This window comes from Holophagales bacterium, assembly GCA_016699405.1.
GTDB lineage: Bacteria > Acidobacteriota > Thermoanaerobaculia > Multivoradales > JAGPDF01 > JAAYLR01.
The window spans coordinates 4043054-4158396 of the sequence record CP064972.1 but is presented as its reverse complement, the minus strand read 5'-3'; the positions used below and the strand labels follow the sequence as shown (position 1 = coordinate 4158396).

Below are 115343 nucleotides of genomic sequence, written 5' to 3'. Positions count from 1 at the left end.
CAGCGGGAGCGTCAGGCGACGCGAGGTCGAGGACATCGGGGCTCCTTCAGCCGGGCCACTCGCCCGGGGTCATGTCCGGATCGCGACGGCCGCATCGAGGCGCCGGCGTCCGGGGTCGTGCGCGACCCGGATTCGCCGCTCCTCCCGCTCGGTGAGCGGGAGGAGCGGCGGACGGGCCTGGGAGGCGCGCGGTGCGGTCTCCTCCTACTCCTTCGCCCACACCGGAAGACGGCCCGGCGTGTAGGGCGCTCCGTAGGACTCCATCCGCGCCTCGAGCTTGCCGAGGTCGACGCCGACGAGCTGCCGGAGCTCGCTCAACTGACGGGCGAACGCCGCTGCGGCGATCTCGTAGGCATCGAGCTGCGTACGGGTCGGCGCCGAGCTCGACGTCCAGTGACCGAACACGACGTTCTGCACCCGCTCGACGATCGACGGCGCATCGTTCTCGTTGCGCCGACGCGCTTCGCGGTCGCCGTGCATCGCCGTGTCGATCGCCTGCAGCCGGAGGGCAAGCGCCCGCGCTTCGTCACGCAGCTCGGCCGGGGCTCGGGGGGTGTCCTCGAGCGCCCGCTTGATCAGGCCGAGCCGGTCCTTGGTCTCGCGCACCATCTGTGATGCGCCGAGCACGGCGCGCTGCAGGCGTGCGGTTTTCTGCTGGAACGCCAGGAGCGCGGCCTGGTCGGGAGCCGGCAGGCTGGCGAGCGCCAGCGGGGCGACGTCGAACTTCTCCGGCCCGACGAGCGCCGTTTCGTGCCCGTCGACGCGACGGCTCAGCTCGACGGTGTAGGTGCCGGGCAGCGCCGCCGGCGCCAGGTTGGTGAAGAAGCTCGGGAAGTCCGGATCGACCTCGCGCTCGGTCGCGGCCGGATCGAGCGCGGCGTAGCGCAGGTCCCAGGCGACGCGGTGGATTCCCGCTCCGGTGGGCCCGGTGAGCCGGCGCACCACCTCGCCTCGCGCGTCGCGGACGGTCAGCAGGATCGCCGGCTCCTCCTCGAGTGCTTCGGCCCGCAGCTCGTCGAGCGTCGGGTAGGGTGGCGTCTTGCCCGCCTTCTCGGCAGCGCTCTCTTCTTCGGTGCGACGCGCCTTGCGCGTCTTTAGCTCGTCCTTGAGGTAGTAGGTGAAGACGGCGCCGAACGGCGGGTCCGGTGCGAGCCAGTAGGACTCGCCGAGGAACCCCTTGCCGGTGCCGCCGATGCGCGAGCCCGGCACGTACATCGCGGCCCGCTTGACCGGGAAGATCGCCGCCTCCTTGGCGAGCGCCTCGGGTGCGGCGTGGCGCAGCGGCGTGTAGTCGTCGAGGATGTAGAAGCCGCGGCCGAAGGTGGCGAGCACGAGGTCGTTCTCGCGCTTCTGGATGGCGATGTCCTTCACGGCGATGGTCGGCATGCCGCCCTTGAGCTGCAGCCAGTGCTTGCCGCCGTCGCGCGTGAAGTAGACGCCGAACTCCGTGCCGGCGAAGAGCAGGTCGGCGCTGACGTGGTCTTCGGCCAGCGCGTAGACCGAGCCCCGCGCCGGCAGGTCGCCGGCGATCGACACCCAGGTCTTTCCGCGATCGGACGAGCGCAGGGCGTACGGCTTGAAGTCGCCCATCTTGTGGTTGTCGAAGGCCGCGTAGACCGTGCCGGCGTCGTGCTGCGAGGCGACGAGCGCGGAGACGTAGGTCGACTCCGGCACCCCGGCGAAGCGCTCGATGCGCGTCCAGGCGCCGCCGCCGTCGCCACTCACCTGGATCAGGCCGTCGTCGGTGCCGACATAGAGAAGCCCTTCGACCTTCGGTGATTCGGCGAGAGCCACGATGTTGCCGTAGAGCGAGGTCGAGGCGTTCTTCGCCACGGCGTCGGCGCGCTGCACCTTGCCCATCACCTGGAGCTGGTTGCGCTCGACGTGGCGCGTCAGGTCGCCGGAGACGGCGCGCCAGCTGTCGCCGCGATCGTCGGAGCGGAAGAGCTTGTTGGCGGCGAAGTAGAGCCGGGTCGGCGAGTGCGGCGAGATGAGCAGCGGCGAGTCCCAGTTCCAGCGCAATCCGGGCTCGCCGGCGCCGGGCTGCGGCTGGATGTCGATGTTCTCGCCGCTCTTGCGGTCGAAGCGGGTCAGCGCACCATGCTGCGCCTGGGCGTAGACGATGTCGGGATTGCCCGGCTCGATCTGGGTCTCGAAGCCGTCGCCCCCCTGGGTGACGAACCAGTCGGAGCTCGGCACGCCGTTCTGGGTCAGCGAACGCGACGGTCCCCCGAGGCTGAAGTTGTCCTGCGTTCCGCCGTAGACGTTGTAGACCGGCGCGGCGTCGTCGACCGAGACGCGATAGAACTGGGTCACCGGCAGGTTGGGCTTGTGCTGCCAGTTGGCGCCGCGGTCCCAGCTCTCGTAGATCCCGCCGTCGCAGCCCACGAGATAGTGCTCGGCGTCGCGCGGGTCGATCCACATCGCGTGGTTGTCGACGTGCTTGGACTTTTCGCCGAGCCGGCGCCAGCTCTTGCCGCCGTCATCGGAAACCTGGAGGATGGTGTCCATCGAGTACAGTCGGTCGACGTCGAACGGATCCGCGACGAGCTCGTTGTAGTACTGCGGCGACTGGGAGACGTACTTGCCGCGCTTCTCCCAGCTCGCGCCGCGATCGCGCGAGCGGAAGACGCCACCTTCGTCGCGCGTTGCCTCGACGATGGCGTAGATCACGTCCGGGTCGACCGGCGAGATCGCCAGGCCGATCCGGCCCTTGTCCCCCTTGGGCAGCCCAGACTCCGCCTTGGTCCAGGTCGCGCCGGCGTCGGTCGAACGGTAGATGGTCGACTCCGGGCCGCCGTCGATGAGCGTCCAGACGTGGCGGCGCCGCTGATAAGCCGACGCGTAGAGGACGTCGGGGTTGCGCGGGTCGACGACGAGGTCGGAGACGCCGGTGTTCTCGCTCACCGCGAGGACCTGCTTCCAGGTCTTGCCGGCGTCGACGCTCTTGTAGAGGCCGCGGTCGCCTCCCGGGTTCCACAGCGGTCCCTGGGCGGCGACGTAGACGACGCGCGAATCGCGCGGGTCGACGACGATCTTGCCGATGTGCTCGGACTTGTCGAGACCCATCTTCGTCCAGCTCTTGCCGCCGTCCTCGGAACGGTAGACGCCGTCGCCGTAGGCCACCGAGCGCTGCGAGTTGTTCTCGCCGGTGCCGACCCAGACGACGTTCGGGTTGTGCGGGTCGAGCGCCACCGCGCCGATGGAGAAGGAGCCCTGAGCGTCGAAGATCGGGCTGTAGGTCGTGCCGGCGTTGACCGTCTTCCACACGCCGCCCGAGGCCACGCCGACGTAGTAGGTCGCCGGGTCGGTCGGGTCGACGGCGAGGTCGATCACGCGCCCCGAGGTCAGCGCCGGTCCGATGCCGCGCAACTCGAGGCCGGCGAAGGTGTCGGCGTTGAAGGGGTCCTTCGGGGGCTCAGGCTTGGCGACTGGCGCGGCTGCAACCCCGAGAGCCGGGAGAGCGGCGGCCAAGGTGAGGACGACAAAGGCGGCGAAGGGGGCTCGGGATCGCACGTGCTCCTCCAGGTTGGGACCGGCGAAGGTGGGCCGTTGGGCCGGCCCGGTCTCGAATGGTAGCAGGGCGCCCGTGCGGCGACGCGACCTCGCGAGAGGTCGAGGCGGGCGCTGCGCGCGAACGGCTCCTGAGCGACTCCGGGTTCCGGTGGCTCGAGAGCGCTGAAGTAACATGCGACGCGATTCGCGCCGTGCCAGGAGGCCCGCTGCAATGATCCCGACTCGTCCATTCCTGCTTTCGCTCGCTCTGGGTCTGCTGCTCGACGGGGTCGGAGCGCGCGCAGAGATCAAGGCCCCTCCTTCGTTCCCTGGCGAGGGGCGCCTCGCTGATCTGCGCCAGCTCACCTTCGGTGGCGAGAACGCCGAGGCCTACTGGGCTCCCGACGGCCGCGAGCTGCTCCTGCAGTCGGCTCATCCGCCGTTTGCCTGCGACCAGATCTTCCGGCTGCCGATCGACCGGCCGGGGGAAATGACGCTGGTGTCGACGGGCAAGGGGCGGACCACCTGCTCCTACTTCTCCTTCCCGGCAGGGGACCGCATCCTGTATGCCTCGACCCATGCGGCCAGCGAGGCGTGCCCGGCGGTCCCCTCGCAGGCCGAAGGCTACGTCTGGCCGATCTACCCGGAGTACGAGATCTACTCGGCCAAGCCCGATGGCAGCGACTTGCGCCGGATGACCGACAACTCGGCCTACGACGCCGAGGCGACGGTCTGCCGTCGCGACGGCTCGATCGTCTTCACCTCGACGCGCGACGGCGACCTCGAGCTCTACCGGATGGACAAGGACGGCGGCAACGTCGTTCGCCTGACGCACGAGCCGGGCTACGACGGCGGAGCGTTCTTCTCGGAAGACTGCACCAAGCTCGTCTGGCGCGCGAGCCGCCCGCGCGGGGCGGCGCTCGAGGAGTACCAGCGTCTGCTGGCACGCCATCTCGTGCGGCCGAGCCGCATGGAGCTCTGGGTCGCCAATGCGGACGGCACCGAGGCGCGGCAAGTGACCTACCTCGGGGCGGCGTCGTTCGCTCCCTACTTTTCGCCGGACGGCCGGCGGATCCTCTTCTCGTCGAACGTCGGCGAAGGGCGGGGGCGGGAGTTCGACATCTGGTCGATCGGCATCGACGGCTCCGGGCTCGAGCGCATCACCTCCGCGCCGGGCTTCGACGGCTTCCCGATCTTCTCGCCCGACGGCACGCTGCTCGCCTTCAGCTCGAATCGAGTGCAGACGGCTCCGGGGGAGACCAACGTCTACGTGGCGCGCTGGGTCGAGTCTCCGGCCGAGCCGTTCCGCGGGGAGGAATCGGCGGCCGATCGCATCGCCCGCGACGTGGCCTGGCTCGCCGATCCGGCTCGCGAAGGGCGGGGCGTCGGCTCGGCCGGGATCGCGCAGGCCGCGTCGTTTCTCGAAGGGAGATTCCGTGAGCTCGGCCTCACCCCGGCAGGCGATGCGGGCGGGTATCGCCAGACCTTCGAGGCGCCAGTCGAGATCACTGCGGGCGAGCAGACGCATCTGAGCCTGAGCGGGGAACGGATCTCGGCGTCGCCGGCGAGCCTCGTCCCTCTCGGTTTTTCCCCCGTGCAGGCGAAGGTGGCGGGCGAGGTGGTCCTCGCCGGCTACGGCATCACCTCGACCGATCCGCCGCGCGACGACTACCGGGACCTCGACGTCCGGGGGCGCATCGTCCTGGTGCGACGCTTCGTTCCGGCCGGGGGCGGGTTCGATGGCGAGGAGGCCGAGCGGCGCTACGGCGATCTGCGCTCCAAGGCCCGGACCGCGCGCGAGCACGGCGCCGCCGCGCTCCTGGTGGTCGACCTCCCGGAGACCGCGCCGGCCGACGCCGGAAAGCTGCCCGACGAGGCGCCGCTGCCGAAGCTGACGATCGACGATCTGGGGGATGCGGGGATTCCGGTGCTCGCCGTGTCGCGGGACGTCGCGGCCCGTCTCCTGGCCGCTCCCGCCGTCCAGGTCGAGGTCGAGGTCGCCCTCGAGGTCCGGAAGGCGGCGACGGACAACGTCGTCGCTCGCCTCGCCGCCGGAGCGGCGGTCAAGCGACCGGGGACGGTCGTGATCGGCGCTCACTACGACCATCTCGGTTTCGGCGGCTCGCGCTCGCAGCTTCCCGCGGAACGGGCGCTCCATCCGGGCGCAGACGACAACGGCTCGGGCACCGCCGTGCTGCTCGAGGCCGCTCGCGATCTCGTCGCCCGCCAGCGCGAGGTCGAGCGCGATGTCGTCTTCGTCGGCTTCTCCGGTGAGGAGCTCGGCGCCCTCGGCTCGGCGGCCTTCACCCGGCGTCCGCCCACGTCACTGGCGGTCGGCGATTTCGTGGCGATGCTCAACCTGGACATGGTCGGGCGCCTGCGCGGCAACCGCCTGGCGCTGCTCGGCGGCGAGTCGTCGCCGCAGTGGAAGGCGACGGTCGAGCCGCTCTGCAGCGAGCTCGAGCTCACCTGCATCCTGTCCGGCGACGGCTACGGCCCTTCCGACCAGGCGCCGTTCTATGCCGCGGGCGTCCCCGTCCTCCATTTCTTCACCGGGGCGCACGACGACTACCACCGTCCGTCGGACACCGCGGCGACGATCAACGCCGCTGGCGGCGCGCGCGTGGCCCGCCTGGTCGCCGACGCGACCCTGGCCGTCGCCAGGCGAACCGAGCGACTGGAGGTCCGCGCCGCTCCGGCTCCAGCAGCGAAGGGCGACGTCCGCGCCACGGGCGCCTCACTGGGTACGGTCCCCGACTTCGCCGGCGACGGCGGAACGCCTCGCCCCGGCGTCCTGCTCGCCGCGGTGAGGGCCGGCGGTCCGGCAGAGAAGGCGGGGATCCGCCGCGGCGATCGCCTCGTGCGGCTCGCCGGTCGAGAGATCCGCGACCTCAACGACTTCACCTTCGTGCTCCGCCAGGCACGGCCTGGCGATCCGGCGGTGGCGGTGGTGGAACGAGAGGGGCGCCGGCTGGAGCTCGCGGTGATCTTCGGCGAGGCGCGCGGCCGCACACGCTAGCCGCGACGCGGCGACTCGACGGTGCGGCTCCGGAGTAGACTGCTGCCGGTCGCCTTGCATGATCGTTGCGCTCCGTCGCTTCGCGTCCCGTTGGCCGGGGCCCTTTGCCGGGTCCCTCGTGGTGACGGTCTGTCTGCTGGCGGGCTGTGACGGAGCGGCGCCGCCGAGGCCGGAGGCGGACGAACGGCCGCTGCGAGTCGCTCTGCACGCCGAGCCGACGAGCCTCGATCCTCATCTCCAATCCGAGTCGGTCGCCAACTCGCTGTTGTCGAATCTCTACGAGGGGCTGACCAGCTTCGACGGCGAGATGGGGCTGCGCCCGGCCCTCGCCGAGCGCTGGGAGAGCCCGGACGACCTGACCTGGATCTTGCGGATCCGCCGCGGCGCGACCTTCCACGACGGCCGGCCGGTCACCGCCGCCGACGTGGTCGCCAGCCTCGAGCGGGCCCGCGATCACCCCGCCAGCCGGGTCAGCGCCTTTCTCGTCGCCGTCGACTCCTGGCGAGCGGTCGATCGCTCGACCGTCGAGTTGCGGACGCTGCGGCCGTACCCGATCCTGCTCAACAAGCTCGCGCTGATCCTCATCGTGCCGGCGGGATCGCCCAACCCCATCGTCGATCCGGTGGGTACCGGTCCATACCGGTTGGCGACCCGAGGGGCCGGCAGGCTCGAGCTCGAGCCGTACGCCCGGCACTGGGCTGGACCGCCGCCGCACGTCCGCGTCGATTTCACCTTCGAGCCCGACAGCGCCCGCCGGGCTGCCGGACTCCTCGGAGGCGACTTCGACCTCGTCACCGAGGTCGGTCCGGAGGAGCGGGCGCGGGTCGCCGCCTCCGAGGTGGCCGAGTTGCGCGAGCGCGACACCCTGACGGTCAACTACCTTCAACTTCCGGGCGACGTGCCGCCGTTCTCCGACCCGCGGGTCCGCGAGGCGCTCGACCTGGCGATCGATCGGCGGCAACTGGTCGCGCAGATGGTCGGCGGGGTCGGCTCGCCAGCGGGCCAGATGGTCGGCCCGAACGTGTTCGGCTATGTCCCGGGGCTCGTCGCGACCGAGCGCGATCTGCCGCGGGCGCGGCAGCTGCTGGCCGAGGCGGGCTATCCGAACGGCGTCGACCTCGACCTCGATCTGCGAGCGGGACGCAGTCTCGAACCGCTGGTGCGGCAGCTCGCCGAGGCCGGCTTCCGCGTTCACCTGCAGATCCGACGCTGGAGCGAGCTCTATCCGCTGCTGCAATCCGGCGCCCCACTGTTCTATTTCGGCGGCTGGTCCTGCACCTCGGGGGACGCGAGCGATCTGTTCGACGGCAAGGTGCATACCCGCAGTCCGCGCAGCGGTTACGGGAGTCAGCAGGGAAGGGTCCTGTCGACGCCGCTGCTCGACCGCCTCATCGAGATCGCCGGCAGCGCCTCCGACATGGGCGAGCGGCGCCGCCTGCTCGAGCAGGCGGCGCGCGAGCTCGCCGCGCGGCGCCTGTTGCTGCCGCTCTTCGTCGCCCGCACCGAATACGGTGTGCGGCGCAGCCTGCGCTTCGAGCCCCGCCTCGACGGTCACGTCCGAGCGGCCGAGATCCGATGGCGGACCCCCTGAGCGCCGGTGCCGGGTCCCCCGGGGCCGAGCCACCCGAGCCGCGCCGCCTCGGTCTGCGCTCGCGCTTCGTCATCGCCATCGCCGGTCTGATCGCCTTGGTGCTGGCGGGCAACACCTACCTCCTGGTGATCGACGCCCGGCAGGAGCGGCGTCGGCTGGTCGAGCAACGCACCCTGTCGTTCGCCAAGCTCGCCGTCGGACCGCTCTGCACCGCCTACGAGGTCTATTTCTCCAGCGGCCAATCGAAGTTCCGCGAGATCGTCCACGGGCTCGAGACGCTCAATCCGGAGATCGACCGGCTGGCGCTCTACGACGTCACCGGCCGGCTGCTCTTCGACAGCCGCACGCACGATCGAACGGGCGGCGACGCGGGGAGCGAAGCGGCCGACGGCGAGTTGCTCGAGGCGATCCGACTTCTCGACGGGAGTGAGCGGGTCGTTCGGGGACGCGACGGGCGGGAGGTCTATCGAGTCGTCGTGCCGCACGTCGAGGAGTGGGGGAGGCATCGTTTCACCCTGGTCGCCGAGACCTCGTTCGCCGGGCTGCGGGGTGCCATCCGCTCCGCCGCGGCGCGCATCGGCTTCTGGGCGGCCCTGGTGTTCTCCCTCGGCATCGCGTTGGCGGTGGCTCTCGCCCGGCTCAGCCTGCGACCGCTCGAGTTGCTGCGGCGCGGGGCGCTCGACCTCGCCGAGGGGCGGCTCGACCGGCGCATCGGCCTCGTCAGCGGGGACGAGTTCGAATCGCTCGCCCAGGCGTTCGACACGATGGCAGAGCGGCTGCAGCGCTCGATCGCCGACCTCGAGGCGAGCAACGCCGCACTCTCCGCCGCCAACCAGGAGCTCACCGAGCTCGACCGGCTGAAGAGCGATCTGCTGGCCAACGTCAGCCACGAGCTGCGCACGCCGCTCACGGCGGTGCAGGGCTACAGCGAGGCACTCTCCGCCGGGCTGCTGGGGCCGGTGTCGAACGAGCAGAAGTCGGCCCTGGAGGTCGTGCAGCGAAACCTGCGACGGTTGCTCGCGATGATCGAGGAGCTCCTCGCCTCGGCGCGCCTGCATCAGGGGACCCTGACCGTCCTGCCCGCCCCGTTCGACCTCGCCGCTCTGGTCGCCGAAGAGGTCGCGTCGCTGGCAGCGGCCGGGCACGCGGCGAGCCCGGTGCAGATCGACGCCGAGCCGGAGCTGCCGCTGGTCTACGCCGACCGGGATCGCATCGCGCAGGTGCTGGTGAACTTGATCGACAACGCCCTGAAGTTCACGCCGCCCGACGGCGAAGTTCGCGTCGCCCTGCGACGTCGCGGCGCCGAGGTGGTCGTCGAGGTCGCCGACACCGGGATCGGGATGCCGCCCGAGCTCGTCGGCCGGGTCTTCGATCGCTTCTACCAGGTCGATCCGTCGACCAAACGACGCTACGGCGGTCTCGGCCTCGGGTTGGCGATCGTGCGCGACATTCTCGCCGCTCATGCGGTGGCGATCGAGGTCGAGAGCGAGGTCGGGCGCGGCTCGACCTTCCGCTTCGCCCTGCCGCTGGCGAACGACGCGGCCTCCGACCGGCGCCCGCGGGTGCTGGTCGTCGACGCATCGCCGCGCTTCCTGGCGGCGGCGGTGACCGCGCTGCGCGAAGCCGGCGTGGCGCCGGAGGCGGTGCAGACGGTGGCGGCGGCGCGCGAGAGGCTGCGGGGAGGGCCGGCGGTGGTCGTCCTCTCGCGCCTGCTCGGCGACGGCGACGCCTTCGAGTTGTTGCGCGACCCGTCGGCGCTCGGACCGGCCCGCGTCGTCCTGCGGGCGCGCACGCGCGAGTTGCGCCTGGCCGGGAGCCTGGGAGCGGCAGCGGTGATCGCCGACGACGCCCCGCTCTCGGAGCTGGTTCGCGCCACGCTTCGCCTGGCCGGCGGGAGCGCCGTAGAATCCGGATGATCCGGACGCCCGGAGTGCGAAAGGAGAGCATCCCGATGAGCCAGAAGCGCCGCATCCTGGTGGTCGACGACGAGGTCGACGTGCGCTCGATGCTCGAGATGCTCCTCGTCCGTCACGGTTACGAGGTGGAGGTGGCGAGCAACGGGATGGACGCGATGGTGGCGGTGCAGGCGCAGCGCCCCGACCTCATCCTGCTCGACGTGATGATGCGCGACATGGACGGCTGGGAGGTGCTCAAGCTCCTGCAGCTCGAGGAGGGGACGCGCGAGATCCCGGTGGTGATCATCTCGGCCCGTGCCGAGACGCGCGACAAGATCCGCGGCTTGCAGGAAGGGGCCGTCGACTACCTCACCAAGCCGTTCAAGATCGGCGACGTGCTCGAGCGCGTGGCGATCCTGCTCGGCGCGCCCCCGGTGGAGCCCGCCTCCCGGTGAGCGAGAGCGACGATCCGCGCCTGCTCGCCTTGCGGGCCGAGCTGCTCAAGCAGCGGGCCTGCCTGGTCGATCCGACCACCGGACTGCCGGCGTTGCCGGCGGTCATCGAGGCCGTGCGGCGGCGGATCGAGGCCGGGCACAACCTCGGCCTGATCTACTTCGACCTCCACAGCGAGGAGAAGATCGAGGAGATCTTCGGCTGGGAGACCTACGACGGGCTGTTGCGCCAGATGGCCGAGGCGCTGGCGGCGCTCGCGCCGCAGTTGCTCAAGCCCGACGACATCTTGGCGATCTCGGCCGTGCGCAGCGACGAGTTCCTCGTCTTCGTCGGCTCGAAGGTCGCCGACGGCCAGCTGCGGCACCGCCTCGAAGGGATCCGCGACCGGATGATGGAGGAGCTCTCGGAGCGGCTGCGGGTGCAGTTCGACACCGAGCGTCCGCGCAGCCTGGGTATCCACACCGCGGCGCTGCCGGTGCGCTGCGAGCCGACGGTGCGCGTCGAGCGGACGATCTACAAGGTGCTCGACGAGGTGCGGGCGCTCTGTCGGCGCGAACGCGAGAAGAAGCACACGCTCCGTCTCAACGAGCTGCGCCGCATCCTCGCCGTCGAAGGGATCCTCGTGCGTTACCAGCCGATCGTCAGCCTCACCGACGGCACCGTGCACGGCTTCGAGGCGCTCTCCTCCGGCCCCCCGGGGGACATCTTCGAGAGCCCGGAGATGCTCTTCGCTTTCGCCGAGGAGACCGACCAGATCGTCGAGCTCGAGCGCCTCTGCCGCGCCACGGCGATCCGCGGTGCGGCGGAGCTCGGTCGCGGGCGCAAGCTCTTCCTGAACACCTCGGCACGTGGGCTCTGCGACCCGCAGATGCTCTCGCCCGAGTTGCTCGACCTGATGGACGGGATCGGCCTGCCGACCAGCAGCTTGGTGGTCGAGCTGACCGAACGCGTCGCGATCACCGGCAACAAGGAGCTGCAACGAGCTCTCGAGCGTCTGCGCCAGCGCAAGGTGCAGTTCGCCATCGACGACGTCGGCGCCGGCTACTCGTCGCTCCAGGCGGTCGCCGAGATCGAGCCGCAGTACCTCAAGTTCGACCTCTCGCTGGTGCGCGACATCCACCAGAGCCGGATCAAGCAGTCGCTGCTCGAGAGCATCTCGACCCTCGCCGGCAAGATCGACGCCAAAGTCATCGCCGAAGGGGTCGAGAGCGTCGAGGAGTTCCGCACCCTGCGCACCCTCGGTGTCCCCTACGGACAGGGCTACCTGTTCGGCGTCCCGACTCCGCTGCCGTCCGGCGAGGGCCGGTTGCCGGGCTGAGCGCTCTGCGACGACGACCGCCGCTGCTCGCCGCCCTGGATGGGCATTTCTGGACGCTCGGCGGGCGCCTCGCCGGTGCGCTCAAGCCGCCGCGGGTGCCGCCCTCGGTGCCGTGGAAGACCACGCTCGACGATCCGGCGATCGGCCCGCTCACGATCACCGGGGCGCTCGCCGTGCAGCCGGGGGCGCGCGCCTTGGCGCTGCTCGTCCACGGCCTCGGTGGCTCGATCGCGAGCTCGTACCTGCTCTCGGCGGCCGCTGCGGCGGCCGACGCCGGGCTCTCCTCGCTGCGCCTCAATCTCCGTGGCTCGGATCGCCGCGGCGGCGACTACTACCACGCCGGGCTGACCGACGACCTGCGCGTGGCGCTGGCCAGCCCGGAGGTCGCCGCGGCGTCCCAGGTGGTGCTGCTCGGCTACTCGCTCGGCGGACACGTCGTCCTGCGCTACCTGACGGAGGACGGGGTCGACTCACGGGTCGCGGCGGCGGCGGCGGTCTGCGCGCCGCTCGATCTCGACGCCGGAGCCCGGGCGATCGACGCTCCCGGTCGCTGGCTCTACCGGCGCTACCTGCTCAACCACCTCGGCGAGATCTACCGCGAGGTGGCGCGCACGCGTCCGGTGCCCATCCCGCCGTCGCGCCTGCGCGACGTGCGGACGCTGCGCGAGTTCGACCGGCTGGTGATCGCGCCGCGTTTCGGCTTTCGCGACGCCGAGGACTACTACGCCCGGGCGAGCGTCGGGCCGCGACTCGCGCTCCTGGCACGGCCGGCGCTCCTCGTGGCATCCCGACACGACCCGATGGTGCCCGCCGCGACGCTCGTCACCTCGCTCGCCGCCGCTCCGCCTCAGCTCTCCGTCCGTTGGGCCGACCGCGGCGGCCACGTCGGGCTGCCGCCCGACCTCGATCTCGAGCTCGACCTCGAGCCCGGTGCGCCGCGTGGGGTTGCTGCGCAGGCCCTGGCGTGGCTCCGGCGGGAGGCGGATCGAGCCTCGTCGTCCCCGGTCGAGCCGAACGAGGGGAAACGACCCGGGCCGGCGCAGTAGGATCGGCGTCCTGTCGATCGGAGGAGCTTCGGATGGCGAAAGCTGGAGTGAGGAGTGGCGGAGGCAAGGGCCAGGGGACCGACCTCGGTCTGCTGCTCGCCCGACTCGGGCCGGCGTTGGCGGCGATGGTCGCCGGCTACCCGGTGCTTTTCGGCGGCCCGCGGGGGTGGGCGGCGGCGGGTCCCGCTGCCGCGGCACTCGCCGGGGTCGGAGAGCCTCGGCTGTGGGGGTTTCTCGGCGGCGCGATCGGCTTCGCCGGGGGCCTGCTGCTCGCCATCGGCCTGCTGGCTCGTCCGGTCGCCGTGGCGCTCGCCGTCACCGCTCTCGGCATCGGCTGGATCGCCTTTCAGGGCGCCGGCCTCCTCGCGGCGGCGACCCCGATGGCCGCCGCCCTGGTGTGCGCAGCCCTGGCGTTGCTCGGCCCGGGCCGCTACGCGCTCGACGCGCGCTGACCCGGTCGCGCGAGTCGAGCGCCGGGGGATGCCGCCGGGTGGTGACCCGGCGGCACGAGCCCGGAAGCGCGACGGCTCAGCGGGCGGCAGCCCGCACCGTCACGTCGCCGCTGCCGGTGTCGATCCGAGCGAGACCGCTCTCGCCGTTGCCGACGCGACCGGCGAGCTCGCCGTGACCGTTCCGCTCCACCGTCAGGCCCGGCAGCTTGACGTCGACGCCGCCCGAGGAGGTCGAGACCTCGAGGCGCAACGGCGGGAAGTCGCCGGTCGGTTCGATCACCACGTCGCCGCTCCCGGTGTCGGCCACCAGCTTGCGGACCCGGGAGAAATCGCCGGCCAGCCGCACGTCGCCTGAACCGGTATTGGCGTTCACCTCCGACCCGGCGGCGATCTGCGTCGCGACGACGCTCCCCGATCCCGTGTCGAGAGCGAGCGAGCCGGTCACCTCCTCGAGGCGCACGTCGCCCGAACCCGTGTCGAAGCTCGCCCGTTCACCGCGCAGGCCGTGTCCGTCGATCGACCCGGAGCCGGTGTCCACCGTCACGTCGCCCTGGACCGTGGCAAGGCGCACGTCGCCCGATCCGGTGTCGACGGCGAGCTTGCCCTGATGGGTGTCGACCGAGACATTGCCGGAGCCGGTGTCGATGCCGAGGGCTCCCACCGTCGAGCGGGCGGTCACGTCCCCGCCTCCGGTGTCGAGGGAGAGGTCTCCGTGGACGCGTTCGGCGTCGATCGTGCCGGCGAGCGTGCGGAGCTTGGCGCCGTGGCCGGCCGGGATCTTGATCGCCAGGTCGCAGTAGAGCAGCACCGCGCCGCCGCGGGAGCCGGAGTAGACCGTCACGTCCCGGCCCTGGAACTTGCCGTTGCTCTGCGACAGCCCGCCCAGGATGCCGCCGCCGTCCTTGCCGGGATAGATGTACTTGCGGTGCTCGTCGAGTGGATAGGTGAGCTTGGCGACGATCCGGTCACCCGCCGGAGCGAGCTCCAGCCGCAGCGTGTCGGCGAGCGCTGCGGACTCGGCATGCACCGTGCCCTCGATGACCAGCTCGGTGCCGGTCGACGGTTCGATCCGGAGCTTGCCGGCGATGTTTTCGAGATCGAGCGTGGCGCCGGCGGCCGGAGTCAGCGCCGAGCGCAGGGGACGAGTCACCTCCCCGGCGGCCGCGGCCGGGAGAGTGAGTCCGGCGGCGGTCAGCAGGGCGAGGGCGGCGAGCGAGATGCGGACGCGGCGTCCGCGACCAGCGAGTGGATTCGGCATGGCGGATCTCCTTCGGCGGGGGAGAGTCCCCGTGAGCCGAACTACGCGTCCGCTGCCGCCAGGTTTCGACCCCCCGTCCGGTTGGGTTATCCTCAGCCCCTCGTGCCGAACCGCGGTCGCTCCCCTCGCTACCTGGTTCCCAACCTGGTCACCGGCCTGAACATCGTTCTCGGCTTCGGCTCGATGATTGCCGCGGCCGACGGCCAGCCGCGGCTGGCCGTCAACCTCCTGGTGGCGGCGGTCTTCTGCGACCTCTTCGACGGGCAGCTCGCCCGTCTGCTCAAGGCGACCAGCAAGTTCGGACAGCAGATGGACAGCCTGTCGGACGCGATCTCTTTCGGCGCCGCCCCGGCGTTCCTGGTTTATCGGGCATCGCTGCACGAGCTCGGTGCCGCCGGGTTGGCTTGCTCGGTGCTCTATCTCCTGGCCGGGGTGCTGCGCCTGGCACGCTTCAACCTGACGAGCAACGAGCACGTCAAGGAGCGACGGACGCTCGGCGTGCCGATCCCCGTCGGAGCCGGCTACCTGATGGCCGCGACGCTGGTGCGCGACCTGCTGACTCCGACCGCCGTGGCGACGGTCGCCGTCGTGATGGCCCTGCTCATGGTGTCGACGGTCCGGTTGCCGCAGATGAAGGGCAACAACCTCGTCTCGTGGATGCTGCTCGTTGGGATCGCCAACTATCTGGCGGTGGTCGTCCGCCCGGGGTGGCCGACGGTGCTCTGGTGGAACGCGTGGAACGCGCTCATCCTGCTCGCCGCCTGGCAGGGGGAGCGTCGTCGCGACCGCCAACAGATCGGCTTGGCCTGAGCCATCGGTTCAGTCGCCGTCTTCCCAGCCCACGACATCGCCGACGGCGATCTCCCCGCCCTCGACGATCTCCGCCCAGGCTCCGGCTCGCCAGTCGGGCTCGAGGGCGCGCTGCAAGCCGGGGTAGGCCTCGTCCATGCGGTAGCACGGGCGTGTCTCGCCCTGGATCAGCAGCAGGCAGCGGCCGAGGCGCAAGCGGCGTCCCCGCGTCCCTTTGAAGTCGAGCTGCTCGACGAGCACGTTGGCGCGCCGTGCCGACGGAGCGACCTGGGCACCGAGCTCGCTTTCGGCTTCGGTCCAGCGCTCGGCCGAGACCAGGGTGACCTGGCGGCGACCTCCGAAGTCGGCGTTGCCGGCGATCCCCTGGCCGGCGACGAGCGTCGCCCGCGTCGCCGGATCCATCGGCCCGCGATGAGCGCGCTTGATCCAGAGGTTGACGATCTTCGCCATGCGCCGGAGCTTATCGAATCGGCGGTTCCGTCCGTTCCGCGAGGCGGCGCGAAGAGGAGACGACGGCGAGCGGATCGCCCCGCGCCGGTTCGAGTGAGAAGATCCGAGCATGACGACTCCGACCGGCCGGACGAACCGGCTCGCGCGGGAGAGCAGCCCCTACCTGCAACTCCACGCCCACAACCCTGTCGACTGGTACCCCTGGGGCGAAGAGGCCCTCGCCCGCGCCCGCTCCGAGGACAAGCCGATCTTCCTCTCGGTGGGCTACTCGACCTGCTATTGGTGCCACGTGATGGAGCGCGAGTCGTTCTCCGACCCGGCGATCGCCGAGCGGATGAACCGGGACTTCGTCTGCATCAAGGTCGATCGCGAAGAGCGGCCGGACCTCGACGACATCTACATGGCCGCGACGCAGGTGCTCGCCGAGCAGGGCGGCTGGCCCAACTCGGTCTTTCTCACCCCTGGCCTCGAGCCGTTCTTCGCCGGGACCTACTTCCCTCCGGCCGACGCGCACGGCCGGCCAGGGTTCCCGACCGTCCTGCACTCGCTCGCCCACGCCTGGCGTGAGCGGCGCCGCGAGGTCGAGGAGCAGGCGGGCGAGGTGATGCGTGCCATCCGCTCCTACCTCGAAGGGGTCGCGTCGCGCGGCGGCGAGCTCGCCGCGGACGATCCCGCGCTCTCGGCGCTCGCCGGCCTGCGCCGCCGCTTCGACGCCACCTGGGGCGGGTTCGGCGGCGCGCCGAAGTTCCCCACGCCGGCCAACCTCCTGCTGCTCCTCGAGCTCGCGCCGGAGCGTCCCGAGGCCGACCTGATGCTCGGCGCGACGCTCGACGCGATGGGCCGCGGCGGCATCTGCGACCAGCTCGGCGGAGGGTTTCACCGCTACTCCGTCGACCGCGAGTGGCGCGTCCCGCACTTCGAGAAGATGCTCTACGACAACGCGCTGCTGCTCGAGATCTATGCGCGCGACTTCCGGCGCACCGGACTCGCCGAAAGAGCGCGGGTGGCACGCGAGTGCGCGGGCTTCCTGCTGCGCGAGCTGGCGGCGCCGGAGGGCGGATTCTGGAGCGCTCTCGACGCCGAGACGGACGGCCGGGAGGGGGCCTTCTACGCCTGGCGGCGGGCCGATCTCGAGGCGGCGCTCGGTCTGGAGGACGCCACGTTCGCCGCGCCGTTGCTCGGGTTCGAAGGTGAGCCGTTCTTCGAGCACGACGCCTACGTGCTGCATCTTCCCAAGCCGGTCGACGTGCTGGCGCGCGAACGCCGGATGGAGTCGCGGGAGTTGCTCGCCGAGCTCGCCGGGCCGCGGGCCCGTCTGCTCGCCGCCCGCGCGGCGCGGCCGCGTCCGGCGACCGACGACAAGGTGCTCACCGATTGGAACGGATTGACGATCGCCGGTCTCGCCGTGGCGGGGCGGGTGCTCGACGAGCCGGCGTGGATCGACCGGGCGGCGCACGCCGCCGAATTCATCCTCGCCGCGATGCGTCCGGCGGGCGGACCGCTGCTGCACGTCTGGCGAGCGGGCGAGGCGCGCCTTCCTGCCTACCTCGGTGACTACGCAGGGATGCTGCGTGGCCTGCTCGCGCTTGCCGAGGTGACGGGCGCTCCGCAGTGGAGCCGCGCGGCACGCGACCTGGCCGGGGAGATGGTCGCGAGGCTGCGGGCCCCCGACGGCGGGTTCTTCAACGCCGCGGCCGGCGACGACCTGCTGGTGCGTCCCCGTGACGTCTTCGACGGGGCGATCCCGGCGGCCAATGCCCTCGCCGCGCTCGCCCTCCTCGAGCTCGCGGAGCGCACCGGCGAGGAGCGTTGGCGAGTCGAAGCGGAGAGCACGGTCCGGGCGTTCGGCGCGCTCCTCGAGCGGCAGGCCGAGTCGGTGCGGACCCTGGCGCTGGCGGCGCATCGACTGGCAGCCAGAGGTCGCGGCCGGGATGCGCTGGCCGCGCTCCTCGCCGAAGCGCGACGGGCGGCGACCCCGCACCTGGAGCTCGCGCCCGCGGGAGCGGACGGCTACCGTTCGTTTCGCCTGACGATCGCACTCGGCGCGGGCTGGCACCTGGCGGTGCCGGGAGAAGCGGGACCGGAGGCGGCGACGGCCGGGCTCGGGCCCCGCCTCGACGCGTCGCAGGCCGAACTGCGGCAGGTGCGCTGGCCGGCGGCGGCCGAGGTCGGCGGTCCGGAGCCGCCGGCACCAGACCCCGCGCTCCCCGGGACGGTCGAGATCGCCGGCGAGGTCCGTCCGCAGTCGGCTGAGGCGCGGCTCGTGCTGCGTCTCCAACTGTGCGACGACCATCGCTGCCTTCCGCCGGTCGACTTCGACCTGCCGTTGGGCTGAGCGACCGGCGGGGCCTGTCACGCTCCTGTTGCCCCTCCGTTGCGCGGTCGGCTGGGGCCGGGCGGAGGGGTCGCTTATGATCTCTCCGAGCGATCGGACAGGGGACGGACAGCACCCCGATCGCCGAAGGAGGGATCCATGGCGGAGCCGACGGTCGAGAGCCTCTCCATCGCCACCTATCCCGGCAGTCGCACCGCGCTGCCCGACGGCAGCTTCAGCGAAGGCAGCTACCGAGTTCGCTATGCCCGCAATGCCGCCGAGCTCGACGAGCTGCTGCAGCTGCGCTTCGCAGTCTTCAACGTCGAGATGGGCGAGGGGCTGCAGGAGTCGTGGGAGAGCGGGAGAGACGAGGACGAGTTCGATCCGCAGTGCCACCACCTGATCGTCGAGCACCTGCCGAGCGGGCGGATCATCGGCACCTACCGGATCCAGACGGCGCAGATGGCGGCGGCGGCGCGAGGTTTCTACACCGGCACCGAGTTCGATCTCTCGGCGCTCCCGCCGGAGGTGTTGCGGCACTCGGTCGAAGCGGGCCGGGCCTGCATTCTCCGCGAGCATCGTCTGAAGCCCGTCCTCTACCTGCTGTGGAAGGGCCTGGCCCTGTACATGACGCACAACGATCGACGCTTCCTTTTCGGTCCCTGCTCGCTGACCAGCCAGGACCCGTGGGACGGCAAGCGCGCCTTCGACCGCTTCGTGCGCGACGGGCTGATCCATCCCTCGGTCCGTCTCGAGGCGATGCCCGGGTATGCCTGCGAATGGCCCGGCGAGGACCCGGAGCCGGCGAAGGCCGAGGCGCTCCGCATCCCGCCGCTCTTCGACATGTACCTGCGCTATGCTGGCCGGGTTTGCGGCCCGCCGGTGATCGACCGACGCTTCAAGACGATCGACTTCTTCGTGCTGTTCGACGTCCAGGCGCTCACCCCTCGAGCGCACCGGATGTTCTTCGGCTGAAGGTCGGTCTGCGGCGCTCGCTGCGCGTGCGCTGGCGGATCGTCGCCTGCGCTTTCTGGTCGGCGGTCGGCTACTCGCTCGCCATGCTGGCCAATCTTCTCTTCGCGAAGGCGCCGGAGCGGCGGGCCCACTGGCGCGGCGTGGCCTTCCAGCTCTGGTCGCGGCGGTTGCTGGCGGTCTTCGGCGTGCGACTGCGCGTGGCGGGGAGCGCCCCGTCCCCGCCCTTCGTCCTCGTCTCGAACCACCTCACCTATCTCGACATCTGCACCCTGGGCGCCTGCCTGCCCTGCGTCTTCGTCGCCAAGGGAGAGATCGACGGCTGGCCGATCTTCGGCTCGCTCTGTCGCTCGGTGGGCACCGTCTTCGTCGACCGGACCGTCAAACGCGACATCCCGCGCGCCCTCGGCGAGCTCGAACAGGCGGTGGCGGAGCGACGCGGCATCGTGATCTTCGCCGAAGGGACGACCGGCTCGGGCGCGAGCATCCTGCCGTTCCGCTCGTCGTTTCTCGACCTGCCGGCGAAGCGCGAGCTGCCGGTGCACTGGGCGGCGATCTCCTACGCCACGCCGGGGGACGATCCGCCCGCCGCGCTCTCGGTCTGCTGGTGGGGTGACATGCCCTTCGGCGCGCACGTGCGCGAGCTGCTCAAGCTCGACGGCATCGAGGCGACCGTGACCTTCGGCCGCGAGCCGATGGTCGATCGCGATCGCAAGGCGCTCACCGCCCGATTGCATGCGGAGATCGCTGCGGCGTTCACGCCGATCCCGCAGCCCTCCGGCGAGGGATGAAGGCGATGGCGGCGAGCCCGATCGCGTCGCCCGCCTCCGGTCCGTCGACCGCCTTCCGGCTCGGGCACGGCGGCCGGCTCGTCGTCTCCCTCCTGCTCGCCGCGGCGGTCGCCGTGCTCTTCGCCCCGGCGGGTGGCTACGGCTTCGTCGACTGGGACGACCCGGTCTACGTCAGCGCCAATCCGCACGTGCTCGGCGGATTGAGCCGCGAGAGCGTCGTCTGGGCCTGGACGACTCGACATGCCGCGAACTGGCATCCGCTGACCTGGATGTCGCACATGCTCGACGTCGACCTCTTCGGCCCCGGGCCGAGCGCCCCGCATCGCGTCAACGTGGCCCTGCACGTGCTCAACACGTTGCTGGTGCTCGCCCTCTTCTGGCGCCTGTCGCCGCATCGTCCGCTCGCCGGGCTGACCGCGGCGACGCTCTTCGGGCTCCATCCGCTGCGCGTCGAGTCGGTCGCCTGGGTGGCCGAGCGCAAGGACGTGCTGTGTGGCCTCTTTGCCCTGCTGGCGCTGCTCGCCTACCTGGGGTGGCGGCGCCGCGGGGGTCGCTGGCGCCATCTCGCGGTGACCCTGGCCGTGGCGGCGGCGCTCGCCGCCAAGCCGATGGCTGTCACCTTGCCGCTGATCTTCCTCCTGCTCGATCTCTGGCCGCTGCGTGAAGAGGGGACCGCCTTCGATTGGCGGCGACGCCTTCTCGAGAAGCTTCCGTGGGCGGTGCTCGCCGCTGGCGCCGCGTTGGCGACGATCGCCGCGCAGCACGGCGGCGGAGCGGTGGCGGGGCGTAGCGAGCTCGCGCTCGGCGCACGGCTCGCCAACGCGGCGCTCGCCATTCCGCGCTACGTTGCCCTGACCCTGCGACCCCACGGCCTCGCCGCGCTCTATCCGCACCCTTGGCTGCCGGGCGGCGAGCCGCCGTCGTCCGACGCGATCGCGATTCGTGCGCTGGCGGTGATCGCAGTCAGCGGCCTTGCCTGGAGGATGCTCACGGTGCGTCGCGCGCGCGCCTTCGACGACGCGGCCCGCCCGGTGGCCTTCGGCTGGCTGCTCTTCGTCGTCGCGCTGCTGCCGACGCTCGGGCTCGTGCAGGTCGGCGAGCAGGCGCTTGCCGACCGCTACACCTACCTGCCTCACGTCGGGCTTCTCTGGGCGCTCGTCTCGCTCGTCGCGGCGCTGCTCGATCGCCTGCGCGTGGCGTCCCCGGCGCTGGCGCGCGGTGCGGGGTCGCTGCTCGCGCTCGCCTCGATCGCCCTGGCGGCGGGACGAACGCACGCCCAGCTTCCCGCCTGGAGCTCGACTGAGACGCTCTTTCGCCGCTCCCTTGCGGCCGAGCCGCGCAATCCCGTGTTGCAATACCACCTCGGTCGCCAGCGGATGATCGCCGGCGACCTCGACGAGGCCGAGTCGCTGTTGCACGCCGCGCTGGCTTCACGGCCGCGCTTCGCCGAGCCGCACCGTCTTCTCGGCCTGATCGAGGAGGGGCGGGGTCGCCGTGTCGAGGCGGCGCGCGAGCTCGACCTTGCTGTCGGCATGGTGCCGGACTATCTCGCGGCGCGCCTCGATCTCGTTCGTGTGCTCATCGATCTGGAAGCCTGGTCGCGCGCCGAAGACGAGCTGCGGCGGGCCCTGGATGCCGCGCCCGATTCACCGCTGGCGCGATTCGAGCTCGGCCGATTGCGGGAGCGTCAGGGACGGTTCGCCGAGGCTGAAGCCGCCTGGCGCGAGGCGGCGAAGCTGGCGCCCGACTGGGACGAGCCGCGGCGGGCGCTCGCCGCGCTCCCGGCAGCGTCGAGCGTGCCGTGACCGCGAAACGAGACACGCAAGAACGAGAAAAGAGGAGGCTCCTTGCGGAAGCCTCCTCTTTCGTTGCGCCGAGGTTGCGTGCCGTTCTCGGCCGTTCGGGCCGAATCGCTGTCGGGGTGTCGATGAACCCGCGATCAGCTGGGAAGACTCAGCTCGCGTCTCGGCTGGTGCGCCCTCGGAGTCGCCGTCCTGAGAGGCCCGACTCCGAGGGCCCCGTCTTGCCCGGTGGAGTCATCTCAACCTCCTTGCTCGAGATTCAAGGTACGCCTGCCGCACCGAGGTTGTCAAGGGTTTCGCGCGGCAAAATCAAGCCGATTCACGCCGTCGGTTGATCTCGCGTCGAGGGCTCAACGACGGCTGAATTTCCGCGCGAGATCGGCGACGGTCGGCTGCGGTCGCGCTGTCGTCGGGGCGGGTTTGGGCGTCGCGCTGCGACGCTCGCCCTCGCGCGACTCACCGCGTGTCGCTGGCGCGGCGAGCGCCTTGATCGAGAGCTGCACGCGCCCGCGCTCGCGATCGACCTCCTTGACCATCACCTTGACGACTTCACCGACGCGTACCGCCTCGCGCGGGTCGGCGATCCAGCGCGTCGAGAGCTCCGAGAGGTGCACCAGTCCGTCGCGCTTCACGCCGATGTCGACGAAGGCGCCGAAGTTCGTGACGTTCGAGACGCGCCCTTCGAGCACCATGCCGACGACGAGGTCGTCGAGCGTCGCCACGTCGTCGCGCCAGGCCGGGGCGACGAAGTCGGGTCGCGGGTCGCGGCCCGGGCGCTCGAGCTCGGCGCGGATGTCGGCGAGGGTGAAGCGCCCCATGCCGGAGCGCTCGTCGAGCAACGAGTCGATCGGCAGGGCGGCCACCCGTGCCGGGTTGCCGACCAGCTCGACGAGATCGAGCCCGGCCGAGCGCGCGAGCTGTTCGATCGCCGAGTAGCGCTCCGGATGGACCGCCGTGCGGTCGAGCGGATGGCTGCCGTCGCGCAGGCGGAGGAATCCGGCCGCCTGCTCGAAGGTCTTCGGGCCGAGGCCGGGGACCTCGAGCAGCTCACGCCGGGAGCGGAAGGGGCCGTGGGCGTCGCGGCGCGCGACGATCGCGGCGGCGAGCCGGCTGGAGAGACCGGAGACGCGTCCGAGCAGCGCCGGCGAGGCGCTGTTGAGCTCGACGCCGACGCGATTGACCACGCCCTCCACCGCGAGGTCGAGCTCGCGGGCGAGGGCGCGCGGCTCGAGGTCGTGCTGATACTGGCCGACTCCGAGCGAGCGCGGCTCGATCTTGACCAGCTCGGCGAGCGGGTCCTGCAATCGGCGGGCGATCGACGCCGCGCCGCGCAGCGACACGTCGAGGTCGGGAAGCTCCTGGCGCGCGACTTCGGAGGCGGAGTAGACCGAGGCTCCGGTCTCGGGGACGATCGCCACGATCACCTCGGCGAGCCCGGCCGCGGAGAGCGCGGCGCGCGCGGCCCGTTCGGTCTCGCGCCCGGCGGTGCCGTTGCCGACGGCGACGGCCCGCACCGCGTGCGCGCGAGCGAGGTCGACGAGCCGTCGCGCCGCGGCGGCGATCGCTTCCGGCCGCTCGTCGACGAGGCGCAGCACGTCGGTGGCGACGACGCGGCCGGTCGGGTCGACGACGGCGAGCTTGCATCCGGTGCGCAAGCCCGGGTCGAGACCGACGACCGCGTACTGGCCGAACGGCGACTGCAGCAGCAGCGACTCGAGGTTGGCGCGGAAGACGCCGATCGCTTCGGCCTCGGCGCGCTCGCGCAGCTCCGAGCGGACCTCGTGCGTCACCGACGGGCGGAGCAGCCGCTGGTAGGAATCGGCGGTCGCCGCGGCGACTTCGCGGCCGCAGGGCGTGCCGAGGTCCACCTTCCACGTCGTGCCGAGCCAAGCCACGAACGGCTCGTCGGCGATCGCCAGGTCGGTGAAGAGGATCCCTTCGCGCTCGCCGCGGTCGATCGCCAGCAGGCGGTGCGAAGCGATGGTGCGCGCCGCTTCGGCGTGCGCGAAGTAGTCGCGGTAGGTCCGCCCCTCCTCCTCCTTGCCGGAGAGCACGCGCGCCGAGAGCATCCCGGCGGTGCGGAGCGAATCGCGCAGGCGGGCCCGGACTTCGGCGTTCTCGGCCAGTCGCTCGGCGAGGATGTCGCGCGCACCGGCGACCGCGCTCTCCGCGTCGGCGACGCCACGCTCGTCCGCGACGAACGCCGCGCCGAGCGCCGCGGGGTCCTGCGCTCCGGCCGCACCGGCCAGCAGGAGGTCGGCGAGCGGCTCGAGACCGCGTTCCCGCGCGATCTGCGCGCGGGTGCGCCGCTTCGGCTTGTACGGCAGGTAGAGGTCCTCGAGCTCCTGCTTGGTGACGGCGGCGCGCAGCGCGGCCTCGAGCTCGGCGGTGAGCTTGCCCTGGTCGCCGACCGAGGCGAGGATCGCGTCGCGTCGCTCGGCGAGCTCGAGGAAGTAGTCGCGTCGCTTGGCGATCGTCTCGACCGCGGCGTCGTCGAGGCCGCCGGTGGCCTCCTTGCGGTAGCGGGCAACGAACGGCACGGTCGCGCCGTCGGCGAAGAGCGCGTCGGCGGCGGCGACCTGGCGGGGAGTGCATCCGACTTCGCGCGCCACGGCTCCGGCGAAGCGCGGCTCGAGCGCTTGCGACTTCTGCATCGTCAGCTCCTTCGTACGGGTCCGCGGCGGCGACGCCGGTGGCGGGGGGCCGCGCGCGGGGAGGGGATCTTGCCAGATCGGCCGCGACGAACGGAAGAGTCGTCGCGCGGCTCAGCCCGGGCCGCGCAGGTGGCGGGCGACGAGCGAAAGCAGCTCGCCTGCCGGCGTCGGGCGCGCGCCTCGCCGGACGTTGGCTGCGGCGATCGAGAAGGCCAGCCGCCACTGCGCGGCGAGAGCTCGCCAGGCGGTCCAGAGGCTGGTCCCCGGCTCGTAGATGTGCGCCATCTCCGAGGTCACGCCGTTGAGCTCGAGCACCTGGATCCCCTCGCCGGCGGCAAGCGCGGCGAACGACGGGGCGCGCAGGTCGTAGCGGCCGAAGTGGAAGCCGTCGTAGCCGCGCGAGAGCTCGTCGATCGCTTCGGCGAGCGGCGCGGTGGCGAGCGCGCGGCCGTCACGGAAGACCGTGCCGCGGCAGTGGTTGCCGATCTCGACCAGCGGCACGACCGTGTCGCGCGGCGGGATCTCGTCGAGGCGCTCGGCGAAGCGCGCCAGGAAGGTCGGTGCCATGCACACCGCCCGGTCGTCGGCGAGGATGAGCTCCTCGAGGGTGCGCTCGCCATCGCCGGCGACGGCCGGGAACTCCTTGGTGGTGATCGACAGGATGCGTCCGTGCGCCTCCTCGGGATGGCGCGCGTAGAAGACGCCGGCCTCGACGCCCGGGACGTACTCCTGGGCGATCAGGTCGACCGTCGACTCGTCGAGCCGGGCGATCGCCGCCGCTTCGTCGCGGACGATCGACACGCCGCTGCCGCGTTCGCCGACGTCGGGCTTGAGGACCACCGGATAGTCGAGGCGATGGGCGACGAGGAAGGCGCGCAGGCTGGCGAGTCGCTCGCTCGCCGGTGCGGTGCACGGCAGGGCGACGAACCGGGCCACCCGGCCGTGCCGGTCGCCGGCAGCGAGCGCGCCGAGGATCGCCGCCTTCGACTCCCGCACGAAGCCGCCGGCGGGCATCGCCGGGTTGACTGCGGTGAAGAGCGTCATCCGGCGATGGCGCAGGCCGAGCGCGAGGATGTAGAGGACGATCGGCGGGTAGACCTTCCACGACGGCCAGAACTCCCAGCGCGTCGCCCGACGGAACCTGCCGAGAAGCAGGCGCCGGCCGCGCCAGGAGGCGAGCGAGCTCGCCAGCTCGACGAGCAGCCAGAGGAGCAGCGGCACGGCGAGCAGCACGCCGAGGCTCGGTCGTTCGACGCGGGCGAGGGCGGAGAGCAGCCCCTTGCCGCCGAGCGCGGCGGCGCCGACCAGCAGCGGCGTCCAGAGCGCCGCGGCCAGCAGGAACCAGCCGGTGAAGCGCAGCCAGGGGGTGCGCAGCACGCCGGCAGCGACGTAGGTGGGCAGGCGCGTCCCGGGCAGGAAGCGCGAGGCGACGATGACCTGCGGCCCCTTGCGCTGGAACCAGCCCGAAGCGCGTTCCACCGCGGCTTCCGAGACCAGCCAGGACATCGGCGGATGACGTAGTGCCGAGCGGCCGAGCAGGCGACCGGCGGCGAAGAGCAGCAGGTCGCCGACGAAGATGCCGACGAGCGCGGCGAGCGTCGCGACCGGGAAGGAGAGCGTGCCGCGTGCCACCAGCAACCCGGCGCCGACGCAGGCGAGGTCTTCGCTGCCGAACGTCGCCACGGCGAGCAGGAAAGCGAGGAAGAAGGCCGTCGCCCCGTGGGCGCGTGGCGGTGGCAGCCGGCCCGCGTCGACCTCGGCGAGCTCGACCCGCGCCGGGTCGGCGTGCGCTCGGTCGACCGCGGTTCCGTGGTCGACCTCCACGAGGAATCGGCCGATCGCTGCGGCGACCTCGGCCGGTCGGGTGAAGAAGAGGAAGTGGTCGCCGGTGAGGGTCGCGAGCTCGCTCTGCGGCACGATGCGGTGGTGCTCCTCGGCGGCGGCGAACGGCACCAGCGAGTCGTCGCGACCGTGGACGATCAGCGTCGGCCCGTTCCACCGCTCGAGCAGACCGCGCAGCGGTCGCTGGTCGCTGTCGCTGAAGTTGCGCGCGAAGCCGACGTCGAGCGGCGAGCGGTCGATCGCCCCGAAGTGGGGGACGAGGTTCTGCAGTCCCCAGACGAGCCCCTGTTGCACGCGGTGCAGGGCGTGGTTGAGCGAGTAGTCGCCGAGCAGCTCGAGCTCCTGCACGCCGATCGCGGAGAGCAGCGTGAGCGAGCGGACGCGCTCGGGTGCGAGGCCGGTGAGGTGGATTGCCACGCCGCCGCCCTGGCTGATCGCCACGACATCGACGCGGGAGATTCCCAGTCGATCGAGCCAGGCGAGGAGGGTGCGGGCGTGGGTCAGGATCGAGTGGTCGGGAAGGCGTCGCGACGAGGCGCCGAAGCCGGGCAGGTCGGGGATCAGCAGGCGCCGGTCGCCCGGCAGCTCGGCGGCGAGCGCTCGCAGGTCCCCACTGCTTCCGGGACTGCCGTGCAAGAGGAGCAGCGGTGTCTTCGTCGAGGCGGCGTCGCCGAGCTCGCGCCAGGCGAGGCGCAGCGGTGGGGTCGAGACGGTCGTTCCGTCGTGCGCCAGCGCCGGGAGCTCGATCGCCTCCACCCCCGGCGGCAGCTCCGGCGCCGGGCGAAGCAGGCGCACGGCCGTCGAGGCGACGAGCAGGGCGAGATAGAGCGACAGCCAGGGATGGCGCCGCACGAATCGACGGTCGGCGTCGCTCATCCGGGCCTGGACGTCGCGGCCCGCGCCCGCGTCTGCAGCCGGGCGTCGGGTCGTGGGGTCATCGGAATCGAGAGGGGTGGGAGGAGGAAACGGCGCGCCGGGGTGGCGCGCCGAGTCTCTCCTCTGCCTGGCGAGGGGTCAAGCGCGCCGTCCACGGAAGGTCGCGGCGGCGCACGAGGCCGGCTTCAGTGGGCCGGTGGCCGCACGAACCCCTCGTGCAGCGGCTCGATGAGCTTGGCGAAGGCCAGGAGGCGCCTCTCCGAGCTCATCGGCCCGACGACCTGGACGGCGATCGGCAGGCCCTCCGGGCTCAGGCCGAGAGGAATCGTGAGCGCCGGATGTCCGGTGGCGTTCCAGGGCATCGGGAAGTGGAAGTAGTCCCAGTAGTCGATCGTCGTTCCGTCGAGCACGATCGGCTCGTGCCGCTCGTTGTGCCGGATCGCCGGTCCCGCAGCGACCGGCATCAACAGCAGGTCGACCTTGTCGAAGAACGACTCCATCTTCGCCGTCATGGCGGCGCGCCGCCGCAAGAGCCTGTCGTACTTCTCGTCGCTCGGGCTCGACATCTGCTCGTACGCCTCGCGGTAGTCGAGACGATGGTTGTCCTTGGCTTTGAAGTCCCGCAGGATCAACTGCCGGATGATCCACGGCATCTTCTCGAACATCATGTAGACCGAGAGCATGGAGTGCATCACCTTCATCTCGGCGAAGTTCGTCGGCTGGTCCTCGGTCACCGTCACGCCCTTCGAGCGCAGCGCGTCGACGAGCTGCTTCAGTCGCGTCTTGACGTCGTTGCCGACGAAGAGCTTGTCGTTGCCGAATTTCCATTCGTCGAAGTAGGCGACCCGGTACTGATCGAGCGCCCTCTCCGGCTCGCTGCGCAGCGACTTGCTGTCGGGCCAGTGCTTCATCAGGGCGTTCCAGCCGAGCTCGACGTCGTCGACCGTGCGGGCGAGCGGCCCGGCGACCGCCAGTCGGTGGTACTTCGGATTGCCCGGCTCGCCGGGGAAGGAGCCGGGGTTCCGGCCCATGCTGTCCTCGGTCGTCTTGAGCCCGTACAGGCCGCAGAACGCCGCCGGCACGCGGATGCTGCCGCCCATGTCGCCGCCGAGCGCGAGCGGCACCAAACCCGCCGCCACCGAGGCCGCGCCGCCGCCGGTGCTGCCGCCGGGGGTGCGGCTCGCGTCGTACGGGTTGTTGCCGGTCGGGTAGATCTCGCCGGCGGTCTGCATGTCGAAGAGCAGGTTCGGCACGTTCGTCGTGCCGAGAACGATGGCGCCCTGTTCGAGCCAGGCGTCGACCACCGCGGCGTTGCGTGGGGCGACGAAGCCGCGGAACATCTCGGCGTTGACGGTGTTCGGCTTCCCCTTCACCCAGAACTCTTCCTTGATGCTCACCGGCACGCCGTGGAGCAGGCCGAGCGGCTCGCCGCGAGCGACCTTCTCGTCGGCCAGCCGGGCGGCCTCCAACGCCTCGCGCTCGAACAGCCAGACGAAGGCGTTCGTCTTGTAGTTGGTGTTCTTGATGTGGTTGATGTGCTCCTGGACGATCTCGGTCGAGGTCGCCTGCTTCTCGCGGATCATCGCCGCGAGCTCGGTGGCCGATTTGTAGATGAACCGCCCGGCCATCGGCAGCTCCTGCGCCGGCTTCGCGAAGAGCTCCGACTGCAGGACGGGCCGCTCGCCGATCGGCTTCGGCATCTGCCGGTAGATGTAGATGCCGAGCGCGACGACCACCGCCACGACGACGCCGAGAACGATGCCGACCCACTTGAGGACCTTCTTGATCGCTGAGGACATGGAACCCCCCTGCCAGAAGAGAGAAGCTCATGGAAGACGACCCACGCGGCCGCCCGGCACCGACGAATGTGCGAGTTGGCGGCCACTTGGGCTCTGCGACGAATTTCGGGGGACTCTAGCACTCGCCTCGCGGAGACGACACGACGGCACGGTGCATGCTGGTTTCAGATCCGCCAGGGAAGCCGCATCCGCTGTCCTCGGACCGGGGCCTGCGGCCACCGCGACGAGGGCCAGCGATCTCCATACAGCGAGGGGGCTGGCGCCGGACGCCTGACCTGAACGATCGCTGGGTTGGGTCGTCCGGCCTCCAGCCGACCGGCAGCGGGTCGCCCTCGGAGAGCGCCGCCGAGCTGGGGAAATCGGGTGGCACCCTGCCGGGGAGCTCTGCCCGGTCTGTGCCCGCGGTCACCTCTTCCTTCAAGCGGCCTGCCACCGGCCACTTGATCTCGCTTCGACACCCGGCGCAGATCTCGGTCGTCCACCGCCATGACGTCGTTTGCTTCCCGTTGCCAGCCTCTTCTACCCCCGGGACGTGCCCGCTCCACACGGGCCCAGAAGAGGTATATCGTCCGTACACATGAGCTCGCTCAACGAGGCTCCGAGCATCCGTCGCCATCGTCTCCCAGGCCCGTGTCGGCGGCTCTGTGCTGGCCTTGTCCCATCGGTTGCCGGCGGCTCCGGCGCCGCCGCACTCTTTCCACGACCCGGCAAGGCCCTCGCAGCGATTGAATCTCCAAGTCCCGCTCCGGCCCCACTCGTTGCCCGGATCGAGTTCAACCGAAGATTGAACCGCGGCTTCGCGCGGTTCGAGTCTCTTGTTCGTTAGCCGGCCCGAGGAAGCGTCATGCCTTATCAGACACAAGAAAACACATTGCACTTGTTCTGTGAGGAGTGTGGTGTTCAAGCAGAAACGAGGGTGCTCACCGAACACCTTCTCATGGACCCCGGTCAGGTTCTGTCAGCCGAGGGGCTAGATCCAGTCCACCACACGCAGTACGCCTTCTCAATCTGCAAGAAGTGTGGATCGCCGTTCCTTACGAAGCAGGCCCTTCTGGAGGTACCTGAAGCCGACGTCACAGCTCCGCAGGAAGATCCTGTCGTCCTCTATCCCGGGGCACGAGGAATTCCCGAAGAGGCCGTGCCCTCCAAGGTTGCCAAGGCATACCGCGACGCGGCGGTCGCATTCCGCGCCGGGCTGCCAGTCCCGTGCGCGATCATGTGCCGAAAGGCAGTCGAAGCCCTGTGCCATGAACTGGGGGCGACTGGTGGGACTCTCTTCGATCGCCTCGCGGACCTGAAGGAGAGAAGCGTTATCGACTCAAAACTACTCGACTGGGCCGACGGTCTTCGGCTGGTCGGGAACGACGCGGCGCACGACCTCGACGTCACGGTCTCCCAGCAGGACGCGTCGGATGCGCTCGAGTTCACCCAAGCGCTCTGCGTCTACGTATTCTCTCTTGCGCGTCGTTTCGAGGAATTCCGCAAGCGACGGTCACCGAAAGCACGGTAGAAGAGGGTGTCTGCGGTGGGCCGGCTAACCCCTCGTTGAAGCGGACCACAGGGCTGGCCTTCGGCCATCCCTGTGGCCGCTGAACTCGAACGTTAGCCGGCCTCGGACCATCATTCGCTGTTTCGTGGGTACAATTGACCGAGTATCAACCCCGCGGCGAGGTGCGAGATGCCGGATCTGACTTGGAAAGAGGCGATCCTTCAAGTGCTTCGCGATCAAACCGAGGCGATGCACTACACAGAGATCGCGGAAGCCATCGCTGAACGCGGGCTCCGCTCGGAGCTCGGGGCCACCCCTGCAAGCTCTGTTGCCGCCACGCTCGCGACCTCACTCCAATCGGAGGTCGTGCGTGTCGCGCGCGGATACTACGCTTTGCAGAAGGGGCCAGAGCAGCCGTCGCTACAGCCCGTACCCGTCTCCATCGAAGAGGCCGACGATACCGGCCTCATCAACGCCTTCGGCATGTATTGGTCTCGGGAGTTTGTGCTCTGGGGCAGCGCACCTCGAGTACTCGGTCAGCAGCAGGGCGGCACGCCGGTCGATTTTTCGGGCGAACGCGGCGTGTACCTCCTCCATGATGGCCGCGCCGTGGTCTACGTGGGCCGGACCACTGACCAAACGCTCGGCGTTCGTCTCAAGCAGCACACGGCTGATCGCCTCAACGGTCGGTGGGACCGATTCTCTTGGTTTGGTGTCTATCCGGTGAGTGAATCCGGCCAACTAGACAACTCCGCCGTCGGAACATATGACCTCGACATGCTCATCGTGACGATGGAAGCCTTGCTCATCGAAGGCCTCGAACCGCCACAGAATCGCAAGCGAGGCGACGACTTCAAGGCGGTCGAGTTCTTACAGGTCCAAGATCCAGAGCTTCACAAGACGCAGATTATTCAGCTCATCGACGATCTCAAGAAGAGGCTCTGACTGAGCGTCGCGGAGCGTTCCTGGGCGAGCCGGCTAACACGTTGTTCGAGCGGGCGTGAGGGCCTGCCTTCGGCCATCTCTGTTGCCCCTAAATCCCATAGCCAATGGCCAACAGAGGGTCCTGCGTGACGACACATCCTCGCATCAAAGAGCAGTCGACCTCGCCCCCGGGTGCACGAGGGCGACCTGCCTCGCAACGCTTCACCTCCACAGCGACGCGAGCTTGCACAGGTAAGCGCTGGTGGGCAGACTCTTGCCCCTGGCCCCAGATGACGTTCTTGAAGACACGGAGATCGCCCATGGCTTTCTTGAGGGTTGAGGGTTCCAACATTCTCGACACCAGCTACAACACACTTGGTCGCGTCCAGGGCAGTGACATCCTTGATGCCAACTACAATGTCATCGCGCGAGTCAGCGGGGAAACAGTAGTCGACTCGTCGTACAACGTGATCCTGCGCGTTGAGGGCGACCGGGTTCTTGACGCTAGTTACAACAACGTGGCTCTCATCCCAGAGCTGCGACAGCTGCTCGGCGACCAGTTCGACGACTTGATGCTCGCCGGACTTTGGCACTGCTTCGTGCGCTAGACACTGCGAGAAGGAGTGCGGCCGCTATCTCGGGCGTGAGCGCGGGCCGGCTAACAGCTATCAGGCCCCCGCGTGTCAAGGGGCAGCCGTCTTCCGTGGCGAGCGTGCCGCTCGTCGCGTGTGTTGAGGATTCTCTTCCCTACCTGATTGTCACTGTCTTCGCTCCAAGGTCTGGCGCGGCGCGCACGGCGCTGCACCCAACGTCGTTTCGGCCCACGTCAGGGCTGCGCTTCGCGCGTCCCTGACGCCGCTGAGCTCCATGGCCGCTAGGCGACAGTGAACCATCGCGAGTAAGCTTACGGCGGAGGAAGGCCATGCGGATTCAGTTCACAGCCGTCTTTCGCGAGGTGCCCGAAGGCTACGTGGCGTTCGTCGAAGAACTGCCCGGCGCGAACACGCAAGGCACAACGCTCGACGAGGCCCGCGCAAACCTCGTAGAAGCCGTCCAGCTTGTCCTCGAGGCAAACCGCGAGCTTGCTGAAGCCGAGCTCGAAGGGGCGGCCGTGATCCGTGAACCGCTTCGCCTTTCGGCGTGAAACGCCTCGATCTCATCCGGCATCTTGAAGCGCATGGCTGCGAGCTCTTCCGCGAGGGCGCCAATCACACGGTCTACGTGAATCGCGCCGCGCGGAAGTCATCCTCGATGCCGCGGCATCGCGAGCTGAACGAATTTCTCGCGCGCAAGATCTGCCGCGACTTGCAGGTTCCGGATCCTGTCGGCTAACCGCTATCAGGCCCCCCCGTGTCAAGGGGTAGCCGTCTTCCGTGGCGAGCGTGGCGCTCGTCGCGTGGGTTGAGGCTTCTCTTCCCTACCTGATCGTCGCTGTCTTCGCTTCAAGCTCTGGCGCGGTTCGCACGACGCTGCACCCAACAGCCATCGAGGCTCTGTCGCGCGGGAGGTTGCCGCGCGGTCGCGAGCGAGTCTCGCGACGTCCCCCAAGCTCCTTCGTGCCCTCGTGCCGTCCTCGCCAAATCGTGGACCTTGACGGATCCGCTGGCTGTGCCCCCAGTTTTCGCCGGGGTCGAAGGGGACTGTCCAGTCGGGCCTTCTCGGCCTGATGTTGGTCTGTTCGCGAGCGGCTCCATCCGATCAAGCCGATGTCGATGAGGTGCGGCTGGTGGTTTCGAACCTGAATAGGAAGAAAGAGCGGCTGCTGTAGGGGTAGCTTCGTCGCTCGCGGTGGCGGAGGTCTTCGAGCGCGACGACGGCGGCTCGGCGAGCCGGCGCGGCGGGGTGGCTGCTATACTCGAAACCTGCAAGGAAATGCCACCATGACAAGCACTTGTGCCGCTTCCCGGCGCTCCGGTCGGACCCTTCTCGGAGCTCTGTTCCTGGGGCTCGCGGGCCTGCTTCCGGTGGTGGCCGGAGAGACCCCGAGCTCGGCCGCCACTCCCGCGGCGACGTCTGCCGCCACTTCCGCCGCCACGCCCGTTCCTCCGGTCGGTCCCGAGATCGTTCGCGCCCGCCTCGACTCGATCATCCATCCGGTCGCCGAGCAGTTCGTCGTCGAGGCGATCGCGGAGGCGGAGGCTTCCGGGGCTGTCGCCTTCGTCCTCGAGCTGAACACGCCGGGTGGGGCGCTCGATTCGACGCGGCGGATCTTCACCGCGATGCTCGGCACGCCGATCCCGGTCGTCGTCTGGGTGGCGCCGAGCGGCTCGCAGGCGGCCTCGGCGGGGTTCTTCCTGTTGATGGCCGGCGACATCGCGGTGATGGCACCGGGCACCAACACCGGCGCGGCGCACCCGGTGGGCGGCCAGGGCGAGACGATCGAAGGGGTGATGGGCAAGAAAGTGGAGCAGGACGCCGCGGCGACGATCCGTTCGCTCGCCGGGCGACGCGGGCGCGACCAGGCGCTGGCGGAGAAGGCGGTCGTCGAGAGCCGTTCGTTCTCCGCCGCCGAAGCCCTCGCTGCCGGGCTCGTCGACTTCTCGGCGGCGAGCTGGCCCGAGCTGCTCGCCGGGCTCGAGGGTCGCGAGGTCGTGAAAGGGGCGCAGGGCAAGCGGGTGCTCCACCTCGCCGGGGCGAGCGTGCGCCGCGTCGAGATGAACGCGCAGCAGCGCCTGCTCTCGACCCTCGCGCACCCGAATCTCGCCTACATCCTGCTCAGCCTCGGGTTCCTCGGCCTCTATTTCGAGCTCGCTCACCCCGGAGCCGTGCTGCCCGGGGTGGTGGGCGGCATCTCGCTGATTCTGGCGTTCTTCGGGCTCTCGGTGCTGCCGGTCAACTACGCCGGGGTGGCGCTCATCCTGCTCGGCCTGGTGCTGTTCGTCGCCGAGATCAAGGTGACGAGCTACGGTCTCCTCACGGTCGGCGGTATCATCTCCCTCGTCTTGGGCTCGCTCCTCCTCTTCCGCAGCGCCGAGCCCGCGCTGCGCGTCAGTCTCGGCCTCATCGCGGCCATCACGCTCTTCGCCCTCGGCGTCGTCAGCTTCCTGGCCTGGGTGGCGTTGCGGGCGGCGCGACGGCCGGTGCGCAGCGGTCCGGAAGGGATGGTCGGGACGCGCGTCACGGTCACGTCAGCGCTCGCGCCGCGCGGCAAGGTGAAGCTCGACGGCGACTACTGGAACGCCGAGCTCGAAGGGTCGATCGCGGAACCGGTAGCCGCCGGCTCCGAGGTCGAGGTGGTCTCCGTGGATGGCCTGACTCTGCGGGTTCGGCCGGCAACGCCGGCCAGGAGGTGAGCGATGCCCGTTTCGCCCGAATTCCCGATGCTGTTCGTCGTGCTCGTCTTTCTCGTCGTCGGCTTGATCTTCAAGTGGATCAACGTGCTGCCCGAGTACGAGCGGGCGGTGATCTTCCGGCTCGGACGACTGATCGAGACCGCCAAGGGACCGGGTCTGATCTTCGTCCTCTGGCCGATCGACCGGATGATCCGCATCTCGCTGCGCACCGTGGTGCTCGACGTGCCGCCGCAGGACGTCATCACGCGCGACAACGTCTCGGTCAAGGTCAACGCGGTGATCTACTTCCGGGTCGTCGACCCGGCGCGCGCCGTGGTCTCGGTGGAGAACTACCTCTACGCCACCAGTCAGATCTCGCAGACGACGCTGCGCTCGGTGCTCGGCCAGGCCGACCTCGACTCGCTGCTCTCCGAACGGGAGAGCCTCAACGAGCGGCTGCAGGAGATCATCGACACCCACACCGACCCGTGGGGGATCAAGGTCTCGATGGTCGAGGTCAAGCACGTCGACCTGCCGACCGAGATGCAGCGCGCCATGGCCAAGCAGGCCGAGGCGGAGCGCGAGAAGCGCGCCAAGATCATCCACGCCGACGGTGAGCTGCAGGCCTCGAAGTCGCTCGCCGCGGCGGCCGAGATGATGTCGCCGAACCCCGTCACGTTGCAGTTGCGCTACCTGCAGACACTGACCGAGATCGCCACCGAGAAGAACTCGACGATCATCTTCCCGGTGCCGGTCGACCTCATCAAGTCCTTCCTCGAAAACCGGAAGGGCTGATCTCCAAGGAGTTGCGAGTGGACGCGCCCGAGCCGAACGAGCCGAGCTACTACGAGATCGCCTTGACCAGCCGCCAGGTGCTGGTGGCGTTCGTGCTGCTGTTGACCTGCATGCTGGTGGCCTTCTTCTCCGGTGTGTGGATCGGCCGCGGCGGCTCCGAAGGGCGTCCTCCCGTCCAGGCCGCGGTGGCGCAGGCCGGCGGCGAGCCGCCGATCGCCGAGTTCAAGTTCTTCTCGGAAGATCGGCGAGCTGGGGCGCCGCCGGCGACTCCGGTCGCGCCGCCCGCCGCCGCGACGCTCGAGCCGCACCCCGGCCGCACGCTGGCCGAGGATGTCGGCGCGACGGCGGTGGCGCCGCTGCCGACGCTGGTCCCGGAGCCGACCGCGGCGCCCGTCGCCACCGCCGCGGCCCCGGTCGCACGGCCGACGGTCGAGCCGGCACGGCCGACCCCCCCGCCGACCGCCGAGGCAGCGCCGGCGACGGCGTCCACCGGCTTCTTCGTCCAGGTGATCTCCAGTCGTGAAGAGGGCAAGGCGAAGCGCTACCAGCAGGATCTCATCCGGCGCGGTTTCAAGGCCTTCATCTCGCCCGTGCTGCGCGACGGACAGAAGTTCTACCGCGTCCGCATCGGCCCCTATCCGCGCCGCGAGCAGGCCCAGTCGGTGGTGGAGAAGGTCCGCCGCACCGTCTCGCGCGAAGCGATCGTGACCGACAAGCCGTAGCCCGGCGGAACGATCCCCGTGTCGAGCCTTTCCCCCTCGACCGGCGCCCCCGCGCCGGAGCCGGCCGTGCGCCGGCGCGCCGCCGCTCTGGCCGCACCGGCGCTGGCGATCGCCGGCGGCGTGCTCTGGGGGCTGACGTTCGCGCGTTACGCCACCGCCTGGCTGCCGCCCGTCGCCCTGATTCCGCTCGTCCTCCTGCTCGACCGCCGTCGCGCCGGCTGGCTCGGCTGGCTGCACGGCATCGCCGGCTGGGCGACGGCGATGTCCTGGATCGTCCACACCTTGACGGTCTACGGCATGCTCCCCGGCTGGCTCGCGGGCCTCTCGCTGCTGCTCCTCGCCGCCTACCTCGGCCTCTACCACGCGGCGTTCGCCGCCCTCGGCGCACGGCTCTGGCGTTCACCGGTGCGCGGGGCGTGGCTCGCCCTGCCGGCGCTCTGGGTGGCGCTCGAGTGGCTGCGCGGCGTGGCGCTTTCGGGGTTCCCCTGGAACCTCGCCGCCACCTCGTGGACGACGATGCCGGGCGCCTTGCCGCTCGCCGCGTGGATCGGCGCCTTCGGTGTCTCGTGGCTGCTCGTGGCGATCAATGTCGCGCTCGCCCAGGCCTGGAGGCGGCGCAGCCTCGATCTCGCGGCGCTCGCCCTGCTCCTGCCGGCGGTCCTCCTGCCGGTGGCCGGACGCTGGGCGGTCGGCGAGGGCGAGATCGGCCCGGCGATGTGGATCAAGGCGATCCAGCCGAACACGCCGAATCTCGTCGCCTGGGACGCCGCGGCGGTGGCGCGACAGACCGAGCGGCTCTTCGCCATGTCGCGCCAGGCGTGTGACCGACCGGCGCTACTCGTCTGGCCGGAGAGCGCCGCCTGGCCGTACGAGTACCCGCGCGATCCGGCGTTGGTCGCGGCGCTCGCCGAGCTCAACGCCATGGGATGCCCGGTGCTGCTCAACACTCCGGCGGAGGAAGACGGCGCGACGTTCAACGCCGCGGTGATGGTCGGCGAGTCGGGAGTCCTCGGTCGCTACGCCAAGCGTCATCTCGTCCCGTTCGGCGAGTACGTGCCGTTGCGTCGCGTGCTGCCGTTCCTCGGCAAGATCGCCCGCGGCGCCGGCGACCTCAGCCCGGCGCGCTCGCTGTCGCTCTTGCCGCTCGGCGCCGAGCGGCTCGGCGTGGCGATCTGCTTCGAGGTGATCTTTCCGGGAGAAGTCGCCGAGCTGACGCGGGCCGGCGCGACGATCCTCGCGACGATGACCAACGACGCCTGGTACGGCGACACCGCGGCCCCCTGGCAGCATCTGCGGGCCGCGCAGTTCCGGGCCGCCGAGAACCGCCGGCCGCTGGTGCGGGCGGCGATCACCGGCGTCTCGGCGATCGTCGCCCCGGACGGCCGCCTGCTGGCGTCGCTCGACGTCGGTGCCCAAGGGGTCCTCGCCGCGCCGCTCGCCGGCCGCAGCGACCTGTCGCCGTTCGCGCGCGCGCCGTGGCTCGTCCCGGCGCTGGCTTTCCTCGTCGCGGGGGGATGCCTCGCGCTCGTCCGCCGTGCCCGGAGTGGCCAAGTGAAAGAAGCCGCCGTGGTATCCTCCCGGCCCGCCTGAAGGGGAGTCGACGACACCATGCTCGCCATCGACCTGCAGAACCAGCTCCAAGATCTCGGCGAGAAGCTCGCCGTGATCCGGGGGTATCTTTGAGGACGTCGGACTCGAAGAGAACCTCCGCGACATCGACCGCCAGATCGAACAGCCCGGCTTCTGGGATCGTCCCGCCGACAGCGCCCAGGTGCTGCAGAAGCGGCGGGCGATCGAGCGCCGCCTCGAGACGCTGAAGAAGCTGCGCGACGACGCTTCGGAGCTCGCCACCTGGCTCGAGCTGCTCGCCGAGCCCGGCGCCGAGGTCGACCCGGACGCCGTGGCCTTCGCCGAGCGGCTCACTCCCCAGTTGGCCAAGCTCGACCTCGACATCAAGCTCTCCGGCCCGGACGACGAGAAGCCCGCACTGGTGGCGATCAACTCCGGCGCCGGCGGCACCGAGTCGCAGGACTGGGCCGAGATGCTGCTGCGCCTCTACGTCCGCTGGGCCGAGCGCAAGGGCTACGAGCTCGAGCTGCTCGACCGCCAGGACGGCGAGGAGGCGGGGATCAAGAACGCCACGATCGCCGTGCGCGGCGAGCACGCCTTCGGCTTCCTCAAGGGCGAGAACGGCGTGCACCGGCTGGTGCGCATCAGCCCGTTCGACTCGGCGGCGCGGCGCCACACCTCGTTCGCCTCGGTCTACGTCTACCCCGAGGTCGACGACACGATCGAGATCGAGATCCTCGACAAGGACCTGAAGATCGACGTCTACCGGGCCTCCGGCGCCGGTGGCCAGCACGTCAACCGGACCGAGTCGGCGGTGCGCATGACCCACCTGCCGACCGGCATCGTGGTGACCTGCCAGAACGAGCGCTCCCAGATCAAGAACCGCGCCTCGGCGATGAAGGTGATGCGTGCCCGCCTGTACGACCTCGAGATGAAGAAGCGCAAGGAGGAGTCGGACAAGCGCGAGGGCGAGAAGATGGACATCGCCTGGGGCTCGCAGATCCGCAGCTACGTGCTGCAGCCGTACCGCATGGTCAAGGACCACCGCACCGGCCTGTCGATCGGCGACACCGACGCCGTCCTCGACGGGGCCATCGACCCGTTCATCGAAGCGTTCCTCAAGGGCCAGATCGCCACCCCCGGCGACGGCGACGACGTTCCGGTCTGATCGTGAAGCGCTACGACCGCGCCTACTTCGACCGCTGGTACCGCGATCCGCGCCGGCGGATCGAGACGCCGGGCGAGCTCGCGCGGCGAGTCGCGGCGGTGGTGGCGCTCGCCGAATACGTGCTCGAGCGGCCGCTGCGCACGGTGCTCGACGTCGGCTGCGGCGAGGGGCGTTGGCTCGCCCCGCTGCGCCGGCTGCGGCCGCGGGTGCGCTACCTCGGGCTCGACTCCTCGGTCGATGCGGTCACGCGATTCGGAGCGCGGCGCAACCTCCGTCTCGTCTCCTTCGCCGACCTGCCCGACCTCGACCTCCCGTCGCGTGACCGCGGGCCGTTCGATCTCGTGGTCTGCAGCGACGTCCTGCACTACCTCGAGGAGGACGAGATCCACGCCGGGCTGCCGGCGCTCTCGCGACTCACCGGCGGGGTGGCGCATCTCGCGGCGCTCTGCGCCGAAGACGAGGTCGAAGGCGACCTGCAGGGCTTCCACCGCCGGAGCGACGCCTGGTACCGCGAGCGTTTCGCGCGCCTCGGACTGGTCTCGTGCGGGCTGCAGTGCTATCTCCCGGCCGAGCGGGCCGACGAGCTCGCGGCGCTCGAGCGCGGCCCGCTGCCGACCCTCTGCTAGGCTGACCGGCCGATGGGCCGGATCGCGCTCGACTACGTCTCGCCGTTGCCGCCGGTGCGGTCGGGGATCTCCGACTACAGCCGCGACCTGCTGCCGCACCTCGCGGCGGTGGCCGACCTGCGCGTCCTCCGCCTGCCGGGGCAGGAGGTCTCGGCGGAGATGGAGGAGCGGTGGCGACCCGCCGAGCTCGCCCGCTGCGGCGAAGGCGGGCGTCTGCCGCTCTACCAGATGGGGAACAACCGCTACCACGCCACGGTGCTCGAGACGGCGTGGCGCCTGCCGGGGGTGCTCACCCTGCACGACCTCGTGCTGCACCACTTCCTGCTCGACCGCACGGCGGGACAGGGCGACTGGGAGGGTTACGCCGCCGAGCTGGCGCGCGACCACGGGTGGGTGGGCGAGGTGGTGGCGCGCCCGGTGCGCTTCGGCGGCTTCGGCGAGGCGGCACAGTTCGCGCTGCTGGCCAATCGTGCGCTGGCGCGCCGGCAGCGCGGCGTCCTGGTGCACAGCGCGTGGGCGGCGGCGCTGCTGCGCGAGGAGGACGCCGAGCTCGCGGTACGCGCGGTGCCGATGGGCATCCCGCTGCCTCCCGCGGCCGACGACAGCGCGGGACGGCGGCTGCGCGCTCGGCTCGGCATCCCGCTCGAGGCGCCGCTCGTCGGCTCGTTCGGTTTCCAGACGCCGATCAAGCGGACCGACGTGGTGATCCGCGCGTTGGCGGCGCCGGGGCTCGAGCGCGTCCACCTGCTCGTCGCCGGCGAGCTCTCGCCTTACGTCTTCTACGACCGCGAAGCGCGCGAGGCCGGCGTGGCCGAGCGCGTGCACGTCACCGGGTTCCTCTCCTACGAAGAGCTCGAGGCCGGCATCGCTGCCTGCGACCTGGCGCTCAACCTGCGCTACCCGACGGCAGGGGAGACCTCGGCGTCGCTCCTGCGGGTGCTGGCGCTCGGGCGGCCGGTGATCGTCTCGGATTACGCACAGTTCGCCGAGCTTCCGGCGGAGATCGCCGTGCGCCTCGCCCCAGGAGAGGGAGAAAGTGATCGACTCGCCGCGGCGCTGCGTGAGCTGCTCGGTGCGCCGGGAGCGCTCGCGGCGATGCGGGAGGCGGCACGCCGCTACGTGGCCAGCGAGCACGATCCGGCGCGCGCGGCGCGCGCCATCGCCGCGGCGTGCGAAGAGCTCGCGGCGGCCGAGCCGCCGGGCGATTCCGCCGTGGTCGTGCCGCCGCCGTCGACGCTCACCTGGGGGGAGCTGCCGGGCGATCTCGAGTTGCTCGGGGCGGAGGCGCCGTGGCCCGGCGGCGAGCGACGCACGCTGCGACTGCGACTGAGGAACCGCTCGCGAGCGACCTGGATGGCCGGCGAGAGCGGCGCTGGCGGGGTGGCGATCGAGGTTCGCCTCGACACGCCGCGCGGGGATCGACTCGCCGGTCGGCCCTGGCTCGCGCTGCCGCGCGATCTCGCGCCCGGCGAGACGCTCGAGGTGACGTTCGAGTTGCGTCGCCCGCTCGGTCCGGCTCGACTCCACGTCGAGCCGCACGTGCTCGGCGCGGCGTCGTTCTCCCGCCTCGGCGGGCCGGTCTGGGAGGCCGAGCTGTGACATCGGAGCGCCTTGCGTGGGGATCGCTCGCGCTCCTGCTGCTGGCGCTGGTCGGCGGAGCGGCGCTCTACGCCGGCCCGGCCACCGGCCCGGCGCTCGGCCCCGAGACGACCTTTGCGCTCGCGGTCGAAAGCCTGGCGCGCGACGGCGACCTGCGGCTGGAGGCGTCGGATCGCGAGCGCTTCCGTTCGACCTGGGGCTTTCCGGCCGAGTCGCCCGAGGTGCTCGAGGGGGGCGACCGGCTCGCCGTTCCCGCGGTCTCCGCCGCGGCGCTTTCGCCGTTCGTCCGTCTGGCGGGGCGGCGCGGGATCTTCCTCGGCAGCGCGCTGGCCTTGGCGCTTGCCGCCTGCTCGGCCGCCTGGGCGAATCGACGAGTCGGCCCCTCGGCGCCGCTGCTCGTTGCCCTGGCCCTCGCCGGATCGGTCGCCTTCCACGCGCCGTTCCGCTTCGGGCCGTGGAGTGTCCTCTCCCTGCTCGTGGCCGGAGGGCTAGCGCTCGCCCGCGGCGGTGCGACCTGGCCTGGAACGCTCGACACCGTCTACGGCGGCGCGGGCGGCGGAACGTCGGCGAAGGCGCTCCTCCGGTCCGCTCTCGGCGGTGCTCTGGTCGGCCTGGCCGTTGCCGACGACGCGACGCTCCTGCCGCTCCTCTGGCCGGCGCTGGCGTTCGCCGCCGCGGCGGGCGAGCCCGCGGCGCGCGGTCGACGGATCGGCGCCACGCTCGCCGGGGCCGTCGTCGCGGTCGCCGGCGCGCTGGCGGTCGCCGGGCCGCAGTGGACGGCGCCGCATCCGTCGTTCGATCGTGCGCTCCTCGGATGGAACCTCGTCGCGCTCGCGGCGGGACGCCACGTGGGGCTGCTGCCCTGGTACCTGCCGGTCGTCGCGCTCGCCGCCGCGGCCACGCGGAGCAATGCGCGGTCGACGCTGCCGATGGCCGTCGCGCTCTCCTTCGCGATGCGGCTCCTGCTCGATCCCTACGATTGGGCGGGCAGCGAAGTCGGTCCGGCGAGCTTGGCGCTCCTGCCGGCGGTCGCGGCGCTCTGGCTCTGGCCCGGTCGCCCGGTGGCGCGCGCCGTCTGGCTCGGCGTCGCGGTCGTTGCCGGGGCGCTGCTCTGGCCCCTCTGGCTCGCCCCGCGTGCCGGAGCTCCCGGCCTCGCCGTCGGTCGTGGACCGGCACGTGAGCTGCTGTCGCGCCTGCCGCTGGAGAGCACGCTGCAGCGTCTGCCCGAAACCGCGGAGGTGCTGCAGGCGGGGGTGCGCCTGCGCGCCGCCGGCCCGGCGGTCTGGGAGGGCGCTCGCGGGCTCGAGATGATGGGCGACGCGCACGCCGAGCTGATGGTGCTGAGTCCGCGTCGGCTCACCCTGCTGCGCCTCGAGTTCGGCGGCCAGGCGCCGACGGAGCTCGTCGTCGACGGGGCACGTGCCGGCAACACCACCTTCCGCCCCGGTGGCGCGGTGGCCTTCGATCTCCAGCTCGACCGCCCGGTGCGTCGTCACCCCACGGCGTGGAGCGACGAGCCGGTGCTCGTCTATCCCGTCCGCATCCACCTGCCCGCCGGCAAGCCGGCGCCCCTGCCGTTCGCGCTGTCGCTGGCCCGACCGGCAGTTCCCGAAGGAGAACCCCCGACGTGAGCTCGCGCCCGGTGCCCCGCAGTTGGATCGAAGAGGTCCGCGACCTTCTCGCGAGCCCGCCCCCGCGGCGGCTCGGTCCGAAGGAGATGCGTCAGGCCTCGGTGCTCGTGCCGCTCTACGTCGAGGCGGGGGAGCTCTGGACGGTCTTGACCCAACGCTCCGAGTTCCTCGCCCTGCACCGCAGCCAGATCGCGTTCCCGGGCGGCGCGCGGGAGGTGGGGGAGGGCGCCTGGGAGGCGGCGGTGCGCGAGACCGAAGAGGAGATCGGCATCGTCGCCGGGACGATCCTGCACCTCGGCGAGCTCGACGAGGCCGAGACGCCGAGCGGCTTCCGCATCATCCCCTGCGTCGGTGCCGTGCCCTCGCCGCTGGTCGCCGAAGCGAACCCCGACGAGATCGCCGAGGTCTTCTCGGTGCCGCTGCGGGCGCTCGCCGACCCGCGCCTGATCGAAGACCGCCGCATCGTCTTCAACGGCGAGCCGCGCATGCTGCGCATCTACCACTTCGGCCGCCGCCAGATCTGGGGCGTCACCGCACGCATCGTGCAGAACCTCCTCGAACGCCTCGGCCTCGGCACCCTCGAGGCGCCGCCCGACGGGGTCGACTGAGAGCGGAGTGCCGTCTCAGAGCACCAGCAGCGTCAGGCAGGCGAGGGTCAGCGAGACGAGGGTGACCGGCAGGCCGACGCGCAGGTGGTCGCGGAAGGAGATCGCGATGCCGAGACGGGCGGCCTGTTCGACGACGATGAGGTTGGCGATCGAGCCGACGAGCACGGCGTTGCCGGCGAAGGTGCTGGCGAGGGCCAGTGCGTAGCCGACGTGGGGCGCCGGCGGGACGAAGCGCAGCAGGAGCATGACCGCCGGTACGTTGCCGACGACGGTGCCGAGCCCCGCGACCACCGGCACGAGGACCGCCGGGCGGTCGAGCGGCAGTCCGGCTCCGGCGAGCGTGTCGCGCGCCGCGTCGGCCCAACCCGAGAGCTCGAGGCCGCGGGTCACCACGAAGAGGGCGACGAAGAGCGCCAGCATCTGCCAGTCGACCAGGCCGAGCATCGTCCGCGTGTGCATCTTGCGGCTGGTCAGCACCACACCGGCGACCGCCAGAGCGGTCAGGTGGGCGGCGGTCGGGGTGAGGAAGAGGACGATGGCGACGAGCGTCAGGACGATCGCCTTGAGCGCTTCGGCTCGGTCGAGCGGCGGCGTTTCAGGGCGGGGCTCGCACCGCGGCAGCGGGCCGACGCCCGGCCCGACGTCCGGATCAACGCGCGCGCCGAGACGCCGGGCGAGCAGCAGGTACGTGGCCACCAGCGACAGCAGGGCCGGCACGGCGCAGACGGCGACGAACGGCAGGAAGCCGAGGCCGAGCTGCTGCGCGATGAGGATGTTCTGCGGATTGCCGATCGGGGTCAGCGCCGAGCCGAGGTTGGTGGCGCAGGCGATGGCGAGCAGGAAGGGCACCGGGTCGAGGCGCGTGCGCAGGAGCGCGGCGGCGACGAGCGGCGTGAGCGCGAAGCAGACGACGTCGTTGGTCAGCACGGCGGCGAGCGCGGCGGCGACGGCGATCGTGCCGGCGAGCAGGCGGCGCGGGCTCGCGACGCGCGCCAGGCGCTCGCCGATCGCACCGTAGAGCCCGGAGAGCTGGTACTGCGCGGAGAGCAGCATCATCCCGAAGAGCACGGTCAGCGTCGGGGCGTCGATCGCCGCCTTGGCCTCGGCGAGCGAGATCCGGCTGGTCGCGAGGAAGGCGACGGCGCCGAGCAGGGCGAAACCGGTGCGGTCGAGCGCCAGTCCGCGGATGCGACCGAGCGCCAGGAAGAGGTAGGTCAGCGCGAAGAGCGCCAGCGGCAGGGGATCGAGCGCCATCGGGAGGGCGCCAGTATAGCCGTGGGAGTCGGTCCGCCCGGTTCGCCACCGCCTGCCGTTGCACCCCGAGGCGCGGGGCGCTATTCTCGCGCCCCAGGGCCGGCGAGCCCTCACCTCGAAGCGATCCCGTCGAAGATCCCCTGTGTCCCTCACCGATTCTCATATCGGGCACGCCCCCGCGATTCACAATCGACGCGACCTCGTCCGCCTGTCGCTCGGCGCTCTGGGCGTCGTCTACGGCGACATCGGCACCTCCCCCCTCTATGCGGTCAAGGAGTGCTTCCTGCCGCCGCACGGCGTCCCCTTCGGCCTGGACAACGTGCTCGGCATCCTCTCGCTAATCTTCTGGTCGCTGTCGCTGATCGTCGTGGTCAAGTACCTCGCTTTCGTCATGCGGGCCGACAACCACGGCGACGGCGGGATCCTGGCGCTCCTCGCGCTGGTCACCGAAGGGCGGGCGGCACCGATGCGCGGCGAGACCGGGGCGCGGCGCCGGATCGTGCTCGTCTCGCTCGGCCTCTTCGGTGCGGCGCTGCTCTTCGCCGACGGCATGATCACCCCGGCGATCTCGGTGCTTTCGGCGGTCGAGGGCCTCGAGGTGGCGACGCCGTTCTTCCGGCCTGTCGTCGTGCCGATCACGGTGGTCATCCTCTTCGTCCTCTTCCTGGTGCAGAAGCGCGGTACGGCGGGAATCGGTGCGGTCTTCGGGCCGGCGATGCTCGTCTGGTTCGGTGCCATCGCGGCGGCCGGGGTGCCGGCCATCCTGCGCACCCCGCAGGTGCTCGCCGCGCTCGACCCGCGGTATGCGGTGCGCTTCTTCGTCCACAACGGTCTGCACGGCTTCCTCATCCTCGGCGCCGTCGTGCTCTGCTTCACCGGCAGCGAGGCGCTCTACGCCGACATGGGGCATTTCGGCCGGCGGCCGATCCGCCTCGCCTGGTTCACCCTGGTCTTTCCGGCGCTGCTGCTCAACTACTTCGGTCAGGGGGCGCTGATCCTCGAGCGCGGAGAGCAGGTCCTCGCCAACCCGTTCTACGCGCTGGCTCCCGGGCCGATGCTGCTGCCGCTCGTCGTGGTGGCCACGGCGGCAACGGTGATCGCGTCGCAGGCCTTGATCTCGGGCGCCTTCTCGCTGGCGCAGCAGGCGGTGCAACTCGGCTTCTCCCCACGACTGACCATCGTCCACACCTCGGAAGAGGCGCGCGGCCAGATCTACGTCCCGGAGATCAACAAGATCCTCATGGTCGCCTGCATCACCTTGGTGCTGGTCTTCCGCCAGTCGACCAACCTGGCGGCGGCCTACGGCATCGCGGTGATGGGCACGATGGTGATCACCACGCTGCTGCTCTACGCGGTGATCCGCCTGCACTGGGGATGGCCGCTGTGGAAGACCTGGTCGCTCGTCGGCCTGCTGCTCTCCGCCGAGGTGCCGTTCCTGCTCGCCAACAGCAACAAGATCCTGCACGGCGGCTGGGTGCCGCTGGCCGTCGGCGCGGTGGTCTTCACCCTGATGGTGACCTGGAAGCGCGGCCGACGCGAGCTCTCCGCGATGCTCGAGAAGAGCAGCTTCCCGATCGACGCCTTCCTCGTCGATCTCGAACGCCGCAAGCCGCACCGCGTGCCGGGCACGGCGGTGTTCATGACCTCGTCGACCGGCGGCACGCCGCCGGTGTTGCTGCACCATTTCAAGCACAACAAGGTGCTGCACGAGAAGGTCGTGCTGCTGACCGTCCGCACCGAGGGCGTGCCGCGGATCGACAAGCGCGATCACCTCGAAGTGACCGACCTCGGCCAGGGCTTCTACCGCGTCATCGGCCACTACGGCTTCATGGAGACGGCCAACGTGCCGCGCCTGCTGGCGCGCTGCGAGCGCTACGGCCTCCAGGTGGCGATGAACGACGTCAGCTACTTCCTCGGTCGCGAGACGCTGCTGCGCGGCGGCAAGTCGGGGATGGCGCGTTGGCGCAAGTCGCTCTTCGCCTTCCTGACGAACAACGCACGGTCGCCAGCGGCGTTCTTCCATCTGCCGCCCAACCGCGTCGTCGAGCTCGGCTCCCAGGTCGAGCTCTAGGTTCGCGGCTTCCCGCGTCGCCACGGCCCGTTCCGGGCCCGCTCCTGGCATAATCCCGCCAGTTCCTTGCGGAAAGGGCGGTGAGCCATGCGCATTGCGCTGGTCAAGGCGCCGGTCGGTGGGATCCTCGGACTCGAGATGCTCACCTTCGTCGAGCCGCTCGGCCTGATCTGTGTTGCCGGGGCTCTCGAAGCGGCGGGGCATCTCTGCCGCGTCTTCGACCTGCGAATCGACGGCGAAGAGGCCGGGCTCGCCGCCTGTGCCGCCTTCGATCCCGATCTGCTGGGGCTGCAGTGCAACTTCACCACCGAGAGACGGCGTGCCCTGCGCCTGGCCGAACGGCTGCGCCGGGAGATGCCGCGTGCCTTCCTGGTGGTCGGAGGGCACGACGCCTCACGCGACAGCGCCTGGTTCGCCCACCCGGCGATCGACGCCGTGGCGGTCGGGGACGGCGAGGAGACGATGCCGCCGCTCGCCGCGGCGCTCGAACGGGGTGCGGACCCCGCGTCTGTGCCCGGACTGGTGCTGAACCGCCGGGGCACGCAGCACGAGACCGGGCCGATTCCCTTCCGCGAGGACCTCGATTCGCTGGCGCCGCCGGCGCGGCACCTGATCGAGCGCTACGCCCCCGAGTACTACATCAACTTCCGCAAGCCGCTCGCCCTCCTCGAAACGGCGCGCGGCTGTCCGTTCAAGTGCAATTTCTGCTCGGTGTGGAAGTTTCATCACTCGTCCTTCCGCGTCAAGTCGCCGGCGCGGGTGGTCGAGGAGCTGCGGGCGATCTCGGCGCCGAACGTCTTCGTCACCGACGACATCTTCTGGATGGACGCGAGGCGCAGCCTGGAGATGGCGCGTGCCATTCGCGACGCGGGCATCCGCAAGTACTTCACGGTGCAGACGCGGACCGACATCATCTGTCGCTTCCCGGAGGTCATCGAGCAGTGGAAGGAATGCGGAAGTCTCGCGATCTTCCTCGGGCTCGAGGCGGTGACGGACCAGGGGCTCGCGTCGATCAACAAGCAGAACCGGGCGTCGAACAACGAGCGGGCGCTCGGCATTCTCAAGGACCTCGGCGTCGGCTACACGCCGAACTTCATCGTTGACCCGGCCTGGGATCACGACGACTTTGCCCTCCTGCGCGAGTGGATCTCACGGACCGGTGCCTACAACAGCGGTTTCTCGGTGCTGACGCCGCTGCCCGGAACCGACCTGTGGAACGAGGCGCGGGACCGGGTGACCACCGACGACTGGGAGCTCTTCGACATCGTCCACGCGGTGCTGCCGACCCGGCTGCCGCTTGCCGAGTTCTACGAGGAGTACTCCCGGCTCTGGCGGCACGTTCTCGAGGTGCGCTTCCGTCATCGCGGCCGCGTGCGCACCTGGCTGCAACTCGGCGCGGCGCTCGCCACCGGCAAGGTGGGTCTCGGCGCGGTGCGCAAGGGGATGAACATCGCCAAGGTGTTCAGCCGCCCCGAGACCTTCTTGCGCGCCCACGCGTCCGCGGCCGATTGAACGACGGCGCCGGCAGGGGTGCGGCAAGCCGGAGAGCGACCGACCGCGTCGAGTCGGTCGGAGGATCTGGAGCTGACGATGTCCGTCCCGCGCGATCGCGTCACCCTGGTCAACGGGCGTCCCACGCGCCCGGACGGCGAGATCGTCCTCTACTGGATGATCGCCGCCCGGCGCAGTGGCTGGAACTTCGCCCTGGAGCGCGCGGTCGAGCTCGCTGGGCGCTTCGGCCGGCCGCTCGTCGTCCTCGAGGCGTTGCGCTGCGACTACCGCTGGGCGAGCGACCGCCTCCACCGTTTCGTGCTCGACGGCATGCGGGAGAACGCGCGACGCTTCGCCGGCCGGGCGCTCCTCTACCACCCCTATGTCGAGGCGGCGCCAGGGGAGGGCCGGGGGCTGGTCGCCGCGCTCGCCGAGCGCGCCTGCGCGGTGGTCGCCGACGAGTTCCCGACCTTCTTCCTGCCGCGGATGATCGGCGTGGCGGCGCGCCGCAGTCCGGTGGCGTTCGAGCTGGTCGACGGCAACGGGCTGCTGCCGGTCGGCGCCACCGAGCAGGTCTTCCCGAGCGCGTACGCCTTCCGCCGTTTTCTGCAACGTCACCTGCGCCCGCACCTCGCCCGGTTCCCGGAGCCCGACCCGACGGCGGGCCTGGCGTTGCCTCGGCTCGAAGCCCTGCCCGGCGCTCTCGCCGAGCGTTGGCCGGCGGCGACGCCCGAGCTGCTCGCCGGCGAGCGTGCGGCGCTCGCCGGGCTGCCGATCGACCATGGCGTCGCTCCCACGGCGTCGGCCGGAGGCGCCGCCGCAGCCGAGAAGACGCTCGACACCTTCCTCGAACACCGACTCGCCCGATACGCGAGCGAGCGGAACGTCCCCGACCTCGAGGTGACGAGCGGGCTTTCGCCCTACCTGCACTTCGGTCACCTCTCGGTGCACGAAGTCTTCACGCGACTGATGACCCGCCTCGGCTGGTCTTCGGAGGACCTGGCGACGACGGCGACCGGGCAGCGGGAGGGGTGGTGGGGTGTCGAGGCGAACGCCGAGGCGTTCCTCGACGAGCTGGTCACCTGGCGCGAGCTGGGCTACAACTTCTGCGCCAAGCGCGAGGACTACGCGGCCTACGAATCGCTCCCCGACTGGGCTCGCGAGACACTGGGGAAACACGCCAGCGACCCGCGTGACCCGGTCTACTCGCTCGCCGAGCTCGAGGCCGCTGCGACCCACGACCCGCTGTGGAACGCCGCGCAGCGCCAGCTCGTCGGCGAAGGACGGATCCACAACTATCTGCGCATGCTCTGGGGCAAGAAGGTGCTCGAGTGGTCGGAGTCGCCGCACGCGGCGGTCGAGGCGCTCGTCCATCTCAACAACCGCTACGCCCTCGACGGGCGCAACCCCAACTCCTACAGCGGCATCTTCTGGTGTCTGGGCCGCTACGACCGCCCCTGGGGGCCGGAGCGACCGGTCTTCGGCACGGTGCGGTTCATGAGCTCGGCGAACACGGCGCGCAAAGTGAGCGTCAAGGAGTACCTGCGCCGCTTCGGCGCGGAGGCCTCGCTCTTCTGACGGCAGGGCGCCGATCGACGCCCGGCAACGGTCGTCGTGAGAAACCGCTATCATTAGGCATCCGGCGCGACTTCGCCGGCGAGACCGTCCCCCAATGTCCGCGTCCCACCACTCGCAGGTCGCCCCCGGGGACCGCCCGCGCTCGTCGGGAGCGTGGTGCGCGGTCGTCCTCGCGGTGCTCGCCGCCGTGGTCGGTGCGCCCGCCGCGTCCGCCGCGCCCTTCGGGTCGGCGGCGCCTCGTCCGGGAGTCGTGGTGAGCGTGGCGCCGCTCGGCTGGCTGGTCGACCGCCTCGCCGCCGACGCCGTCGAGCTCACCGTGATGCTGCCGCCGAACGCCGAGGTCGAGACCTACGAGCCGACGCCGCAGCAGATGCGGGCGCTCGCCGGCTGCGGGCTCTATGTCGCCGTGGGGCACCCGCTCTTCGCGCTCGAAGCGGCCTACGTCGAACCGATCCTGGCGCGCCAGCCGGCGACGCGCCGCATCGGTCTCGGCGCGGCGCTCGCCTCGCGACCGGGCGACGCCGCCGGCGATCCGCACGCCTGGATGTCGCTGCGCGTCCTGCGGCAGACCCTTCCGGGGTTGGCGCGCGAGCTCGCGGCGCTGCTGCCCGCCGAGGCCGCGACGATCGGCGAGCGCGAGCGACGCCTGGCCGCCGAGATCGACGCGCTCGACGCGGAGATCGGCGCGCAGCTGGCGCGCGCTGCGGCGGAGCGTGGCCGACGCTTCCTCGTTCTCCATCCGGCGTTCGGCTTTCTCGCCGCCGACTACGGCCTCGTCCAGGTCGCCCTGGAACACGAGGGCAAGGAGCCCTCACCGCGCCAGCTGGCGCAGGTCATCGCTGCCGCCCGGTCGGGCGGAGCCCGTGTGGTCCTGGTGACGCGCGGCACCCCGCCGCGCCCCGCCGAGGTCGTGGCGCGTGAGCTCGGCGGTCGGCTCGTCGAGATCGATCCGCTGGCCCGCGATTGGCCGGTCGGGCTGCGCGCCATCGTCGCCGCGCTCGCCGAGGCGCTCTACCGATGAGCGGCCGTCCGGGCGCGGCCCCTCCGCTGCTGCTCGAGGCTCGCCGGCTCGGCTTCCGCTTCGGCGGCGACCTCGTGCTCGACGAAGTCAACCTCACCCTCCGCGAAGGCGAGCGCCTCGCGGTGCTGGGCCCGAACGGCGGCGGCAAGACGACGCTGGTTCGCCTCCTGCTCGGCCTCCTGGCTCCCGATCGCGGAGAGATCGCCTGGCACCGTCCGCGCGAGTGGCGCCGACTCGCCTACGTGCCGCAGTTCCCTGCCTTCGAGCGCGGCTTCCCGTTGCGCGTCGACGAGATGGTGCTCCAGGGCTGCCTGCGCGATCGCGCGCCGCTGCGCCGCTATCGCGCCGAGGATCGTGAGCGCGTCGACGCGCTGCTCGCCGCGCTCGACCTCGGCGAGCTGCGCGAGGCCTACCTCTCGGAGCTCTCCGGGGGGCAGCTCAAGCGGGCGCTGGTGGCTCGCGCCCTCGCCGCGCGCCCCAACTTCCTGGTGCTCGACGAGCCGACCGCCTCGCTCGACGAGCCGTCGCGCCGCGCCCTCTGGCGCCTCCTCGGCGGACTGCCGGAGGAGACGACGGCCCTGCTCGTCACCCACGACCTCGCGCCCGACACCTTCGCCCCGAGCCGGGCGGTGCTGGTCGACCGCGGTCTCGAGGAGCTGGCGATCGACGGTCTCCACCAGCACCCCGCCGTCTGCGGACACACCCACGGCTGAACGGAGCGGTCATGGACAGCTGGCAGGAGCTCTTCGCCCTCGACTTCTTCCGCCACGCCCTGCTCGCCGGGTTGTTGGCGAGCGTGCTCTGCGCCGTGGTGGGCACGCTCGTCGTGCTCAAGCGGCTGGTGTCGATCTCCGGCGGGGTGGCGCACGCCGCGTTCGGTGGGCTCGGCGCGGCCTATCACTTCGGCTTCTCGCCCCGACTCGGAGCGATCGCCGTGGCGGCGCTCTCGGCGGTCGGCCTGGGTTTCCTCGACGGCGAGAAGGCGCGGCGGCAGGACGCGGCGATCGGAGTGCTCTGGGCCGTCGGCATGGCGGTGGGACTGGTGCTCATCCACCTGACGCCGGGCTATGCGCCGAATCTCGTCGGCATCCTCTTCGGCAACATCCTGCTGGTCGACCCGACCGACCTGTGGATCGCCGCGGTGGCCGACCTCGTCGTCCTCCTGCTGCTCGCGCTGCTCGGCAAGGAGATCGCCGCCGTCGCCTTCGACGAGGAGGCGGCCCGCCTCGCCGGCGTGCCGGCGCGCGCCTACTCGATCCTGCTGCTCGGTCTCGTCGCGGTCTCGGTCGTGGTGCTGCTGCAACTCGTCGGCATCGTCCTGGTCATCGCCTTGCTCACCCTGCCGCCGCTCGTCGCTCTGCGGCTGGCGCGCGGGCTGCGCGCCGTCATCGCGCTCGCGGCCGGCGTCGGCGCCGTGGTGACGAGCGGCGGTCTGCTCCTCGCCGTGCGTTTCGACCTGCCGGCCGGCCCCGTCATGGTGCTGCTCGGCGCGCTGCTGCTCGGTCTCTCCCAGCTCGTCCGGCCGCGCGCCATCCGCGAGGTGCGGGCGGCGACGGGGCTCGCGCTGTGACCCACGCCCTGGCCGTGGACGCCGTCGTGCGCTAACCTCCTCCGTCTTGACGGCCAGCGCCCCCCTTCCGCCGGCGGCGATCCGATGAACGGATCGGCCGTCGTCCTCGCCGCGACGCTCCAGATGGCGTGTCTCGATCCGTCGGCCGCGTCGGCGCTGCCGGAACCGGTGGTGCGCGCGGCCTGTCCGCCGGCGGCAACGGCGGTGCGCGAGGCGCTCAGTCTCCTCGGAACTCCGTATCGCCGCGGCAGCACCGATCCGCGGCGAGGGCTCGACTGTTCGAGCCTGGTGCGGCGGGTCTACCGTCCGCTCGGGCTGGACCTGCCGTTTTCGGCCGCCGGCCAACTGAGTGTCGGCGAGCAGGTCGAGCGCGAATCGCTGGCGCCGGGGGACCTGGTCTTCTTTCGCAACACCTACAAGCGCGGCATCTCCCACGTCGGGATCTATCTGGGAGGCGACCGCTTCGTCCATGCGGCGAGCCGCCGGCGCGGCGTGGTGGTCAGCAGTCTCGACCAGCCGTACTACCGTCAGCGTTTCGCCGGGGCGCGGCGCCTTCTCGAGGCGGCCGCTCCGGGCCTGGCGACCAGCCTGCCGCCCCTCTGAGACGGCGGCGGCTCGCTCCCGCTGCAACCGTCGCACGTCCCGAGCAGGGTGATCTCGTGCCCCTCGAGGCGAAAGCCGCGCGGTAGCAGGGCGCTCAAGTCGGGCGGGCAGCCCTCGACCTCGTAGACGCGATCGCAGAGCCGGCAGCGGAAGTGGTGGTGGTGGTGCTTGCCGGCCACTTCGTAGCGGCTCGGTGCGCCGGGGAGCGGGACCTCGGCGAGCCAGCCGCTCTCGACCAGAGCACGCAGGTGACGATAGACCGTCGCCACGCCGAGCCGGGGGACCTCGGTCTGCGCCGCGGCGAGCAGCTCGCCGGGCGAGAGCGGGCGGTCGGCGCTGGCGAAGGCGCGACGGATCGCCTCGCGCTGCTGGGTGTGGCGCTGCATCCGGGGATTGTACCGTTGCGGCGATTGTCGCTGACCCCGCGAGCGGTTAGCCTTGGCCCCAGCCGATGTCCGGCCGCTCCGGAGGTCCTGTCATGCGCCTGGCCCAGCCCGCGTTCGCTCTTCTGCTCCTTTCGGCTCTCGCCGTCACCGCAACGCCATCGACTGCCGCCGGCGCGACGAGCCCGGCCGCGCCGGCGGTCGACCCGATGCTGCTCGCCGGCATGAAGGCCCGCTCGATCGGCCCCGCCGGGATGAGCGGTCGAGTGGCGGCGATCGACGCGCTCGAGTCCGATCCCGACCGCGTCTTCGTCGGGGCGGCCACCGGCGGTCTCTTCGGCTCGGACAACGGCGGCATGACCTGGAAGAGCCTCTTCGACGAGGAGAAGGTCGCGGCGATCGGCGCCGTGGCCGTGAACCAGAAGAACCCGGCCATCCTCTGGGTAGGGACCGGCGAGGGGAACGTGCGCAACAGCGCCTCGGTCGGCAACGGCGTCTATCGCTCGCTCGACGGCGGGGTCACCTGGAGCCATCTCGGCCTCGACGCGACGGAGCGGATCTATCGCATCCTCCTGCACCCGGACGAGCCGGACACCGCGTGGGTCTGTGCTCTCGGCCGCGAGTGGGGCGAGAACCCGGAGCGTGGCGTCTTCCGCACGCGCGACGGCGGCAAGAGCTGGGCGAAGGTGCTCTACGTCGACGACAAGACCGGTTGCGGCGATCTGGCGCTCGACCCGTCCAATCCGCAGAAGCTCATCGCTTCGATGTGGCAGTTCCGGCGCTGGCCGCATTTCTTCCGCTCGGGTGGTCCGGGTTCGGGACTGCACGTGAGCTGGGACGGCGGGACGACCTGGAAGCGGCTGCAGGAGGAGGACGGACTGCCGTCGGGTGAGCTCGGTCGGATCGGTCTTGCCTTCGCGCGCTCCAATCCGCAGATCGTCTACGCCCTGGTCGAGGCGACGAAGAGCGCCCTGCTGCGCTCGGAGGACGGGGGCCGGAGCTTCAAGAGCGTCAACGAGGAGCCGAACGTCGCACCGCGCCCGTTCTACTTCGGCGACCTGCGCGTCGATCCGCGGAACCCCGACCGCCTCTACAGCCTCGACTACACGGTGCGCATCTCGGAGGACGCCGGCCGTCACTTCCGGCCGCGGGTGCGTTGGGACGAGATCCACGGCGACCACCACGCGATGTGGATCGACCCGGCCAACCCCAAGCACTTCTACGTCGGCAACGACGGCGGCGTGGCGGTGACACACGACGGCGGGCGGAACAACTGGTTCATCGCCAACCTGCCGCTCGCCCAGTTCTACCACGTGGCGGTCGATGCGGCGGTGCCCTACAACGTCTACGGCGGGCTGCAGGACAACGGCTCCTGGCGAGGCCCGTCGACCGTCTGGCGGCGCGGCGGCATCCGCAACCACGAATGGGTGACGGTGGGCGAAGGCGACGGCTTCAACACCTTGCCCGATCCGTTCGACGCGACGATCGGCTACTCGCTCTCGCAAGGCGGCTATCTGATGCGCTGGAACCTCGCGACCGGGGAGATGCGCGAGATCCGCCCGGCGCCGGAGGGTGAGGTCAGGCTGCGGTTCAACTGGAATGCCGGCCTGGCGGTCGATCCTCTCGAAGCGGGCGTCGTCTATCTCGGCAGCCAGTTCCTCCACCGCTCGACCGACCGCGGCGAGACCTGGACGACGGTGAGCCCCGACCTGACGACGAACAATCCGGAATGGCAAAAGCAGGACGAGAGCGGCGGCCTGACGCGCGACGTGACGGCGGCGGAGAACTTCACGACGATCGTCGCCATCGCGCCGTCGCCGATCGAACGCGGCACGATCTGGGTCGGCACCGACGACGGCCGCGTCCAGGTGACCCGCGACGGCGGCAAGAGCTGGACGAGCGTCGAGAGCAACCTGCCCGGCGTTCCTGCCGGCACCTGGGTGCCGCACATCACCCCGTCGCGCCACGCCGCGGGGACGGCCTTCGCCGTCTTCGACAACCATCGGCGCTCGGATTGGACGCCCTACGTCGCCCGCACCGACGACTACGGCAAGAGTTGGAAGAGCCTCGCGACGCCGGAGCTCTGGGGCTATGTGCTCGCCATCGAGCAGGATCCGGTGGCTCCTGACCTGCTCTACCTCGGCACCGAGTTCGGCCTCTGGATCTCGCTCGACGGCGGTCGCCGCTGGATGAAGTGGACGCACGGGCTGCCGACCGTCTCGGTGATGGATCTCGTCGTGCATCCGCGCGAGCACGATCTGGTGATCGCCACCCACGGCCGCGCACTCTGGGTGCTCGACGACATCCGCCCGTTGCGCGAGCTGTCGGCGGCGACGCTGGCCGAACCGCTGCACCTCTTCCCGATCGCCGACGCGCAGCAGTTCTGGCAGGCACCCGAGGCCGGTGGATTCGGCTTCGGCGCGGGCGAGTTCCGCGGCACGAACCGCCCCTACGGGGCGCTCGTCACCTTCTCGCTGGCCGGGGACGATCTGCCGCTGCCCGACGCCGAGCGGGAGCGCGAGCGCCAGGAGCGCCTCCGTCGCGAGAAGCAGGCCGCGGTTGCCGCTGGCGCCACGCCGCCACCGGCGGCGAGCGTCGACGCGAAGTCCGCGACGAAGCCGGAGGACGAGAAGGTCACTCTCGTCGTCTCCGACGCCTCCGGGCACGCGGTCCGCACCTTGCGCGTGCGCGCGACGCGGGGCGTCAACCGCGTGGTCTGGGACCTCGGTCGCGACGGCTGGAAGGAGCTGCCGCGTGACCCCTCCTTCGAAGGCGAACCGGACGAGAACCGCGGCGGTCCGGAGGTTCCTCCCGGAAGCTACTCGGTGACCGTGAAGTTCCGCGGGCAGGAGGCGAGCCGTCCGGTGCGGGTGCTCGCCGACCCGCGCAGCCACAACAGCGCCGCCGACTGGGCCAGCCGCTGGGCGGCGATCGAGCGCGCCGGAGCGCTGCGCGAGACGGCGACCGACGCCGTGGTGCGCCTGCGGCGGACGCGCGCCGACATCGACGCGGTGACCGAGCGGGTCAAGCAGGTCCACGAGGAGAAGTTGCGGCGGCACGAGGTGAAGCCCGAGGAGTTGCCGCTCGCCAAGTCGGGCACCGCGCTGCGGGAGAAGCTCGATGCGCTCGAGAAGCGCCTCTGGCAGTCGCCCGAGTCGGTCGGCATCCTCGCCGACCGCGACGTCATGTCGAAGGTGGGCACGGCGATGAGCCAGCTCGGGTCGTCCTGGAGCCCGCCGTCGCCGACCCAGCTCGCGACGCTCGCGCGGGCGCGCACCGAGCTCGAAGCGTTTCTCGTCGACTTGAACCGGACCTTCGCCGAGGACGTCACCGCCTACCGGCGTGAGGTCGAGGCCGCCGGCATCGGCCTGTTCCCCGCCGCTTCGCCGCTCACCGTGACGCCGTGACGGAGCGCCGGCGGCAGGAGCTCGCAGGTCGGGGGCGCCGCGCGAGTGCCGAGGGGAGTCCACGCGGGCTGGTCGTGGCGCTGGCGGTTGCCGTCGTCGCGCTCGCCGGGCGCGGGATCGTCGCCCAGCCGCCCCCGGCGCCAGGGTCGACGCCAGCGTCCACTCCGGCGACGAATGCGCCGGCTGCCGCGGACGCGGTCGTCCCGGGGAAGCCGGCGAACGGGTTCCTCTTCTCAGCGATTCCGCTCTCCGGCACGCCGCTCGCGCGGGCCTGGTCGGCGTGGCGCGCCGAAGCGCTCGCCACCTTTCCGCACCTCGAGCTGACGCTGCCGGAGGACCTGCACGTCACCGTGGTCTATGTCGGGCCGTGGAGTCGCGAGGTGCTGCCGGCGCTGCGGACGCAGGCCCTGGTGCGGCCGACGTCGGAGGTGCACCTCAGCCCCGCGGTCGCGCGCTTCGGCCGCGACGGTCAGGCGCTGGTCGTCGAGCTCGAAGCGGCGACACCGGACTGGCCGAACGCCGTCGTGGCGGCGAAGGCGGAGCTGAATCGGCTCGGGCTCAAACGGCCGGATCGCTACGACGAGAGCTTCCGACCTCACGTGACCCTCGCCGAAGCGCGCCGTGGCGAGCCGACCGAGGAGACGCGCGCCGACCTCGCGGCTTGCGAGCGCTGGCTGCGCGAGCGACTGGCGGCCGACGCGTCGGCGTTCACCGTGACCTTCGGTCCCGCGACTCCGGTCGTGCTCCTGGTGGCCGGGCTCGACCGTCCCGCGGGCGCCCCGCGCTATCTGCCGGCCGAGGAGCTCGCGGGCGAGCCGGTTCCTTCGACATCCGAGCCTCGCCGACGCTGACGTCGGCGACCTGCGCCTGGCTTCCTTCCACGCGACTCGAGGTGCGAAGGGGCCGGCGGCGAGTCCGCGAAGGGCGACCGGCCTCCGTGGCCCGCGACGTGGGCAGTCGACGCGCGAAGCGCCTCGACTGGCCCGCTGGAGCGGACGGCACGAACGCCCCCAAGCACGACGAGCTCGACCTGAGAGGCGACGAGGAGCGCGAGCAGCTCAACGAATCTCCGGTCGACGGCCACGGGCGGCAAGCACCCGATCGACGAGGCTCTGCAGGCGCGCGAGGCGCTCCCTCGGCGTCGCCTGCAGGGATTCCCAGACGAGCGCTCGATCGACTCCAGCGGGGGAGAAAGCCACCGATTCGAGCCAGGCGTCGTCGCCGGGATCGCCCGGCGACAGCGCCGTCGCCGGATCGACGCCGGGAAGCGGAGGAATCGACTCGCGCGGCACGAGGGGATTCGATGTCGTTGCCGGACGGCAACTCGACACGGAACCGAGGCGGGCATCCCTCGGTGCAGGCCCGCACGAGCGGGCGTCGAGGGCGACCGCGCTGACGGGCCCCGCACCTCGGCGCCGAGGCCCCGGGCCTTCGAGAGCCGGGGGCCTTCGCGGCCCACGTCGCTCCCGAGAGTCCGCTCGACGATCGATCGACGGCCGTCAGCTCAGGTTCGGCAGGCTGTAGAGGAGCTGGCGGACGATGCCGCGGCGGAGCTCTTCGCCGAGCGGGCGCGAGCCGACGAGGCCGAGGATGAAGCTGTCGCCGCCGCCTTCCGGAGCGATGCGCAGGCCGATCAGCCGGTAGCCCTCGAACTCCAGCTCCATGGCGTGCAGCTTGCCGCTGGCGTGGTCGAAGCTTGCCATCTGGTCCATCGTGTAGCAGAGCTCGGCTCCGGTGCCGGTGAAGTCGCCGCTGGGTGCCGAGCCGCGGCTGCCGATGACGAAGCCCTGGGAGTCGACGACGAAAGCGGCGCGGGCGCGGGACAGCTCGAGGCTCCAGGCGAGGAACGCCTCCCACGACTCGAGGTCGAGGGGGACCAGCGCGGCGTCGGCGATGCGCGAGTCGCGCTCGGTGGCGCGCGAGTCGCGGACGGCAGACGGCGGAGGGGCGAAGCGCGGGAAGGCGACCAGCGGTGCCGGCTCGGGCTCGAGGGCCGCTTGACGCGAAGCGAGATGGCGGGAGAAGGCTCCTGCCAGGCCGAGGTCAGACGAGTCGGCGGGGTACGGTCGCATCGTGGCCTCCAGAGGCGGGAGCGAGGGAGTCGAGAAGGGTCTCGATCTCGATGGCGAGAGCGCGGAAGCGGCGGACCTCCGGCGGAGTCCGTTCGGTGAGGAAGGACACCGGAATGCCGAGCTCGCTCGCCCGGGCGAAGCTCTCGGCGCGCGGGATGCAAGTGTCGAAGACGCTCGCCAGCTCGCGCCAGGCGGCGCCCATGACGTTGAGCGCGGTGTCCTGGCGCAGATCGACCATCGTCGGCAGCACGCCGAGCAGCGCGACGCGCGGGTTTTCCAGCCGGCGGACCTCGGCGATGACGCGGAGGACCTGACCGATGCTGCGCAGGGCCAACGGCTCGGCCTGCAGCGGCACCAGCACGAAGTCGCTCGCCGCGAAGGCGGCTCGTGGCACGGCACCGAGGCCGGAGGGGCAGTCGAGCAGGACGAAGTCGCGCAGCGCGCGCTGCTGCTCGACGATCTCCTTCAGCTTCCCGGAGCCGGCGATGAACTGCTCGAACGCCAGGGCGTCGGCGGCGTCGAGGCGTCCACGCGGCAGGAGAGCGAGCGTTTCGACCTTGGTCTTGACGATCGACGCGTCCGAATCGATCGTGCCCTGGAGCAGCTCGGCGAGCCCGGTCCACTCGCGTTCCCCTTTCGCCAGCGACAGGCCGACGCCGCCCTGCGGGTCGAGATCGACGAGCAGGACCTGCCGGCCGGTCTCGGCGAGGGCGACCGCGAGGTTGAGTGCCGTCGTCGTCTTGCCGGAGCCGCCCTTGGAGCTGGCGAGGCTGATCACGGTAGCCATGAAGCGTTCTCCGATTCCGCTCGAGAAGGGGCTCGATCGCCGACGAGCCTGTCGAGCAACTCGCCCTCGGCCCCGGCCGGAGCGAGGGGCGAGAAGGTCACGCGCAGCAGGGGATCGCCGACGATCCCCTGAACGACCCAGGTCCGTTCGCGGGCGATGCGGAAGTAGGGGCGCGGAAAGGACGGGAAGTACTGCAAGGTGGCGCCGTCGGCGACGCGTCGCATCGTCGGTTCGTCGATGCCGCTCGCCAGCTCGACCTGTTTGACCACAGTGCGGTCGAGGCAGGTCTCGAGCAGTCGAACGGCAGCGACGGCGGTCATCGCTCAGCCTCGCGCCATCTCTGCCACGGCGGAGGCGAGCGCCCGGACGTGGCCGCGTTCGCTTCCCCAGCCGACGCTGGCGCGGACGGTGCCGAGCGGTGCCGTGCCGAGGTCGGCATGAATGAGCGGAGCGCAGTGGAGGCCGGCGCGAGCATGGATGCCGAACGCCCGCTCGAGCGCGTCGGCGACCGACTCCGGGCTCCAGCCGCGCAGGGTGAAGGAGACGATGCCGGATCGCCGGTCGCCCCGTGCGACGGGCACGACCGCGACCCCGTCGATCGCGGCGAGCTCGTCGGCCAACTGCGAGGCGAGCTCGTGCCGGTGCCTTCCGGCGGCGTCGATGCCGCCGGCCGCGACGACCTCGACGGCCGCGGTGAGGCCGGCGATCGCGGGCCAGGGCGGAGTGCCGGCTTCGTGCCGCAGGGGCAGCTGCGCGGGATGGAGTCGCGCTTCGCTGTGCGATCCGGTTCCCCCGACGACAGTCTGCGGCAGCGAGTCGTCCGGCACGACCAGGACGCCGATGCCCGGCGGTCCGAGCAGCCCCTTGTGACCGGAGGCCAGGAGGTACACCTTGCCGGGCAGCGAACGGTGAGAAATCGGAATTGCGCCGGAGCTCTGGCAGGCGTCGACGAGCACCGGCACGCCGGCGCGGGCGGCGACATCGCAAATCGCTTCGACCGGCTGCAGACCGCCGGAGACGTTCGACGCGTGGGAGACGACGACCAGGCGCGTGCCGGGACAGAGCGCGTCGCGGACGGCGTCCGGCGAGACCTGGCCCGCGCGGTCCAGGCCGATCCAGCTCACCTGCACGCCGGCATCCCGGGAGCGGTGGGCGATCGGGCGCAGGACGGAGTTGTGCTCGAGCCGCGTGCAGACGACGTGTGAGCGCGCGGTGAGCCGGCCGAGCAGGACGAGGTTGGCCCCGTGCGTGGCGCTCGGGGGGAGCACGATCTGCTCGGCCGCGGCGACGTCGAAGAGGCGCGCGAGCGCCTCGCGACAGGTCCGACGAAGGTCGGGGGCGAGGCTTGCGCCGCGCCCCGGGTCGGCGGGCGGCCGGCTGAGCCAGCCGCTCACTGCGGCGATCACCGCGGGGGGCTTGGGGTACGAGGTCGCGGCGTGGTTGAGGTAGATCTCGTCCATGCCGCGCCTCTCGTCCGTCGTCGTCCGTCCGTGGAGCAGTCGGCGCTCACTTGCCGGTGATGACGAACTCCCCGTAGTCGTCGCCGGTCTCGACGCCGCGGGTCTGCTCGCAGGTGAAGGCGCCCATCCCGTCCGGATAGGGCTTGGAGAAGGCGAGCTCCATGAAGGCGGTGCTGACGCCGCGGATCATGAAGGCGCGCTTGCCGTCGCCGCCCGACTCCTGCTCGTAGTAGTCGACCGCCCGGATCACCATCCGCTCGCCGTCGCGCAACTGGACGATGCCGGACTTGGCCCAGCCCCAGGCGGTGAACACCGCGAAGGCGCCGCGCAGGACGTCCTTGGCGCCCTCGGTGACCATCGGCATCACCACGGACTGGAACTCGGGCGACTGGATGATGCCGTAGCCGGTGTGGTAGCCGCACTCGTAGGCGCAGTTGACGAGCGCCGCCTCCATCTCCTGGCGGCGCGACGGGGGGACGATCGCCATCATCCGTTCGGCGACGGTGTTCCAGAAGGCGGTCGGCAGCTGGTTGACCAGCACGTTGAAGGCGGGGATGAGACCGTCGCCGTTCGACTTGGCCTCGACGGTGACGAGCTGCTTGACGACCTGATCTCGCATCACGGTCATGACATCGATCTCCGTTCAGGCCGCCTTGACGACCAGCAGGCTCTCGGGTGCGCCCATGACGATGGACGCGCGCTCGACGACCTCGTAGGCGCGCGCGGGCTTGTCGAACGCGGCACCGAACATGGCGGCGACGAAACCGCAGGTGAAGTGGTTGATCGGCTTGTCGTGCTTGCCCCACTTCATCGTCCATCCCGAGTCGACGTGCGAGTGCGGCAGCCGGACCTCGCCGCCGGCTGCCGTGCCGGCGACGTTCATCATGCCGAGGCCCATGAAGGCGTAGTGCTCGGCGGCGGCTTCGAGCCGCTTGGCGGGATCAGTGATCCCGTTGTCGCGGAAGTAGCTCTCGAGGACCGGCCGCAGGCTGTCCTCCGTGGCTTCGCGGAGCACGCGCGGGCCGCCGATGTCGGCGAAGTCCTCGGCGAGCCGCGTGGTCAGGCTCATGTAGTGGTGGCAGTGCAGGACGAAACCGTGTCCGTTGACGAAATGGCGGAACGTGTTGTCGTCGAAGGTGTGATTGATGGCGAGCGGCATCGGTCTTTCCTCTAGAACAGGTGTCCGAGCTCGTCGACGAGCGGCTTGACCTTGTGGCGGATGATCCCCAGTTTCGAAGCGTCGGGGGCGATGACGGCGACGATGGCGTCGCCGATCGGCCGGCACATGATCACGGCGCGTCCGTACTCGACGAAGAGGTCCTGGAACTTGTTGACCGACAGCTCGGCGCCCATCTCTTCCAGGCCGTTGACGGCGTGGGCAAGCGAGGCACCGAGGTTGTCGATCGAGATGCTGGAGGACGCGCCGGCGGACTCGATCATGAATCCGTCCCGTCCGATCACGACGGCCGAGATGACGCCGGGGACCTTGAGGATCTCCTCGAGGACGTCGGTCGAGCTTCTGGTCTGTGCTGGCATGGTCTCGCTCCTTTCCTTCGACTGGTTCTTCTGCACGGCGCGCTCGTCCTGAACGCGGACGGCCTCCATGAGCGCCTGGGGCACTGCCATTTCGATGGTGCGGCGCGGCGAAAGCACGTTCTCCGCGAAGCTGAAGGTGCCTTGCGTCCAGTCGGCGATCTCCACCAGGGCGGCGAAGCCCTCGAGACGGTCGGCGACGACGTGGACGAGACTTCCGGACATGAAGAACGCGCGCCCTTCGACCGAGGGAGAGTGGCGGTGCAGATGAAGCTCCCCGGTCTTGCGGCTGAGGTGGAGGAAGTGGATCAGGTCCAGTACGTAGGTCTGGGCCAGCGATCCCTGCAGCCCTTCGACCATGGCCGGCTGAATGGCGCTGCGTGTGTGCTGCATCGTGAGCTCCTCCGGTGAGCTCGGGACCGGTGCGCTTCGGGTCGGGTTGCTCGCAGCCCTGCCGGCACCGGCTCCTGGAAAGGAGCAGAGATCAAGGGCCGTGCCCGCGGAGGAGCGCTCGAAATCGGTGTGGAGGAGGGGAACGAGCGCGCATCGGCTCGTTTCGAACGGCTCGAATCGAGCCGGTGGAGCGATTCGAGCCGGCGATTCCCGACGGGGTCAGCGCAGGTCGTGGAGCTTGCGCTTGAGCGTCGAGAGGGCGATTCCCAGCGCGGCAGCCGTCCGGGTCTGGTTGCCGCCGCAACGGGCGAGCACCGCGCGGATGTGCGCCGCCTCCACGGCCGCGAGCGTCGCGGACGGAGCGCCATCGCCTGCCGGGGTCGGCGCGGGGGCCGGCGCCGAGACGCTCTCGGTCCGGCTCAGCAGCAGCGAGGGAGCGAGTGTTTCCCCCCGCTGCAGCAGCAGGGCGCGTTCGAGCACGTTGCGCAGCTCGCGCACGTTTCCGGGCCAGGAGTAGCGGGCGAGACTCTCGATCTCTCCGGCGGGCAACGTCCGGTGCCGGGCACCGAGGCGGGCGAGGAGCGAGCGGCAGAGCTCGGGGAGATCGTCCGGGCGATCGCGCAGGGACGGGACGTGCAGGCGCAGGACGCAAAGGCGGTAGTAGAGATCGCGCCGGAAGCGCCCGGCTTCGACATCCCCCTCGAGGTCGGAGTTCGAGGCGGCGAGGATCCGTGCCTGGACGGGGCGTACCGCTTCGCCGCCGACGCGGCGCAGCGCCCCGTCCTCGAGGATCGCGAGGAGCTTCGGCTGCAGGGAGAGGGGCATCGTGCCGATCTCGTCGAGCAGCACCGTGCCGCGCTCGGCCATCTCGAAGACGCCGCGACGCGCCGTCGCGGCGCCGGTGAAGGAGCCCCGTTCGTGGCCGAAGAGCTCCGATTCCGCCAGGCTCTCCGGCAGGGCGCTGCAGTTGACGCTGACGAACGGCTCGCTGTGCCGTGGCCCCTGCTCGTGGATCTGTCGCGCCAGATGGCTCTTGCCGGTTCCCGTCTCGCCGGTGATGAGGACCGGCGCATCCGAGGCGGCGGCGACCCGGGCGAGATGGAGGAGCTCGAGCATCGGGCGCGAGCTGCCTTCGAGGGCGATGGACCCGCCCTGCTCGGCGACGCAGCGCTGATGCGCCTGTTCGATCAGCTCGAGCCGGCTGAGGTTCTGGACCTTGTCGATCGCGTGCTCGACTTCGGCCAGCGAGAACGGTTTGGCCAGGTAGTCGCAGGCGCCGACGCGGATCGCCTCCACCGCGTGCTCGAACGACGGAAACGCGGTCATGAAGAGGATCTTGGTCCGTTCGTTCTGCTCGAGGATCCGCGGACAGAGCGCGACGCCCGTGCCGTCCGGCAGGTTCTGGTCGAGCAGGACCAGGTCGACCAGGCGCGAAGTGCAGAGGGCCAAGCCGCGGGCAGCGTCGTGCGCCTGCAGCACCTCGAGGCGCGGGCTCGCGAGGCCGTCGGCGAGACTGGCGCACAGCCCGACGTCGTCGTCGACGATGAGCAGGGTCCGGCGTGGCGTGGAGGACGACATTCGAGGCTCGCTGGCGGCGTGGCGCCCCCGCGTCGGCGAGGCGGGAGTGTCGAGAAGTGTAGCGCGTCGCGCGGCAAGGTCCGTTCCTCGCGATGGCGCGCGCATTGCATTCCAGACCAGCGATGGACGATGTTCGGCGGGTGGGAGGAGCCGGGTGAGCGAACCGGTGAGGGTCCTGCAGGTCGAAGATTCCGAAGACGACGCGTTACTCGTCGTTCGCGAGCTGCGCCGCGGCGGTCTCGAGGTCGCAGCTCGGCGCGTCGACACGGTCGCGGACTTGGAGCTGGCACTCTCGCAGGGGCACTGGGACATCGTCCTCTCGGATTTCGCTCTGCCCGGCTTCGATGCGCTCACCGTCGTCGAAGTCGTGCGCCGGCGCGAGCGCGAGCTGCCGGTGGTGGTCGTGTCGGGTGCCGTCGGCGAAGACCTGGCGGTCGGGGCAATGCGGGCCGGGGCCCGCGACTGCGTGATGAAGGAACGGCTCACCCGACTCAACGAGGCCGTGCAGCGCGAGCTGGCCGCCGCCGGGAAGCGGCGCCTCCGCGAGCGCACCGAGCGCACCTATCGCGCTCTCGTGGACGGTTCGCACGAAGGCCTCGCGTTGCTGCAGAACGGGCTCCTGGCCTTCGTCAACCCGGCGGCCGCGGCCCTGCTCGGCACCACCGTCAAGGATCTCCTGCTGTGGGAATGGGAGGAACTGATGGGGCGGTTCGCGTCCGACGACCGTTCCCGGCTGGAGGAGTGCCTCGCCCGCGTGGCGCGCGAGCAGGTCATGGAGCGGCTGGTGGTTCGCACCCACGCTTCGGGCGGGTCGGAACGCAGCCTGGTTTTCGCGGCCTCGCCCTCGACCTTCGACGACCGGCCGGCGATCCAGGTGACGCTCAGCGACGTCACCGAGAGCCGGCAGCACGAGCGGGAACAGCGGGTCATGGCGCTCGTCGCCTCCCGCTTCCGTGTCGCCCGGACGCGTGGCCAGCTGATGTCGCTCCTGCTCGACGCCGTCGCCGAGTTGCTGGGGTCCGACCGGGCGGTGGTGGCCCTGGCCGACGAATGCGGGAGCGCCGGATGCGTCGCCGCCGGAGCCGGTGCGTGGAGCGGGCGCCGCGGCGAGCCGCTTTCGGTCGATCCGGCGGTCGCCGCCGTCGAGCTCGGTCTCGGGGGCATGGCGGACGCGCTCGCCTTGCCCTGGCGCGTCGCGGCGACGAGCGGCAGTCCGGCGGGGGCCGGGACCTCGCTCGCCGCCGGGGAGCGGTTCGAAGGCGCGATCTGGATCGGCCGGGCGGTCGACTTCACCGAGGCCGATCTCCGCGTCCTGGCGGTCGTGGCGGAGATCGGTGCCGCCGCCCTGCGCCGCATCGGGCTGTTCGAGGAGCTCGAGCGGTCCCACCGCGAGCTCGCCATCGCCTACGACCGGATCCTCGAGAGCTGGGGACGGGCGCTCGAGCTGCGCGACCGGGACACCGAAGGCCACACGCGGCGGGTGGCGCGCCTGGCGATGCGGCTGGGTCGGGAGCTCGGGCTCGACGAGATCGCTCTCGCGGATCTGCGGCGAGGCGCGCTGCTGCACGACATCGGCAAGATCGCGATTCCGGACAGCATTCTGCACAAGCCGGGGCCGCTCGACACGGCCGAGCGCACCATGATGGAGCTGCATCCCGCCTACGCGCGCGAGATGCTGCTGCCGATTCCCCACCTCCGGCACGCCCTCGACGTGCCCTATTCGCACCATGAACGCTGGGATGGCACGGGCTATCCGCTCGGGCTGCGCGGGACCGAGATCCCGCTCGCCGCGCGGGTGTTCGCCGTCGTCGACGTCTGGGACGCGCTGGGCTCGGACCGGCCCTACCGTCGAGCCTGGTCGCGGAAACGGATCGTCGAGCACCTCGAGGAGAATGCGGGCCGTCTCTTCGACCCGCAGGTGGTCCAGGCGTTTCTTCAGCTCGTCCGGAGTGGCACTAGGGACCTGGAACGGGAGGGGGCAATCCGAGCCCGGACATCTCGGCGAACAGGGCCGCGCACTCGCTCCGCCGCCAGAAGTGGTCCTCGAGCAGTGCCGCCGACGCCGTCAGTGTCTCGATGAGCTGCTGGTGGGCGCCGCCTTGCGTCGCGACCGCCGTGCGGGCGGCTTCGATGTCCCGCTGAAAACGCACCGACTGCCTCTCGAGCTGAGCCTGGAGTCGGGAGCGCTGATCGGCTGACTGTTCGGCGGCGAGCTGCCAGCGCCGGATCTTGTCGAGCACCCGCTCGTGCGAGTCCAGCGCGCCCTGGCGGCGGGCCGCGGCGGCTCCCGCGTTCGCCAGCGCCTCGCGGAGGCGCTCGTCGTCGCCATCGAGCTCGGCCTGCGAGGCCTGCTCGCGGGCCCGCAGGAGCTCCTCCCCGGCCTGTTGCGCGCCGGCGAGCAGGCCGGGGAGCGCCTGCGTGGCGCTGGCGACCTCGCGCTGCACCAGGGAGCGGGCGCGCGAGATCGCCTCGATCTCCCGGCCGGTCGCCTCGCTGAGGTCGCGTTGCCGGCGGTGCAGCGTGTCCTCCCAGCGCAGCGCGACCTGGAGCTCGCCTTCGGCCTGGCAGAGCTCCGAAACCTGCTGCCAGTGCCGGTTGAGGTCGGAGATCAACGACGGCGGAGCGCTGCCGCCGGGATAGGCCGTCGCCAGCATGCGACCGAAGAACGAGGCGCGAAGCGCCGCGGCGGCCACCGCCGACAAGGCCAGGCGCGGGGTGCCGCCGAGAGCCGCCATCGGCCCTGCCGGTCGAGTGTCGTCGAGGTCGCCGGCCGGCGTCGAGCGCAGCCGGCGGATCAGTCCACTGCAGGTGTCCTGAAGATGGTAGGCGTCGATGAACCGGTCCGCGGGCCGCTTCATCAGCAGTCGGTTGACCATGCCGGCGACCTCGTCGTCGAGGCCGGGAAGGCGCAGGCGCGGATCGGGGGCGATCGCCTCGCGATGGCAGGCGAGGAGCTCGGAATCGTCGTCGCTCGCGAACGGCAGCGTGCCGGTCAGCGCTTCGAACAAGAGCACACCCAGCGAGTAGAGGTCGGATTGGGGCGTCGTCTCCTCGCCACGCGCCTGCTCCGGCGACAGGTAGGCGGGCGTGCCGACGAGGCCGCGCGCGCCCTCGGAGCTCTCCGGGCTCAGCCAGGCGGCCAGCCCGAAGTCGATCAGCTTCACGAAGTCGTCGCGTCCGGCGCGGTGGACGAGGAAGACGTGCTCGGGCTTCAGGTCACGATGGATCACCCCGAGGTCGTGTGCGCGAGCGAGCGCCCCGCTGACCTGCTCGGCGATGCTCAGGGCGAGAAGCGGCGCCACCGGGCCGCGGACGAGAAGATCGGCGAGGCGGGCGCCCTCGAGCAGCTCCATGACGAGGTAGGCCAGGCCGTCGTCGGTCTCGCCGAAATCGTAGATCTCGGCGATGTTCGGGTGCGCCACGCGGTTGACGGTGCGCGCCTCGTTGAGGAAGCTGTCGCGCGAGGCCGCCTGACCCCGCCGCCCGGGATGGAGGATCTTGATCGCCACCACGCGGTCGATCAGCAGATGCCGCGCCCGGTAGACCGCCCCGAGCGCGCCGCGGCCGAGCAGGGCCTCGAGACGGTAGCGACCGTCGACACCGCGCCCGACGAGAGCGAGCTCGGCGCTCAACCCGGCGCTCCGATCGGCACCTGGTGGAGCAACGGCGGGGCGGCGCCTGCAGCCAGATCGAGGCGCGGGAAGATCAGGCTGATGGAGGTGCCGCGACCCTGGACGCTCCGCAGGGCGAGTCGGGCTCCCATCTTGTGGACGAGCCGCTGGACGATCGCCAGTCCCATGCCGGAGCCGCGTGGCTTGGTGGTGAAGAACGGATTGAACACTCGCTCCTGGTCCTCCTCGGAGATTCCGTGGCCGTTGTCGGCGACGCCGAGCAGCACTTCGCTTGCGGAAACCGAGCAGGTGAGCGAGACGCAGGGATCGTCCACGCCGGCGGTGGCCGCCTGAGCGTTGTCGATCAGGTTGAGCAGCACCCGCAACAGGGCATCGCGGTCGGCCAAGACCGCGACTCCTTCCTTGCAGCTCTCGAGCTGGCAGCGCAGACCATGTTGGGTCGGACCCTCGAAGAGCAGGCCGCCGAAGGCGCGCAGGAAGGGCGCCACTTCGAGGGGAGCGACGCGCACGTGGTCGACGGCATGGTAGCGCCTCAGGGTCTCGAGAAGGTTGTCGGCGAGGCTCAGGCTCTCGCGACAGCGGGAGAAGTAGGCCTCGCGCCGTGCACCGTCGAAGCGGTCGACATTGCGCTCGAGCACGTCGAGCGTCACCCGCAGCGTGTTCAGGAGATTGCCGACCTCGTGGCGGAAGGTACGGAAGATCAGCTCTGTCTGCTCGACGGCGGCGCGGCGGCGCGCCAGCTCCTCGCCGCGGCGCTGTGCCGTGACGTCGCGGCCGACGTGGACCGTGCCGACGACGTTGCCGCGGCTGTCGAGGAAGGGGGTGATGCTAAAGCGAAAGTCGCCGCCGAGCGGCGCACTGTCGACCACCACGTCACGACCCGCTCCGCCCCCCGCCTGGAGCACGGCGTCCGTGGCGTCGCCGTAACTCGCGCCACCGCCGATCAGCTCGTCGAACCGGCGGCCGAGCAGGGCACGGTAGGGAGCGCCGAGCCGCTCGGCGAGGTTCCGGTTGGCGCGGCGCAGACGGAGCTCGCGGTCGGCGATGGCGATCGACTGCGGCACGCTGTCGAAGACGGTCTCCCATTCTTCCCGGCCGCGGATCAACGCTTCGCGCAGCTGCTGGGCCTGCGTGACGTCGATCAGCGTGACCAGCACCGCAGGGCGTTCGGCGAACTGCCCGCGCGTGGCGGAGAACTCGAGCGTGCGCTGCTCGCCATCGCGCCGGAGCAGGCGGAACTCGATCCCGGCGAGCGACTCGCGCCGGCCCCGTCGGAGCTCGCCGACGGCTCCCCAGACGCGCTGCCGGTCCTGGGGATGGAGCAGTCGGGTGACCTCGTCCGGTTGGAGCGAGAGCAGCTCCTGCGTCGTGCCACCGTAGAACCGGGTCGCCGCCGGGTTGACGAAGACGATCCTGCCGCGCTGCAGGATGACGATCGCCTGGATCGAGCCTTCGACGAGATCGCGATAGGCCTCCTCCGATCGACGCAGCTCGCGGGCGCGCATGGCCGAGGCGACCTCGCGGCGGATCGCCGGGGCGAGCCGGCCGAGGGCGGACTTGGGGATGAAGTCGCGTGCCCCGCCGCGGATGATCTGGGCCGCATCGTCTTCGCCGATCTCCCCCGAGACCACCAGCACGGGGAGCTCCGGGCGCCGATCGGCCAGCATGGCCAAGGCGACATCGCCGCCGAGTGCGGGAAGCGAGTAGTCGCACAGCGCGATGTCCCAGTGTTGCGAGAGCGCGGCGGAGAGCTCCTCCCAGGTGTCGACGCGCAGCACCCGAGCGCCGATCTCCCCTCGTTCGAGCGCTCGCCGGACGAGCAACGCGTCGTCGGCAGAGTCCTCGACGTGCAGAACCCGAAGGGGTCTTTCCGCTTGGTGAGGTCGGCGTGTCACGCGGGGAAATCGTAGCCTACCGGGTGGGTTTTTCGGTCTTCCCGCGTCAGGAAACGTCTCGTTCGGCGCTAGACTCCAATGCACTGGAACGTCATGAGCGGGTCGCCTGAGGGGCCTGGAAAGGACTTTGGAGCCGTTGGGGTCCGCCGCCGGAGGTCGTCCGGCGGGACGCCGGAGGAGACGTCGTCGCCGCTCGCGGCCGGCACCTGGGTGAAGGGCCCGCCGCCGGTTCGTCGCGGTCGGCTTCGGCCGGGGACGGGGGCCCGCCCTCCGGGAGCGGTTGACGGGGCCGACGGGCTCGACGCCGCTCCGGACGGCTTTCGACCGATCCTCGACGGCCTCGTCGAGCCGGTCTTCGTCAAGGACCGGGAGCATCGATTCGTCTTCGTGAATCGGGCGTTCTGTGCCCTTCTCGGCCTTCCGCGCGAGGCGCTCCTCGGGATGACCGGTGCCGCGAGGCTTCCCGAGGGCGAGATGGCGGCCTTCTTTCGCACCGACGACGAGGTGATCGCCACCGGCGGCACTCTGGTTCTCGAGCAGACAGTGACGGACGCCCGCGGCGTGGTCCACCAGGTGGTGACGAAGAAGAGCCGACTCGGCGGCCCCAGCGGGCAGCCGCTGATCGTCGGGATCCTGCGCGAGGTCACCGCCGAGCGGCAGGCGGATCGGGAGCTCCAAGAGACCCTTCAGCGGTTGCGGGAGTCGGAGGCCCGACAACGCGCGCTCCTCGACGGCATCACCGACCTCGCCTGGCTGAAAGACGCCGCAGGACGCTACCTGGCCGTCAACGAGCCGTTTTGCGAAGCTTGCGGTCGCCCGGCAAGCGAGGTCATCGGCAAGGACGCCCGCGCCATCTGGCCGGCGGTGCAGGCCAGCAAGTACCTCGAGCGCGATGCGCGCGTGTTGGCGACTGGAAAGCCCGAGCGCGCCGAGGGGCCCCTGCTGCGCAGCGACGGCAGCACCGCCTGGCTCGAGACGATCGAAGTGCCGGTGTACGGCGAGCAGGGGGAGGTCGTCGGTACGGCGGGCGTGGCGAGGGACTGCTCGGTCCGCCGTCGCGAGGAGGAGGAGATCCGCCAGGCCGTGCTCAGCCAGGAGGCCGCCAACCGCGAGCTCGACGCCTTCGCCAGCTCCGTTTCCCACGACCTGAAGGCGCCGCTGCGCCGGATCGGCAGCTTCTCCGAGGCGTTGCTCGAGGACCACGGCGACGGTCTCGGCGAGACCGGGCGCGACTTCGTCGAGCGGATCCGTCGCTCCGCGGCGCAGATGGAGGGGCTCATCGGCCACCTGCTCGAGCTCTCGCGCTCGACCCAGGGTCCGCTGCGCCTCGATCAGTTCGATCTCGGATGGTCCGCCGCCAAGGTCGTTCGCCACTTGCGGGAGGCCGAGCCACAGCGGCAGGTCGAGGTCGACATCGCTCCCGGGTTGCGGGTCGAAGGGGATCCGGAGCTGATGCACCTCGTCGTGGAGAACCTCCTCGGCAATGCCTGGAAGTTCACCCGGCCGGTCGCACGCCCGCACGTGCAGCTCGGTCGAGTCGACGCCGGGCCGCCGGGGATGGGTGGGCTCACCGAGCAGACCTTCTTCGTGCGCGACAACGGTGTCGGCTTCGATCCCACCCAGGCTCGGCGGCTCTTCGTGCCCTTCCAGCGGCTCCACCGCCAGGAGGAGTTTCCGGGTACGGGGATCGGACTGGCCACGGTCCGACGGATCATCCACCGCCATGGCGGCAGGATCTGGGCGGAGTCCGAGATCGGCGCCGGAGCGACCTTCTACTTCACCTTGCCGAAGGGCGCCTCCGGATAGGCTCGGGCGGAGCCGTCGAGCAGCGCCGGGGATCGCCGCGTCGGCAGCCTCAGGCGCCGCGGCAGATCTCGTCGACCGAACGGGCCGCGGCGAAGGTTCCGTCGAGCGCGGCGACAAAGGCCGCGTGAACGTCTGCCGCGTCGAGGACCCGTCCGGCGAAGGCGAGCGAGCTCGCGGCGCAGGCGTCGTGAGCGAGGACGCACTCGAACCCGTGATCCGCGGCGGCGCGCGTCGTCGTGTCGATGCACATCTGGGTCATCATCCCGGCGATCCGCAAGCTTGAGATGCCCTGGTCGCGCAGGTGCGCGAGCAGGGGCGTGTCACGAAAGGCGCTGGGGAAGTGCTTGACGAAGACCGGCTCGCCGGAACGAGGCGCGACACAGGCGTGCACCTGCACCCCGAAGGTCGCGGGAAGGAAGAAGGTCGCCCCCGGGCGCACGGCGACGTGCTGGATGTGGACGACGGGCAGACCTCGATCCCGTGCGTCGGCGAGCAGCAGAGCGGCGCGCTCGCCGGCGGCGACGGCCCCCGGCAACGCCTTGGCGCCGTCGGGGAAATAGTCGTTCTGGATATCGACGAGCAGCAGCGCCGAGCTCATGGCAACCTCGCAGGCCGGGGCTCCGCAACGGGCGGAGTCGTCTCCCGGAGTCTAGCGCCGAGCTCGAGCCGCGACTACGGCGTGCAGAGCACGCCGCGACCGTCCGGCGCGCAGGTGGAGAGGCCGGTCGCGCCGCCTGGGCGTGAGCAGGACTGTCCGAGAGGGAAGTCCTCGTCGATCGCCAGGTCGCCGTCGTCGTCGACGCCGTTGCACAACTCGCCGCCGATCAGGCCGTGCCAGGAGAAGAGGTCGCCGAGCTCGAAGCCGTCGCCGAAGGTGCAGGAGGGGAGGGTCACCGTGGCGCCCGCGTTGTTCGTCAGGGAGGCCGGCCCGCTCGAGAGGGCGTAGTCGGCGGCGTTCGTCGTGCTCGCGGCGCTGGCCGCGCCGGGGAAGCGCAGGGAGAGCGCCGAGCTGAACGGCAGCTCGATCGCGGTCGGCGGACCGAAATCGCCGTCGGCGTCGTTGGTGAACAGGCCGGTGCTGCTTCCGAGGTAGCGGACGCCGCCGTACGAGATCGACCAGAGCGCCAGGCCCGGGCTGTCTTCGAAGGCGATCTTGCCGGCGCGCAACCGAGCGGGGGGAAGGTGTTGCGCCATCACGAAGTCCGGCGTGAGGCCGGTCGCCGCGGCGAGCTCGGAGGTGGCGAGCAGCACGCGTGCACCGGCCGTTCCGTTGGCGACGCCGGTCGGGAAGGACAGCAGGAGGATGCGGTTCTCGCCGTTGGCGTCGTAGCTGGCGACTTCGTGTCCGCTGAGCAGGTTCTGGCCGGCGAAGCGCATGCGAAGCTGGATCGCCTGGCGCGTCGCGTCCCCGCACACGCCGCCGGCGGCCTGTTCCACCTGCATGAGATGAAACGAGGCGAACGCGCTCGGCGAACAGAAGAGCGCAGCGAGAAGCGCGCTGGCGAGCTTGCCCATGAGACCTCCTCCGACCTCGTACGGCGTGAGAGTGCGGCGCATCCTAGCAGCGCGCCGGGAGAAGGGAAGTGCACATTCAGCCGAGTGGGGCAGTCCTCTTCGCTCGCCGATCGGCACGCCGAGCCCAGGCTCGACGAGCCAAGGTCGGCGGGCCGGCTGGCGCGACCGGGAGGTGGGGACCGTCCGCTCGCCTCAGGCCGAGCGGAGTCGTTCGATCCGTCGAGACTGAAGCCGAGCTGCAGCTGCTTCTTCAGCGCCACCTCGCACACGAAGAGGAGACTCGCTTCGCAGAGCTCGGCGGCGGCCACGAAGCTCCGGATCTGAGCTGGGTTTCGCGGACGACGCGCTGGCGGTCTTCGAGTGCGATCAGGTCGATCATGTTCCGGTCGTAGAGATCCTCCGGACGGTCGAATCCGCTCATCTCCGCCGAAGGCGGTCGGGTCACGCGGATCGTCGATGCGGTGCATGCTGACCCGAGCCCCGTTCCCGCCGCTTCGAAGAGATGGCGGTGCCGGGCCTCGCTCGCCCGCAGCATCGCCTCGGAGTCGCGGTGGTCGAGCCAGAGTCCGACGGCGTGGGCGATGCGATCGAGCAGGTTCTCTTTCTCCGGCAGGAGGAACGCGAGGTCCGTCGCATCCTGCACGGTGAGCCGGCCGCGCACGGTGCCGGCGGTGACGAGGTCGGCGCCGAGCGATCGCTTGGTCACGGACGGATCGGCCGGAGCTCCCCAGACGCGGCCGTCGAGGACGACCGTCGCGCGTGCGACGTCCGGGAACTGCATGGCCGCCGGCAGCGGCGCGTTCACCTGCCGGGAGAGCTCGTCGACCGTCGGCTCGCCGTCGCGGCAGATGCTAGATCCGGCGCAGGCCGGTGAGCTCTTTGAGCCGTTCGCTCGGGTCGTGCTCCATCCGCTTGCGGGCCGTGATGTCTCTCCCGGTTGCGACGAAGCGGACGATGCGCCCGTGGTCGTCGCGGATCGGCGTGATCGTCTTTGTCTCCTCGATCAGCTCGCCGTCTTTGCGACGACTGCGCATCTCTGCCTGGAACGTCTCGCCGCGCAGGATGGTGGCCCAGAGACGCTGGTAGATCTCGGGCGGTTCGAGCCCCGACTTGAGCATTCGCGGATTGCTCCCGATCGCTTCGTCTCGCGAGTAGCCAAACTGGCGCTCGAACGCCGGGTTGACGTACTCGATTCTTCCGGCGACGTCAGTGATCAGCACCGTGTCTTCCATCTGCTCGACGACGCGCGAGAGCAGGCTGATCCGTTCGGTGGCCAGCTTCGCCTCGGTGACGTCCCGCACCGTGCCGACCGAGCGCAGCGGCATGCCGTCGTCGTCGTACCAGGTCTCGCAGCGCTCGTGGACGTACTTGACGGTGCCGTCGTCGAGCAGCAGGCGATGGTCGGCTTCGTAGGGCTGACGCGTGGCGAGCGAGCGGGTGTAGGCGTGGTTGACGATCTCCCGATCCTCTGGATGGACCCGCTCGAGGAAGGCCTCGTAGGTCGCGGCGAATGACTGCGGGGAGACGCCGAAGATGCGGTAGATCTCGTCCGACCAGGTCAGGAGGTTGCGCCTGAGATCGAGCTCCCAGACGCCGAGGCTGGCGATCCGCTGAGCCTCCCGCAGACGGACCTCGTTCTCGAGCAGCGCCGCCTCGGTCTGCCGGCGCGCGATCTCCGCCCGCTTGCGCCGCGTGACGTCGAGCGCCGTGCCGGCCATGCAGACGAGGCGGCCGTCCTCGTCGACCACCGGCGAGAGGATCGCCTCGAAGTGCGACTCCTCGCCGATGGCGATCTGCGTGCGGTACTCGATGCGTACCGACTCGCGCCGCTCGAAGGCGCGCGCCTGGGCGGCGAGCAACGCGTCACGGTCGCCTGGGGCGACCCAGGAGAGGAACTCGTCGAGCGGCGGGACGCCGAGCGCCGGATCGCGCCGGAAGAGGCGGTACATCTCGTCGGACCAGACGCCGAAACCGGTGGCGACGTCGAGCTCCCAGCTGCCGAGATGGGCGACTTCCTGCGCCATCTCGAGATTGCGCTGGCTGCGCTGCAGGGCCTCCTCGGCGCGGCGTCGCTCGGTGATGTCTCGAGAGATGCCGACGATCTGGATCCGACCGTTCTTGTCCAGGGCGAAGCTGGTGGTGACCTCGGTGAGCAGCACCGAGCCGTCCTTGTGGTACTGCTCCAACTCGTCGGTGTGTGGAGGGAGCCCCGGGACCATCGGCCGCTCGGCGAGCAGCCGCAGTGCCTTGGCGAGGGACGACGGGGTCAGCACCTGGTCGAGGGTCTGCTCCATCGCCTCCTGCGGCGTCAGGCCGCGAACCCGTTCGGTCGACGGGCTGGCGTAGGTGATGCGGAGGGTCTCGGCGTCGACCGTCCAGACCGACTCGGCGAGGTTCTCCGAAACCAGTCGGTACCGGGCCTCGCTGTCGCGCAGCGCTTCGTCGGCCTGCTGGCGCTCGATGGCGACGGCGACCTGCGCGGCGACCGAGACGAGGAAGTCGCGATCGCGTTCCGTGTAGCGGCTCGCCGCCGTGTAGTTCTGGACGGCGAGGACGCCGAGCGTGCGTTCGCGCCCACGCAGTGGGGCGCCGAGCCAGGCTTTGGCGGGCCGTCCTGGCGTGGCGACGACCCCGTCGGCCATGAGCCGGTCGAAGGCCGGAGGGTCCAGGGCGAGAGCCTCGTCGGCCCGGAAGACGTGAGCCGCGACGCCGCGATCGAGCTGTTCCGGGTCGAGCGGGGTGTCCTCGGCGGCGGCGTCGGCGTAGAGCGTGGTGAATCGTCCGGTGACCGGGTCGTGGAGGAGCGTGTAGAAACTCTCCGCGAGCATGACTCGGCGAACCGCCTGGTGGACGAGTCGGAGGTAGTCGGACGGGTCGGTGACGGAGACCAGGCCCTGCATGATCTGCAGCAGGGCCTGCCGTTCGATCTCGGCGCGTTTGCTGGCGGTGATGTCGTGCGCGACGCCGCGCAGGAGCCAGGCTCCACGGTCCGGGTCGCGCGCGGCTCGGGCTTCGTCGCGGATCCAGGCGAGCTCGCCCGAGCGGCGGATCATCCGATACTCGAGGCCGACGCCCTGACCCTCTCGAAACTCACCCTGTACCTGTTCGCGGACGCGGTCGCGATCCTCGGGGACGACGTGGGCGAGCCAGCGCTCCCGGCCGTCCGCGAGGTCGGCGACCGGATAGCCGAGGACCTCCTCGACCTTTGGGCTGAGGTAGCGCCAGGGACCGCCGACCTCGTCGAGGTAGACGATGGCCGGGGACTGTTCGACGAGATCGCGGTATTTCCTTTCGGCTTCGCGCAGCCGAGCTTCGGTGCGCCGCCTGGAGGCGACATAGAGAACGAGGACCGTTGCTCCCAGTAGACCTGCAGCCAGCCAGACGAGCGGGCTGCCGCCGCCCGGCTTTCCGTCGAGTCCGAGCACGGCGACGACCGCTGCGACCGCGAAGGTGGCGGCGGCGAGGCACGAGACGACGAGACGGGACGTCGCCCCCGGGATCATTCAGGCGACCCTTCAGATACCAGAGTCGCTCGAGAATCGACCACCGGGACGGTCCGAGGTCGGCGATCGCGGGACCGGGATGAGCTGTCCAGTGGGGATCGCGGCTCCGGCAGAGCTCGGTGCGGTGGGGCCATCGTCGACTCTTGCGGTGCGCGCGTCGGGTCGGCCATGTCGCCTTTCGGATCGGGAAGATCGCCTGACGGGCTCAGTCTAGGGACGGCGCCACAGGATGACAAGTGGAGTTCGTCCTACGCCGACGAGGTCCGCCAGGGGAATCCCGTTCTCGTGGGCCGCGCCGGCGCCGGTTGCCTGGAGGGGCTGGTACGCTTGCCGACAAGGTCGCTGCGAGAGCGGCTGTCGGTCCCACCCCTGGAGCGCTCATGTCCGTTCGTTCTCTCTGTCGTTTCGCCGCCGCCGTCGTCGCGTGGTACAGCCTGTGGGCGGTGCCCCGCGCTGCCGCCGCGCCACTCGACCCTCCCGCAGCGTCGCCCGCTCCGCGGATTTCCGGGCTCGAGTTTCGTGGGCGTGCCATCCTGGCCAAGGGCCTGCCGTTCAGCGGTACGGTGGTGGGGGGACTCTCGGGACTGGCTTACGACGCCGGAAGCCGGACCTTCTGGGCGATGTGCGACGACCGCGGCGATCATCCGGAACGCGGTCCGGTGCGGCTCTACCGGCTGCGCCCCGACTTCTCCGACGGCCGGCTCGACGACGGCGACCTCGTGCCCGTCGAGGTCCTGCCGATCACCGGACCGCTCGACCGGCCGTACTCGCCGAAGGCGATCGATCCAGAGGGGATCGCTCTCGTCGGTGGCGGCTTTCTGCTCTCGAGCGAGGGCATCGCGCCCCAGGGTGTACCGCCGTTCATCGCGCGCTTCGGGCCCGACGGCCGCTTCCGCGAAGAGCTCGCCCTGCCGGAGGAGCTGCGTCCCGTGGCCGGCGGCGAGACGCACGGAGTGCGGCTCAATCTGGCGCTCGAGAGCCTCGCTCTGAGCCCGGACGCGCGCTACCTCTTCACCGCGACGGAGAACGCCCTGGTGCAGGACGGCCCGGCGGCGGACGTGGGGCAGCAGAGCCCGTCGCGCATCCTTCGCTTCGACCGCACGGCGGGCGACCGCGTGGCGGAGTTCGTCTACCTCGTCGACGCCGTCGCGGGCAAGCCGGCGAGCGCCGACGCCTACCGCGTTCGTGGGCTGGTCGACCTGTTGCCGCTTGACGGCGAGCACCTGCTGGCGCTCGAGCGCGAGTTCGTCGTCGGCGTCGGCAACGCCGTGCGCCTCTACGAGATCTCGCTGGCCGGCGCCACTGACGTCTCCGGCCTCGCCTCGCTGGCCGGGGCGAGCTTCGTGCCGGTGGACAAGCGCCTGCTCGTCGACTTCGCCGATCTCGGGGTGCATGTCGAGAACTTCGAAGGGATCGCCTTCGGGCCGGAGCTTCCGGACGGGCGCGGCAGTCTGCTCGTGGTCAGCGACGACAACTTCAATCCGGCGCAGGAGACGACGAGCTTCCTGCTGTTCGCGGTCGACCGCGAACCGGCGACGATCGCTCGCGTCCAGGGGGCAGCGCATCGCTCGCCGTTCGAAGGCTGGTGGCTCGCTGGCGTCGACGGGGTGGTGACGGCCGTCGACGGCGCGGGGCGAGATCCTGGCTTCTTCTTCGAGTCGACGACGCCCGACGACGATCCCGCCACCTCCGAGGGGGTCTTCGTCTCCTGGCCTGCCGCCACCAGGCTCGCGCCGGGCCAGGCGGTCTCGGTCAATGGACGGGTGGAGGAGATCGCCCAGGGCAAAGGGCTCCCGGTGACCCGCCTGCGGGCAGGCGCGGTCGCGCCGGCCTCCGGAGCGACTCTCCTGCCGCCACCGCTGCGGCTCGGCGAGATGCATCGCATTCCTTCGCGCATCGACGGCGACGGCCTGACGCGATTCGCCCCCGCCGACGACGCGATCGATTTCTGGGAGAGCCTCGAGGGGATGCGAGTCGAGCTCGCGGGCGGCGACGTCGTCGGGCCGAGCTCGTCGTTCGGAGAGCTGGTGCTGCGGCCGGACGGCGCGGCGGCGACCCGGCGCACGCCCGTGGGCGGCGTGCGTCTGGGCGAAGACGGCCCGGACCTTCAGCGAGTGCTCCTGGTGCGGCGATTCGTCTCCGAGCTGCCGGCGGTCGACGTCGGAGACCGCATCACCGGCGGCGCCTCGCCGATCGTCGGGGTGGTCGACTACTCGTTCTCGAACTACAAGCTCCTGCCCTTGGCCCCGGTCGTTGCCGAGCTCCGTGGACGCTCGTGCGGCGAGGTCAGCACGCTGCGGTCGGATTCCCGTCACCTGACCGTGGCGACGTTCAATGTCGAGAACCTCTCGGCGGCCGGCGATCCCCAGCGCTTCGTGCGGATCGGCGACGCCATCGCACGGCGGATGGGATCGCCCGCTCTCGTGGCAGTCGAAGAGATCCAGGACGACTCGGGTCCGACGAAGGGGGACGGGGTGGTCACCTCGTCGGCGACCCTCGGGAAGGTGGTCGACGGCGTGGTCGCCGCCGGTGGCCCGCGGTACCAGGCGATCTGGATCGACCCGGCGCTCGATCGCGAAGGAGGGCAGCCGGGTGGGAACATCCGGGTCGCCCTGCTCGTCGATCCGGCGCGCGCCGAGCTCGTGCGCCGCGGTCCCGAAGGCGGCATGCCCGGGCCGCTCGCGTCGAGCGAGGTGGTCGGTCGCGGGCGCAAGCTCGCGCTCTCGCTCTCGCCCGGCCGGGTCGCGCCGACGTCGCCGGCCTTCGATCTGCGCGAGGGCGAAGGGGTACGACGCTCGCTCGTCGTCGAGCTGCGCGCGCTCGGCCGGCCGCTCTTCGTCGTCGTCAACCACTGGTCGTCGAAGTACGACGACGACCGGCCGTTCGGTGCCGTCCAGCCACCTCGCACCCCGACCTCGAGCAAGCGCGAGGCGCAGGCGCGCGAGATTCGCGGCTTCGTCGAGCGGCTGCTCGGTGCCGACCCGGCGGCGCGTGTCGTCGTGCTCGGCGACCTGAACGACTTCGAGCATGCGCCGGCGGTGCGAGCGCTCGCCGCGCCGCCGCTCGAAAACCTGCTGCTGCGGGTCCCCGAGGCCGATCGCTACAGTTTCAACTTCGAGGGGGCGTCGCAGCTGCTCGATCACGTCGTGGTGTCCCCGGAGCTGCGGCGCGGAGCAGAGGTCGACCTCGTCCATCTCGACGCCGACTGCGCCGACGCCAAGCGCGTGAGCGACCACGACCCGGTGGTCGTCCGGCTGCGGCTGCGCTGATCGGGGAGGGCTGTGCCGGCGGGGGACCCCCGCCGGCGCGCCGACCGGCCGAGGCGTCAGTCGCGCGGCGGACCGTCTCGTGGCGGCAGCGGCGGCAGCGCCTGCAGCAGCTGCTGCCGCTGACCCGGCGTCAACTCCATCCAGAGCGCGGTGCGCAGGCCGAGCAACTCGCGCTCGAGATCGCGGCGCGCGTCGGCGACACGCGCGACCTGGTCGAGCGCCGGCGCCAGCTCGACCGGCTCGGCGGCGAGGCGAGGGCCGAGGAGGCGCTCCTCGCGCTCGAGCGCGGCCCGGGCGGCTTCGAGCGCGCCGCGCCGTCGCGCGAAAACCGCGTCGAGCTCCTCGCGCTGGCCGTCCGCGAGGTCGATCGGCAGCCGCGGCCCGTCCTCGTCGTGCCACCAGAGACCCGGCGGCAGTGGCGGTCCGGCCGGCAGCCCGACCCCGCGGGGAGCGGCGATCGCGCGATTTCCGGTGTTTCCGGGCGGCGAGGGGGCGAATCCCCCGGGAGGTCCGATGGGCCCGGGCGGCCGGGGACCGAGGTTCGGCTCGGGGAGCGTTCTCGGCGACGGACGAGTCTCCGGCGCGACACGCGAGTCGTCTCTCGGGTGCGGGCCGGGGCCGGCCGGAGCCGGGCCGCTGCGCTGCAACTCTCGCAGCCGACGCCACTGCTCGAGCGAGAGTTGCGAGCGGAGTGTGAGCAGGAGCCGCAGGTGGGCGACCTCAAGATCGCGGCGTGCGGTCGTCCAGGCGTCGACGGCGAGAGCGAGGGCGGCAGCCGTGGGAGCGGCATCGCGAGTCTGGCGAGCGAGCTCGGCCGCCGACGCGCCGACGCGGCGATCGAGCGCGTCGAGCTCGCCCCGGGCACTCTGATAGGTCGCCTCGAGGCGCGCCAGCTGCTCGGCGGGCAGGTCGAGGGCGGGGAGCAACCGTCGATCGCCCCACCAGCGGTCCGGGGAGGGGTGTGGCGCGCCGAACGAGCCCGGCGCGGGTCGTCCGCCCGCCGGTCGACCGAACGGCGCGGCGGGTGCGCCGGGCGGCAGGCCTTCCGGGCTCTGGGCGGCGAGCGGGGCGGCCAGCACGAGCAGGACCAGGGTCGAGCGCAACCGGTTCGGCATGATCAGACTCCTCCCTCGCGCGAGGTCGCCGCGCCGAGCTCGTCGAGCAGGGCCTCGACCGGGGCGAGAGCGGCGGGCGTTCCGCGTTCGACGGCGCTCTCGGCGCGACGCAGCAGATCGGCGTCGCTCGCCGCGGATGCCGCGGCGGAGGCCAGGGTTGCGGTGGCGAGCGGTGTCTCCCGCATCGTGTGAGGCTCCCGGAGCCGCTCGACCCGCCACCACGGGTGGCCGATGGCGACCGCGAGCAGCGCGGCCGTCGCGGTGGTGGCCCAGGTCAGCGCGCGGAGGCGACGCTGCCGACCGGCTTCGGCGTTCCACCGCACGCGGATCGCTTGGCGCTCGGCCCCCAGGCGGCCCTCCGCGCGCTCGGCGACACCGTCGAGGCTCTCCCGGTGAGCGGTGATCGCGGCGCGAAACCGCGTGAGCTCCCGGCGGCATGAAGCGCACCGCTCGAGGTGGGCAGCGGCTTCGGTCGGGACGTCGTCGGCGAGCGCGGACAGGAAGGCCGGGTCGTCGAGATGGCGGTCGGACGGAAGGCGCTCCATGGTCTCTCCTGGAATCTCTCGGCTCAATCGGCGAGATCGCGCCGCAGTGTCGCGACAGCGCGGGACAGGTGGCTCTTGACCGAGCCGGTGGCCAGTCCGAGCGTGGCGGCGATCCGTTCGAGCGGCATCTCCTCGACGAAACGCAGGTGGAAGACGAGCCGCTGGCGCTCCGGGAGCGCGGCGGCGCGCCGCCGCAGGCGCTCGGCCGCTTCGCGGTGCAGGAGCTGATGCTCGGCGTTCGGCGTGGCATCGGCGGGATCGAGCGGCGGCATGGGTTGACCGTGACGATCCGTCTCGTCGTCGCGCGCCTCGATTCGCAGCAGGCGCCGCCAGAAGCGCTGCGCGCGGCTCTTGCGGTGGTCGCGGGCGAGATTGGCGGCGATGCGCAGAATCCAGCCCTCCGGGGAGCCGTCGCCGCGGAATCGGGCGCGATGCCGAAAGGCCCGCAGGAAGCACTCCTGGGTGAGCGATTCGGCCGTCTCGAGATCGGCGAGATCGCCGAGCTCGGAAAGCAGCAGGCGCAGCACCGGCCGTTGCAGGCGCGGCAGGAGCTCTTCGAGCTCGGCCTCGGTGAGGCCAGCGGTGGCCAGGATCCCCATGCTGTCGAGCGCTCCGTCCACGTCGGCGGTCTCCGGCCGCGGCCGGCGGGTGAGCCCGCAGGGCGGCCACACCTTCCTGACGAGGCGGCGCACCGCAGGTTTACCACATCGGTGCGGTAATCCCGCCGGCCGCTCCGTCGTCAGGAAGCAGCGGGGCGGTCGCTGCCGCGTGCTGCGGTGACGTCGCGCTCCGCACGGAGGTGTCCTCCCATGTCGCGACGAACCCAGCCCGGCCTCTCGCTCGCGTTGCTCGCCGCCCTCGTCCTCAGCCTGGCGCTCGGCACCTCGGCGTCGCTGCGCGCCGACTTCCCGGCCGACTATCCGAACGACTGTCGTTCGACGGTCGACGATCCGCCGCCGGCCGGCGGCCCGCGCGACCACCACGTGGCGATGGCGACGAGCGCCGATGGCCTCACCTTCCTCGGCACCGGCCGCCCGCCTCTGGCGGCCGCCTCGGTGCCGGACGGCATCGAGCGCCCGGACGGCGAGACCTGGGTCTACTTCGTCAGCGGCGAGCCGGGTCGGCACGGCATCCACATCGCCCGGCTGAGTGGCGATGGGGATCTCGTGCCTTTCGACTGCGTGCGGCTCGACGGCGCCTTCGACGGACACGCGGTCGACCCCGACATCGTGCGCCTGCCGGACGGCCGCTATCGCCTCTTCTTCAAGGGCGACTTCGGTCTCGAGCCGTCGCCGGCCCACCCGTCGATCGAAAGTGCGGTGGGAAGTGACGGCATCCACTTCACCCGCGAGGGCGCTGCGCTCGACGGCGGCGTCGCGGCGGATCCGACGGTGGCGCGGCTCGCCGACGGCACCTGGCTCATGGCGGTGCCGCGCACCTCGTCGGTGCAGCTCGCGCGCAGCGCCGACGGCCGGCACTTCACCACCCTGGCCGCCTCGATCCCGCTCGCCGGCATCCCCGAGCTCTGGGTCACGGGCGACACGGTGCATCTGCTCGCCGGCGCCGCTTCGCTGCGGCAGCTCGTGTCGCAGGATGCGGGCGAGACCTGGCAGGAAGGTCCGGCACTCCACGTCGAGCTCGACGCGCAGCACGGTACCGGCAGTCCCTCGATGAGCGGCGCGCCGGGACACTGGCGCCTCTTCGTCATCCAGCTCCCGGCGCCGACGCCCGGGGAGTCCCATTGCGAGCCGACGGAGAATGTCCTCTGCCTCGGCGGCGGTCGCTTCCGTGCGACGGTGCACTGGGCCGATGGTCACGGCGGCCAGGGGGCCGGCCACGCGCGCAGCCTCGGCCCGGAGAGCGGCTTCTTCTGGTTCTTCACCCCCGGCAACGCCGAGATCCTCGTCAAGGTGCTCGACGGCTGCTCGCTCACCCAGTCGTACTGGGCGTTCGCCGCCGGGCTCACCGATCTCGACGTCGAGCTGCGGGTGGAGGATCTCGTCGGCGACCGCGTGTGGACCCGCCACAACCTGCCGGGTCATCCGTTCCCGCCGGCGGTGGATCTCCACGCCTTCGCGACCTGCGGAGCCGCCGCACCCTGAGCCTGGAGGTCAGAAGACGAGTCGCCAGGCGAGCGGCAGCATGGCGAGGGCGGCACCGATCCAGGTTCCGGGCGAGCGGTAGTCCTCGGCGAGGAAGAGCAGTCGCGGGGCGAGGTAGAAGATCGCGAAGGGAACGGTGAGCAGGACGACGAGGAGGAGCGCGAGCCACGGGCTCGCCGGCCGGGCGGCGGCGAGTTGCGGGGCGATGGCGGCATCCCACCAGCCGAGCGCGACGACCGAGCCGGCGCCGAGCAGCAGGTCGGCGCCGAGCTCGCAGGCCGGCTTGGCGCGCCAGGGCGACGTCCGTCCGGAGGCCGAGGGCACCAGCGCGGCGGCGAAGAGTGCCGTGGGCAGCCAGCCGAGCGCCACGGAAAGGATGGCCGGCACGCCGGTCGTCCGGCCGCTGATCGCCTCGCTGCCGGCGAGAAGGAGCGTGGCGGCGAGCCCCAGGTGCATGACGAGCAGGACGAAAGCGCCGACCAGCGCGGCCGTTCCTGCCGGCGGCTCGCTCGCCGGTCGAAGGCGGAGTCGTGCCTGGAGAGGGACGCGCTTGAGGAAGGCGCCGGCGGCGAGCGAGCCCCAGGCTCCGATCAGCAGCCCGCCAGCGGTCACGCCCTCCTGCGCCGCCGCCGTGGCGAGCCACGGCACCAGGGCGAGGTTGGCGACCAGGATCGCGGCATCGAACGCGGCACCGCGGCGGAGCGGCAGGAATCGAGTCATCGGACCGGCTCCAATGTGCCAGAAAGCGCGAGCGGCGCCAAGGAGCCGATCCGGCGGCCGCCGGGCGCGTTGACAGGCGCGAAAGCGCGCCCGTATCCTCGCGCCGCCATGTCCACTCCCGCTGCTGTGCCCGCCGTGCGACGGGTCCGCCTCCCCTTGCACACGCGGATGCTCCTCGGGATGGCGACCGGCGTCGTCCTCGGCCTCGCCGCGCACGCCTTCCTGGCCGGCGATCCACGCCTCGCCTTCGTCCTCTCCTACGTCGCCCAGCCGATCGGAAAGGTCTTCCTGCGGCTGCTCTTCATGCTCGTCGTGCCGCTCCTCTTCTCGGCACTGGTGCTCGGCATCACCGGGCTCGGCGACCTGAAGAGCCTCGGGCGCGTCGGAATGAAGACGCTCGCCTACACCGTCGTCGTGTCGGCGATCGCCGTCGTCCTCGGGCTGACGCTGGTCAACCTGCTGCGGCCGGGCGAGGGGATGTCGGAGGCGACGCGCGCGCGGATGACCGCCGGAGCCGCGGACCGTTCCGCGGTGCTGGCGAAGGCGGCGGCGCCGAAGAGCGGCATGGAGCTGCTCACCGATCTCGTGCCGGCCAACCCGCTGCGCGCCGCGGCCGACGGCGACATGCTGGCCGTGATGTTCTTCTCGTTGATGTTCGGCGTCGGGCTGTCGCTGGTGAAAACGGATGCGGCCGCGCGCCTCGAGGAGGGGATCCAGGGGCTCTACGACGTGACGATGCGCCTGGTCGACGTGGTCATCTCGTTCGCTCCGGTGGGGGTGGCGGCGCTGCTCTTCTCGCTCACCGCCGAGGTCGGCGTCGAGATCCTCGTACAGCTCGCCCGCTACGTCGGCGTCGTGGTGCTGGCCCTGGCGATCCATCAGTTCGTCGTCTACTCGCTGCTCGTCCGGCTGCTCGGCGGGATGAGCCCGCGCGTCTTCTTCCGCGGCGTCGAGGAGGCGATGATCACCGCCTTCTCGACGGCCTCTTCGAACGCGACCCTGCCGACGGCGCTGCGGGTCGCCGAGGAGAAGCTGCGGTTACCGCCCCAGGTCGCCCGCTTCGTGCTCACCGTCGGCTCGACGGCCAACCAGAACGGCACGGCGCTCTTCGAGGGGGTCACCGTGCTCTTCCTGGCGCAGTTCTACGGCGTGCATCTGTCGCTCGCCCAGCAGGCGCTGGTGCTCTTCGTCTGCATCCTCGGCGGCGTCGGCACGGCCGGCGTACCGGCTGGCTCGATTCCGGTGGTGGCGATGATCCTCGGCCAGGTCGGCGTGCCGGTCGAAGGGATCGGCGTCATCCTCGGCGTCGACCGCTTCCTCGACATGTGCCGCACGACGCTCAACGTCACCGGCGATCTCGCGGCGGCCGTGGTCGTCTCGCGCGGCGAGCCGCGGCCGGCCGGCGATCCGGAGCGTCTCGGACTGTGACCGCGCGCGTGCGCCTCGCCGCCGGCCGGGTGAGCCTCTCCTGATGCTGCGGCGCATTCTCGCGCCCTGGCGCGAGCTGGCTCGCGTGCCGCGGCTGGCGCTCGTCCTGCTGCTCGTCGCCGCCACCGCCCTCGACTTCTGGTACGCCTTCTTCTGGGCCGACGAGGGGCGCTTCTACGACGAGCAGTACAACGTCCGCAACGTCAGCGCGCTGGTGAGCGGCCAGGCTCCCCAGGGGATGAACGGCTTCTATCCCGCCGTGACCTGGGCGCCGCAGGCGGCGCTCCTGGCGGTGGCCGAGCGGCTGGCGCCGCTCGTCGGCGCCTCGTTCGCCGGTTCGCAGGGCGAACACCTGACACCCGCCGGGCTGCGGGTGGCGCGCGGCAGTCACGTCCTGATGGGAACGGCGACGCTGTTCGCGCTCTTCCTGTTGGCCGGCCGACTCTTCGACCGGAGCACGGCGCTCGCCGCGACCGCCCTGCTCGCCGTGTCGCCCTGGCACCTGCACGCCTCGGCGGTCTTCAAGCCCGACGCTCCGCTGGCTTTTGCCTGGGCCCTTGCGGTCCTGTGCATCGTCGATGCCGCGGTCGCGCCGAGTCGAGCGGGCTATCTGGCGATGGCGGCGACGATCGCCCTCGCCTTCAGTTGCAAGCAGACCGGCGTGGCGCTCGCCGTCCCGGCGACGATCGTCGTGTCGACGCAGATCCGCCGGCCGGAGGTGCTGCGGCGCTGGGTGCCGGCCGCGACCGCCGTCGGCCTCGCCCTGATCGCCCTGCTGAACGCCTCGCAGCTCTTCTTCCTCGAGGACCTCGAGACGATCTTCCGCTTCTACGCTCATCGCGAGCAGCAGGGGAGCGAGACGCGACTCGCCGCGGTCGCGCAGCTCGCCGAATGGCTGCGCGACGGGACGACGTTCGGTCCTCTCGTCGCCGCCCTGGCCGCGTTCGGCCTGCTCCTGTGGGGCGCGATCGCGCTGCGCGACCTGCGACGGCGGTCGCCGCTCGGCCTGGCGCGTGCCGTCAGCCTGGTTGCGCCCTTCGCCTTCGTCGGCCTCTACCTCGTCGTCACGGCGCACTTCAAGGCGAACAACTTCGTGCCGCTGCTGCAGCCGCTCGCCCTCGCCGCGGCGCTGCCGGTGGCCGTCCTGGCGCAGCGCATCGCGGCGCGGCTGCGGCGCGGCGCGGCGCTCGCCCTCCTCGCGCCGGCGATGCTGGCCCTCGCCTGGCGCGGCGGCACCGGCTTCGACTACGTGCACTGCAGCGTGACACCGACGACGCTCGACGTCCTGCTGGCCGAAGCCGCGGCCCGCGGCCTGCTGCCGCGCCACCACGTCGTGCTCAGCGAGTGGCGCGATGCCGGCGCGGTGCGCTTCGAACGCGAACGCGACAAGCTTGCCGACCTCTCGGTGGTGGTGGACGTGGAACGTCTCTCCGGTCTCCCGGCCGATCGTCGGGAGCGGGCCGATGCCGAAGTGCGTCGCGCCGCGAGCCGGCCGCCGGGGGATGCCTCGCCGGGCGAAGATCTCGAAGTCGGGCCGCGGTGGCTGCGGGTGCGCGGACCGGCGCTCGTCGGACGCTTTCACTCCTGGGGCGAGCCCGAGGAGATCGGCGGGCGAGAGCACAAGGGGCTCAACGGCGACGACCGGTGGCAGCCGCAGTCGATCGCGCTCGCGCCGGCGCCCCGCCCCGGCGACGCGCTCCAGGTGGTCTCTTGGCTGCGCCACTATCCGGTCGACCCGTACTCCTCGCCACGGGTCTGGGTCGGCGGAGAAGCGATCGACAGCTCCCCGGGCCTCGACCAGGGCAGCGGCGACCTCTGGGCGACCGAACGGATCGGGGTGGGGTCGGGCCCTCCGCCGGAGGTCCGCTTCCAGTTCCCCGACGATCGCTATCGCGCCGAGTGGGCGGTGAGCGTCTTTCGCTGGCCGGCCCGGACGACCGGCACGCCGCGGTAGCCGGGGGGCGCGAGGCGTCGCCGGCGGGCGAGCGCCCGCCGCCGCGGTGACTCGGCACGCCGGCTGTGCGAGACTGCCAGCTTCGAATTCAGCGACCGAAACGGAGGCGCCGGAGTGCTGTTGCGCGATCTGATGCGGACCAAGGGGCTCGACGACATCCTCAAGTCGTCGGAGACGGGGGAGGGGCTCAAGCGCACGCTGGGGCCGGTGTCGCTGACGCTGCTCGGCATCGGCGCGGTGATCGGCGCCGGGATCTTCTCGAGCGTCGGCACGGCCGCGGCCGGCGGAGCCCAGCATCTCGGCGCCGGCCCGGCGATCATGCTCTCGTTCGTGCTCACCGCCGTGGCCTGCAGCTTCGCGGCGCTCTGTTACGCCGAGCTCGCCTCGATGGTGCCGATCTCCGGCTCGGCCTACACCTACTCCTACGCCACGCTCGGCGAGCTCGTCGCCTGGATCATCGGCTGGGACCTCATCATCGAGTACGCCGTGGGCAACATCGCCGTGGCGATCTCCTGGTCGGGCTACTTCCAGGAGCTCCTGCGCGGCTTCGGCTTCGAGTGGCCGGGCTGGCTGGGGCTGGACTACCGCACCGCCGCCCAGGCGGCGCGCCAGGTGGGAGAGGCGGTGGCCCAGGGGCAGGATCCGACGGCCACCCTCGGGGTCGCCACCGTGCGCATGGCCGAGGCGCTCACCCACGCGCCCCGGCTCTTCGGCGTGCCGCTGGTGCTCAACCTGCCGGCCTTCGCCATCGTCATGCTGCTCACCCTGATCCTGGTCCGCGGCGTGCGCGAGAGCGCCGGCTTCAACAACTGGATGGTCGGGCTGAAGCTGGCGATCATCGGCTTCTTCGTCTGCTTCGGCGCCTTCTACGTCAAGCCGGCGAACTGGTCGCCCTTCGCCCCGAACGGTTTCGCGGGAATGGCCACCGCCGCGGCCCTGGTCTTCTTCGCCTACATCGGCTTCGACGCCGTTTCGACGGCAGCCGAGGAAACGCGCAACCCCGAGCGCGATCTGCCGATCGCCATCCTCGGCAGCCTGGCGATCTGTACGGTGATCTACATCGCGGTGGCCGCGGTGCTCACCGGCATGCTGCCGTGGAACCAGCTCGGCACCGCCGAGCCGCTCGCGACCGCCTTCTCGGCGCTCGGCATGAACTGGCCGGCGCTGGTCATCTCGCTCGGCGCGGTCTTCGCCACCACCTCGGTGCTGCTCGTCTTCCAGATGGGCCAGCCGCGCATCTTCTTCTCGATGGCGCGCGACGGGATGCTGCCGGGCTGGGCGGCGAAGATCCACCCCCGCTACCGCACGCCGCACGTCACCACCTGGCTGACCGGCTGGTTCGTCGCCGTCTTCGCGGCCGTGGCCAACATCAACGAGGTCGTCGAGCTGACGAACATCGGGACGCTCTTCGCCTTCCTGCTGGTGTGCATCGGGGTGACGGTGCTGCGTCACAAGGATCCGCACCGGCGCCGTGCCTTCCGCGTCCCCGGGGGTCCCTGGCTGGTGCCGATGCTCGGTGCCGCCTGCTGCATCTTTCTGATGGTCTACCTGCCGCCGGCCTCGTGGTGGCGGTTCGTCGGCTGGCTGGTGCTGGGGGCGGCGATCTACTGCTCGTATTCGTGGAGCGGCAGCGTCATCGGTCGCGCTGCCGGCCGGCCGCACCGCGCGCCGGTTTCGATGCAGACGATGGCGATCGGCTTCCTGCTCGCCGCCGTCGGGCTCTTCACCATTCCGCACGACGCCGGGCCGCTGCGTCTGCTCGCCGAGGCGCGTGACGCTGCGGCCATCGACCACGCGCGGGCGCTCGCCGGTCTGCTGGCGATCGGCGGCGGGGTCGCGGCGGTGATCGCCGGTGCCTCGGGGTTCCGTCGGGTGCTCTCGCACCACAGCTCGAAGTAAGGAGGAGAGGATGAGCCTGCCGCTTCTCGCCATCGGCTTCCTGGCGCTGCTCGCGCTCGCCTACACGCTCTACGGCGGCTGGATCGCCCGCCAGCTCGGGGTCGACGACGGCCGTGCGACGCCGGCACACACCCGGAGCGACGGCGTGGACTTCGTGCCGACCTCGCGCTCGTACCTCTTCGCCCAGCACTTCTCGGCGATCGCCGCCGCCGGTCCGATCGCCGGACCGATCCTCGCGGCCCAGGCCTTCGGCTGGGGACCGTGCCTGCTGTGGATCGGCCTCGGCGTGGTGCTGATCGGCGCGGTGCACGACTTCGCGGCGCTCGCCGCCTCGGTGCGCCACGGTGCGCGCTCGATCGCCGAGATCACCCGCGAGCACCTCGGCGGTGCGGCCGGGCGGGCGATCATGGCGTTCATCTGGATCGCGCTCGTCTACGTCATCGTCGCTTTCGCCGACATCACCGCCGGGACCTTCGTCGCCGGCACCGAGGAGCTGCAGCAGGGGGGCGTCTCGTTCCACCCGGGCGGGGCCGTGGCGATCGCCAGCGTGATGTACCTCGGGCTCTCGATCGTCCTCGGCATCGTCGAACGGTTCCTCAAGCCGCCGCTCTGGCTCTCCACGGTGATCTTCGTCCCGGCGACCTTCGCGGTGGCCTGGATGGGAACGCGCCTCTCGACGCTGCTCGTCCTCGATCACCGGACCTGGGCGGTGCTGATCGTCGTCTACTGTGCCGTGGCTTCGGTCACGCCGGTCTGGGCGCTGCTCCAGCCGCGCGGCTACCTCGGCGGCTACGTGCTCTATTCGGCGCTGGCCCTCGGGACGATCGGCATTCTCTTCGGCGGCTACGAGGTGAAGATGCCGGTTTTCCGCGCCTGGGAGATCGGCGGCCTGACCGGTTCGCTCTTCCCGTTCCTCTTCGTCACCATCGCCTGCGGGGCGTGCTCCGGCTTCCACGGCCTGGTCTGTTCGGGGACGACCTCCAAGCAGATCGACCGCGAGTCGCACATGCATGCGGTCGGCTACGGGGCGATGCTCGCCGAGGGGTTCGTCGCCGTGATCGCCCTGGTGACGGTGATGATCGCGGCGCCGGCGGAGATCAAGGGGCTGGCACCAGGCACCATCTACGGCAACGGAATCGGGCGCTTCATGACGCTGTTGATCGGCGAAGACCATCTCGCCTTCGCCGTGACCTTCGGCGCGATGGCCTTCTCGACCTTCGTCTTCGACACGCTCGACGTCTGCACCCGCCTCGGGCGCTACCTGCTGCAGGAGCTCTTCGGCTGGCAGGGTCGGATCGGAGCGCTCGCCGCGACGCTGCTGACGATGGCGTTGCCGCTCTACTTCCTGCTGTTCAGCGGCACGGGGGCGTGGGTGAAGTTCTGGACCCTATTCGGTGCCTCGAACCAGTTGCTCGCCGCCCTCACGCTGCTCTCGCTCACCGTCTGGTTGCGCCACGAGAAGAAGCCGTACCTCTTCACCCTCCTGCCGATGCTCTTCGTGCTGACGATCACGCTCTGGGCGCTCATCCGCCTGGCGGCCGGCAATCTCGCGGCCAGCCACGGCCTGGGGGTCGAGGCGGTCAACGGTGCGGCGGCGGCGATCCTGGCGACGCTGGCGCTCTTCCTGCTCGTCCAGTCGCTGCGCCGCGGCGCGCACGCGGCGCGCGCCTGAGCCGCGGTCGCGGAACCGTCGCTAGCCCCCATTTCTCGCCCCGCTGCTGCCGCGGCGTCGCCATCTGACCGCGTCTGCTGCGCGGCGCTGAGCTTGCTGCGATCGCAGGCTCGGCGCTGGCGCTCGGTCGGCTCGATGTCCTGTTCCGTGCGCCTGCTCCGCCTCGCGACGGAACGCGGTGAGAAATGCAGGCTAGGCGCCGAGCGGCTCCTGTTTGACTGCCAACGCCTCGGCGGTGAGCAGCACCGCCGAAAGCCAGACCAGGTCGGCCAGCAACAGGTGAACGATCTGCAACCAGACCGGGGCGAGGAGCGCGACGTTCGCCACCCCGGCGACGACCTGAAGCAGCGTGAAGGCGATCAACGCGGTCGCCCAACGCTGGGCGCGGGCCGGGCTGGCGGCGCGATCGGGCAGGCGGAAGGCGACGAGCAGCAGCAGCGCCGCGACGACGAAGGCGAACGTCGGGTGGAGGAGGCGCAAGCGGATCAACAGGTGGGAGGTGGGAGAGAGGTCGAGGGCCAGCCCCTGGGCCAGGCTCTCGGCCGGGAAGAGCGTGTCGCCGAGCGCCGCGACGGCTCCGCTGACGCCGACGACCAGGGTGCCACCGAGGGCGGCGAGTGCGAGGACGAGCGTCGACCCGCCTCCGCGCAGGTGGAGCGGCGCGCGCCCGCCGGCCCAGTGTGCGGTCAAAGCCAGGGCAGCGAGCAGCAGGAAGGTATTGACGAGGTGGACGGCCATGAACATGGCGCGCGCCATCGAGGCGTTGTCGGCAACGAGGCGGAAGAGCACGAGCCCGGCCCCCACCGCCGCCTCGGTGAGGATCAGCAGTCCGGACAGGGCGGCGCCCCAGCGGACCGGTGAGCCGGCGGGACGGGAGCGAAAGACGGCGACGACCAGCGCCAGAACCAGCACGAGGGCCACCCCCGAGCTCGCCCGGTGCGACCATTCGACGATCGTCTCGAAGGTCGCACCGCGCGGCAGGACCTCGCCGTTGCAGAGCGGCCAGTGGGCGCCACAGCCCGCCCCGGAGCCGGTGGCACGGACCAGGGCGCCCCAGAGCACCACGGCGAGGTTGCAGGCGAGAACGGTCCAGGCGAAGCGCGAAAGTCGCATGGCGGCCATTGTAGTGGGTCAGAAAAGGGGCCGAACGGGGGTCGTCTGCGGCGACCCGCCGGCCGTTTCCGTTGTCGTGCGCAACCTCTTGACTCGGAGCCGGGCTTGATGCAGGCTCGGGGGCGCATTCGATTTTATATCTAATATCGAAGATCCACCATGGCTCCCAGCCGCAACGCTCCCAGTCACCGGCAGTTGGCCCATTGGGTGGCCGAACAGGTTCGCGCCGAGATCCTCGAGGGGAAGGTGGCCCCCGGGGAATGGCTGCGCCAGGAGAGGCTGGCGGCGCAGTTCGGGGTCTCGCACATGCCGGTGCGGGAGGCGCTGCGTCAACTCGCCGCCGAAGGGCTGGTCGAGCACATGCCCTACCGCGGCGCGCGGGTGGTCCAATTCTCGGTGTCCGATGTCGAGGATCTGTACGCCTGTCGCGTCTTCGTCGAAGGCCTGGCGGCGCGCTATGCCGCCGCCGCGATCACCGACGACGAGGTCCGTGAGCTCGCCGACCTTCACCGGCGGATGATCGCTTGCAAGATGCCCAGCGAGCTTCCCGATTACCGCGAGCTCAATCGCCGATTCCACGCCGGCATCTTCACGGCCAGCCGGCGCTCCTACCTGATCCGCACGCTCGCCCAGCTCTGGGCGGCGTTTCCGACGATGCTCTGGAGCAACATTCCGCGCGTCGCGCGGGCCTCGACACCGGCCCGCGACGCCACCGACAACGACGAGCACGAGGCGATCGTGCGCGCCCTGACGGCCCGCGACCCCGAGGCCGCCGAACAGGCCCTGCGCCGCCATGTCGAGGCGGCCGGACGGGATCTGGTCTCGGCGATGAAGGGAGAGGACTGATGGACGCGCGCCTTCTGGTCTTTCGATTCCCAGGAACTGGCAACGGGGCGCCGGAACCGGGATTTCTGCAGCCCCGGCAGGGAGGAGCCATGATAGGAAGTTCGAGGATTGTCGCGGGAATGCTGATCCTGCTCGCCGGTCTGTCCGGAGCCGCGCTGGCCCAGGGCACCGTTTCCGGGAGCATCCAGGGCACGGTCAAGGCCACCGGCGGCGAAGCGCTGCCCGGCGCCACCGTCACCGTCACCTCCGACGCGCTGATCGGCGGGAAGGCGTCCGCGGTGACCGACGAGAAGGGCGGCTACCGCTTCCCGTCGCTCCCGGTCGGCGCCTATGTGATCGAAGCGAAGCTCGACGGATTCCTCACGGTGAGCCGTGAGGGCGTGCGCGTGCGCCTCGGCTCGGCGCTCGGCATCGATCTCGAGCTGCCGGCTTCGTCGGTCTCCGAGACCATCACGGTGAGCGGCGCGGCGCCGGTCATCAGCGTGGTGAACAACTCGGTCGCCACGAACTTCGACGCCGAGTTCATCGAGAAGCAGCCGCTGCCGCGGAACTACTACGCGATCATCAAGTCCGCTCCCGGCGTCAACGCCGACTACACGTCGAGCAGCGGCAGCGCGATGCTCGCCTACGGCGGCACCACCGAAAGCCAGAACGCCTTCACCCTCGACGGCGTCAACGTCGCCGACGCGGCGGCCGGTCAGCACTGGATCCTCCCCAGCATCCAGTGGATGGAAGAGATCCAGATCGGCGGCCTCGGCGCCAACGCCGAGTACGGCGGCTACACCGGCGGCGTGATCAACGGCGTGACCAAGTCGGGCGGCAACGTCACCAAGGGCGGGATCGAGGTCTACTACGAGCCGGCCTCGTGGGTGAGCAACAACGACCCGAACGGCGCCCAGCAGGAGTTCAAGTTCTCCGATTACACCGCGAGCCTCGGCGGCAAGCTGATCCAGGACAAGCTCTGGTACTTCATTTCGGGCGAGTACCAGCAGTCGATCACCACGCCGCTCGGCGCGCTGGCCACCTCGGACCGGAAGATCCCGCGCGTGCTCGGCAAGCTGACCATGCAGGCCAACGAGTCGAACCGCATTTCGCTGATGACGGAGTGGGATTCGGTGGTCAACGAGCGCCGCGGCATCAGCTCCGAGACGCTCGCCGAAGCCTCGTCGAAGCAGAAGGCGCCGGGCGTCTCGATCTCCCTCGGCTGGGAGGCCCTGGTCAACCCCAACAACTTCGCCAACCTCCGTCTGACCGGCTATGACGGCCGCGACGACTATCTGCCGTACCACGGCGAGAACACGCCGGGGCGGATCGACGAGAACACGGGCATCGCCTGGGTCAACCAGGACATCCGTGAGCTCAACCACCGCTCGATCATGACCCTCGACGGCTCGTGGAGCTGGTTCAAGGACGGCCTGTTCGCGGATGCCGACTCCCACAGCTTCAAGTTCGGTGGACTGATCGAGCGGGCCAAGTCCTCCGACCTCTGGCTGCGCAACGGCGGGTTCACCTACTACGACGACTCGTCTTCCTGCGATTCGTTCGCGGCCTACCTGGCCAACCCGAGCTGCGGCGCCTACTACAAGGAGCGTGGCTGGGGTGAGTACCGGGCGCATCCGAAGTACGACGGCCTGGCGCTCTATGCCCAGGACTCGCTGCGCCTCGACCGCGTGACCATCAACGCCGGCGTCCGCTTCGGCTCGTACCAGGGCGGGTGGCAGTCCGGGCACGGCGACTCGAAGGTCTACGACGAGTCGTTCATCGACCCGCGCATCGGGCTGGTGTGGGACGTGCGCGGCGACGCGCGGACGGCGATCAAGGTGCACTTCGGCCGTTACCACGACAAGATGTACACCTACCTCTTCGACCGCGAGGCTTCCGGCAAGGCGGTGGTCCCGGACCAGGATTGCTACTTCGATTCCGACACCGGCGCCTATGACGACTGCGACACCGCGACCACCGTCGCGGCGCGGATGGGGGCGATCGACCATCCGTACGTCGACGAAACGCTGCTTTCCTTCGAGCAGCAGGTCGGCGACACCATGGTCATCGGCATCGATCTCGCCGACCGCCGCTTCCGCAGCATCATGGCGATGGTCAACGCGAACAACGACTACGAGCTCTACACCGGCACGAACCCTTTGACCGGTGGGACCTTCCCGATCTACGACCTGGTCTCCGAGCAGGACTGGGTGCTGACCACCGACAACGGTGCCTATCGCGACTTCCGGTCGGCGACGCTGCGGATGGACCGTCGCTACGCTCATGGCTGGTCGGCCCGTGGCTCGGTGGTGTGGACGGACCTCAACGGCAACATCCGCAAGAACAACGGGTACGCCAACGAGTACCGCGACATCAACGGCCTCTACAACGCCGACGGCAAGCTCGACCTCTCGTTCAGCGAATGGGAGGTCAAGCTCTCCGGTGCCGTCGACCTGCCGCTCGGCTTCCAGGCGAGCGGTCAGTACACCTTCCTTTCCGGTTGGTATTGGACGCCGTACGGCCGCGTCTCCGGGCTCGACTACAACTGGCTCACCGGACGGGACATCAACCTGGTGCCGCGTGGCTCTGAGCAGCTGCCCGACCGTCAGCTCATCGACCTGCGGTTGGCGTGGGGCACCAAGCTCGGCGAGGCGATGCACATGACCGCCTCGGTCGAGGTCTTCAACGCCCTCAACGAGGACACCGTGGTCGACACCTGGAACCGCTACGGCACCTATCGCCTGTCGCGTGGAACCTGGACGCCGCGCTCGGACTTCGGCACGGCGTACCAGATCGAGCGCCCACGCGAGATCCGCGCCGGTCTGCGTTTCGAGTTCTAGGCGACGGACAGGGGACGCACCGGGGGCGGCGACCTCGCCGCCTCCGCACCATTCCGAGGGGCCCCTCCGACGACGGAGCGGGCCCCTTCGTTCTCCAGGGAGACGACATGATGCGATGGGCGGCAAGGACGGTGGTCGTCCTCTCGATGCTGGGAGCCGCGGTCCCGCTGGCGGCGATGGAAGCGCCGGTGTCGGCGACTGCGCCGACGGCCGGGTCGCTGGTACTGATCGGCGGTGGCGAGAAACCGCCGGAGGCGATGCGGAAGTTCGTCGAGCTCGCCGGCGGCGTGGAGGCGCCGATCGCCGTCGTGCCGACCGCGTCGAGCGAGCCCGACACCGGCGAGTACTACGTCAAGCTCTTTCGGGAGCTGGGCTGCAAGGACGTGGTGTCGCTCGAGATCCACCGTCCGGCCGACGCCCGCAAGCCGGAGCTCGTCGCGGCGGCGGCACGGGCGCGCGGCATCTTCTTCGGGGGCGGCGACCAAGTGCGCATCGCCACGGCCTTCTCCGGCAGCCCGGTGCTCGCCGCGATCCGCCGGGCGCACGCCGAAGGCGCGGTCATCGGCGGCACCTCGGCCGGCACGGCGTGCCAGAGCCCGCGGATGCTCACCGGCGAGGGCGACTTCAAGGTCGTTCGCACGCGGGCCGTGGAGCTCTGGGAGGGGCTCGGCTTTCTCCCCGGGGTGGTGCTCGACCAGCACTTTCTCGCCCGGCAGCGGGAGAACCGTCTGCTCTCGGTGATCCTCGAGCACCCCGAGGAGCTCGGCGTGGGGATCGACGAGGACACCGCGATCTGGGTCCGGCCCGATCGGACGTTCGAGGTGATGGGCCGCAGCGCGGTCATCGTGATCGACGCGCGCGGCGCCGCCGTCGATCGACGAGAGAGCGAGAGCGGACAAGACTCGCTCGGCGTTCACGACCTGCGTGTCCACCTGCTCCTCCCCGGCGAAGTGTTCGACCTCGAGACGCGGCAGGTCGTGCCGCCCGTGCACCGTGCGGAGGGGGGACGATGATCGCTCTGACGCGTGTTGCCGCTGGATCGGCGCTGGCCCTGGTGCTCGGCGGCGCGGGCGCTCCGCCTCGCACCGCGGCTCCGGTCGAGACGCCGCGAACCCGGGCGGGCGAGCTCACCTGGGATGCCCGACTTTCGGTCGAGCACCGGCGGATCCACCCGCCGGCGCCGGCCGAGAGGGTCGACTGGGACGCGCGGATCGACGCCCTGTTGCGCGAAGAGCCGGGCGACGTCGTCGTCACCGCCGTCGGCGACATGATCTTCAATCAGCAGATCAGCCAACTGCCGGAGCCGGATCACCGCAACCTCCTGCGGATCCTGCAGGAGGCCGACATCGCCTACGGCAACCTCGAGTTCTCGATCAACAGCCGGCCCGAGCTGCAACGGCCGTTCTACAACTTCCGCACCCCTCCGGAGTTCGCCTGGGAGGTCGCCGCCATCGGCATCAATCTGGTGAGCCTGGCCAACAACCATGCGCTCGATTTCGGGCCCGAAGGGCTCGCCGAATGCCTGACGGCGCTCGATCGGGCGAGCATCGACCACGCCGGAGCGGGGCGAACGCTCGCCGCGGCGCGCGCCCCGGCGACGGTGCGACCGCAGAGCCGGTTGACCCGTTTCGCGCTGCTGTCGACGATGCGCTATTGGACGAACCGGTACCGTTGCGGCGATGCCGCAGCGCCCTGTCTCTCGACGATCGACCCGGGCGAGATCCTGGTGGCGAAGCCCGGCGGGGGCAGCGAGACGGTCGAAGGGCCGCTGCTCGCCGATGTCGAGCAGTTCGAAGACGACGTGGTGCTCGCGACGCGCCATCACGACGTCGTCATGGTCTCGCTGCACAACCACGACGTGAGCCACCATCGGGCGTACGGCATCCAGGACCGGACGCCGCCGAACGACGAGCTCATCTATCGGCGCGCCGTCGACGCCGGAGCCGCGCTGGTGCTCGGCAGCGGGCCGCACGTGCTGCGCGGGATCGAGATCTACAAGGGCCGGCCGATCTTCTACAGCTTGTCGAACTTCATCTACCAGTACCGCACGCCGGACAAGATCCCGATCGACCTCATCCACCAGCGCGACGGCGAGATCGAGCGGCCGACCAACCTCTCGGTGTGGGATCGCCGCGACCCGGTCCGGATCTTCGAGGGGGTCGTGGTGCGGATGACCTTCCACGAGGCGAAGCTCAAGCGGGTCGAGCTCGTGCCGTTCACCATCGACGACGAAGGGCCGCTCTACGGTGTGCCTCGGCTGGCCAATGCCGAGCGGTCACGCGAGATCATCGCCTTGATGCAGCGGCTCTCGGCGCCGTACGGCACGACGATCGTCGACCGCGGCTGGTACGCCGAAGTCGCGCTCGACGGTCCGCCGCGGGAGTCGCACTAGAGGGCGGGCGCTGCCGGCGACGATGCGGGGACGCGCCGCGTCCGCCTGCGGTGTCCGAGGCCTGCCTACCGGTTCGCCAGCTCCCGGGCGGTGACGAACGCCAGACGGGCGACGCGCTGGACCTGGGCGACGTCGAGAGCGTCGGCGCGATCGGCAGGCTCGTGGTAGGCGGGAAAGAAGTTCCCGAAGAAGCGGACGAACGGAATCTCGCGCCGCGCGAAGCCGCGGTAGTCGCTGCCGCCGTGCTTGCCGTCCGTGCGATCGAAATGCAGCGTGAGCCCGGTGGCCGCCGCGGCTTGACGCAGCGCCGCATCGAGCTCCGGACGTCCGCTGGGTACCCCGGGCTCGACGAAGTCGGCCGGTGCGAACGACTCGAGGAAGCGCTTGCCGTCGGGCACCTTCGCGTCGGCGACGAGCTTGGCGATCTCCTCGGGTAGCCACGGGTGGCCGATCATGTCGAGATTGAGATACGCCGCCGTGCGGGCGAGCGGCCAGCGCGGCGCCCCGAGATAGAAGCGCGAGCCGAGATGGCCTTCCTCCTCTCCGGTCCAGAAGGCGAAGACCAGCGTCCGGCGCGGCGGCTGCGCTGCCTCGGCGAAGGTGCGAGCGATCGCCAGCAGCGCCGCGACCCCGGAAGCGTTGTCGTCGGCTCCCGGGTAGATCCGGCCGTCGCGGACCCCGAGGTGATCGTAGTGGGCGCCGAGCACGACCGCTTCGTCGCGCCGCGCCGGATCGCTGCCCGGAATCACCCCGAGGACGTTGCGCGCCATCACGGTGCGCTCGACCGAGTCGATTCCGAGCTCGACGGACACGCTGGCGAGCAGCCCCGGCAGCGGCACGACCTTGCCCGATGCCCGGTCGCCGAGCAGCGCCGCAGCGACCGCCGGGGAGAGGCGGATTCGCGGCGGCGCCGGGCTTTCGCCGTCGTCGACGAACGGTGCGAAGGCGCCCTCGGCGGCGAGCTCGCCGCGAGCGAGTCGCGGGGCAAACTCATCCTTCTCGATCACCAGGAGGGCGAGCGCCCCGAGCTCGCGGGCGAGCTCGAGCTTGGCGTCGTCGCGCTCCTCCTCGTCCGCCGCGTCGTAGCGCGACGTGAGGGCGGGGGTGTGCCAGGCGTCGCCGTCGGGCAGGCCCGCGCGGACGAGGACCAGGCGGCCGCGGACATCGAGACCGCGATAGTCGTCGCGCCCGAGCGCCGGCTCGCGCAGGCCGAAGCCCGCGTCGACGACCGGGCCGCGCAGCTCCGCGGAGGCCGCGGCGGGCAGGAGAAGGTCGACGCCGGAACGGAAGGTGCGGCGCGTGACCGTCTCGCCCGACGAGCGGACGACGGTGAAGGTTCCGGAGGCCGGCTCGAGGCGACGGAGCGGCAGCTCCTGGAAGTACGAGGGGCTCCCCCCCGACGGCACCGTGTCTCCCAGGGGGGCGATCCCGGCGAGGCGGAGTTGGGCGGCGAGGTACTCCGCAGCCGCGTCGAGCGGCGGGGTGGCGAGGCCGCGGCCGGCGAGAGCCGGCGAGGCGAGGTAGCCGAGGTGCGCGGCGATCGTGCCGGTGTCGAGCTGCCGCAGCTCCGACGCCAGCGGCTCGGCGACGACGACCGGTGACGGGCGGACGAAGTCGTCCGCCGCGACGGCGGGGGTCTGCGCGTCGAGGACGGCCGGCGTCAGCGCCGCGACGGCGAGCGCGAACAGCGCGAAGGGAGAGCGGTTCATGGTCACCTCGAAGGAGTCGGGTTCAGCGCAGGCGCTCGCGATGCAGGGTGAAGCGCACCAGCCGCTCGGGGACGACCTCGACGCCGAGCCCGGCGCCGCTCGGCACGGCGATGAAGCCCCGGTCGTCGAGCGTCACCGGCGGCTCGACGAGGTCTTCGTGGAAATAGCGCCGCGTTTCGGAGGTGTCGCCCGGCAGGGTGAAGCCGGGCAACGTCTGCAGGTGGATGTTCGCGGCGCGGCCGAGACCGGTCTCGTCCATGCCACCGGACCAGACCGCGACCCCCTGTTCCATCGCGTGCTGCAGAATCCGCATCGACTCGAGCAGGCCGCCGACACGACCCTGCTTCAGATTGAGGATGCGACAGCCGCCGAGGGCGATCGCCGCCCGCGCGTCGGCCAGGTCGTGGATCGACTCGTCGAGGCAGAGCGGCGTGGCGAGCCGCCGCTGCAGCAGCGAGTGCTCGTAGAAGTCGCTGTAGGAGAGCGGCTGTTCGATCATCGTCAGACCGAAGGCGTCGAGCTGTGCGAGGTGCTCGCCGTCTTCGAGCCGATAGTCGCCGTTGGCGTCGACCATCAACGGCAGGTCCGGGTAGCGCTCGCGCACGGCGCGGACGTACGCGACGTCCTTGCCGCGCTGGATCTTCATCTTGACGCGGTGATAGCCGGCGGCGACCGCCTCGTCGACCGCGGCGAGCAGTGCCGCGGGGCTCTCCTGGATCCCCAGGCTGATGCCGGAAGGGATCGGTTTTCGCGACGCGCCGAGCAGCTCGTGCAGCGGCAGGCCACGTTGCCGCGCCGCGAGGTCGAGGAGGGCGTTCTCGATCGTCGCCTTCGCCATCGCATGACCGCGCACGTGGTGGAACCGGCGATCGAGCTCGCCGAAGCTGATCTGCGGCTCGACGAGCGGCAGGAGGAAGTCGCCGAGGATGTGGCGCGCGGTCACCGTGGTTTCGGGGCTGTAGAACGGGTCGGGGTCGGCGACGCACTCGCCCCAGCCGACCGCCCCGCCGCCTTCGAGGCGCAGCAGCAGCGCCTCCTTGCAGGTCCAGGTCGCCGCGCTGATCGAGAAGGGGGCGACGAACGGCAGGCGCACGACGAGCGCCTCGATCCCCTCGAAGCTCGGTAGCGGCAGCGCCTCGATCGCGGCGATCGACGCGGCGAGCCGGCTCGTCGACGCGGCGCTCATCGCATCACCCGCAGGACCGGGACGGCGCCACCGGGGGCGACGAGGCCACGGAAGCTCGGCACCTGGTAGAGGCCGTAGAGCGAGGTCGGCTCGAGGAGCAGCGCCGCCCGCACCGCGGCCTCGCCCTCCAGCGGGATCCACAGGCTGCCGGGCGGCAGCTCGCGATGCTGCGGCGGCTCGCGCCGGACGATCTGTCGCCCCTCGTAGCGCGCGTAGACCTCGTCGAAGTCGTCCTCGACCCGCAGCAGCGTGCACGACTCGGCCTCGACAGCGCGCGGGGCCGCCAGCCGCTCGAAGGGGATGGCGTGGCGCTCGAGGAGCGCGGCGAACGCCGAAGCGCCCGGCGATCCGCCCTCGACGGCGTAGGCGAGCGGCGTCGGCACGCTGCGCTTGACCACCAGGTCGGTCATCAAGTTGGGCGTGGCGACCTCCACCGTGCGGCCGGTGGCGAGCTCGAGGACGGGGAAGCTCGAGACCCGGTCGGCGGCGTTGGCCCAGAAGTAGTTGGTCGGCACGAAAGCCGGGAGCTTGCGGCTCTCGGCCCGGTCGAGGGCGCCGAGGGCATCGTGGTGCAGCGAGGCCTCCTCGACGACGCCGCGCAGCAGGGCGAGGTAGGCGTGGACGCGAGCGCCGAGCTCCTTGGCTTCGGCCTCGGGGCCGCGCCGTGCGGCGGCCTCGGCGATGAACGACAGGCCGCCGTAGGCGCCGACGGCGTTCATCGCCGAGTCGAGGTCGGGTGCCGAGTGGCGCTGTTCTTCGTCCGGCGGTACGCCGCCGACCCAGTAGCGGAGGAACCGGTGTCCGGCGCGCTCGACGGCGGACTGGGCGACGCCGATCCAGCGCCGGGCTTCGCCGACGGTGGCGCGGTCGAAGAGGGGGTTGTTCAGTGCGTCGAACGTGATGTCGGGCCACTTCGCCCACCCGCGCGCCGTCCACCTCTCCGCGTCGCGGGCGAACTCGTGGCAGTCGACGGCGAGATGGGGGCGCACCCGCTGCACGACGCGATGGAGGGCGAGCGTCTCCGGCTGCTCGAGCGCGAGGTGGTCGCGATTGAGGTCGGCACCGGCGGCGTTCACACGCGTTCCGGCCTCGGCTCCGTCCGGATTGACCATCGGCATCACCCAGAGCTCGAAATCGGCGGGAAGGCGCTCGGGATCGCGCACGATGTCGCGCACCAGGAAGAGCAGCGCGTCCTTGCCGGAGACTTCGTCGCCGTGCTGTTGGGCGTAGAAGAACAGGCGCCAGCGTGGGCTCTCGCTGCGTCGCAGTCGGGCGAGGTAGAGCGTCCGCCCGCTGCGGCTCTGGCCGGCCGCGGTGAGCTGGAAGGACGGGCTGCCCTCGAACGAGTGGAGCAGCGTCTCCATCTCGCCGTAGGAGGTCGTGCGGGTGAGCTGGCTCGGCTCTTCCGGAAGGGCAGCACGGGCATCGCGGAGCGAGCCGAACAGCAGCGTGGCGGAGCAGGTGCTCAGCAGGAGCGGGCGAACGAGGCGCTTCATGCGGGATCTCTCCGGCCCTTTCCGTGCCGCCTCAGAACGGGCCCCAGTGCATCAGCACCGGCGGCACGAGCAGCAGCAGGCTGATCACGACGAGCAGCCCCATGAGCGGCAGGAACCAGCGCGCCCAGGTCTCCCACGGGATCCTCGCCATGCCGAGGACGCCCATGGTGACCGCCGAGGTGGGGAGGATCGGGTTGACGAATTCACAGAGCTGGAAGGCGTAGACCATCGTCTGCCGTGTCAGGCCGACGAGGTCGGCGAGCGGCGCCATGATCGGCATGGTGAGGGCGGCCTGCGCCGTCCCCGAATGGATGAAGAAGTTGATCACCGACTGGATGACGAACATCACCTGCGCGGCCATCACCTGCGGCAGCCCGGAGATCGCTCCCGAGCTCGCCTCGAGGATGGTGTCGAGGATGCGGCTCTCCTGGGCGATGATCAGCAGCGCCCGGCCGCAGGCGACGATCAGCGAGACGTTCACCATGTCCTTGGCGCCGGCGACGAAGGCGGCGGCGATCCGGTCGCCGTCGAGCCCCGCCACCACGCCCATCAGCAGGCCCATGGTGAGGAACAGCGCGCCGATCTCTTCGATGAACCACTGCTTCTCGAGGATGCCCCACACCAGCGCGACCATGCTGGCGAAGAAGATCAGGAAGACGATCGCCCGCCGCCAGCCGGGCAGGCGGGACATCAGGTCGTCCGGACCGGCGGTCGTCGCGACGGCGGCCTCACGCGTCCGGTCGAGGGCGTAGACCGGGCTCGACTCGGGGTGGCGCTTGATCCGTGCCGCGTAGACCATCACCCAGGTGGTGACCGTGGCGGTGCCGACGAACCAGGTGAAGACCCGGTAGCCCAGTCCCGAGTAGAGCGGCAGCCCGGCGAGCCCCTGGGCGATGCCGACGGTGAACGGATTGAAGAACGCGGCAGCGAACCCGGCGGCCGCACCGAGGAAGGGGATCGAGACGCCGACGATCGAGTCGTAGCCGAGCGAGAGCGCGAGCGGCACCAGGATGAGGACGAATGGGATGACCTCCTCGGCCATGCCGAAGACCGAGCCGCCGAGCGAGAAGAGGATCATCAACGCCGGGATCATCAGCTTCTCGAGGCGTGGTCGGGTGGCGAGCGCCACGGTGATGCGCCGGATCGCCGATTCGACGGCTCCCGTCGTCTGGATGACGTTGAACGACCCGCCGATCAGCAGCAGGAAGGCGATGATCAGGGCGCCGTCGAGGAAGCCCTTGATCGGTGCGAGCGCCAGCCACTGCGGACCGAGGTAGACCTTCTCCACCTGCTGGTAGGTCCCGGGGATGGTCACCTGTCGCCCTTCGCGCGCGACGCGCTGGTACGCACCGGAGGGCACGATCCAGGAGAGCACCAGCACGAGGACGATGAGCGATCCGACGATCACCAGCGTGTGCGGCATGCGGATCGCGCGGCCTTCGGGGCGGGCCGTTTCGGACATGGCGGGTGAGTCTCCTCTAGGTCGCGGGAGAGCCGGCACCGGTTCCCGTGTGCGGCATCGGAGCGGAGGACGGGTCTAGAGCGTCGCCAGCAGGTCGGCGAAGAGGACGATCCGGCGCTCGAGCGAGTCGAGGTCGAGGTACTCCTCGCGCGTGTGCATCCCCTCGCCGACCGGGCCGAGGCCGTCGACGACCGGAATGTGGGACGGGTCGGTGAGGTAGTTGGGAAACGAGATGCCGCCGCGGTCCTCTTCGACCTCGAGACGGAAGCCGCGGGCCGCCGCGAGCTCGACGGTGCGGCGCACCAGCGGTTCGCCGGGACCGTGCGGGTCGACCGGAGGCACGGCCATGCCGAGCTCGAAACGGGCGGCGACCTCGCGCTCGGCGGCGATGCGCTGCGAGAGGGCCGCGAGCTCGTCGAGCACCGAGGCGGCGTCGGCGGGATTGAGGTAGCGCGCCTCGCCTTCGGCGACGGCGCGGTCGGGAACGACGTTGCGCTGCCGCGACGTGCCGAGCATCGCGTGGTTCTCCGCCAGGCGGTCGACGAAGTCCGCGGTGCCCGCGACCAGGCGGCCGACGTTGACGGTCGGCCGTCCGCCGCGTCGCGAGAGCCCCTGCGCCAGTTGGCACCACTCGGCGGCCGCGGCGAGCGCCGAGCGGCCGTTCCACAGCGCCAGTCCGGAGTGCGAGGCGCGCCCGGTGATCTCGAGTCGCCACTCGGTCAGCCCGCGTCGCCCGGCGACCAGGGTCTCGCCGTCGCCTCGCCGTTCGCCGGGTTCGATGACCAACACGGCACGGGCGTGCTCGCTCCACTGACGGACCGCCGGCCCCGAGATCTCGCCGCCGACCTCTTCGTCAGGGACGGCGACCAGCACCAGGTCGGCCGGCGGACGCTCGCCGCGCGCGGCCAGCAGGTCGAGCGCGCCGACCATCATCGCGAGGCCGCCCTTCATGTCGAGGGCGCCGGTGGCGATCAGTCGACGGTCGACGCGTTGCGGAGTGATGGCCGGCAGGACGGTGTCGAGGTGACCGACGAGCAGCAGGTGGCGCTCGCTGCGCTCGGGGCCGCGGGCGACGAGCAGCGGCTGGAGAACTCCGTCGGGGTTGCGCTCCTCGCCGATGGCGGCAGAGAGTCCTCGGCGCTCGAGCTCCGTGGCCAGGCGGGTCGCGACCTGGCGCAGTCCGTCGGCGTTCCCGCTCTCCGACGAGATGGCGCAGAGCTCGGTGAGCAGGCTCTCGGTCGACTCGCGGATCTCCTCGGAAACTCTTCTCTCCGTCGCGCGCATCACCCCTCCCGCGGAGCCTTCATCTTACCTCGCGTGACGCTCGCATGTCCCAGCATTCTTAGCCCTTTCCGCGGTTTTCGTCGCGTTCTTCGTGGAGCTCTCGCGCGGCCGCGCGGCGCGGGTTCGGAGGCCGCGCCGATCTCGGCCGCCGCGGCCGATCGCTCCACGAACGGGGGGCGCGAAAAGCCCGCGCGCCTCTAGTCACGCGGTCGGGCAGGGGGGTACACTTGCGCCATTGCCGCGTCGCGGCATGGAAGCCGTCCCGGGGGTGGCCGATGCGCCGAGTGGTGTTCAACAAGAAGGGCGGGGTGGGGAAGACCTCGATCGTCTGCAACCTCGCCGCGGTGGCCGCCGCGCGCGGTCGGCGCACGCTGGTCGTCGACCTCGACCCGCAGTCCGACTCGACGCGCTACCTGCTCGGTGAGAAGGCACCGGAGACCGCGCCGACGCTCAAGGACTACTACCAGGACTCGCTCGGCTTCTCGCTTTTCGGCGAGCGGGCCCTCGGCGACTTCGTCCATCCGACGGGCGCCCGGCGGCTCGACCTGCTGCCGGCCCATCGCGAGCTCGACGGCATCGAGGACAAGCTGCAGGCTCGCTACAAGATCTTCAAGCTGCGCGACGGGCTCGCCAAGCTCGACTACGACGAGGTGTTCATCGATACGCCGCCGGCTCTCGGCTTCTTCACCATGTCGGCGCTGGTCGCCGCCGAGCGCTGCCTCATCCCGTTCGACTGCGACGACTTCTCCCGCCACGCCCTCTACCTGCTCAACGGTCACGTGCGCGAAGTGGCAGCGGACCACAACCCGGGCCTCGCCATCGAGGGGATCGTGGTCAACCAGTTCGACTCCCGCGCCCGTCTGCCGCAGCGCCTGATCGACGAGCTCGAAGGCGAGGGCTTCCACCTGCTGCGCCCGTTCCTCTCCTCGTCGGTCAAGCTGCGCGAATCGCACCAGGCGGGCAAGCCGCTGGTCCAACTCGCGCCGCGCCACAAGCTGACGGGGCAGTTCGAGGAGCTCTACGACAACCTGAAGGGCTGAGCGAGTGGCCGAAGGGGCCGCTCTGCCGGCGGACGGCGCCGGGGCGGCTCGTCAGTAGGCGTTCTGGCGGATCCCGTGGCGGAGGGTCATCCACAGGATCTTGAAGTCGAGGGAGAGCGACCAGTTCTCGATGTAGTAGAGGTCGTACTCGAGGCGCTTGCGGATCGAGGTGTTGCCGCGCCAGCCGTGGACCTGCGCCCAGCCGGTGATGCCGGCCTTGACGCGATGGCGGACCATGTACTGCGGCAGCCGCTGCTTGAACTCCTGGACGAAGACCGGGCGCTCCGGCCGCGGCCCGACGAGGGACATGTCGCCGCGCAGGACGTTCCACAGTTGCGGGATCTCGTCGAGCGACCAGTGGCGGATGAAGGCACCGACGCGGGTGCGCCGCGGGTCGCCCTTGATCGCCCAGACCGGTCCGGTCGTCGCTTCGGCGTTGCGCCGCATCGAGCGGAACTTCCAGATCATGAACGAGCGGCCGTCGAGCCCCATGCGCTCCTGGTGGAAGAAGATCGGGCGGCGATCCTCGATCCAGATCGCCAGCGCCACGAGGCCGAAGATCGGTGCCCCGACGAGCAGGCCGGCCGCCGAGAAGGCGATGTCGACGGCGCGCTTGACCAGGCTGCTCCAGCCCTGGAGCGGCACCTGGGTGAGGTTGATCACCGGCGTGCCGTCGAGGTCCTCGAGGGCCGCCTTGAGCGTGGCGTACTGCAGGATGTCGGGAACGAGCTTGATCTCGACGCACTCGCGACCGACTTCCTGGAGCAGCCTCATCGTGCGGCGATGGGCGTCGAGCGGCAGGGCGACGTAGATCTGGTCGATGCGGCGTTCCGCCACCACGCTCTCGGCGGCGCGCGTCGGGCCGAGCACCGGCAGCCCTTCGTAGGTCGCTCCGACCTTGTTGGGATCGTCGTCGAGGAAGCCGACGACCTCGAAGCCGAGCTCGCGGTGGGAGACCAGCTTGATGGCGATCTCGCGACCGAGCTTGCCGGCACCGACGACGAGGATGCGCTGATGGTGGAAGCCGGCGATCCGGGCGCGCTGGCGAAGCGCACGTAGGCCGGTGCGGACGATGACGACGCACACCACTTCGAGCGCGGCGAAGAGGGCGAGGAAGGCGCGACTGTAGGCGAAGGGATCGGGGCTGCCGCTCGAGCCGGGTGGCCGGTACCAGGTGGCGAGGCCGGAGAGGATCAGCGTGCCGAGGACCACCGCCAGCAGCACGGTGAGCGCCTCGTCGACGCGGCTGCGCCCGCGGCGCACCTGGTAGAGACCGTGGAAGTGGAAGACGATCGGGAAGAGCAACAGGACGCCCGGCAGTACCTCGAGGTAGCGGTTGAACTCCGGAACCGTCTTGGTGAGCGGGATGACCTCGAGCTCGAAGCGAAGAAGCCACGCCCCGAGGAACGCCGCCAGGGTGGCGACGAGATCGCCCGTCAGATTGAGGGCCGCCGAAAGGCGGTGTCGTTGTTGAATCACGCGTTGCGAACTGGGCGATTCGGAGCGACCGCGGCCAGGATGGACCGCATCCGCTCGGTGAACCGTTCGGCCGAAAAGGTCTCGGCCCGGCGTCTCAGGTTCGATTGATTGAACTCGATCCGGCGGGCCTTGTCAATGCTGGCCGCAAGGGCCCCCGTCTCGTCGTCGTCGGCCTCGTACAGCACCCCGTGGACGCCGTCCTCGACAATGTCGAGCACCCCGCCGGCCCGCAGGGCAACCATCGGGGTGCCGCAACCGAGCGCTTCCACGGTGGCGATCCCGAAGTCCTCGATCCCCGGCTGCAAGGCCATTTCGGCTCCGCGGTAGAGGTCCCGGAGGCGTTCGGCCGGCACACTGCCGAGCCATTCGGTCCCGGGGCCAGCCAATCGCTCCAACCGCTCCCGCTCGGGTCCGGTTCCGACGACCTTCAGGGGGATACCGGACCGGGAGGCGGCGGCGAGGGCGACCTCGATCTTCTTATACGGAGCCAGAGCCGAAACCATCAGTGCGTACCCGGAAGAGGACGCTTCCCCGGGGGTGAAGAAGCCGGTCTCGACCGGCGGCGGGACCACCTCGGCCTCCCGGCCGTAGTAGCGCCGGATGCGCTGGGCGACGAAGCTCGAGTTGGCGAGGAAGCGATCGACGCGCGAGCTCGACGCCACGTCCCACACCCGCAAGGCCGAGAGCACGAGGCCGCGCAGGTGCGCCACCAGCCCGGTGCGGCGAGGGAAATAGGCCCGTTCCTGATCCCAGGCGTAGCGCATCGGGGTGTGGCAGTAGCAGACGTGGACGGCGCCGGGCGGCGGCAGGATCCCCTTGGCCACACAGTGGCTGGTGCTCACCACGAGGTCGAACCCCGAGAGGTCGAGCTGCTCGATCGCCGCTGGAAAGAACGGCAGGTAGTGGCGGTACCACCGGGCCAGCCCCGGGGCTCGTTGCAGGAAGCTGGTCTCGATGGGATGCGACTCGAGAGCGGGCGAGACGCTCCCCGGCAGGTGGAAGAGGGTGTAGATCGGCGCTCCGGGCGCCAGCTCGGCGAGGCGCTCGAGGACCTTCTCGCCCCCCCGCATCCCGGTGAGCCAGTCGTGGACGAGCGCCACCTTGGGGAAGGGAAAGGCCGTCACGACACGGCTCCGGCAGGCCCGGGAAGCAGGCGACCGAGGGCTCGCGCGTAGACGGCGAGGGTCCGGCGGGCGGTCAGCTCCCAGGAAAACTCCCGGGCGCGCTCGTGCCCCCGGGCAGCCAGCGATTCGCGCCGGGGCGTGTCGCCGAGACAGTGGGCGATTCCCGCGGCGAGCGCTTCGACGTCGAGCGGATCGACGAGGTGCGCGCAGCCCCCCGTCAGCTCGCGCAGGGCGGGGACGTCGGCGGCGAGGACCGCCGTCCCGGTGGCCATCGCCTCGAGCACGGGCAGCCCGAAGCCCTCGTACAGGCTCGGAAAGAGGAAGAGCGTCGCGCCCTGCAGCAGCGCAGGCAGGTCGGCGGCCGGGACGTGGCCCAGGATCTGGATCCGCTCTCCCAGGCCGCTCCGTACAGTTTCCGCCGCCAGCTCGGCGAGCTCGCGGTCGCGCGCCCCGGCGAGCACCAGGCGCGGGGGCTCGTCGCCCCGGTCGACGAGCCGGCGGTAGGCGGCCAGCAGTCGGGCGAGGTTCTTGTGCGGTTTCGGGTTGCCGAGGAAGAGCAGATAGGGCGTCGCGACACCGAGAGCGGCCAGCCGGGCGCGGAGCTCGGACGTGCCGACCGGCCGCAGAAAGGCTGCGTCGAGCCCGTTCGGCACCACGTCGATGCGCGATTCGGCGAGACCCAGCTCGCGTTGCAGGTCGGCGCTCGTCGCCTGGGAGACGGCAATGACGCGACGCGCCAGGCGCGCCGCGCGCCCGAGCATCAGTCGCGCATAGAGCAAGGCGACGCGGCCCGGTAGGTGCTCGGGGAAGAGCAGGTGGATGAGGTCGTGGACGGTGACGACGCAGGCGGACGGAAGCGCTGCGGGAAGGCTGTAGTGGGTGGCGTGGTAGAGGTCGAGCGGGCGCCGGCGCAGACTCCAGGAGAGGCCGATGAGCTCGCGCAGACTGTAGCCGGGCGCTTCGGCGCGCAACACCTCGAAGTTCGAGGGCAACGGCGGCAGGTGCGGCTCGCCGGCACGGCGGACGAAGACGACGAAGCGGTTCTCGTGGTCGAGGCGGGAGATTCCACCGAGCAGCCCCTGGACGTAGGTGCCGATGCCGAAGTCGCCCAACTTGCGGGCGTCGATGCCGATGGTCGCCGGCGACGCCGTCATGCGCGACTCGCGCGGTCCCAGGAGGCGCTGCCGAGCGCGCGACAGCCCCGCGTCGCGACGCGGGAGGAGGCGTGGGCTCGGATGGGGGAGAGGAGGGGCACGAGTTGCGCTTTCCCGGGGGCCGACGGCCCTCCTCGCAGTCTACGACAGCCCCCGGCTCCGCGTTGACCGGATGCTAGAGTTCCGGGCTCGGCGGCGGAGAGCACGGATGATGGAAGCGCCCGAGCGAGAGGCGATCGACGAGAACGAGCGTGTGGCCAGCGTGCTGGCTCAGCTCAAGGCCGGTCTGCGCCAGAGCCAGGGAGAGCTCGCCAGCCTCGGCGCGGACCCCGGCATCGACGACGGCCGGCTGGCCCGGCTCTGGGCCCTCGGTCAGCTCACCGAGCCGCCGTGCGAGTCGCCGCGGCCGGTGATCGGTCGTGCTCTCGTGGCACTGCGCCGCGCCTTCTTCGGCCTCTTCGTGCGCTGGTATGCGGCGCCACTCCTCGAGCGGCAGAACGAGCTCAACGCCGAGCACCTGCGCGTCCTCCGGGGGCTGCTCGTCGAGCTCGCCGACCTGCGTCGGCAGATGGCCGAGCCCGGGCGCCGCGCCGAACAGGCCGAACGCCGCCTCGCAGTGCTCGAACGACGGCTCGAGCGGGTCGAGCCGGGCGAGCGGACCCGCCAGGCGGGGGACGGGGAGCGGGGTTGAGCGCGCGCATCGTCATCTGCGGAGCGCAGGTTCCCTTCGTTCGCGGCGGCGCCGAGACCCTCTACGAGTCGTTGCGTGACGAGCTGCGGCGCCGCGGCCACGACGTCGAGATCGTCACGCTGCCCTTCAACTGGCGCACCCGGACGACAACGCTCAAGAGCGCCTTCGCCTGGCGTCTGGTGGACCTCGACGAGGTGGCGGGTACGCCGGTCGACCTGGTCATCGCCACGCGCTTCCCGACCTACCTCGTTCGTCACCCGAACAAGGTGGTCTGGCTGATCCACCAGTATCGGCAAGCCTACGACCTGCTCGGCACCCCCTACTCGGATTTCTCGGACTCGCCCGACGATCTCCGGATGCTCGAGATGATCCGCGCGATGGACCGCCGGGCGCTCGGCGAGGCCCAGGGCCTCTTCTCGATCTCCGCCAACACCGCCGAGCGGCTGGAGCGCCACAACGGCCTCGTGGCGACGCCGCTCCATCCGCCGCTCAAGCTCGGCGACCGCTACCGCTGCGGGTCAGCCGGCGACTACGTGTTCGCCGTCGGCCGCCTCGACCCGATGAAGCGCTTTGACCTGCTCGTGCGCGCTCTCGCCTGCACGGACACGCCGGTGCGCGCCGTCGTCGCCGGCGAAGGGCCGGAGCTCGAAACGTTGCGCGCGCTCGCCGCCGAGCTCGGGGTGGCCGACCGGTTCGAGCTCCCGGGGCGGATCGACGACGAGGAGCTCCTCGACCGCTACGCCGGGGCGCTCGCCGTCTTCTACGCCCCGTTCGACGAGGACTACGGCTACGTGACCGTCGAGGCCTTCCGCTCGGGCCGACCGATGCTCACCACCGCCGACGCCGGCGGGATCCTCGAGTTCGTCGTCGACGGCGAGAACGGCTACGTCACCTCTTCCGCCGACCCGTCGGCCCTCGGCGAGCGGATCGACCGGCTCTTCCGCGACCGGGCGCTCGCTCGTCGCCTGGGAGAGTCGGGGCGCCGGCGGGTCGCCGACGTCACCTGGGACCGGGTCGTCGAGCAGCTCACCGCGACCCTCTGAGCCCACGATGCCGTTCGCCGAATCGACTCCGCCCGGCCGCTTGCGCCTCGCCTACGTCAGCCCGCTGCCGCCGGACCGCTCGGGCATCGCCGACTACAGCGCCGACCTGCTGCCGGCGCTCGCCGCAGCGGCCGAGGTCAGTGTCTACCCGGAGGGCGAGGCGCCGCCGGCGGTCGACCTCGGGGGCATCGCCGGCTTGCGACCGCTGGCGGCGCTCCCGGAGGACGTCGCCGCCGGCCGCGTCGATCGGGTGATCTACCAGCTGGGCAACTCGGCGGCGAGCCACGCCCGGACCTTCGCGTTGCTCCATCGCCTCCCGGGGGTGGTGGTCCTCCACGAGTACCTCCTGCACCACCTGGTGCGCGAGCTGACGGTCGCCCAGGGCGACCGCGCCCGCTACCTCGAGGAGCTGCGCTACTGCGCCGGCAGCACCGGCGAGCGCGCGGCGCGCTCCCTGGTCGAACACGGGCAAGAGCCCCGACCCTGGTCGTTTCCGCTCTTCGAGCGGGTGGTCGATGCCAGCGAGGCGGTTCTGGTGCACTCCGAGTTCGCCCGGCGGAGGATCCTCCAGAGCCGACCGCTGGCCCGGGTGGGTGTGGTGCCGATGCCCTGTGCGCTCCCGGTCGGAGGGAGCGATCGTCTCGCTGCCCGCCGGCGGCTCGGACTGCCGCCAGAGGTCCCTCTCGTCGCCTCGTTCGGCTTCGTGACGCCGCAGAAGCACCTCGAGCCGGCGATCGCCGCCTTCGTTCGTTTCCGCCGCGAGGTTCCCGAGGCGCGCTACTGGATCGTCGGAGAAGTGTCGCCCTACTACGATCTGGCGGGCGTCGTCGCACGCATCGCCGGACCGGGCGAGAGCGGCATCACCGTCACCGGACGCGTCGAGCTCGACACCCTCCACGATGCGATGGCGGCCTGCGATGTGGCGCTGAACCTTCGCCATCCGACCGGCGGAGAGTCGTCGGCGACGCTCGTGAGGTTGCTCGCCCTGGGCCGGGCGGTGGTGGTGACCGACGCGGGCTCGTTTGCCGAGCTGCCGGCCGGTTCCGTGGTCTTCGTCGCGGTCGACGAGCAGGAGGAACAGCACCTGCTGGCGATCCTCCGGCGTCTCTTCGCCGATCCCTCCTTGCGCCACGCGCTGGAGCGCAACGCCGCGCGTCTGGCGGAGCGGGAGCATCGGCCCGCGGCTACGGCCCAGCGCTACCTCGAGGCGCTGGGGCGGTTTCCGCCGCGAGCTCCGAGCCCGGTCGTGCCGCCGCTTGCGCCGACGGCGCCGGGCGCGATGGAGGTACGGCTGCTCGGCGAGCTGGGGGCCGAGCTCGCCGATCTCGGGCTCGGTGAGGACGACGAGCCGCTTCTCGTCGAGCTGGCGCGGGCTTTCGTCGGGCTCGACCTGGATCGTGTGGCGAATCGGCGCGACGTCTCGCCTGCCGCCGAGCGCGGGGAGGTGGTGCGATGAGGCGGACGCGTCGTCGACGGCCGTGGCGCTGGGCGCTCGTCGCCGGACTGGTCGCCGCGACGGCAGGTCACTTGGCCTTCTGGTACTCGCCGCGCGAACGGGAAGGGACGCCGGAGGTCACCGGCCGGGAGGCCGCTCTGCTCGCTGACCTCAGCTACCCGCTCCGACTCTGGATCCCCTATCCGCATCAGAACCTCGGCGCTCTCGCCGCCGAGGTGGGAGATCTCGACGCCTGGATCGCCGCGGCGTCTCGGCTCGCCGGCACCCAACCCCCGCGTCTCCCGCGTTTCGGGCCGTTCCCCTTCCCTCCGGGGAGCGCCCTGGTGGTGGCGGCCGATCCGGGCGCAGCGCGACTCGCCGTGGTCCTCCATGCGTACCCGACGGTCGCGGCGCTCGCCCGGGCCGCCGGCGCGGTGGCACGCAACCCGTGGCTCGGTGGGGGAGCGGTGGAGGTCGGCGGTCGCCCGGCCCAGGTCGCCTGGGTCGGCGTCCGCTGGACGCTGACCGTCGGTGCCCCGCCGGAAGCGGTCGCCGACGGGACGAGCGACCCGATACCGTCGCTCGGCCGCTTCGTCGCCGGCTCCGCGGCGGGGTGGCTGCCAGCCGGCGCCTACCGGATCGAGCGGGTGGAGGACGGGCTCTGGCTCGCCGAGACCGCCCCTCCGGCAGGTCTGAGGGCGAGGCTCCAGCGATTCTCCGCGCCCGGGTTGGCGCTCGCGGTGACCGAGGGTGCCCTCGGTGGCGGAGCCCGCGCGCTGGCGGTCTGGGCGCCGAAGGGGGCGAGCGGCGAGGCGGCGATTCCGGCGATCGCTTCCCTCGCGCGGGCCCCTTCGGAGCGTTGGCGCCTGCCGGGCGAGAGCTTCCTGGCGCTCGCCGGCCGCCGGCCGCCGAGCCGCGAGCGCGACGGATGGACTGCCACCGCCTTCGAGTCGTCGGTGGCCGAACGCGCCGCCGGAATCGCCGGCACGCTGGGCGAGGCCCGCGATGCGCTGCTCCCCGCCGCCGGGGGGCGGCTCGTCTGGGCGAATCCGGCGCGGCTCGCCGCGGCCGCCGGTGGCCTCGCCGATCTGCTCAGCCAGATTCCCCTGTTCGGCCCGAGCGAAAGCGGTCGCTGGCGCGATCTGCAGGCGGTGCTCTCGCCGCTCGCCGACTGTCAGGAGGTGGCGGCGGTGCTCCCCGCGGCGTCGCCGTCGCGCTTTGCCGGTGCCGTGGCGGAGCCGGGAATGGGGGCGCCGGCGGCGCTGCTCCTTTGCGGGTCGGCGCCGCCTCGTTGAGCGAGCGTCGCGTTGACACCGGGGCCCCGTTGCCATAGCCTTCGCCGGTTCGAAGGCCGGTTCGTCCGATGAAGATCCGCTTAGAGTCCGTTCACGACGAACCGTTCCGCTGGCAGGAGTCCGTCGAGATTCCCGTCGCCGGTCTCGAGCGGTCGGAGGTCCTCGGCCTCTCGCCGGTCGTCTGCGAGGGGAGAATCGTCCGGACCGATCCCGGTTTCCTCCTCGATGCGCGCCTGGTCTGGGAACAGACCGTGACGTGCGATCGCTGCCTCGTTC

The 115343-nt window shown here is 71.1% G+C and carries 88 protein-coding genes (2 of these 88 running past the window's edge); 52 read left to right on the top strand and 36 right to left on the bottom strand.

Features of this window, described 5'->3' with window-relative positions; all coding sequences use genetic code 11:
* Positions 1 to 36: the beginning of a hypothetical protein gene (locus IPJ17_17180; GenBank protein QQR73195.1), read on the bottom strand. It extends 759 nt beyond the left edge of the window; only the first 36 of its 795 coding nucleotides appear in the window; the start codon lies at positions 34 to 36; its stop codon lies off the left edge, out of view.
* Between the two features lie 168 nt (positions 37 to 204).
* Positions 205 to 3690, bottom strand: a complete 3486-nt coding sequence (locus IPJ17_17175; protein ID QQR73194.1) for a glycosyl hydrolase — start codon at positions 3688 to 3690, stop codon at positions 205 to 207.
* A 37-nt stretch (positions 3691 to 3727) separates the two neighbouring features.
* On the opposite strand from IPJ17_17175, the gene IPJ17_17170 reads away from it, so the two are divergent.
* The 7 genes from IPJ17_17170 to IPJ17_17140 all read left to right on the top strand — a co-directional run bounded on the left by IPJ17_17170 (position 3728) and on the right by IPJ17_17140 (position 13269).
* Positions 3728 to 6514 (top strand): M28 family peptidase, encoded by a 2787-nt coding sequence (locus tag IPJ17_17170; GenBank protein QQR73193.1) that lies wholly within the window; start codon positions 3728 to 3730, stop codon positions 6512 to 6514.
* A gap of 58 nt (positions 6515 to 6572) precedes the next feature.
* Positions 6573 to 8105, top strand: a complete 1533-nt coding sequence (locus IPJ17_17165; protein ID QQR73192.1) for a hypothetical protein — start codon at positions 6573 to 6575, stop codon at positions 8103 to 8105.
* Positions 8090 to 10021 (top strand): HAMP domain-containing protein, encoded by a 1932-nt coding sequence (locus tag IPJ17_17160; GenBank protein QQR73191.1) that lies wholly within the window; start codon positions 8090 to 8092, stop codon positions 10019 to 10021. The genes IPJ17_17165 and IPJ17_17160 overlap by 16 nt, the downstream gene beginning before the upstream one ends.
* Before the next feature lie 35 nt (positions 10022 to 10056).
* Positions 10057 to 10455, top strand: a complete 399-nt coding sequence (locus tag IPJ17_17155; protein ID QQR73190.1) for a response regulator — start codon at positions 10057 to 10059, stop codon at positions 10453 to 10455.
* The gene (locus IPJ17_17150; GenBank protein ID QQR73189.1) at positions 10452 to 11771 is read left to right on the top strand and encodes an EAL domain-containing protein; all 1320 of its coding nucleotides are present in this window, start codon (positions 10452 to 10454) and stop codon (positions 11769 to 11771) included. Before IPJ17_17155 ends, IPJ17_17150 begins: the two co-directional genes overlap by 4 nt.
* 107 nt (positions 11772 to 11878) lie before the next feature.
* A complete protein-coding gene (locus tag IPJ17_17145) occupies positions 11879 to 12817 on the top strand; it encodes an alpha/beta fold hydrolase (GenBank protein QQR73188.1) in 939 nt (312 codons plus the stop codon).
* 32 nt (positions 12818 to 12849) lie between these two features.
* Positions 12850 to 13269: a DoxX family membrane protein gene (locus IPJ17_17140; protein QQR73187.1), complete on the top strand. Its 420-nt coding sequence runs from the start codon at positions 12850 to 12852 to the stop codon at positions 13267 to 13269.
* 76 nt (positions 13270 to 13345) lie between these two features.
* On the opposite strand, the gene IPJ17_17135 is transcribed toward IPJ17_17140, so the two are convergent.
* Complete coding sequence (locus IPJ17_17135) at positions 13346 to 14527, bottom strand: DUF4097 family beta strand repeat protein (protein ID QQR73186.1); 1182 nt, start codon at positions 14525 to 14527, stop codon at positions 13346 to 13348.
* Positions 14528 to 14629: 102 nt separating this feature from the next.
* On the opposite strand from IPJ17_17135, the gene pssA reads away from it, so the two are divergent.
* Complete coding sequence (gene pssA / locus IPJ17_17130; GenBank protein QQR73185.1) at positions 14630 to 15337, top strand: CDP-diacylglycerol--serine O-phosphatidyltransferase; 708 nt, start codon at positions 14630 to 14632, stop codon at positions 15335 to 15337.
* 9 nt (positions 15338 to 15346) lie between these two features.
* On the opposite strand, the gene IPJ17_17125 is transcribed toward pssA, so the two are convergent.
* Positions 15347 to 15787, bottom strand: coding sequence for an MOSC domain-containing protein (locus IPJ17_17125; protein ID QQR73184.1), 441 nt, complete (start codon positions 15785 to 15787; stop codon positions 15347 to 15349).
* Between the two features lie 109 nt (positions 15788 to 15896).
* On the opposite strand from IPJ17_17125, the gene IPJ17_17120 reads away from it, so the two are divergent.
* From IPJ17_17120 to IPJ17_17105, 4 genes are all read left to right on the top strand, one after another.
* A complete protein-coding gene (locus tag IPJ17_17120; GenBank protein ID QQR73183.1) occupies positions 15897 to 18122 on the top strand; it encodes a thioredoxin domain-containing protein in 2226 nt (741 codons plus the stop codon).
* Positions 18123 to 18260: 138 nt separating this feature from the next.
* Positions 18261 to 19076 (top strand): GNAT family N-acetyltransferase, encoded by an 816-nt coding sequence (locus tag IPJ17_17115; protein QQR73182.1) that lies wholly within the window; start codon positions 18261 to 18263, stop codon positions 19074 to 19076.
* 26 nt (positions 19077 to 19102) lie between these two features.
* The gene (locus IPJ17_17110) at positions 19103 to 19864 is read left to right on the top strand and encodes a 1-acyl-sn-glycerol-3-phosphate acyltransferase (protein ID QQR73181.1); all 762 of its coding nucleotides are present in this window, start codon (positions 19103 to 19105) and stop codon (positions 19862 to 19864) included.
* A gap of 5 nt (positions 19865 to 19869) precedes the next feature.
* Positions 19870 to 21669: a tetratricopeptide repeat protein gene (locus tag IPJ17_17105; GenBank protein ID QQR73180.1), complete on the top strand. Its 1800-nt coding sequence runs from the start codon at positions 19870 to 19872 to the stop codon at positions 21667 to 21669.
* A 347-nt stretch (positions 21670 to 22016) separates the two neighbouring features.
* Here the strand turns inward: IPJ17_17105 and IPJ17_17100 are convergent, their stop codons facing one another.
* From IPJ17_17100 to IPJ17_17090, 3 genes are all read right to left on the bottom strand, one after another.
* Entirely contained in the window at positions 22017 to 24320 is a 2304-nt protein-coding gene (locus IPJ17_17100) for an RNA-binding transcriptional accessory protein (protein ID QQR73179.1), read from the bottom strand.
* A 111-nt stretch (positions 24321 to 24431) separates the two neighbouring features.
* A complete protein-coding gene (locus tag IPJ17_17095; GenBank protein QQR73178.1) occupies positions 24432 to 27038 on the bottom strand; it encodes an alpha/beta fold hydrolase in 2607 nt (868 codons plus the stop codon).
* A 185-nt stretch (positions 27039 to 27223) separates the two neighbouring features.
* Positions 27224 to 28837: an amidase gene (locus tag IPJ17_17090; protein ID QQR73177.1), complete on the bottom strand. Its 1614-nt coding sequence runs from the start codon at positions 28835 to 28837 to the stop codon at positions 27224 to 27226.
* Between the two features lie 916 nt (positions 28838 to 29753).
* Here IPJ17_17090 and IPJ17_17085 point away from each other — a divergent pair.
* The 13 genes from IPJ17_17085 (at position 29754) to IPJ17_17025 (ending at position 43240) form a co-directional block, all read left to right on the top strand.
* Positions 29754 to 30347, top strand: a complete 594-nt coding sequence (locus IPJ17_17085) for a DUF4145 domain-containing protein (protein ID QQR73176.1) — start codon at positions 29754 to 29756, stop codon at positions 30345 to 30347.
* Between the two features lie 168 nt (positions 30348 to 30515).
* Positions 30516 to 31271, top strand: coding sequence for a hypothetical protein (locus IPJ17_17080; GenBank protein QQR73175.1), 756 nt, complete (start codon positions 30516 to 30518; stop codon positions 31269 to 31271).
* A gap of 299 nt (positions 31272 to 31570) precedes the next feature.
* Entirely contained in the window at positions 31571 to 31858 is a 288-nt protein-coding gene (locus IPJ17_17075) for a hypothetical protein (GenBank protein QQR73174.1), read from the top strand.
* Positions 31859 to 32172: 314 nt separating this feature from the next.
* Positions 32173 to 32394 (top strand): type II toxin-antitoxin system HicB family antitoxin, encoded by a 222-nt coding sequence (locus IPJ17_17070; GenBank protein QQR73173.1) that lies wholly within the window; start codon positions 32173 to 32175, stop codon positions 32392 to 32394.
* A 736-nt stretch (positions 32395 to 33130) separates the two neighbouring features.
* Positions 33131 to 34543 (top strand): nodulation protein NfeD, encoded by a 1413-nt coding sequence (locus IPJ17_17065; protein ID QQR73172.1) that lies wholly within the window; start codon positions 33131 to 33133, stop codon positions 34541 to 34543.
* A gap of 3 nt (positions 34544 to 34546) precedes the next feature.
* Positions 34547 to 35317 (top strand): slipin family protein, encoded by a 771-nt coding sequence (locus IPJ17_17060; protein QQR73171.1) that lies wholly within the window; start codon positions 34547 to 34549, stop codon positions 35315 to 35317.
* Between the two features lie 17 nt (positions 35318 to 35334).
* Positions 35335 to 36039, top strand: coding sequence for an SPOR domain-containing protein (locus IPJ17_17055; GenBank protein QQR73170.1), 705 nt, complete (start codon positions 35335 to 35337; stop codon positions 36037 to 36039).
* 66 nt (positions 36040 to 36105) lie between these two features.
* Complete coding sequence (gene lnt, locus IPJ17_17050; protein ID QQR73169.1) at positions 36106 to 37629, top strand: apolipoprotein N-acyltransferase; 1524 nt, start codon at positions 36106 to 36108, stop codon at positions 37627 to 37629.
* A gap of 18 nt (positions 37630 to 37647) precedes the next feature.
* Positions 37648 to 38776, top strand: a protein-coding gene (prfB, locus tag IPJ17_17045) for a peptide chain release factor 2 (GenBank protein QQR73168.1) whose coding sequence is annotated in 2 segments (ribosomal slippage) — positions 37648 to 37716 and positions 37718 to 38776 — 1128 coding nt in all. Because the reading frame shifts where the segments join, the coding sequence is not laid out codon by codon here.
* The gene (locus IPJ17_17040) at positions 38776 to 39402 is read left to right on the top strand and encodes a class I SAM-dependent methyltransferase (protein QQR76212.1); all 627 of its coding nucleotides are present in this window, start codon (positions 38776 to 38778) and stop codon (positions 39400 to 39402) included. The genes prfB and IPJ17_17040 overlap by 1 nt, the downstream gene beginning before the upstream one ends.
* A 12-nt stretch (positions 39403 to 39414) precedes the next feature.
* Complete coding sequence (locus IPJ17_17035; protein QQR73167.1) at positions 39415 to 41001, top strand: glycosyltransferase; 1587 nt, start codon at positions 39415 to 39417, stop codon at positions 40999 to 41001.
* Positions 40998 to 42632 (top strand): hypothetical protein, encoded by a 1635-nt coding sequence (locus IPJ17_17030; protein QQR73166.1) that lies wholly within the window; start codon positions 40998 to 41000, stop codon positions 42630 to 42632. The genes IPJ17_17035 and IPJ17_17030 overlap by 4 nt, the downstream gene beginning before the upstream one ends.
* Positions 42629 to 43240, top strand: a complete 612-nt coding sequence (locus IPJ17_17025) for a CoA pyrophosphatase (protein ID QQR73165.1) — start codon at positions 42629 to 42631, stop codon at positions 43238 to 43240. The genes IPJ17_17030 and IPJ17_17025 overlap by 4 nt, the downstream gene beginning before the upstream one ends.
* A gap of 15 nt (positions 43241 to 43255) precedes the next feature.
* Here the strand turns inward: IPJ17_17025 and IPJ17_17020 are convergent, their stop codons facing one another.
* On the bottom strand, positions 43256 to 44494 hold the full coding sequence (locus IPJ17_17020; protein QQR73164.1) for an anion transporter: 1239 nt from the start codon (positions 44492 to 44494) through the stop codon (positions 43256 to 43258).
* Between the two features lie 163 nt (positions 44495 to 44657).
* Here IPJ17_17020 and IPJ17_17015 point away from each other — a divergent pair, with 163 nt between their 5' ends.
* From IPJ17_17015 to IPJ17_16985, 7 genes are all read left to right on the top strand, one after another.
* Positions 44658 to 46565: a potassium transporter Kup gene (locus IPJ17_17015; protein ID QQR76211.1), complete on the top strand. Its 1908-nt coding sequence runs from the start codon at positions 44658 to 44660 to the stop codon at positions 46563 to 46565.
* An 87-nt stretch (positions 46566 to 46652) separates the two neighbouring features.
* Positions 46653 to 48077 (top strand): cobalamin-dependent protein, encoded by a 1425-nt coding sequence (locus IPJ17_17010; protein ID QQR73163.1) that lies wholly within the window; start codon positions 46653 to 46655, stop codon positions 48075 to 48077.
* A 78-nt stretch (positions 48078 to 48155) separates the two neighbouring features.
* Positions 48156 to 49634 (top strand): deoxyribodipyrimidine photolyase, encoded by a 1479-nt coding sequence (locus IPJ17_17005; protein QQR73162.1) that lies wholly within the window; start codon positions 48156 to 48158, stop codon positions 49632 to 49634.
* 94 nt (positions 49635 to 49728) lie between these two features.
* Complete coding sequence (locus IPJ17_17000) at positions 49729 to 50655, top strand: zinc ABC transporter substrate-binding protein (GenBank protein QQR73161.1); 927 nt, start codon at positions 49729 to 49731, stop codon at positions 50653 to 50655.
* On the top strand, positions 50652 to 51368 hold the full coding sequence (locus IPJ17_16995) for an ATP-binding cassette domain-containing protein (GenBank protein ID QQR73160.1): 717 nt from the start codon (positions 50652 to 50654) through the stop codon (positions 51366 to 51368). Before IPJ17_17000 ends, IPJ17_16995 begins: the two co-directional genes overlap by 4 nt.
* A gap of 11 nt (positions 51369 to 51379) precedes the next feature.
* Positions 51380 to 52225, top strand: a complete 846-nt coding sequence (locus tag IPJ17_16990; GenBank protein ID QQR73159.1) for a metal ABC transporter permease — start codon at positions 51380 to 51382, stop codon at positions 52223 to 52225.
* A gap of 84 nt (positions 52226 to 52309) precedes the next feature.
* Positions 52310 to 52828: a C40 family peptidase gene (locus tag IPJ17_16985; protein QQR73158.1), complete on the top strand. Its 519-nt coding sequence runs from the start codon at positions 52310 to 52312 to the stop codon at positions 52826 to 52828.
* Here the strand turns inward: IPJ17_16985 and IPJ17_16980 are convergent.
* The gene (locus tag IPJ17_16980) at positions 52753 to 53214 is read right to left on the bottom strand and encodes a transcriptional repressor (protein QQR73157.1); all 462 of its coding nucleotides are present in this window, start codon (positions 53212 to 53214) and stop codon (positions 52753 to 52755) included. The two genes, IPJ17_16985 and IPJ17_16980, sit on opposite strands and share 76 nt — an antisense overlap.
* 92 nt (positions 53215 to 53306) lie before the next feature.
* Between IPJ17_16980 and IPJ17_16975 the strand changes: the two genes are divergently transcribed.
* Complete coding sequence (locus tag IPJ17_16975; protein QQR73156.1) at positions 53307 to 56618, top strand: hypothetical protein; 3312 nt, start codon at positions 53307 to 53309, stop codon at positions 56616 to 56618.
* A 74-nt stretch (positions 56619 to 56692) separates the two neighbouring features.
* Complete coding sequence (locus tag IPJ17_16970; protein QQR73155.1) at positions 56693 to 57469, top strand: hypothetical protein; 777 nt, start codon at positions 56693 to 56695, stop codon at positions 57467 to 57469.
* 207 nt (positions 57470 to 57676) lie between these two features.
* On the opposite strand, the gene IPJ17_16965 is transcribed toward IPJ17_16970, so the two are convergent.
* The 9 genes from IPJ17_16965 to IPJ17_16925 form a co-directional block, all read right to left on the bottom strand.
* Positions 57677 to 57910, bottom strand: a complete 234-nt coding sequence (locus IPJ17_16965; protein ID QQR73154.1) for a hypothetical protein — start codon at positions 57908 to 57910, stop codon at positions 57677 to 57679.
* 207 nt (positions 57911 to 58117) lie between these two features.
* Positions 58118 to 58690: a hypothetical protein gene (locus IPJ17_16960; GenBank protein ID QQR73153.1), complete on the bottom strand. Its 573-nt coding sequence runs from the start codon at positions 58688 to 58690 to the stop codon at positions 58118 to 58120.
* Positions 58662 to 59477 carry a ParA family protein gene (locus IPJ17_16955; protein ID QQR73152.1) on the bottom strand — a complete coding sequence of 272 codons (816 nt, stop codon included), beginning with the start codon at positions 59475 to 59477 and terminating at the stop codon, positions 58662 to 58664. Before IPJ17_16955 ends, IPJ17_16960 begins: the two co-directional genes overlap by 29 nt.
* A complete protein-coding gene (locus IPJ17_16950; GenBank protein ID QQR73151.1) occupies positions 59465 to 59797 on the bottom strand; it encodes a hypothetical protein in 333 nt (110 codons plus the stop codon). The genes IPJ17_16955 and IPJ17_16950 overlap by 13 nt, the downstream gene beginning before the upstream one ends.
* A gap of 3 nt (positions 59798 to 59800) precedes the next feature.
* Entirely contained in the window at positions 59801 to 60937 is a 1137-nt protein-coding gene (locus tag IPJ17_16945) for an aminotransferase class V-fold PLP-dependent enzyme (protein ID QQR73150.1), read from the bottom strand.
* Between the two features lie 46 nt (positions 60938 to 60983).
* A complete protein-coding gene (locus IPJ17_16940) occupies positions 60984 to 61565 on the bottom strand; it encodes a hypothetical protein (protein ID QQR73149.1) in 582 nt (193 codons plus the stop codon).
* Positions 61566 to 61580: 15 nt separating this feature from the next.
* Entirely contained in the window at positions 61581 to 62096 is a 516-nt protein-coding gene (locus IPJ17_16935; GenBank protein ID QQR73148.1) for a hypothetical protein, read from the bottom strand.
* Between the two features lie 11 nt (positions 62097 to 62107).
* Positions 62108 to 62863: a DUF4388 domain-containing protein gene (locus IPJ17_16930; GenBank protein ID QQR73147.1), complete on the bottom strand. Its 756-nt coding sequence runs from the start codon at positions 62861 to 62863 to the stop codon at positions 62108 to 62110.
* Between the two features lie 219 nt (positions 62864 to 63082).
* Positions 63083 to 64441, bottom strand: coding sequence for a sigma-54-dependent Fis family transcriptional regulator (locus IPJ17_16925; GenBank protein QQR73146.1), 1359 nt, complete (start codon positions 64439 to 64441; stop codon positions 63083 to 63085).
* A 154-nt stretch (positions 64442 to 64595) separates the two neighbouring features.
* Between IPJ17_16925 and IPJ17_16920 the strand changes: the two genes are divergently transcribed.
* Entirely contained in the window at positions 64596 to 66521 is a 1926-nt protein-coding gene (locus IPJ17_16920) for an HD domain-containing protein (GenBank protein ID QQR73145.1), read from the top strand.
* A gap of 1548 nt (positions 66522 to 68069) precedes the next feature.
* Here IPJ17_16920 and IPJ17_16915 read toward each other — a convergent pair.
* Positions 68070 to 69968, bottom strand: a complete 1899-nt coding sequence (locus IPJ17_16915) for a PAS domain S-box protein (protein QQR73144.1) — start codon at positions 69966 to 69968, stop codon at positions 68070 to 68072.
* Positions 69969 to 70178: 210 nt separating this feature from the next.
* Here IPJ17_16915 and IPJ17_16910 point away from each other — a divergent pair, with 210 nt between their 5' ends.
* Positions 70179 to 71774: a PAS domain-containing protein gene (locus IPJ17_16910; GenBank protein QQR73143.1), complete on the top strand. Its 1596-nt coding sequence runs from the start codon at positions 70179 to 70181 to the stop codon at positions 71772 to 71774.
* Positions 71775 to 71823: 49 nt separating this feature from the next.
* Here IPJ17_16910 and IPJ17_16905 read toward each other — a convergent pair whose 3' ends face one another.
* From IPJ17_16905 to IPJ17_16890, 4 genes are all read right to left on the bottom strand, one after another.
* Positions 71824 to 72372, bottom strand: a complete 549-nt coding sequence (locus IPJ17_16905; GenBank protein ID QQR73142.1) for a cysteine hydrolase — start codon at positions 72370 to 72372, stop codon at positions 71824 to 71826.
* Positions 72373 to 72446: 74 nt separating this feature from the next.
* A complete protein-coding gene (locus tag IPJ17_16900) occupies positions 72447 to 73289 on the bottom strand; it encodes a hypothetical protein (protein QQR73141.1) in 843 nt (280 codons plus the stop codon).
* Between the two features lie 250 nt (positions 73290 to 73539).
* Positions 73540 to 74094 carry a hypothetical protein gene (locus IPJ17_16895; protein QQR73140.1) on the bottom strand — a complete coding sequence of 185 codons (555 nt, stop codon included), beginning with the start codon at positions 74092 to 74094 and terminating at the stop codon, positions 73540 to 73542.
* Between the two features lie 46 nt (positions 74095 to 74140).
* On the bottom strand, positions 74141 to 76792 hold the full coding sequence (locus IPJ17_16890) for a PAS domain S-box protein (GenBank protein QQR73139.1): 2652 nt from the start codon (positions 76790 to 76792) through the stop codon (positions 74141 to 74143).
* A 380-nt stretch (positions 76793 to 77172) separates the two neighbouring features.
* Between IPJ17_16890 and IPJ17_16885 the strand changes: the two genes are divergently transcribed.
* Complete coding sequence (locus IPJ17_16885) at positions 77173 to 80061, top strand: esterase-like activity of phytase family protein (GenBank protein QQR73138.1); 2889 nt, start codon at positions 77173 to 77175, stop codon at positions 80059 to 80061.
* Between the two features lie 56 nt (positions 80062 to 80117).
* Here IPJ17_16885 and IPJ17_16880 read toward each other — a convergent pair whose 3' ends face one another.
* The 3 genes from IPJ17_16880 to IPJ17_16870 are packed head-to-tail and all read right to left on the bottom strand — an operon-like array spanning position 80118 to position 82341.
* Positions 80118 to 81176, bottom strand: coding sequence for a periplasmic heavy metal sensor (locus tag IPJ17_16880; GenBank protein QQR73137.1), 1059 nt, complete (start codon positions 81174 to 81176; stop codon positions 80118 to 80120).
* A gap of 2 nt (positions 81177 to 81178) precedes the next feature.
* Positions 81179 to 81721, bottom strand: a complete 543-nt coding sequence (locus IPJ17_16875) for a hypothetical protein (GenBank protein QQR73136.1) — start codon at positions 81719 to 81721, stop codon at positions 81179 to 81181.
* Between the two features lie 23 nt (positions 81722 to 81744).
* A complete protein-coding gene (locus tag IPJ17_16870; protein ID QQR73135.1) occupies positions 81745 to 82341 on the bottom strand; it encodes an RNA polymerase sigma factor in 597 nt (198 codons plus the stop codon).
* Between the two features lie 189 nt (positions 82342 to 82530).
* Here IPJ17_16870 and IPJ17_16865 point away from each other — a divergent pair, with 189 nt between their 5' ends.
* A complete protein-coding gene (locus tag IPJ17_16865) occupies positions 82531 to 83823 on the top strand; it encodes a hypothetical protein (GenBank protein ID QQR73134.1) in 1293 nt (430 codons plus the stop codon).
* Between the two features lie 9 nt (positions 83824 to 83832).
* On the opposite strand, the gene IPJ17_16860 is transcribed toward IPJ17_16865, so the two are convergent.
* Positions 83833 to 84543 (bottom strand): hypothetical protein, encoded by a 711-nt coding sequence (locus IPJ17_16860; protein QQR73133.1) that lies wholly within the window; start codon positions 84541 to 84543, stop codon positions 83833 to 83835.
* 168 nt (positions 84544 to 84711) lie between these two features.
* Here IPJ17_16860 and IPJ17_16855 point away from each other — a divergent pair, with 168 nt between their 5' ends.
* The 4 genes from IPJ17_16855 to IPJ17_16840 all read left to right on the top strand — a co-directional run bounded on the left by IPJ17_16855 (position 84712) and on the right by IPJ17_16840 (position 91496).
* A complete protein-coding gene (locus IPJ17_16855) occupies positions 84712 to 85971 on the top strand; it encodes a dicarboxylate/amino acid:cation symporter (GenBank protein ID QQR76210.1) in 1260 nt (419 codons plus the stop codon).
* Positions 85972 to 86014: 43 nt separating this feature from the next.
* Positions 86015 to 87925, top strand: a complete 1911-nt coding sequence (locus IPJ17_16850) for a glycosyltransferase family 39 protein (protein QQR73132.1) — start codon at positions 86015 to 86017, stop codon at positions 87923 to 87925.
* A gap of 132 nt (positions 87926 to 88057) precedes the next feature.
* A complete protein-coding gene (locus IPJ17_16845; GenBank protein ID QQR76209.1) occupies positions 88058 to 89824 on the top strand; it encodes an amino acid permease in 1767 nt (588 codons plus the stop codon).
* A gap of 10 nt (positions 89825 to 89834) precedes the next feature.
* Positions 89835 to 91496, top strand: a complete 1662-nt coding sequence (locus tag IPJ17_16840) for a carbon starvation protein A (GenBank protein ID QQR73131.1) — start codon at positions 89835 to 89837, stop codon at positions 91494 to 91496.
* Positions 91497 to 91688: 192 nt separating this feature from the next.
* Here IPJ17_16840 and IPJ17_16835 read toward each other — a convergent pair whose 3' ends face one another.
* A complete protein-coding gene (locus IPJ17_16835) occupies positions 91689 to 92618 on the bottom strand; it encodes a COX15/CtaA family protein (GenBank protein ID QQR73130.1) in 930 nt (309 codons plus the stop codon).
* Positions 92619 to 92768: 150 nt separating this feature from the next.
* Here IPJ17_16835 and IPJ17_16830 point away from each other — a divergent pair, with 150 nt between their 5' ends.
* The 4 genes from IPJ17_16830 (at position 92769) to IPJ17_16815 (ending at position 98669) form a co-directional block, all read left to right on the top strand.
* Positions 92769 to 93455 carry a GntR family transcriptional regulator gene (locus tag IPJ17_16830; GenBank protein ID QQR73129.1) on the top strand — a complete coding sequence of 229 codons (687 nt, stop codon included), beginning with the start codon at positions 92769 to 92771 and terminating at the stop codon, positions 93453 to 93455.
* Between the two features lie 119 nt (positions 93456 to 93574).
* Positions 93575 to 96277, top strand: a complete 2703-nt coding sequence (locus IPJ17_16825; protein QQR73128.1) for a TonB-dependent receptor — start codon at positions 93575 to 93577, stop codon at positions 96275 to 96277.
* Positions 96278 to 96384: 107 nt separating this feature from the next.
* Positions 96385 to 97290, top strand: a complete 906-nt coding sequence (locus IPJ17_16820; GenBank protein ID QQR73127.1) for a cyanophycinase — start codon at positions 96385 to 96387, stop codon at positions 97288 to 97290.
* The gene (locus tag IPJ17_16815; GenBank protein QQR73126.1) at positions 97287 to 98669 is read left to right on the top strand and encodes a CapA family protein; all 1383 of its coding nucleotides are present in this window, start codon (positions 97287 to 97289) and stop codon (positions 98667 to 98669) included. The genes IPJ17_16820 and IPJ17_16815 overlap by 4 nt, the downstream gene beginning before the upstream one ends.
* A gap of 65 nt (positions 98670 to 98734) precedes the next feature.
* Here the strand turns inward: IPJ17_16815 and IPJ17_16810 are convergent, their stop codons facing one another.
* The 5 genes from IPJ17_16810 to IPJ17_16790 all read right to left on the bottom strand — a co-directional run bounded on the left by IPJ17_16810 (position 98735) and on the right by IPJ17_16790 (position 105806).
* Entirely contained in the window at positions 98735 to 100378 is a 1644-nt protein-coding gene (locus IPJ17_16810) for a M20/M25/M40 family metallo-hydrolase (GenBank protein ID QQR73125.1), read from the bottom strand.
* A 22-nt stretch (positions 100379 to 100400) separates the two neighbouring features.
* A complete protein-coding gene (gene menC, locus IPJ17_16805) occupies positions 100401 to 101564 on the bottom strand; it encodes an o-succinylbenzoate synthase (GenBank protein QQR73124.1) in 1164 nt (387 codons plus the stop codon).
* Entirely contained in the window at positions 101561 to 103060 is a 1500-nt protein-coding gene (locus IPJ17_16800) for a hypothetical protein (protein QQR73123.1), read from the bottom strand. Before IPJ17_16800 ends, menC begins: the two co-directional genes overlap by 4 nt.
* 31 nt (positions 103061 to 103091) lie before the next feature.
* On the bottom strand, positions 103092 to 104522 hold the full coding sequence (gene yfcC, locus IPJ17_16795; GenBank protein QQR73122.1) for a putative basic amino acid antiporter YfcC: 1431 nt from the start codon (positions 104520 to 104522) through the stop codon (positions 103092 to 103094).
* A gap of 75 nt (positions 104523 to 104597) precedes the next feature.
* Positions 104598 to 105806: a M20/M25/M40 family metallo-hydrolase gene (locus IPJ17_16790; GenBank protein QQR73121.1), complete on the bottom strand. Its 1209-nt coding sequence runs from the start codon at positions 105804 to 105806 to the stop codon at positions 104598 to 104600.
* A 275-nt stretch (positions 105807 to 106081) separates the two neighbouring features.
* Between IPJ17_16790 and IPJ17_16785 the strand changes: the two genes are divergently transcribed.
* On the top strand, positions 106082 to 106846 hold the full coding sequence (locus IPJ17_16785) for a ParA family protein (protein QQR73120.1): 765 nt from the start codon (positions 106082 to 106084) through the stop codon (positions 106844 to 106846).
* A 51-nt stretch (positions 106847 to 106897) separates the two neighbouring features.
* Here the strand turns inward: IPJ17_16785 and IPJ17_16780 are convergent, their stop codons facing one another.
* From IPJ17_16780 to IPJ17_16770, 3 genes are read right to left on the bottom strand one after another with little or no spacing between them, the layout of a single operon-like run.
* A complete protein-coding gene (locus tag IPJ17_16780) occupies positions 106898 to 108325 on the bottom strand; it encodes an undecaprenyl-phosphate glucose phosphotransferase (GenBank protein ID QQR73119.1) in 1428 nt (475 codons plus the stop codon).
* Positions 108322 to 109449, bottom strand: coding sequence for a glycosyltransferase (locus tag IPJ17_16775; GenBank protein QQR73118.1), 1128 nt, complete (start codon positions 109447 to 109449; stop codon positions 108322 to 108324). The genes IPJ17_16780 and IPJ17_16775 overlap by 4 nt, the downstream gene beginning before the upstream one ends.
* Positions 109446 to 110603, bottom strand: a complete 1158-nt coding sequence (locus tag IPJ17_16770) for a glycosyltransferase family 4 protein (protein QQR73117.1) — start codon at positions 110601 to 110603, stop codon at positions 109446 to 109448. Before IPJ17_16770 ends, IPJ17_16775 begins: the two co-directional genes overlap by 4 nt.
* A 208-nt stretch (positions 110604 to 110811) precedes the next feature.
* Here IPJ17_16770 and IPJ17_16765 point away from each other — a divergent pair, with 208 nt between their 5' ends.
* The 5 genes from IPJ17_16765 to IPJ17_16745 form a co-directional block, all read left to right on the top strand.
* On the top strand, positions 110812 to 111294 hold the full coding sequence (locus IPJ17_16765; protein ID QQR73116.1) for a hypothetical protein: 483 nt from the start codon (positions 110812 to 110814) through the stop codon (positions 111292 to 111294).
* Complete coding sequence (locus tag IPJ17_16760) at positions 111291 to 112337, top strand: glycosyltransferase family 4 protein (protein QQR73115.1); 1047 nt, start codon at positions 111291 to 111293, stop codon at positions 112335 to 112337. Before IPJ17_16765 ends, IPJ17_16760 begins: the two co-directional genes overlap by 4 nt.
* A 7-nt stretch (positions 112338 to 112344) precedes the next feature.
* A complete protein-coding gene (locus tag IPJ17_16755) occupies positions 112345 to 113793 on the top strand; it encodes a glycosyltransferase (GenBank protein ID QQR73114.1) in 1449 nt (482 codons plus the stop codon).
* The gene (locus IPJ17_16750; protein QQR73113.1) at positions 113790 to 115067 is read left to right on the top strand and encodes a hypothetical protein; all 1278 of its coding nucleotides are present in this window, start codon (positions 113790 to 113792) and stop codon (positions 115065 to 115067) included. Before IPJ17_16755 ends, IPJ17_16750 begins: the two co-directional genes overlap by 4 nt.
* A 68-nt stretch (positions 115068 to 115135) precedes the next feature.
* Positions 115136 to 115343, top strand: partial view of a DUF177 domain-containing protein gene (locus tag IPJ17_16745; protein QQR73112.1) — the 5' end (the start) only. 326 nt of this gene lie beyond the right edge of the window; the window shows 208 of its 534 coding nt (coding positions 1-208); the start codon lies at positions 115136 to 115138; its stop codon lies off the right edge, out of view.

Bases quoted from the DNA above. Each gene is read 5' to 3' on its own strand.
- IPJ17_17175 (QQR73194.1), bottom strand. From the start codon at position 3,690: ATGTTACTTCAGCGCTCTCGAGCCACCGGAACCCGGAGTCGCTCAGGA.
- IPJ17_17170 (QQR73193.1), top strand. From the start codon at position 3,728: ATGATCCCGACTCGTCCATTCCTGCTTTCGCTCGCTCTGGGTCTGCTG.
- IPJ17_17165 (QQR73192.1), top strand. From the start codon at position 6,573: ATGATCGTTGCGCTCCGTCGCTTCGCGTCCCGTTGGCCGGGGCCCTTT.
- IPJ17_17160 (QQR73191.1), top strand. From the start codon at position 8,090: ATGGCGGACCCCCTGAGCGCCGGTGCCGGGTCCCCCGGGGCCGAGCCA.
- IPJ17_17155 (QQR73190.1), top strand. From the start codon at position 10,057: ATGAGCCAGAAGCGCCGCATCCTGGTGGTCGACGACGAGGTCGACGTG.
- IPJ17_17140 (QQR73187.1), top strand. From the start codon at position 12,850: ATGGCGAAAGCTGGAGTGAGGAGTGGCGGAGGCAAGGGCCAGGGGACC.
- IPJ17_17135 (QQR73186.1), bottom strand. From the start codon at position 14,527: ATGCCGAATCCACTCGCTGGTCGCGGACGCCGCGTCCGCATCTCGCTC.
- IPJ17_17125 (QQR73184.1), bottom strand. From the start codon at position 15,787: ATGGCGAAGATCGTCAACCTCTGGATCAAGCGCGCTCATCGCGGGCCG.
- IPJ17_17120 (QQR73183.1), top strand. From the start codon at position 15,897: ATGACGACTCCGACCGGCCGGACGAACCGGCTCGCGCGGGAGAGCAGC.
- IPJ17_17115 (QQR73182.1), top strand. From the start codon at position 18,261: ATGGCGGAGCCGACGGTCGAGAGCCTCTCCATCGCCACCTATCCCGGC.
- IPJ17_17105 (QQR73180.1), top strand. From the start codon at position 19,870: ATGGCGGCGAGCCCGATCGCGTCGCCCGCCTCCGGTCCGTCGACCGCC.
- IPJ17_17100 (QQR73179.1), bottom strand. From the start codon at position 24,320: ATGCAGAAGTCGCAAGCGCTCGAGCCGCGCTTCGCCGGAGCCGTGGCG.
- IPJ17_17095 (QQR73178.1), bottom strand. From the start codon at position 27,038: ATGAGCGACGCCGACCGTCGATTCGTGCGGCGCCATCCCTGGCTGTCG.
- IPJ17_17090 (QQR73177.1), bottom strand. From the start codon at position 28,837: ATGTCCTCAGCGATCAAGAAGGTCCTCAAGTGGGTCGGCATCGTTCTC.
- IPJ17_17080 (QQR73175.1), top strand. From the start codon at position 30,516: ATGCCGGATCTGACTTGGAAAGAGGCGATCCTTCAAGTGCTTCGCGAT.
- IPJ17_17075 (QQR73174.1), top strand. From the start codon at position 31,571: ATGGCTTTCTTGAGGGTTGAGGGTTCCAACATTCTCGACACCAGCTAC.
- IPJ17_17070 (QQR73173.1), top strand. From the start codon at position 32,173: ATGCGGATTCAGTTCACAGCCGTCTTTCGCGAGGTGCCCGAAGGCTAC.
- IPJ17_17065 (QQR73172.1), top strand. From the start codon at position 33,131: ATGACAAGCACTTGTGCCGCTTCCCGGCGCTCCGGTCGGACCCTTCTC.
- IPJ17_17060 (QQR73171.1), top strand. From the start codon at position 34,547: ATGCCCGTTTCGCCCGAATTCCCGATGCTGTTCGTCGTGCTCGTCTTT.
- IPJ17_17035 (QQR73167.1), top strand. From the start codon at position 39,415: ATGGGCCGGATCGCGCTCGACTACGTCTCGCCGTTGCCGCCGGTGCGG.
- IPJ17_17020 (QQR73164.1), bottom strand. From the start codon at position 44,494: ATGGCGCTCGATCCCCTGCCGCTGGCGCTCTTCGCGCTGACCTACCTC.
- IPJ17_17010 (QQR73163.1), top strand. From the start codon at position 46,653: ATGCGCATTGCGCTGGTCAAGGCGCCGGTCGGTGGGATCCTCGGACTC.
- IPJ17_17005 (QQR73162.1), top strand. From the start codon at position 48,156: ATGTCCGTCCCGCGCGATCGCGTCACCCTGGTCAACGGGCGTCCCACG.
- IPJ17_17000 (QQR73161.1), top strand. From the start codon at position 49,729: ATGTCCGCGTCCCACCACTCGCAGGTCGCCCCCGGGGACCGCCCGCGC.
- IPJ17_16995 (QQR73160.1), top strand. From the start codon at position 50,652: ATGAGCGGCCGTCCGGGCGCGGCCCCTCCGCTGCTGCTCGAGGCTCGC.
- IPJ17_16990 (QQR73159.1), top strand. From the start codon at position 51,380: ATGGACAGCTGGCAGGAGCTCTTCGCCCTCGACTTCTTCCGCCACGCC.
- IPJ17_16985 (QQR73158.1), top strand. From the start codon at position 52,310: ATGAACGGATCGGCCGTCGTCCTCGCCGCGACGCTCCAGATGGCGTGT.
- IPJ17_16980 (QQR73157.1), bottom strand. From the start codon at position 53,214: ATGCAGCGCCACACCCAGCAGCGCGAGGCGATCCGTCGCGCCTTCGCC.
- IPJ17_16975 (QQR73156.1), top strand. From the start codon at position 53,307: ATGCGCCTGGCCCAGCCCGCGTTCGCTCTTCTGCTCCTTTCGGCTCTC.
- IPJ17_16960 (QQR73153.1), bottom strand. From the start codon at position 58,690: ATGCGACCGTACCCCGCCGACTCGTCTGACCTCGGCCTGGCAGGAGCC.
- IPJ17_16955 (QQR73152.1), bottom strand. From the start codon at position 59,477: ATGGCTACCGTGATCAGCCTCGCCAGCTCCAAGGGCGGCTCCGGCAAG.
- IPJ17_16950 (QQR73151.1), bottom strand. From the start codon at position 59,797: ATGACCGCCGTCGCTGCCGTTCGACTGCTCGAGACCTGCCTCGACCGC.
- IPJ17_16945 (QQR73150.1), bottom strand. From the start codon at position 60,937: ATGGACGAGATCTACCTCAACCACGCCGCGACCTCGTACCCCAAGCCC.
- IPJ17_16940 (QQR73149.1), bottom strand. From the start codon at position 61,565: ATGACCGTGATGCGAGATCAGGTCGTCAAGCAGCTCGTCACCGTCGAG.
- IPJ17_16935 (QQR73148.1), bottom strand. From the start codon at position 62,096: ATGCCGCTCGCCATCAATCACACCTTCGACGACAACACGTTCCGCCAT.
- IPJ17_16930 (QQR73147.1), bottom strand. From the start codon at position 62,863: ATGCAGCACACACGCAGCGCCATTCAGCCGGCCATGGTCGAAGGGCTG.
- IPJ17_16925 (QQR73146.1), bottom strand. From the start codon at position 64,441: ATGTCGTCCTCCACGCCACGCCGGACCCTGCTCATCGTCGACGACGAC.
- IPJ17_16905 (QQR73142.1), bottom strand. From the start codon at position 72,372: ATGAGCTCGGCGCTGCTGCTCGTCGATATCCAGAACGACTATTTCCCC.
- IPJ17_16900 (QQR73141.1), bottom strand. From the start codon at position 73,289: ATGGGCAAGCTCGCCAGCGCGCTTCTCGCTGCGCTCTTCTGTTCGCCG.
- IPJ17_16890 (QQR73139.1), bottom strand. From the start codon at position 76,792: ATGATCCCGGGGGCGACGTCCCGTCTCGTCGTCTCGTGCCTCGCCGCC.
- IPJ17_16885 (QQR73138.1), top strand. From the start codon at position 77,173: ATGTCCGTTCGTTCTCTCTGTCGTTTCGCCGCCGCCGTCGTCGCGTGG.
- IPJ17_16880 (QQR73137.1), bottom strand. From the start codon at position 81,176: ATGCCGAACCGGTTGCGCTCGACCCTGGTCCTGCTCGTGCTGGCCGCC.
- IPJ17_16875 (QQR73136.1), bottom strand. From the start codon at position 81,721: ATGGAGCGCCTTCCGTCCGACCGCCATCTCGACGACCCGGCCTTCCTG.
- IPJ17_16865 (QQR73134.1), top strand. From the start codon at position 82,531: ATGTCGCGACGAACCCAGCCCGGCCTCTCGCTCGCGTTGCTCGCCGCC.
- IPJ17_16860 (QQR73133.1), bottom strand. From the start codon at position 84,543: ATGACTCGATTCCTGCCGCTCCGCCGCGGTGCCGCGTTCGATGCCGCG.
- IPJ17_16855 (QQR76210.1), top strand. From the start codon at position 84,712: ATGCTCCTCGGGATGGCGACCGGCGTCGTCCTCGGCCTCGCCGCGCAC.
- IPJ17_16850 (QQR73132.1), top strand. From the start codon at position 86,015: ATGCTGCGGCGCATTCTCGCGCCCTGGCGCGAGCTGGCTCGCGTGCCG.
- IPJ17_16845 (QQR76209.1), top strand. From the start codon at position 88,058: ATGCGGACCAAGGGGCTCGACGACATCCTCAAGTCGTCGGAGACGGGG.
- IPJ17_16840 (QQR73131.1), top strand. From the start codon at position 89,835: ATGAGCCTGCCGCTTCTCGCCATCGGCTTCCTGGCGCTGCTCGCGCTC.
- IPJ17_16835 (QQR73130.1), bottom strand. From the start codon at position 92,618: ATGGCCGCCATGCGACTTTCGCGCTTCGCCTGGACCGTTCTCGCCTGC.
- IPJ17_16830 (QQR73129.1), top strand. From the start codon at position 92,769: ATGGCTCCCAGCCGCAACGCTCCCAGTCACCGGCAGTTGGCCCATTGG.
- IPJ17_16825 (QQR73128.1), top strand. From the start codon at position 93,575: ATGCTGATCCTGCTCGCCGGTCTGTCCGGAGCCGCGCTGGCCCAGGGC.
- IPJ17_16820 (QQR73127.1), top strand. From the start codon at position 96,385: ATGATGCGATGGGCGGCAAGGACGGTGGTCGTCCTCTCGATGCTGGGA.
- IPJ17_16815 (QQR73126.1), top strand. From the start codon at position 97,287: ATGATCGCTCTGACGCGTGTTGCCGCTGGATCGGCGCTGGCCCTGGTG.
- IPJ17_16810 (QQR73125.1), bottom strand. From the start codon at position 100,378: ATGAACCGCTCTCCCTTCGCGCTGTTCGCGCTCGCCGTCGCGGCGCTG.
- menC (QQR73124.1), bottom strand. From the start codon at position 101,564: ATGAGCGCCGCGTCGACGAGCCGGCTCGCCGCGTCGATCGCCGCGATC.
- IPJ17_16800 (QQR73123.1), bottom strand. From the start codon at position 103,060: ATGAAGCGCCTCGTTCGCCCGCTCCTGCTGAGCACCTGCTCCGCCACG.
- yfcC (QQR73122.1), bottom strand. From the start codon at position 104,522: ATGTCCGAAACGGCCCGCCCCGAAGGCCGCGCGATCCGCATGCCGCAC.
- IPJ17_16790 (QQR73121.1), bottom strand. From the start codon at position 105,806: ATGCGCGCGACGGAGAGAAGAGTTTCCGAGGAGATCCGCGAGTCGACC.
- IPJ17_16785 (QQR73120.1), top strand. From the start codon at position 106,082: ATGCGCCGAGTGGTGTTCAACAAGAAGGGCGGGGTGGGGAAGACCTCG.
- IPJ17_16770 (QQR73117.1), bottom strand. From the start codon at position 110,603: ATGACGGCGTCGCCGGCGACCATCGGCATCGACGCCCGCAAGTTGGGC.
- IPJ17_16765 (QQR73116.1), top strand. From the start codon at position 110,812: ATGATGGAAGCGCCCGAGCGAGAGGCGATCGACGAGAACGAGCGTGTG.
- IPJ17_16755 (QQR73114.1), top strand. From the start codon at position 112,345: ATGCCGTTCGCCGAATCGACTCCGCCCGGCCGCTTGCGCCTCGCCTAC.
- IPJ17_16750 (QQR73113.1), top strand. From the start codon at position 113,790: ATGAGGCGGACGCGTCGTCGACGGCCGTGGCGCTGGGCGCTCGTCGCC.